The organism is Streptomyces liangshanensis (assembly GCF_011694815.1).
Lineage (GTDB): Bacteria > Actinomycetota > Actinomycetes > Streptomycetales > Streptomycetaceae > Streptomyces > Streptomyces liangshanensis.
Window position 1 is genome coordinate 4,593,345 of sequence record NZ_CP050177.1, and the last position, 113,411, is coordinate 4,706,755.

The following is a 113,411-nucleotide window of genomic DNA, read 5'->3' on the forward strand; positions in this document are numbered from 1 at the left end:
AGCTGTTCCGGGTCCGCTTCACGCGTGAGGTGGAGGCCGCCCGCGCGGTCAGCGGGTTCTACACCGCCGCGGTCGTGGACGCCGACCCCCGCGCCGCCGTGCCCTGGCTGGCCACCGCCTACGTACCGGCGCCGTCGCTGGAAGAAATAGTAAATGAGTGCGGTCCCATGCCGGCCCAGGCCGTGCGCTGGCTGGCCGCGGGCATCGCCGAGGCCCTCCAGTCCATCCACGGCGCCAATCTGGTGCACCGTGACATGAAGCCCTCGAACGTCCTGGTGGTCGAGGACGGCCCGCGCGTCATCGACTTCGGCATCGCCTCCGGCGTCTCCAACACCCGCCTGACGATGACCAACGTGGCCGTCGGCACCCCCGCGTACATGTCGCCCGAGCAGGCCAGGGACTCCCGCAGCGTCACCGGCGCCAGCGACATCTTCTCCCTCGGCTCGACGCTCGTCTTCGCCGCGACCGGGCACGCGCCCTACCACGGCGGCAATCCGGTCGAGACGGTCTTCATGCTGCTGCGCGAGGGCCCGGACCTGGAAGGCCTGCCGGACGAGCTGAGACCCCTCATCGACTCCTGCATGCAGATGGACGCCACCCGCCGCCCCACGCCCGCCGACCTCCAGGCGCAGCTGGCCCCGCACCTCTTCGCCTCGGGCAGCGACGACAGCGGTACGGCGTCGGCCTGGCTGCCGGATCTGGCGACGGCCATGATCGAGCGCCGCAGGGCCGGGGGGCGCGGCCCCGCGCCCGTACCGGTACGGCCGCCGGCCCCCGTACCGCCGCCCCCGCCGTCCCGGCCCCCGCACAACCCCGAGTGGGAGTCCGCCTGGCGTCCGGGCAACGACCCGCGCGGAGGCGGCCCCCGCCCCGCCGCGCCGGGGCCCTTCCCGCCGCCGCACGGCGCGCAGTCCCCCCTGCCCCCGCAGGCCCCGCTGTCCGCCCCGGCCGGCAGCCCCGTCCGGCTCGCGGGTTCGCCCGTGCCGATCGGGCCGGGCCCCCGGGTCGCGGACGCGCGCGGCGCGGTGGCCGCCGAGGCGGGCCCCGCCACCGGCTGGATCCGCCCGCCCGCCGGGCTGACCGGCGGGGAACTGCCCACCAGCCCGGTCGTCCCGCCCGTCCCGGCCCCCGCGCAGGCGCCCGACGGCGCGCCGGGGCGCTGGCGGCCGTGGCGGTTCCGGATGTCGAACGACGTCTGGGGCACGCCGGTCGTCGACGGCGATCTGCTGTACGTGACGTCCTTCGAGGTCCACGCGCTGGACGTGGCCAGCGGGCGGCGCCAGTTCAAGACGCGCGACGTGGCCTGGGCGATGGCGGTGGCGGAGGGCCGTATCCACGCCTCGGACGGGCCGACGCTGTACGCCCTCGACGGCCAGGACGGCAGCGAGCGCTGGCGCCTCCAGACCGACGCCTGGGTGTACTCCCTCAAGGTCGACCGCGGCACGGTCGTCACCGGTACGCGCGGCGGCGGGGTCCAGGCCTGGGACGCGGCCGGCGGGCGGAAGCTGTGGGAGACGACCGGGGCGCAGACGGACTTCGAGACCCCGGAGGCCGGTCCGGCGATCTTCGACGACACGGTGTATGTGTGGCAGGACGCCCGGCTGCGCGCGCTCGACGCGCGCTCCGGCGCGGAGCGCTGGTCGTACCCCGTCGGGGACGCCGCGTCGTGCGGCGGGGTGCCGGTCCGGGTCAGGCCCGCGCCCGACGGGCGGTTGTACGTCTCCGCCGGGACGCGGGTGCTGGCGATCGACGTCGTGAGCGGCCGGGTGTACTGGCACTTCGAGGCCCCCGCCGTCTTCCTTTCCCCGCCGGCCTTCGCGCCGGGGCCCGCGGTGACGGGCGGCGGGGTGTACCTCGCGGACTATCTCGGCACGGTGTACGCGCTCGACGCCGCCAACGGCAAGGACCGCTGGCGGATCGCCACCGAGTCCCGGCAGTCCATCGAACCGGTGCTGGTGGCGGACGGCAACGTCCACGTCGGCAGCGGCAGCGCGCTCTACACGCTGGACGCGGTGACGGGCACGCCGAAGTGGCGGTTCGCGGCGGGTGGCGAGGTGATCGGCGCGCCGGTCGTGGCGGACGGCAGGCTCCACTTCGGCTCGGCCGACCACGTGCTGTACACGCTGGACGCGAGCGGCGGCCAACTGCGCTGGAAGCTGGCGACGGGCGGGGAGATCACGGGGTCGCCGGTGGCGCGGCGGGGCGTGGTGTACGCGTGCAGCAAGGACCGCTGCGTGTACGCGCTGGACGCGGTGAAGGGGACGGCGACGGGGCGCGGGGGGCGCTAGAGGGTACGGATTGGGCCCCGCTGCGCGTGGGGCGCTAGACGGTACGCACCGGGCCCTGCTGCGCGTGGGGCGCGCCGGACCGTACCGAGCGTCCGGGCGCTCTGGCGGTGGTCGCGGAGTGCCCGCGTCGACCGCGGGCGGCCGGGACCGCCGACGGGCGGTGCCCGGTACGGGATCCGGCAGCGGCCACGCACGGCGAGGCGCCCGAGGCCCTGGCCGGCCACCGGCCCACCGGGCCCGGGCGCACCGGTCCCGGGCGCACCGGTCCGGGCGCACCGCTTCCCGGCCCAGGTCCCCGCCCCGCCGCACCCCGCTTCCGGCCCGTGCGCGGGCCCGGGCCCGTGCCCGAGCGGGCAGTGTCTCGTGGTCTTGTGCGGTACGGCGTCCGCGGCCGCGTCGTGCACCTCGTCCGCCGGCGCCACCCGCGGGCGCCCGGGTCGGGCACGCCTGAGCACCGACCCGGTTCGCGCTCATTCCGCGGGTCTGCGTGACTCCCTCAGCTCGCGGGAGATGCCCCAGGCGTCCGCGACGGGACCGACGTGACCCAGCTTGTCGGGGTTCAGCACCAGGCGGATCGTCTGGATCCGCCCGTCGAGCACATCGAGCCCCAGCGTGTGCAGGACCTTCCCGTCCCGGTCGCGGAAGATCGCGCCGGGCCGACCGTTGATCACGTGGGGCTCGGAGGTGACGTCGATGCGGGCCATCGCAGGGAAGACAGCGGCCAGCAGCCGGGCCACCTTCTCCGCGCCGATGATCGACCTGGCCAGCTGCGGGGCCTTGCCACCGGCGTCGCCTGCCAGGGAGACATCGGCGGCGAGCAGTTGCTGCAGGCCGTCGACCTCGCCCTCGCGCAGCGCCTCGAAGAACCGGTCGGCGAGCTCCTCGCGCTCCTTGCGGTCGGCTTCGAAGCGTGGCCGGCCCGCCTTCATGTGCCGGCGGGCCCGTACCGCGAGCTGGCGGCACGCGTCCTCCGACCGCCCGACCGCCGAGGCGACCTCGGGGAAGCCGAAGTCGAACACCTCGCGCAGCACGAAGACCGCGCGTTCCAGCGGACTGAGCCGCTCCAGCAGCAACAGGGCCGCCGTCGACACCGAGTCGGCCAGCTCGGCCGAGCGCGCCGGGTCCTCGTAGGGATCGGCGAGCAGCGGCTCCGGGAACCACGGCCCGACGTACTCCTCCCGCCGGACGCGCGCCGAGCGCAGCACGTCGATCGAGATCCGGGTGACCACGGCCGACAGGAAGGACTTGGCCGACCTGGGCCGCGTCGGGGCGGCCTCGAAGCGCAGCCAGGTCTCCTGAACCGCGTCCTCGGCCTCGGTGACGCTGCCCAGGATCCGGTAGGCGATCGAGAACAACAGCGGTCGCAGTTCGGCGAACTCCTCGACCCTGCCCACAACCTGACCCCTCTCCGTCCGTCCCTCTCCGTCCCTCCGTACCTCCATGTTTCAGTGCCACCCCCCGGGCTGGTAGTCGCCTCCGGGCTGCCGGGTGATGATGTTCATCCGGTTCGCCAGGTTCATGAAGCTGACCAGCAACACCAGCGCGGCGAGCTGCTGTTGGTCGTAGTGCTTGGCGGCTTTCGCCCATACCTCGTCGCTGACGCCCGGGGCCGCGTCCGCGAGCCGGGTTCCCGCCTCGGCCAGCTCCAGCGCGGCCCGCTCGGCGTCGGTGAAGACCGTGGCCTCCGGCCACGCCGCCACCAGACCCAGCCGTACCGGGTCCTCGCCGGCGCCGAGGGCCTCCTTGATGTGCATGTCGAGGCAGGCGGCGCAGCCGTTGATCTGGCTCACCCGCACCGACACGAGTTCCTGCGTGGTGATCGGCAGCGCCGTGTCCCTGAGCGCCTTGCCCGCCGACATCAGGTACTTGAGGGCCTTGCCGGTGGTCGGCTCGGCCATGAAGTCCAGTCGTGCGTCCATGGTGTGTGTTCCTCCGTGGTTGTGAGTGGTTACACACCCGAGACGAGGAAGCCCGCCGCCCAGTGACATGGCAGAATCGTGACCTGCGTCACTAGGTGACGGGCAAGGATTACGGGGGAGTTGAGAAAGAACGTGATACGCCGACGTCTGAAGTTCGCGGCCGTACTGGTCGCGGTGGTCCTGGCCCTGACGGGCTTCTCGTCGGGCCACGGCAAGAGCAGGGGATCGAGCGGGTCGAGCGGGTCGGGCGGGTCGAGTGGTGACAGCGGGGGAGGCTGCTCCAACTCGAAGAAGAGCAACGGTTCGTACGGCGGCACCCACTCCGATTCGGATACGGACTACTCGTACGACAACACCCCCACCGCCAAGGCGACTTCGGGGAACGACGTCGTGGCCGAGGTCATCACGTGCGTCCGCAGGGCGGCGGGCAAGCGGAAGGCCGTCACGTACGCGACGGTACGGGTCCAGGCCCCGACCGGCACCACGGCGACCTACGAGGTCGACGTGGACTTCCGCGGCGCGTCGGGCGCGGTGCTCGACAACGCGGACACCGAAGTGACCCTGGACAGCGGGGAGTCCACGACGGTACGAATCCCGATGGAGACCCCGAGCACCCTCAGGAACGTCACCGGTTGCAAGGCGACAGCCCGCGTCGCGAGCTGAGCGCGCACGGGCGCACGGACGAACGGCTGAGGGGCCGGGCTCACCGCCCGGCCCCTCAGCCGTCCCCCTACCTCGTACGCCACGCACAGAACGGCCGCGACGGCCCCCCCTCCGCGCCGCCGCGGCCGTTCCTCCCCCGTCGGAGTTGTCAGCCCTTGGGCGGAACGGGCGCGTGATTGTCGCCCTGCGTCGTCGCCGTACCGGTCCCCTTCGTGGGTGCCACCGGTGCGTGGTTGTCCAAGGGCTTCGGACCGTCGCCCACCGGCGGTGCGGGCGCGTGGTTGTCCATCGTGACGATCTCTTCGTTGTTCTCGGCAGTCATCGAAGTCTCCCCTTGTTTCGGTGGCGCTGTTGGGGGGACCCCTGACCGGCAACTCCCCCGGGTGTCGCCGGTCAAGGATCCAGGAGGCTCACTCGAACCGAGCGGTCCCCAGGCGACTCGTCTGCCCCCCGACGCGACGAATCGACACACTGAGCATGTCGGGTGAGCATAAACATTCGATGAATGCCCAGGTCAAGGCTCTCATGCGGCGGACAGCGGGCTGAGAAGCCTGCTCACTTCGACGGCCTCGGGAGCGGTGTTGTCGGCGAACAGCGCGAGAGCCTCGCGCCAGCAGACGCGGGCACGGTCGTTCTCGCCGATGCTCTTCAGCGCCCTGCCCAGGACGGTCAGGACCCGGGCGCGCGTGTGGTCGCCGCCGATGCATCCGAACGCCAGCGCCTGTTCCGCGTTGCGCGCCGCCTGGGCCTGCCGCCCGGCGGCGAGCTGGGCTTCGGCCATACGGAAGTAGGTCGTCCCCTCCCAGAGCCGTTGCCGGTTCTTCCGGAAGGTGGTCAGTGCCTCGTCGAGCTGTTCGAGGGCCTCCGCGTGCCGCCCGGCCTGGGTGAGAGCCGCGCCCAGCGCGTAACGGGCGTTCGCGAGGCGCAGGGTGAGCCCCATCTGGTCGTAGATGTCGATGCCCTGCTGCGCGAGGGTGATCGCCCGGTCCGCGTGGCCCTGCGAGATCTGGAGACGGGAGAGGTTGCAGAGAGCGCTGGCCTCGCCCGGGCGGTTACGGTCCGCGCGAGAGCTCTCGATGGCGCGGAGCAGGTGACTCTCCGCCTCCGCGTACCGCCCCTGCATCAGGGCGATGATGCCGCGGTCGTTGTCGGCCCAGAAGATGGGCACGGAGTCCTCGGCCGCTTGCGCCAGAGGCACGATGTGCCGCGCTTCCTCGTCGGCCTCGACGTACCGGCCCGCGACGAGGTGGACGTTGGTGAGCGTCGTCCTCGCCCGCCCCTCCGCCCGCCTGTCCCCGATCGCGTGCGCCGCCTCCCGCGCCGACAGGGCCGCCGACTCGTACTGCTTCGAGTTGGCCCCCGACTCCGCCAGATCCTTCGCCGCCCACAACAGATCGACGGACTTGCGCAGCTGGGCCCCGCGCGAGGCCTGTTGGGCGCAGGCGAGAAGACAGTTGGCCTCCGTGTACAACCAGTCCAGCGCGTCGTGCCGGTCGTCGAAGGACAGGCCCTCGTACGCGGTCGGCTCCAGGTGGTCCACCAACCGGTCCCCGGGGCGCTCGATCGCGTACACCTTTGCCGCCGTCGCCAGATAGAAGTCCAGCAGCCGCGACAACGCGGCCTCCCGCCCCGCCGGCGGGTGCTCGTCGCGTTCGGCGCACGAACGCGCGTAGAGCCGCACGAGGTCGTGATACCGGTACCGCCCCGGCGCCGCCGACTCCACCAGCGACGTGTCGACCAGCGACTCCAGCACGTCCTCCGCCTCGTGCGGCGGCAGGTCCAGTACGGCGGCGGCCGCGGCCAGCGAGATGTCCGGGCCGTCCACCAGCCCCAGCAGCCGGAACGCCCGCGCCTGGGCCGGCTCCAACTGCCCGTACCCCAGCTCGAACGTCGCCTTCACCGCCAGGTCCCCCGCCTGGAGTTCGTCCAGCCGCCGCCGCTCGTCCGCGAGCTTCGCGGCCAGCACGGACACCGTCCACGTCCGCCGCGCCGCCAGCCGCGACGCCGCGATCCGTATCGCCAGCGGCAGGAACCCGCACGCCCCGACCACGTCCAGCGCCGCCTTGCGCTCCGATGTCACCCGCTCCACGCCCACGATCCGGGTGAAGAGCTGGAGCGCCTCCTCGGGCGACATCACGTCCAGGTCCACCAGGTGCGCGCCCGCCAGGTCGACCATCCGGACCCGGCTGGTGACCAGCGCCGCGCACCCCGTCGTCCCCGGCAGCAGGGGCCGGATCTGCGCGGCGTCCCGCGCGTTGTCCAGCAGGACGAGGATGCGGCGCCCGTCCAGCGTCGAGCGGTAGAGCGCGGACCGCTCCTCCAGCGTGTCCGGGATGGCCGTGTCGGGCGTCCCCAACGCCCGCAGGAACGCGCCGAGCACCGTCTCCGGCTCCGCCGCCCGCGCCCCGGCGCCCATGAGGTCCACGTACAACTGCCCGTCGGGGAAGTGCGGTCGGGCCGCGTGCGCCAGGTGCACGGCCAGCGTCGTCTTGCCGACCCCGCCGATCCCGGCCAGCGCGGACACCGCCATCACGGACCCCTCGGCAGCGGCGAGCCGGTCGCCCAACTCCCGTACGAACGAGGCGCGACCGGTGAAGTCCGGCACGGTCGCGGGCAGTTGGGCGGGCCGCAGGACGGTCGGGGCGGCGGCCGGCTCCTCCACGGGGCGGGCCAGCTCCTCGTCCGCCTGGAGGATCCGGGCCTGGAGCCTGGCCAGTTCGGGCCGGGGGTCGACGCCCAGTTCGTCGGCGAGCAGCCGCCGGGTGTCGGCGTACACGGCGAGCGCCTCGGCCTGCCGCCCGCTGCGGTACAGCGCCAGCATCAGCAGCTCGCGCAACCGCTCCCGCAGGGGATGCGCCGCGGTCAGGGCCGTCAGCTCGGACACCGCCTCGGCGTGCGCCCCCAGTTCCAGGTCCAGGTCGAGCCGGGTCTCGGTGAGCTGGAGCCGCCACTCCTCCAGCCGGGCGCGCTGCGTCTCCGCGTACGGCCCGGGTACGGAGGCGAGGGCCTCGCCGTCCCACAGCCCGAGCGACTTGTTGATGAGCGCCCGCGCCTGCGAACGGTCCCCGGCGGCCCGCGACTTCTCCGCGTCGACCGCCAACTCCTGCGCCACTCCGAGGTCGAGCGCGTCGGGCCTGGCCCGCAGGGCGTACCCGCCCGACTCGCTGACCAGGACACCGGGCGGGAGCACCTTGCGGAGGCGCGAGGCGTACGTCCGTACGGCGGCCAGCGCGCGCGACGGAGGGTCGTCGCCCCACAGGGCGTCGATCAGCTCACCGGCGGTGGCGGTGCGCCCCTCGCGGAGCAGGAGGGCGGCGAGCAGGGCGCGTTGCTGCGGCGACCCGGAGGACAGGGCGTCCGCGCCGAGCCAGGCCCGCACGGGCCCGAGCACGCTGAACCGAAGGGCCCCGCCGCCACCCGGCCCGCCGGCACCGCCGACCCCGTGGGTCCCGTCCGTCTCGTGCGTCCCGTCGGGCGTCACCGGGGCCTGCCGATCCGCTCCACGCGGCCCGCCGTCACGGTCCATGGCTCCCTGCCCCCGCTCGCTCCTGCCGCTGCCGTATCACCGCCGCCGGTGAGGCTTTCGCGGTATCGCCCCACCGGTATCGCTACTTCCGATATCGCCCTCGACAGTCTGCCTTGTCGGAGGCGGGCGCGTCAGCAGGGAGTGGCGGTCTGCACAAGGCTTCAACAGGATCGTGTCCGCCCCGGGACGATACCGATGCGCACGGGACGGATGGTTCGACAACTCCTCGTCGCAGTCCCGGGCCGTCGCCGCGTCACCCGCGGCCCACGCGGCGCCGCGCTGCTCGATCAGCGCGGCGCACACGCCACAGGAGGCGGGGTTCACTGCGGCCGGTACGGGGCGGCCGTACCGCCCGAACTGCCCGAACCGTCCGGATCCGGCCGGTAGTCGGGGCACACCGGCTGCCCGCACCGGCACGCGGGCCAGCGCAGTCCGGAACCGGGGACGAGGTCCGCGCCGTCCCCGGCGCCCGGCTCGGACTTCCGGACGACCAGCATGCGTCCGTCCCGAACGCCTCGGTCAGCTGCGACAGCAGCCGTCGCGCGTCACTGCTGCTCATGGGCCTGCCGCCTCAGTCCGTGCGCCACGCGCAGCGTCAGTTCCCGGGTGGGCGGGGCGAACTCCCTTGGCACCCAGGCGGGTACGAGCCGATGGAAGCCACCGGCCTCCACGAGCGCCACCAGCGCGTCGAGTTCATCGCCCGGCCCGGGCGGGGGGTCCTGCTCGTACATACGGGTCGTGCCCTTCCGTCATCGAATGCTCACCGTCTGTGCCTCAAGCGTGGTCATTCGCGCGTACGCTCAACAGGGGGGTGGCATTGACAAGGGGTGTTTTCACAGGGAGGTCGCCCACGTGTCGTACGCGGAAGAGCTGAACCCGACGGAATCCGTCCTGGCGTTCTACGCCACCGAGTTACGCCGCAGGCGCGAGGCGGCCGGGATGTCGCAACGCGCCTTGGCGAAGGAGGCGCTGATGGCGCCTTCGTTGCTGAACAAGGTGGAGGCCGCGAGAAGGCTCCCGACAAAGCCGCTGTCGGAAGTCGCGGACAGGTTGCTCGCGGCGGACGAATTCTTCACGAGGCTCTGGCCGGTTGTGATCAAGCACGCGTATCCGGCCTGGTTCCGGCCGTTCGTGGAGCTTGAAGAGGCGGCGACGGAGATCCGGTCCTTTCAGGCGCAGTTGGTTCCTGGCCTGTTGCAGACAAGCGGCTACGCCCGCGCGGTACTTGCCGGAGGCCGCCCCAACCGGGAGCGCGTCGACGAACTCGTCACGGCCCGGCTTGCGCGACAGCACGTTCTAGAACGGCCGGAGCCACCGGAGCTCTGGTTGGTGCTGGACCAGAACGTGCTTTGCCGTCGCATGGGCGGCGTTGACACGATGCGTGGTCAACTTGAGCGTCTTCTTGAAGCGGCGGAAACGCCACACATCGTCCTTCAGATCGTGCCGTTCGATGCGGGGGGGCCATGCGGGGATGGACGGTTCATTCTCCGCCCTGACGCTGGACGAAGGTCCGGATGTCGTCTATGTCGACGGCTTTCTACAGGGGCAGATCTTCGCCGAGCCTGAGAAAATCAAGACGGCTGCGCGCACCTATGATCTGCTCACGGCCGTTGCCCTCTCTCCCGACCGATCAATGGACTTGATCGCCGACGCCTTGAAGGATCTGAGATCATGATCAGCTCAAGCTGCCTGCCGGGCCTGGTGTGGCGCAAGTCCAGCTACAGCGGAAACAACGCAGGCGATTGCCTGGAGGTCGCGTCCGGTCTTCCCGGCGTCGTGCCCGTCCGCGACTCGAAGTCCCCGGAGGGCCCGGTGCTGATGCTGAGCCCCCGCGCGTGGACGGGTTTCGTCGCGTTCGCCGCAGGCGCGCAGCGATGACACCCCTGCTGTGGCGCAAGTCCAGTTACAGCAGCGACAACGGCGGCAACTGCCTGGAGATCGCCACCAACCTCCCCGGCGTCGTCCCCGTCCGGGACTCCAAGGTCCCCGAGGGTCCCGCCCTCATGCTTGCGCCCGCCGCCTGGACAGCCTTCGTCGTGTTCGCGAGCAGCACGGCGGCCTGATCGACGCCCCACTCCCCGCCGTCGTACCAGCGGGGAGGAGGGCCTCTGTGAGCCAGGGGTCAGGGCGTGTTGGAGATGTCGAGCGGCTTCGCCTTGATGCGGGTGGTGTCGAACTCCCAGACGACCCAGAACTTGCCCGGGGCGTACTCGTCGGCCATGGGGTAGTTGTCCCAGCCCTTGCCGTCGGGCTGATCCGTGTTGTCGCTCACGGGGCCGTCGGCGAAGGGTTTGGCGGCGCTCCAGGCCGCACCGGGGCGTTTGGTCTTGTAGTCGAGGACGTCACGGTTGCTCGAGTCGGAACCGGCGTTGTAGATGTAGAGGTACTGGCCTCCGCTGTCGTTGGCGAAGTAGCTCCTGGCGATGTTGTAGCTCGGCAGGGCGGTGTCCGTGGTGAAGGGGGTCCAGGAGGCGCCACCGTCGGTGCTCGTGGACGTCGCGGCGCCCGCCGACTTCGCGCGGGCCACCATGACCAGCGAGTTCTTGGGGTGAGCGGCGTCCTGCGGTGTCTGCGAGAAGCCGATCTGGTTCTCTCCCGCCGTGAGTTCGTTGCCGCTGATATGTCCGCCGGTCCGCCAGGTCTGGAGGTCCGAGGAGATCAGCACCCCGTTCTCCCGCCCCGACGACCAGTAGGGCATGACGTACTCCCCGTTGTCCCGCTGGAGCGGGCGCCCCGAGAGGATGAGGTTGTCCTTGGCCGGCACGGTGAGGGGGGCGTCCTGCCAGGTGTGGCCCTGGTCGGTGCTGCGCTTGAGGAAGGTGCCGTTGATCGGGATGCCGTTGTTGTTGATCCCGTCCGGCTCGGTCGCGTCCGCGATCGGGGTGCGCCCGAGGTAGGCGTACAGCGTGCTGCCGGCCTGGTAGAGGATGACGTAGTGCCAGGCGTACTGGTCGGTCTCCTGGGCCAGCGTCCTCGGGCGGCTCCAGGTGTCTCCACCGTCGGTCGTGTACGAGTACCGCATGTAGCCCATGTCCACGCTGCCCGGCCTGAGACCCTCCCGCCAGACCACGACCGCGTTGTCCGCGCTGGTGCTGATGATGTCGGGGGTACGGGTGCCGTCACCCTTGCTCACACGGTTCGTGTAGACGAGCGACTCGCCCGGGACGACCTCGGCGGAGGCGGCGGCGGGGCGTGGCTGGAGCAGGCCGGACAGTACGGCCAGCACCACCACGCTCAGCAGAACGGGCCAAGCCCGTCGGAACGTCACCACAACCACTGCTCGTTGGGATTGTCCGTGCAGGTCCATTGAACGGCCTCCGTACCGGCGGTCGGGCTGCTGCTGGGAATGGCGAGGCAGTAGTCGCTCCGTACGTTCCGTAGTCGGTCCCAGCTGTCGTGGATCCAGACCTGGTCGTCGCCGGAACCGCACGACGCCTGCGCGGCCTTGGCGCCCAGGGCCGTACTGCTGTTCAGGGGCGTGAGGCACTTGCCGCTCGCTTTGTTGATCACCTGGTACCCGCCACTCACCGCCTGGAGCGTCCAGTAGTTGCTGGCGCTGTTGCTGCACGCCCACTGGATCATCACGGCGCCGTCGGCCGTGTCGGAGTTCGGGTCGGCCAGGCACAGGCCGGTGGCCATGTTGTAGAGGCGGGCGGAGACGGCCTCGTGGTCGTACCAGGTCCAGCGCTGGTCGAAGGTGTCCGAGCAGGTCCACTGGACGACCTCGGTGCCGTTGGCGGTACTGGAGTTGGGGACAGCCAGGCATCTGTCACTGTGCAGGTTCCGCAGCCGGTTCCAGCTGTCGTGGATCCAGATCTGTTCGTCTCCGGTGCCGCACGGCCACTGAACGGCCTGCGTGCCGTTCGCCACGCTTGCGTTGGGCATGGCGAGGCACATCAGGCTGAAGCGGTTGCGTACCTGGTACCGGTCCCCGTTGCCTCCTGCAACCTTGACGAGCGTCCAGTCCTGATCCGCGTTGTCGTTGCAGGTCCACTGGACCAGGCCGGCGCCGCCCGTCGTGCTGGAGTTGGGCACGGCGAGGCACCGGCCCGAGTTGACGTTGCTGAGGTTTCTCCAGTCGTCCTCCGCGCTCGCCGGTGCCGAGGACACCAGCGTCCAGGCGAGCACGCACACCGTCATGGCGGCGGCCGCGAGGACGCGTTTCAGTCTTTTCATGGGCATGACATACGGCATCGAGTGCCCTTTCTCCTTGCGCCGTTGGACCGCCCGCAGGTTTCGCGCGCAGGGTCGAGTGCCAGGCAGCCAAACACGTTCGAGGGAACAGGCCGTCACGCAGGGACGACGCGGTGGTGAATCTCTCCGGGGCCCGGGAAGATCCACCGGACAGGTCTGGGCCGCCTGGTGACCGGTCGGCGTCCCCGCATCGGCCCCCGGACGACGTTGCCTCTACCGCCCCAGGAACACCGGGTTCGTGAAGGCCGCCATCGGGCCCGGGAGGCCTGGGGTCGTGGAGGGGTGGCGGACCTCCGCGCGGACGTACGTCGCGTACGAGGGGGTCGTGCGCCACTCCACCGTGCCGTCCCCCGAGGCCGGGAGTGGCGCGGTGTGGAGCGTGCCGCCGTCGGTGACGAAGTGGGCCGTGCAGCCCGGGGCGCCGGTGACCTCCAGCCGTACCGTCACCGGCACGTCCTCCGCCACCCGCAGCCGCTCGCCGATCCCCGCGTGCGCGCCCCGGCCGCCCGAGACGCCGAACGTCAGCGAGACGCGGGCGGATTCGGCGACGTAGCTGTGGCCCGCGCGCAGGCCCGCCAGGATCGCGTCGCGGGTGAGGTCCTCGGCGAGGACCACCGTCTGCGGGGTGCCGATGGGGTCGGGGTCGCGGTGGGAGTCGCTGTCGCCCATCGCCGGCGTCCACGACGTACCCGAACGGGCCGACGCCACGAGGGAGTTGTCCCAGTCCGCGAGGGAGATCTCGTCGTCCGGGGTCCACGCGCCGTTCCACACCTCGACCGCGTCCGCGTCGCCGAGGCCGAACTTCCAGTGGCAGCCGATGCACGTGGCGTGCGGGTGGGCGGGGACGACCAGGCCGTTCGCGCGGCGGATCTCGCGGGCGTAGTGGCCGAAGCGGTTGTCGCGGGCCCGGTAGCGCCAGTCGACGAACGTACCGGCGTCCATGCCGATCGCCAGGACGTGTCCGTTACGGGTGGTGACCTCCTCGCCCGTCAGGATCAGCAGGTCGTCGCCCCACAGACCGTCCCAAGCGCGGTGGCCGGCAGGGGTGTTGTGCTCGCTGGTGTTGATGAAGTCCAGGCCGGCGGCACGGGCGAGGGCGGCGATCTCGGCGGGGGTGCGGCGCCCGTCGGAGTGCACCGAGTGGAGGTGGCAGTCGCCCCGGTACCAGGCCCGGCCGCGCCCCTTCGCCCGGAGCGGCGGGTAGACGGGGGCGGGGGTGGTGCCGGGCGCGCCGAAGCGGAGGGTGACGGTCACCTCGTACGCCAGGCCCTGGGGCGAGACGGTGTACGGGGCCAGCGCGACGTGCCAGGTGCCGGCCCGTACCGGCCCGGGGAGGTAACCGGGGGTGGCCGCGTCGGCGCGCACGAAGAACTCGGTGCGGGCGCCGCCCGACCAGCCGCGGAAGCCCCGGCCGCCGAGTTCCGTACCGCGCTCGTCGAAGACGCCGATGTCGAGGGCGTTGCCCTGGGTGCCGGCGGGGACGGAGGGGCGGTCGTACGTGTACGAGACGTGGAGCTCGCGGACGCCGCGCGGGACCTCGACGGGCAGGTAGACGAAGTCGGGGGAGCCGGGCGGGAGGGTGCCGCGGACGGTTCTGCTCGACTCCGTGCCGTCGGTCTCGGACTGCGGGCGGGGGTCGTCGGCGGAGGCTGGGCTCGCGAAACTCACGGTACCCAACGTAAGCGCGGCCGCCGCGCCCGTCATCAGGAGGGTCCGCCGGTCGGGCGTGCGGGCGGTGGTGTTCCTGTCGTGCGGTCGCATGGCGGCGATTCCCCCGGGTGGTCGCGGCGGACACGAGCGGTCGCGGATCGTGTACGTGGAGTATCGGCCCCGGTCGTGAACCGGGATGCACGGGAGGGGGGTTGGTGGATGACGGGGAGGCGGCGGAGGGGCGGGGAGGTCGTTCGTGCCGATGTGCAGGAGGACGGTACGGGGATTCGCCCGCCTCGCCCGGTCGGCGACCCCGGCGTCGATCTGGTCGATGCGGTGACCGGAACGGCCCCGGTTGTCGCGGTCGGGGAGGGTGGCGGGTCCGCCGTACCACCCCCTCCGGATACGCCTCCGGATCCCCCCTCCGGATCCCCCCTCCGGATCCCCCCTCCGGATCCCGACCAGGTGGTACGGACGGCGGCCCCAGGCCTTTCACGAGCGCGAACGTATCCTCGAAGGATGACGACGCACGTGCCTGATCAGCCCAGGGCCGGACGACCCAGCTCACCGCAGGCCGACACCTCCGCCCGCGCCGAGGCCGACGCACCGACCGCGCCCGCACCCCTCTCCGCCGCCCCCACCGCCAACTCCATGCGGCGGGCGCTGAAACGGGCCCGGGACGGCGTCGCGCTCGACGTCGGCGAGGCGGCCGTCCTCCTCCAGGCGCGCGGCGACGACCTCACCGACCTCTGCGCGTCGGCCGCGCGCGTCCGGGACGCGGGGCTGGAAGCGGTCGGGCGGCCCGGGATCATCACGTACTCCCGCAAGGTCTTCATCCCCCTGACCCGCCTGTGCCGCGACAAGTGCCACTACTGCACGTTCGTGACCGTGCCCGGCAAGCTCCGCCGCGCCGGGCACGGCATGTTCCTCTCGCCCGACGAGGTCCTGGCCATCGCCCGGCGCGGCGCCGAGATGGGCTGCAAGGAAGCGCTGTTCACGCTCGGTGACCGGCCCGAGGACCGGTGGCCCGAGGCGCGGGAGTGGCTGGAGGCCGAGGGGTACGACGACACCCTCGCCTACGTACGGGCCATGGCCATCCGCGTCCTGGAGGAGACCGGCCTGCTGCCGCACCTCAACCCCGGGGTCATGACGTGGACGGACCTCCAGCGGCTCAAGCCGGTCGCCCCCTCGATGGGCATGATGCTGGAGACGACCGCGACCCGCCTGTGGAGCGAGCCCGGCGGCCCGCACCACGGCTCGCCCGACAAGGAGCCGGCCGTCCGGCTGCGGGTGCTGGAGGACGCGGGGCGCTCGAACGTCCCGTTCACCAGCGGCATCCTGATCGGCATCGGCGAGACGTACGAGGAGCGCGCCGAGGCGCTGTTCGCGCTGCGCAAGACGGCCCGCGCCTATCACGGGCTCCAGGAGTTCATCATCCAGAACTTCCGCGCCAAGCCGGACACGGCCATGCGCGGGATGCCGGACGCCGACCTGTACGAGCTGGCCGCGGCGATCGCCGTGACCCGGCACATCATGGGCCCGTCGGCGCGCGTGCAGGCGCCGCCGAACCTGGTCGACCGCGAGTACGCGCTCATGATCGGCGCGGGCATCGACGACTGGGGCGGCGTCTCGCCGCTGACCCCCGACCACGTCAACCCCGAGCGGCCGTGGCCGATGGTGGACGAGTTGGCCGAGCGGACCGCCGCCGCCGGATTCGCGCTGCGGGAACGGCTCACCATCTACCCGGAGTTCCTCCAGCGCGGCGAACCATGGCTGGACCCCCGCCTGATGCCGCACGTCCGGGCGCTGTCCGACCCGGAGACGGGCCTCGCGCGCGAGGACGTCACGCCGGCCGGGATCCCCTGGCAGGAACCGGACGAGGGCTTCACCTCCTCCGGCCGCACCGACCTGCACCACACGATCGACACGGAGGGCCGTACGTCCGACCGCCGTGACGACTTCGACCACGTGTACGGCGACTGGGACGAGCTGCGCGAGGCCGCCGCGCCCGGCATGGTGCCCTCCCGCATCGACGCGGACGTCAAGCAGGCGCTCTCGCAGGCCGCCGCCGACCCGACGAAGCTCACCGACGACGAGGCCCTGGCGCTGCTGCACGCGGACGGTCCCGCGCTGGACGCGCTGACCCGGATCGCCGACACGCTGCGCCGCGACGTGGTCGGCGACGACGTCACGTACATCGTCACGCGGAACATCAACTTCACCAACGTCTGCTACACCGGCTGCCGTTTCTGCGCCTTCGCCCAGCGCCGTACGGACGCCGACGCGTACACCCTCTCCCTCGACCAGGTCGCCGACCGCGCCGAACAGGCCTGGGAGGTGGGCGCGGTGGAGGTCTGCATGCAGGGCGGCATCCACCCGGACCTGCCGGGCACCGCGTACTTCGACATCGCCCGCGCGGTGAAGAAGCGCGTCCCGGGCATGCACGTCCACGCCTTCTCGCCGATGGAGGTCGTCAACGGCGCCTCGCGCACGGGCCTTTCGATCCGCGAGTGGCTGACGGCCGCCAAGGAAGCCGGACTCGACTCGATCCCGGGCACGGCGGCGGAGATCCTGGACGACGAGGTGCGCTGGATCCTCACCAAGGGCAAGCTGCCGACGGCCACGTGGATCGAGGTCGTGAAGACGGCGCACGAGCTGGGCATCCGCTCCAGCTCCACGATGATGTACGGCCATGTCGACCAGCCGCGCCACTGGCTGGGCCACTTCCGCACGCTGTCGCGGATCCAGCAGGAGACGGGCGGCTTCACGGAGTTCGTGACGCTGCCCTTCATCCACACCAACGCCCCCGTCTACCTGGCCGGCATCGCCCGCCCCGGCCCGACGGACCGCGACAACCGCGCGGTGATGGCGATGGCCCGCCTCCTCCTGCACCCCCACATCACCAACATCCAGACCAGCTGGGTGAAGCTGGGCACGGAGGGCGCGGCGGAGATGCTCCGCTCGGGCGCGAACGACCTGGGCGGCACGCTGATGGAGGAGACCATCTCCCGTATGGCGGGCTCCAGTTACGGTTCGTACCGCTCGGTCAAGGACCTGACCGCCATCGCCGAGGCGGCGGGCCGCCCGTCCCGCCCGAGGACCACCCTGTACGGCGAGGTCCCCGCGGAACGCGTGGCCACGGCCAAGGCCTCGGACGGCCACCTCCCGCAGCTTCTGCCCCTGCTGTCCAACGAGGTGGCGGCCGGCGGACTGGTGCCCAACGAGGCGTGAAATCACGTGGGTTGTGTCAGTGATCGTTGTTAACGTCCCCTTCGGCCCGTCGAAACCCGGCGGCCGAAGGGGAGGAACAGCACGTGACCAGGCATGCGGCACGAAGACGCTTCGCGACGGTGGCACTCGCCGTCGCGGCGGTGGTGGCGGGGCAGAACGGGGCGGTGGCGGCGGCGCCTCCGGAGAACCTGCCGCCGCGGCAGCCGGTGGTGGCCGATCTCCAGACCGACACCAAGCCCTGCGCGGCGGGGGAGACCCGGACGTACGTGGGCGAGGCGCCGGTTCTGCGCGCGGTCCTGTACGACCCGGAGGAGGACAATCGGCCGGGTGAATTCTCCGGTGTCAAAGGCGAGTTCGAGGCATGGTGGCAGAACGCCGACGGCGTCGAACAGCGCCTGACCCACCTCACCACCCAGCTCGGGTCGGGCCAGACCGCCCAGTGGCGCCTGCCCTCCGACATCGCGGCGAACACCGTCGTCTCCTGGCGGGTCAGGGCCGACGACGGCAAGGCCGTGTCGCCCTGGAGTTCCGACGGGACAGGCGCCGTCTGCGAGTTCATCCGTGACGACGTGAGCCCGGACCGCCCCGTCGTCTCCTCGCCCGAGTACCCGGAGAACGTCTTCTGGTCGGACGGGGTCGGGAACTACGGCTCGTTCACGTTCGACTCGCCGTCCGACGACGTCGTGGCCTACCAGTACCGCTTCCTCGGAGGTCCCGGGCGCACCGTCGAGGCGGCCACGCCCGGCGGCCCGGCCACCATTCGGTTCGTCCCGCTGAGGCAGGCGCCCGAGTCGCTCGAAGTCCGCGCGATCGACCGCGCGGGACGCAGCAGTCCGACCGTGTACTACCGGTTCTACGTCCAGGCCGGCCGTGTCCCGACCGGGCAGTGGAAGCTGGCCGACGCCCCGGGCGCGCGAACCGCCGCCGCCGAGACGGGCCCGGCGGCCCGGGCCGGCAGCGGCGTCACCTTCGGGGCGGCGGCCCCACCCGGCACCGGCCTCACCTCCACCGCCCGGCTGGACGGCACCGGCCACGGCTTCCTGACCCCCGGCGCCTCCGTCGTCGACACGGCGAAGACCTTCGCGGTCGGCGCCTGGGTACGCCCCGGCCGGACGGACCGGGACATGACCGTCGTCAGCCAGGACGCCGACGCCGACACCGCGCGTACCCCGGCGTTCAGCCTCGCCTCGCGCACCGGCGACGCGGGTCCCGAGTGGACGTTCGCCTTCGGCGGCGCCCGCGTGTCCGGCGGCTCGCCCGAGGCGGGCGAATGGGCCTACGTGCTGGGCCAGTTCAACACCGAGACCGGCACGGCGCGGCTGTACGTCAACGGTGAGGAGGCCGGTACGGAGCAGGCGGCCACCGCCGCGCCGAGCACCGGCGCCCTCCAGATCGGACGGGCGCGCGGGACGGACGGGTACCGGGACCGCTGGCAGGGCGAGGTCGCGGATGTGCGGACGTACGACCGGCTCGTCGTACCCGATGAGGTGACCGAACTGGCCAGGCGCGTACCCGAACGGCGCGGCCACTGGTCGCTGGAGAGCGAGCGGGACGGTGCCAGCCCCGAGCTGTACGACGGCGCGCCGCTGCGCCTCGCGTCCGGCGCGACCCTCCACCGGGGACCCGACCCGGCCTGCATCCCGGACATCGATCCGGACTGCCCGGTGGTGCGTTACGCGCTCGTCGGTGACGGCGACCTGGAGCTGGACGGGACCGGCGGCCACGCCTCCACGGACGGGCCGGTGGTCGACACCGGCGACAGCTTCTCCATCGGTGTGGTGGTCCGACTCCCCGAGGACGAAGGGGAACACCCCATGACCGTCCTGTCCCAGGGCGGACAGTACGGCGACGCGTTCAAGCTGCGCTACGTGCCCTCCTCCTACCAGTGGCAGTTGGTGGTGTCCGCGTCCGACGAACCGGGCGCCGAGGAGACGATCGTGAGCGAGACCCGGTCGGCGGAGGACGTGCAGCGCCTCGCGGTGGTCTACGACGACGCGACCGACCGGATCACCCTCTACGTGGACGGCTTCGCCGGCCCGGACGCCACGGCCACCGTCCGGAGCCTGTGGACCAGCGGCGGCGGGCTCCAGGTCGGGCGGGCCAGAACGGCCGACGGCTGGGGTGAGTACCTGCACGGCGTCGTGGACGAGGTGCACGCCTACGCCGGGGCCCTCCGGTCCTCCGACATCAGCGCCCTCGGCCACGGCACGGAACCCTGCCTCTGCTGATCCCTTTCACCCCTCGGCCCCTCCCCGCCCGGCTGCCACACTGGCGTGAGCCGGACGACGAGGAGGGGCCGAGGCGTATGGCGGGGCGGGAGCAGGGGGGTGGGCGGGGCGGGCCCGTGTCCATGGCCGAGTTGATCCGGCGGCGGCAGCGGTTCGTCGGGCGGCGGGCCGAACTGGGCGCCTTCCGGGACAACTTGGGCCTCGCCCCCGACGACGAGGCCCATCGCTTCCTCTTCCACGTCCACGGCATCGCGGGCGTCGGCAAGACCTCGCTCGTCCGCGAGTGGGAGAAGACCGCGCGCGAGTGCGGGGCGCTCACCGCGTACGTGGACGACACCGTGAACAGCGTGCCCGAGGCGCTTGCCGCCATCAGCGCCGAATGCGCGCGCCAGGGGTTCCCGTTGAAGCGGCTGGACCGGCTCCTGGAGACGTACCGGCAGCGCCGCCACGAGGCAGAGTCTGCGTCGGCGGCCGTCACGCTCGGCCCGGCCGAGACGGGAGAGGCGGGGGAGGCCGCCGGGGCCGGGCAGCAGGGCGGCGGGCCTTCCGCCGGCAGTACCGCCCTCGCCGCCGCCGGGGCGATCGGGCTCGGCATGATCCCGGTCGTCGGGGCCTTCGCCGGCGCCGTCGACACCACCCGTCTTGCCGAGGGCACCGACCGCCTGCGGGCCGCGCTCAGCGCGCGCTTCCGCAACCCGGACGACCTGCGGCTGGTCCTGGCCCCCGACGTCGTCCTGACCCCCGTCCTCGTCGACGAGTTGACGGATGCCCTGCGCCAAGTCCCCTGGGTGACCCTCTTCTTCGACACGTACGAACGCACCTCCCCGTTCCTTGGTGGCTGGTTGCACGACCTGATGACCACCGAGCGGTACGGGCGGCTCCCCCTCCAGGTCGTCGTGACGCTCGCCGGGCGGGAGCCGTTCGACACCGCACTGTGGGAGGGCTTCGCGGACTTCATGACCGACGTACGCCTCGATCCGTTCACCGAGGACGAGAGCCGGCGGCTCCTCGCGGCGCGGTCCGTCACGGAGGAGACGGTCGTCGCGGAGGTGCTGCGGCTCTCCGGCGGCCTGCCCGTCCTCGTCTCGACCCTCGCCCAGAACCGGCCCGCCGACCCGGACGACGTCGGCGACCCCAGCGCGACCGCCGTCGAACGCTTCCTCAAGTGGGAGCGGGACCCCCTGCGACGGCGTGTCGCCCTGGACTGCGCCCTGCCGCGCGCCCTCGACGAGGACGTGTTCCTGGCGGTGGTCGAGGGGGAGGAGGACGCCGGGATCGCGGGCGCGGCGGGACTGTACGACTGGCTGCGCGCCCTGCCCTTCGTCACCGGGACGCCCGCGGCGCGGGACGCCGGGCTCCGCTACCACGACGTCGTCCGCGCCCCCATGCTCCGCCTGCGCAGGACCCGTTCGCCGCGCGGCTGGACCGCCCGGCACACCGCGCTCGCCCGCCACTTCACCGCCTGGCGGGAGGAGGCGGAGGCGGAGACGGGCACGGCCGAGGCGGAGATGGGCACGGCCGTGGCGGCGACCGGCGCGGAGGCGGGGGCGCGGGACGGGACGGGCGCGCGGGAGCGGACCGGTCCCCGCGCCGACGAGCCCTGGGAGAGCGCCCGTTGGCGCGCGCTGCGCCTGGAGGAGACGTACCACTCCCTCTGCGCGACCCCGGCGACCGCCCTCCCCACCGCCCTGCGCGACGTGGCCGAGGCCTGCCGCGAGGGCGTGGGCGCCGCCCGGCGCTGCGCGCTGGCCCTGGCGGAGGCGGGGGAGGACACGGACGACGCGGCGGTACGGGAGTGGGGGCGGCGGCTCGGCGCGGCGCTGGGCGACGACGGGACGGGCGTACGGAACGCCCTCGGCCTCCTCCTCGACGCAACCGCCCTGGACCCGGCGGGGCGCGCGGTCGCGCACCGGGTACGCGGCCGCGTGCTCAGCGCCGACGGCCGGTACGAGCAGGCGCTCGCCGACTTCGACCGGTCCGTCGCCCTCGTCCCCGACCGGTACGAGGCGTACCTCGACCGGGGCATCACCCACCGCAGGCGCGGAGACACCGGGGCGGCCCTCGCCGACTTCCACCGCGCCGACGAACTGGCCCCGGACACCGCGTGGGTCCTCCGGGCCTGGGGGGAGGCGCTGCGCGGGGCAGGCCGGTACGAGGAGGCGGTGGCCCTGCTGGACCGGGCCATCGCGGCCGCGCCGGGGAACGCGTACGCGATCGCCAGCCGCGGCGGCGCCCTGCACCGGCTGGGCCGGACGGCCGAGGCCCTCGCCGACCTCGACCGCGCGGTGGCGCTGGACGGCGGCTACCTGTGGGCCCTGGTGCGCAGAGGGCGGCTGCATGTCGCGACGGGGGCGCCGGACCTGGCCCTCGCCGACCTGGACCGGGCGGCGGAGATCGCGCCGGACAGCGACTGGATCGCGTCGGAGCGGGGCGAGATCCACCGCCTCTCGGGCCGCTACGAGGACGCGGACCGCGAACTGACCCGCTGCCTGGCCCTCAACCCCGACCACCTCTCGGCCCTCGCGAGCCGCGGAGCCGTACGCCACCACCTGAACCGCCCCACCGAGGCCCTCGCGGACCTGGACCGCGCGATCGCCCTGGGACCCGACTACACATGGGCCCTCGCGTACCGGGAACAGGTACGGATCGAGTACGGCGAACAGGTACGAGCGGAATCGGCCGGTCAGCGGCGAGACCCGGAAGGGCCGCGGAACCCGGCATGACGGACAAGACACGACCTGGGTCCCGCGCGCGATCGCGCCGCGTCCGCCCGCGCCGCCACCCCCCGTCCCCGTTCGATTACAGTGCTGCGCACCGAGTCGCCGAGAGGCGCGGCGAAGGGAGAGGGGCGCGTGACCACACCGTCCGGTGCCGCCGTGTGGGGGCGCGCTGAGCAGCAGGACTTCCGCAGCCGGGTACGGGGCTGTCTGCTCGGCGGCGCCGTCGGGGACGCGCTCGGGGCGGGCGTCGCCGGCCTCACGCTCGACGAGATCCGGGGCGTGCACGGCTCCGACGCGGTCGTCGACTACGTCCCCGCGTACGGGCGCAGGGGCGCCGTCACCGCCGCCACCCAGCTGACCCTCTTCACCGTCGACGGCCTGATCCGCGCCCAGGTCCGCAGGGACACCGGCGCCTGGCACCCGCCGACCGACGTGCACCGCGCGCACCTGCGCTGGGCGGCCACGCAGCGCGACTGGGGGCCCGACCTCCGCCGCAAGGACAACGGCTGGCTCGCGCAGGAGGAGTGGCTGTACGTACGCCGCGACCCGACCATCTCGTGCCTGACCGGCTTCGGCGACACGATCATGGGCACGCTCGACCGGCCCAAGAACCCCACCGCGAGGGACGCGGGCGCGCTCGTACGGTCCGCGCCGTTCGGCCTGCTCGTCGGGTGGGAGCCGCAGTTGGTGTGCCAGCTCGCCGTGGAGTGCGCCGCGCAGACGCACGGCCACCCCACCGCGTACCTCTCCGCCGGTGCCTTCGCGGTGATCGTGCACGGCCTGGCCCGGGGCGAGGCGCTGGAGGCGTCGGTCGCGCGGGCCCTGCTCCTGCTCGGCCCCCGCCCGGGGCACGAACCGGTGTCCCAGGCCCTCCAGGCGGCGCTGGGTGCCGTACGACAGGGCGTCCCCGGGCCGGAACGGATCGCCGCGCTCGGCGAAGGGCGCGCCGCCGAGGACGCGTTGGCCGTCGCCGTGTACTGCGCCCTCGTGGGGGAGGACATCCGCCACGGGCTGCGCCTCGCCGTCAACCACGACGGCCCCTCCGGCGCGACCGGCACGCTGTGCGGGGCGCTGCTCGGGACGCTGCACGGGGAGACGGCGCTGCCGCCGGCCTGGCTGGCGGAGCTGGAGGGCCGGCCGACCCTCCTCGAACTCGCCGACGACTTCGCGATGGAGATGACCCAGGGCCCCGCCCTGCACAGCCCGACGGCCGCGGTGTCCGGCTGGCTGGCGCGCTACCCGCGGGGCTGAGCGTCACGTAGCGGGCACAACGGAGCGCCGGGCGGCCTCGGACCGAACCGCGCCCGCCCGGCGCTCCCGTACACGGAAACCCTCAGCCGTCCGAGGACGACTTCCCGCCCGCCACCTTCGCGTCCCGCGGCCCCGCCTGCCCCGGCAGGTTCAGCGACGCCGCCGTCAGGCCCGAACCGTCGCCGTCGCCCTGCCCGTTGATCCGCGCCAGCAGCACGTCGCGCTCCGGGGTGTCCTCGGGCTTGAGGAAGCCGATCACGATGTACAGCACCAGCGAGACGGCCAGCGGGACCGATACCTGGTACTGGAGCGGCACCCCGCCGTCGACGTTCCAGTTGATCGGGTAGTTGACCAGCCAGAAGGCCAGCAGGCCGCACGCCCAGCTGACGAGCGCCGCCGTCGGACCCGACCGGCGGAACGTCTTGAGCATGCCCAGCATGAACGGGATCGCGATCGGACCCATCAGACCGGCCACCCACTTGATGACCACGGTGATGATGTCCTTGAACGTCGGCGAGTTGACCTGCGTCGCGATCGCCATGGACAGCGCCAGGAACGAGATCGTCGACAGCCGGGCCGCCGCCAGTCCGGCCCGCTCCGACCAACTGCGCGCGGCCTTCGACAGGACGGGCGCGATGTCGCGGGTGAAGACGGCCGAGATGGCGTTCGCGTCGGAGGAGCACATCGCCATGGTGTGCGAGAAGAACCCGACGATGACCAGGCCCAGCAGCCCGTGCGGCAGCAACTGCTCGACCATCAGGGCGTACGAGTCCGAGGCGTCCGGCTTCTGCGCCTTGACGAGCAGCGGGGCGCACCACATCGGGAAGAACAGGACCAGCGGCCAGACCAGCCACAGGATCGCCGACAGCCGCGCCGAGCGGGTGGCCTCACGGGCGTTGGCGGTCGCCATGTAGCGCTGCGCCTGGTTCCACATGCCGCCGTTGTACTCGAAGGTCTTGATGAAGAGGAACGCCATCAGGAACGTCACGGTGTACGGCCCGGCCACCGGGTCCGCGTGTCCCTCGGGGAGCTTGTCCCACACGGTCCACAGCGCGCTGAAGCCGCCCAGCTTGCCCATGACGGCGATGAGCATCGCGATCCCGGCGAAGAACTGGATGATGAACTGGCCCAGTTCGGTGAGCGCGTCGGCCCACAGTCCGCCGACCGTGCAGTAAATGCCCGTGATGACACCGGTGATGAGGATGCCCTGGTTCAGGGAGAGCCCGGTGAAGACGGAGAGCAGGGTGGCGATGGCGGCCCACTTGGCGCCCACGTCCACGATCTTCAGCAGCAGACCCGACCAGGCGAGTGCCTGCTGTGTCCGTATGTCGTAGCGGTTCTTGAGGTATTCGAGCGGCGACGCGACGTGCAGCCGTGAGCGCAGCCGGTTGAGGCGCGGCGCGAAGAGCTTCGAGCCGATCCCGATGCCGATCGCGATGGGCAGCGACCAGGTCACGAAGGACGTGACGCCGTAGACGTACGCGATGCCCGCGTAGCCGGTGAACATCACCGCGCTGTAGCCGGACATGTGGTGCGAGATGCCGGACAGCCACCACGGCATCTTGCCGCCGGCGGTGAAGAAGTCGCTGACGTTGTCCACGCGCTTGTGCGACCAGATGCCGATCGCGACCATCACACCGAAGTATGCGATGAGCACGATCCAGTCGAGGCTGTTCATGTGCCCCCTCCAGGGGTCCGCCTTGTGAACGTCGATGCTCTTCGTCAGTACGTCCGGATCAGCGGTGGCCCCGTGCGGGAGCGGGGACTTCGGGGATTGAACCGCTTGGCGCGGCGGCGGGTCAAGGCCTCCCGGGGTCATAAATGTGAACGGGGATCAGAAAGCCGAACGATTTTACTCGTTCTTGACCCTACAGGCCGTTGTCGTGAACGTGACGACGACCACACGATGAGCGAGCACTTCGTCAGAGTCGGAGCTCGGAGCGTCCGACCGTTCACAGGCAAAAAAGACGACCGCCGGGATGCGGGTCCCGTGCGGTCGAGTGAGGGAGTGGGGAACTGGGAGTCGTGGAGGTGGGGAGTGGGGCCATGGCTGAGCCCCCTCGGCCAGGACGGCGGACCGGTCGAGAGGGCTCTCTCCTTGGGGTGTCAACCCTTGGGGTGTCAACGCGGCTGTTGTCAGCCGATGTTGAACGCGCCCCTGCTCATTTCCTGGACGAAGGCATTCCACGATGCGGGGACGAAGGAGATCGAGGGCCCCTCGGGCGCCTTCGAGTCCCGTACGGCGATGGACTGGACCTCGGGTGATTTGACCTCGACGCAAGCGCCGTTACCGCCGGAATACGAGGACTTCGTCCACGTGTCCGTAGCGCCCTGAAGAATTGCCATGTTCGCTCCGGTTCAGCAAGTGGTGGAACATCTCGCCAACTTCCTGCTGGCATGATCGACGCTACTCGTCCGCCTCCCTGGGCGGGACGGGCGTTCACTCGTCCGGATGGCATATCGGAGGGAAGGCTTCCGCGCTGGGGCGGTTGAGGTGTAACGTGCCCTCACCCTCGCGGGAATGTGTATCTAACCGACATTCAGGATGCGTTGAGGGGTACCGGGGAGTGCCCGGGGAAGCGGCGTCAGGGGCTGCGCCAAGGGCTGCGTCAGGGGGCGGCCGGCGTACGGTCGGCGCCCCCCAACTGCCTCAGCGGGCGTATTCCTTGGCGATCTCCGCGATGAACTGCCGTGTCTGGTCGACGTTCAGGGCCTGCGCCCGCAAATGCTCGTACATCACGCTGTACCGCTGTACGTCATTGGCCTTCTCCAGGTAAAGGTCGCTCGTCACGCCCTCGATGTAGACCACGCTGGAGTCGGACGCGTCCGGGAATTCGAGAATGGCGTAATGCCCCGAGATCCCGGGGTGCGCGCCCATGTCGAACGGCAGCACCTGCACCGTCACATGCGGGAGTTGGGACTGCTCGACGAGGTACTCCAGCTGCTCGCGCATCAGTTGGCGGTCGCCGACGACCCGGCGCAGCGCGGCCTCGTCCACGACGGCCCACAGGCGCAACGGTTCCTCAGTGGTGGTGACGCGGTCCTGGCGCCGGATCCGTACCCCGACCCGCTTCTCCACGTCACTGACGGCGGACTCGGGCAGCGCGCCGTTGATGAGCGCCTCGGCGTACCTGCGGGTCTGGAGCAGCCCGGGGACCACCTGGGGCTCGTACACGCGCAGCGAGGCCGCGTCGGTCTCCAGGCCGATGTAGACGCTGTACGGGATGTCGCCGAAGGCGTGCCACCAGCCCTGCTGGCGGGAGTCCTTGGCCATCTGCATCAGCGAGTCGACGATGCGGCTGTCCTCGACCTCGTACACCCCGCACAGGTCGCGCACGTCGCGCTGGCTGATGGAGCGGCGGCCGTTCTCCAGGCGGCTGATCTTCGACTGGGAGACCAACAGGCGTTCCGCCACCTCCTCGGCCGTCATGCCCTTGAGCTCACGGAGCCTGCGGAGCTCCTGACCCAATCGGCGTCGCCTGACGGTGGGGTTGACGTTGGGCGCCACGGGAAACTGCACCTCCGGCTGCGTAGCTGTACGTATCTACTGCTCAGCAGACTGCCACCAATGGTCCCAACTGCGCTGGAAAACGGCCACAGAGACGAATGCGCCGGTTTTCGCGCGGGGGCGCCGCCGGGCCGCGGGCGCCTCGCCGGGGGCCGGCGGGGCCGCGGCGCGGGGGCGGAACAGGGCCCGGAACGCAACACGCGGGGCAGTCCTGGAGTCAGGTCTGCCCCGCGTGTCCTGTGCGGCTCCCGAACCGGGTCTGGGGACGTCGGTGCGGCGGATTGCGTGGTGGTGCGGTGGAGCTGCGGTGCGGTCAAGACGTATCGCTGCGTGTCGCCGCCTCACGGACCCGCGCGGCGCGGCGCGGGCGTACGACGGTCAGTGCGCCGCGACACGAGCCATGCCACTCGCGTGGTTCGGCTGCATCGGCACGCCCCCCGGCCGTCCGCTCGGAGCCGCCTGCGCGCTCCGCTCCGGTTGGCCGCGGTGCGATTGAGCGCCCGCACCGTTCTGGACGTCCATGACGGCGTGCGCCACGAGACCGCCCATGGGGTCGTGTCTGATCAGGTCCCGGAGGCGGGAGCGCGACGAGCGCCCCTCGTTCCCGGGGTACAGGTGCTTGCCGAGTCCGACCGCGTGGGCCAGTGCGGCGAGCGCCGCGGTCCGCGGGTCCGGCGGTACGCCGGTACGGATCGCACTGTCCAGCCGGGCCCTGATCTCCCGGCTGATCGCCGTCTCTGTCGCCTGGTAGCGAGTCGTCGGCAGCACTCCGCACATCTGGGTCGAAACGGCATGCACCATGCCGCACCGCTCCAGGTGCGAGAGGTAAGTCTGGCGCAGCCCCAGGCGGGGCCCGCCAATCCAATGGACAGCCCGAACCGGGCTGCCGCGTCTGCGCAGCAGTTCCAGTGCGGAGTCCAGAGTCGGATCTCCGGTCGGCCGTGGCATCACCACGGCGATACGATCCCCATCGGGGGCTATCCGTCCTGCCAGAGCCAGCTCTACTAGCTGTGCCCCGGCCAGGCCGAGGTCGAGCGACTGCGGCTGCGCTGTGGTACCCGTGGCCGGGTCCAGAGCGAGAAGCAGAAGCTCCTCCGGAATTGTTCTGCGGCTCTTGCCCATCCATGCCTCCCCGCGTGGATGAATGACAGGGTGACCCCTCTCACAATGGTCTGTCGAGAGTGCCTGGGTGCTTTGTGCGGGAACCGTTATGTATGTCGTTCTCGTCTAGCACCGGAACGCGGGTTCCTGACAGGAAACTCGGAGATGGTTCGGACACGACGGCGCGTCGCGCGAGGTGCCGTACGAGACATGAAGGAGACGCGGTGGCGGGCGAGTCCCCCGGCAAGTCGGAGCAGCAGAGGTCGTCGGGGGAGACGACTCCGGGTGAGCGGGACCCGCGCCTAGCGGTCTTCCGCGACGCCGCGGCCGAGACCCCCGAGGACGGCGCGACCAAGGTACTGGGCACGCTGCCCAGCCCCCTGCCCCCCGAGCCCCACGAGGCCGACGCAGCCGACGCCGACGGAGCCCCCGCCGGCCCGCCCGGCGAGGACGCGGCGGCGGGGGAGCCCGAGGGCGGGGCTTCGCGGGCTGGTGCTTCGGGCGCCGGGGCAACCGGCGACCGGGCTTCGCTGGACAGTGCTTCGCGAGGCGGGGCGCCCGGCGACCGGGCTTCGCTGGACGGTGCTTCGGAGGAGAGTGCTCCGGGCGGCGGGACGTCCGGGGGCCAGGCTTCGCGGGCTGGTGCTTCGGAGGACAGCGCTTTGCGCGGCGGCCAGGCTCCGCAGGACGGGGCTTCGGACGACAGCGCTTCGGGGGAGGCCGCTTCGGGTGGTGGGGCGCCCGAGGCGCCGGCTGCCGGAGGGGCGCAGGACGAGGCTCCGCTGTCTGAGGGCGCGGCTGCGGAGGGCCGGGAGGCCCCCTCGGCGGTACGGGGAGCCCGGGGCGCGGCTTCCGACGGCGACGCTCCTCGGAGCGAGGCCCCGCAGAGTGACGAGGCTCTTCGGGGTGAGGCTCCGCAGGGCGAGGGCTCCGAGAACGACGCTCCCCAGGGCGGGGGCTCCGACGGTGACGTTCCGCAGGGCGGGGCGTCCCGGGGTGAGGCTCCGCGAGAGTCGGCTTCCGGCAAGGACGCGGCTGAGGCGCGGGTTTCCAAGTCGTCGGCGGCCGCCGCGTCTTCCGGAAGCCCCGCGGTCGCGGAGACCGTTGCCCGTTCGGGGGACCCGGCGCGTACGGAGGCCGTCGCGGCGTCCGGCGAGACGGGTGACGCTTCCAAGATCCCGGCACCCTCCGGGACTCCTCGGGCTTCCGAGGCCCCGGCGTCCGAGCCCGAGGGGGCGTCGGCTGCCGCTGACGCTTCCGAGAGCCCGGCCTCCTCGGGCGCCCCGAGCGCCCCCGCGGCCACACCGGACCCGAGCGCCTCGGCGGCCGCATCCGCCTCCAGCACCCCAACCACCCCCACCCCGGCGGACGATCGCTCGTTCGAGCCCGGGGTCGCTCCTGCGGCCGCCTCCGGCCTTCAGGGGCGCGGCGCGGGCGATTCCACCGAGCCGGACGCTCCGGAGGCCGACAAGGGCCGCCAGGAGGCTTCCGGGGCCACGTCCGGCCGGGACGAGAAGTCCGCCCGCGAGGATTCCGATTCCGCGCCCGACACCGAGGCGTCGGCACCGACGGACCCCACCGCGCCCGGGATCCAGGACGATTCGGGCTCTTCGGACGCCGAGTCGCGGGATTCCGCTTCGGGGGATCCCGAGGCACCGGGCGACGGCGACCGCGACGACCTCCCGGACGCTCCCGCGAAGTCCGAGACCTCGGCGAGCACGTCGTGGGGCCGCTCCCGTACCGCCGCCGAGGACGCCCCGGCGGCCGACGTACCCGACTCCGATCCGCCCGTCGACCGTGAGACCGCCGTCTTCAAGGCCTTCGAGCGGACGCGGCCGGAGCCCGTCGACCAGCCCACCACCACCCTCAAGGTGCCCACGCCGCCGCCCGCCAGGAGCAACCCCGGCACCAGCGCCAGCACCTTCGTACCGCTGCGCAGGGACGAGAAGTCCGAGGTCCGGGCCACACCCCCGCCCTCCAAGCCGACCCCGTTCCCCGGCTCCACCGGAACCGGCACCGGCACCGGAAACAGCACCTCAACCGGCACCAAGACCGGCACCGGCACCGGCACCAACACCCCCCTCCCCACCCCCACCCCCGCCCTCTCCAACGCGGAACGCACGCGGCAGCAACCCATGCCGCCCATGCCCCCGCTCGACCTGCTCGCCGAGCTCACCAACACCCCGCCCCCACCCCAGACCCCGGTCCGTACCGCGGTCCGGCGGGTCAAGATCTGGACGCCGCTGGTCCTCCTCGTACTGATCATCTTTGCGATCGTGCAGGCCCTGCGACCGCTCCCCGACCCCAAGCTCGCCCTCACCGCCCCCGCCACCTTCACCTTCGACGGCGGCAAGCTCGAACTGCCCTGGCCGTCCGAGGGCCAGGGAGCCGTCGAGGTCGAGGGCGTCGGCAGCCTCGGGAAGTACGGCGCCGGCAAACCCGCGCCCATCGCGAGCGTCGCGAAGACCATGACGGCCTACGTGATACTCAAGGACCACCCCATCACCGGCAAGCAGGTCGGCCCCAAGATCGAGGTCGACAAGCAGGCGGGCGAGGAGTCGAACCGTCCCGACGAGTCGACCGCGCCTCTTCAGGAGGGCCAGGAGTACACGCAGAAGGAGATGCTCCAGCTCCTGATGATCCCGTCGGGCAACAACGCGGCCCGGCTGCTGGCCCGCTGGGACGCCGGCTCCGAGAAGGCCTTCGTCGCCAAGATGAACGCGGCCGCCAAGGACCTCGGCATGACGAACTCCACGTACACGGACCCGAGCGGCCTCATGAAGACCACCGTGTCCACCCCGGCCGACCAGCTCAAGCTGGCCGAGGCGGTCGTCCAGAACGACGTGTTCCGCGAGATCGTGAACACCCCGGACATCGAGATCCCCGGCATCGGCAAGCGGATCTTCAACAACAACAAGATCCTCGCCGAGCCGGGCGTCAGCGGGATCAAGACCGGCTCCTCCACCCCCGCCGGCGGCAACCTGCTCTGGACCGCGCAGACGATCATCGACGGCCAGAACCGCCGGATCATCGGCATAGTGATGGGCGCCCAGCAAGCCACCACCCTGGACGACAAGCTCAACCTCGCCATCCAGAACAGCCTCAAGCTGATCCAGGCCGCCCAGGACGGCGTCACGTCCGCCGCGGTCGTCAAGAAGGGCGAGGTCGTGGGGCACGTGGACGACGGGCTGGGCGGTACGACGGCGGTCGTCGCGACCAAGGACCTCAAGCCGGTCGGCTGGGGCGGCCTGAAGGTCACGCTCAAGCTCGGTGACAAGGGCACGAAGGTCCCGCACACCGCGAAGGCGGGCACGGTGGTCGGCGAGCTGACGATCGGCAGCGGCGACGGCAAGGTCTCCACCCCGGTCGCCCTCCGGAAGGACCTGGCGGAGCCCGGCTTCGGCGCCAAGCTGACCCGTATCGGCTGATCCACGGCCGCACCCGGTCCCCACCCCGGGGAGAGGGGTCTCACAAGCCCCTCTCCCCGGCGAGCGTGCCGTGCTAGCGTCCGAAACGGACATCTGCTGAACGGGGCAGGGCAACTGTGGGACGCGGGGACGGCGTCCTTAGGACATGGGCCCCCGGCGCACGCGGCAAGGCGGCGCGCGGAGGGGTATGTCGGGGAGACGTGGAGAGCCGCAGTGACCACCACCGAGCCGCCCCGTACGGACGGCAGCACGGACGGCAGGACCATCTACGAGAGGGCGCTCGGAAGGCTGCCCGCGCCCCCGGACACCGACCACGACGAGCGGCGCGATCACGCCGACCGGGACCGGCCGGGCGACCACGGCGAGCACCCCGAGCACGACGCCCCCAGCACTCCCAGCGCCCCAGCCACCTTCGCCGCCGGCCTCCGCGACCGCGTCCGGAGGCACCCCGTCCTCTTCACCGGCGCCCTCGCCGGCGTGGTCCATCTCCTCTGGTTCTTCTTCTTCGCAAACAGTGGCGGGGACATCGCGGCCCAGGACGCGTGGGCCGAGTTCGTCGGCCGCCACCCCGACTCCGCGTACAACCTCGCCTGGTACGGCGGGATGCACCCGGTCTCGTACAGCGTCGTCTCCCCGTACCTGATGTCGGTCCTCGGCGTCCGTACGACGATGATGATCGCCGGGACCGTCTCCGCCGCCCTGCTCGCCCTGATCCTGGTCCGCGTCCGCGCGGTCCGTAACCCCGTCGCGTGCTCGCTCGCCGGGGTCTTCGCCTTCCTCTGCAACGCCCTGTCGGGGCGCGTGACGTTCGGGCTCGGCGTGATGTTCGCGCTCGGCGCCGTCGCCGCGGTGTTCTGCTGGCCGCACCGCTGGCGCAGGAAGCGCTGGCTCAAGGCGGTGGCCGCCGCCCCGCTCGCCGGGCTCGCGACCGCGGCGAGTCCCGTCGCCGGACTGTTCCTCGGGGTCGTCGCGGCCGCGCTGTTCGTGAACAAGCGCCGCCCCGGGGCGTACGCGCTCGGCCTCGCGCCGGCCCTCGTGGTGGCCGTGTCCGCCTGGCTGTTCCCCTTCTCCGGGACGCAGCCGATGTCGATCGGGACGGCCTCGCTGCCGTTCCTCTTCGCGGTGTTCATCGTGGTGCTGGTGCCGCGGGACTGGCGTACGGTACGGGCCGCCGCGGCCGTCTACGGCGTCGGCGTGCTGCTGACCTGGGTGGTCGACTCCCAGATCGGCTCCAACGTGTCCCGCTTCGCGATGATCGTCGCGGGCGTGGTGCTGCTGGCCGCGCTCCCGTACACCCACCCCGGCTCGCGCCGCTGGATCGCGCTGCTGGTGGCGTTCGCCGGCCTGAACTTCTGGATCGGCTTCAAGGGCGTGGACGACATCGTCCGTACCGCCCCCACCGCCTCCTGGACCCGCGAACTGGCGCCCCTGGTGAACCAGTTGCAGCGGGCGGGCGCCGAGCGCGGCCGGGTCGAGGTGGTCCCGGCCAGGAGCCACCGCGAGGCGTCGGCGCTCGCCCCGTACGTCAACCTCGCCCGGGGCTGGAACCGGCAGGCGGACATGGAGCGCAACCCGATCTTCTACGACGACACCCTGTCCGCGGACAACTACCGCGGCTGGCTGGACCGCTGGGCCGTGCACTTCGTGGTGCTGCCCAAGGGCAAGCCCGACACGGGCGCGAAGGTGGAGGCGGAACTGGTCCAGAAGGGCCAGCCGTACCTCAAGCACGTGTGGGGCGACGCCAACTGGCAGCTCTTCGCCGTCGAGGACCCCATGCCGCTGGCCGACCCGCCGGCGACGGTGGACCGCGCGGGCGCGGGCGAGCTGACGATCCACGTGAAGACGGCGGGCCGGGTGCTGATCCGTATCCCGTACTCGCCCTGGCTGGGCCTGGTCGACGCGGACGGCAAGAGCGTGCTGCCGCCGCAGGAGACGGAGGCGTCCAAGGCGGACGACGACGGCCCGAAGGTCTACACGAACCCCAACGGCTGCCTGATGAAGACCGAGGAGGACGCGGAGGGCGACGAGTGGACCGAACTCCTCGCCCCCCGGCCCGGCGTGTACCGCCTGGCGGCGCCGTACCAACTGCCGCGCGGGACGGGCTGCCCGGAGGAACTGCGCTGAGGGAGGCGGAGCCACCTCACGGCCCGGAAGGGACTACCTCACCGGGAACGCGACGTCACACACCTCGTCCGACGGTCCGGCCCCGTCCCAGTCCGCCTCGAAGTAGATCTCCCGGCAGGGCCCGGCGATCGTCAGCCCGCGCTCGGCGATCCACTCCTCCACGGCCTCGAAGGCGGACAGGATCTGCGGGTGCGCGACCTGGGCCTTGGTGATCCGTACGTACGCGAGCCGCTGCGCGGGCTCGATGCGCAGTCCGGTCGTACGGTGGTTCTCCGCCGCGTACGCCTCCGCCGCCCGGACATCCCCCACCGGCACACACGTCTCGGCGGGCCCGTCGCTGTCGAGGCTCACCTCGGCGTGGTAGGCGACGAACGGGACGCCGGCCACACCACCGCACTGTTCCGCCGCGCCCACGAGCCGGTCGAGGGCGGCGGGGATCCAGCGGGGCAGCTCGGCGGCCAACAGGTGCCTGCGCTCGGTGAGTACGGCCTGCTCGGCCACGTCCACGGTCCTGATCTCGTACATCGGGCTTCTCCTCCTACCGGACAATCGGTCACGGAGATAGGTGGCCACCGCGCCCTGCGTGGCATGACGTTCCTCGCGCTCGGCCCAGTACTCGGCGACCACGTCCGCCGCCCGCGGCCCGGTCAGCGCCACCACCTCGGCGATCCGGGCGAGCGGCATGTCGAGCTGCCGCAGCAGGGCCACCAGCCGGGCCCGCTCGACCTGGCCGGGGCGGTACCAGCGGTAGCCGGTGACCGCGTCGACCTGGGCGGGAGCGAGCAGACCGAGGTGGTCGTACAGGCGCAGCGCCTTGGGCGAGAGCCGCGACCTGGCGGCGAACTCGCCGATGGTGAGGAGTTCCGCGCGGTCGTCCGCGTGGTCTTCCGCCGGGTCGTTCGTGAGGTCTTCCATGGCCCCAATCTTCCGTCGCCGGGCCGCTGTCGGCCCGGTGACGGGAGGGTGAACCCTCCCGTCGGGGCAAGGTCAATCCCCGGCTTCCGGTTTCCGGCGGGGGCGTGATCGCGCATAGTGGGGCGGCATGAGGCCCGAGCACCCCGAGCACCCGTCACGCGTACCACTGCGCGCGGCGTTGGCCGTCCTGGTGCTGGGAGCCGTGGCCGCGGTGGTCTTCGCGGTCACCGGACGTGACACGGCGAACACAACGACCGACGAGGGCGCCCCCTCCACGGCACCGACGGACGTACAGCGGCCCCAACTCCCCGCCCTGAGGGGGGCCGTGGCGCCGACCCCGCCCCCGAACACGGGCTACTCGGTGTGGGCGGGCCCGGGTTGCGGGACGGGCAGGTACGAGGAGGCGGGCCGCTTCGAGAACGGCGACGCGGCCTGGTACACGGTGAAGTCCGGCGGCCACCAGGACGACGCGTGCGACGGCAGCTTCTCGGCGATGCCCATGTCGGGCAGCGCGAACGACGACCGCGGCTCGACGGCGACCTGGTCGTGGGAACTGGGCAGGGGTTACGAGACGTGCGCCCTGGCCGTCTACGTACCGGACAGCGGCAACGACCTCGACGCGGCGGGCGACCCCTCGGTCTACGAGGTCCTGTCCGACGCCTCCGACCCCCACTCCGGCTACGCGGCCTTCGGCGTCCGCCAGCCGGCCCACCGGGGGACGCTGGTGAAGGTGGGCAACTACCGCGTGAAGGGAACCGACTTCACGGTCCGCCTGAGGGACAGAGGCCAGGACTGGGGCACCCCCACCCGCATAGGCGCCCACCACGCAGCCGCCCAAATGCACCTCACCTGCACCTGACCGACCCACCTGACCTACCGACCTGACCTAATCACCTAACCCACCTTCGACCGGCCGGCGGCCGCCTTCAGCGCCGAGCCGACCAGGCACGCCGCAGCCACCGAGATGCCGAGAAGCTCCTTGTCGGGCGCACCGCGCTTGGCGAGCCCCGTCCGTATCTCGTCCACCAGCGTGTGGAAGAGAAGTGCCCGGCGGGGATCGGCGAGTACGGTCGCGGTCTCCTCGTCGACACCCCAACTCACCAGAGCGGCAGCGCAGTTGCCCGCGACGGCGAGCCGTGCGCCCTCCGCCACCCAGCCGCCGACATCCTCGGCCATCCGCTCCATCATCTCGACGAGCGAGTGAGGCGGCCGGCTCTGCAACCGGTCGAGCAAGGTGATGGTCCGCAGATACTCCTGGGGTTGCGTCGACAGCAGATCGGGCGACCGGACGACCCACTCCCAGTCGAAGACCGGCGCCGACCCGTCGAAGACAGCCGAGCGTTCCGTCGCGGTGAGCAGGGTGCCGAGGAAGAGCGTGGCGACGTTCCGTTCCCCTTCGTCGATCCGGTCGAGGAGCAGCTTGGCGCGGGTTCGCGCCGGCGGGTGGGTGGTGCCGCTGCGGACGAACAGGGCCTCCTCGGTCACGTGGACCGCGAGCATCGCGACGAGCGGGCCCAGCAGCGACGAGAACTGTATGGCCGGTTCCGCCGCGGTGCCCGCGAACTCGCGTTCCGACGCCCGTTCGGTGGCCCGGTGGGCCAGCAGGTCCGCGTCCAGTTCCAGACGCTGGTCGCCGGTGCACGCCGGGACGTGCTCGCCCGGCGAGAAGGCGCTCAGCGGGGTGCGGTGCTCCAGCACATGGTGTGCGAGCTCATGACCGATGACGAAGCGCGCGGCCTGGAGCGTGACCAGGCTGCCGATCTCCATGACCTGGGGGCTCGCCCGGTGCCCCAGCTTCGCGGACTTCCCGAACACCCGCTGGTTCACGTTGTAGTAGCGCAACAGCGCGGTGAGAACCGCTGGATCGCCACCCATCGCTCCCTCGCGGGCCGCGCGGAAGGCCTCGATCATTCCCCTGAGGGCGCCGCGCGCGCCGATCCGGGCCAGTCCGATCCCGGAGAACTGCCCGTACAGACCGGCCAGCGTGATGATCGAGTCGGAGACCTCCACCAGCCCCGAGCCGTCGTCGAACGGTGTCATCTGGGCCGACACGTCGTTCTGCGGGAACGAGCAGACGACCACGGTGTCCAGCCGTTCCTGGGCGAAGCCCAGGTCCCTCAGCGCCGTCTTCATCTCCTCGGTCACCTGCCGCATCAGGGTGGTCACCGGATCGTACGGCGCCGTCCCTTCGCTCTTGCGCCACTCCGCCACGCTCGCGTCGAGCTGACGGAGCGATTCGTGGTCGCCGAGCCTGACCAGTTCCGCACGGATGTGGGCCAGTTGGTCGGTGCGGTTCACCTGCAACCGGCGAAGCTTGCGTTCCGCCATCGACTCGCCACGGGTCATGACAGCGCCGGCGCGTTCGTACAGAAGGCTCCGAGGCCGATGCGCGCCACGAGCACCGCGAGCACACCGGCGGTGGCGGGCTCCTCACCGAGCTGCTGGAGCACCTCGTACACCGCGGCCGCGTCGAGCACCCGGTCCGAAGCGGTGGTGCCCAGCAGGCCCTGGACCTGCTTCTGGTGGCAGATCTTGCGTTGCAGCTCGCGGTGCTTGTGCTCGAACCACTGCTTGCCGAACCGGCGGTTGGCGCCCCGGTCCGACGGGGACATGCCGAGTCCGTCGTCGAGGAGGCCGGCACCGAGCAGCTCGAACAGCTCGTCGTCGGTCTTGTCCAGGTAGAGATCGAGGGTCATGGAAGTGCGTCCCCTGTGGTCCGGGCGGAGGGTCCGCCGCGCGGCGCGGCGGCCTGCCACCACCGTGCCACCGCCGCCGGCGCGGGCCCATCCCTCGCCGGATGAGTGGTACGCGCGGCCCCCTCACCCACCGGGTGACGCCTGTAGTCGTGCCCTCAGCGGCTTCAGCGGGAGAGGTGCTTACGAACATCCTCGGCGACCTGCTCCCGGGTGGTCATCCCGTACTTCCGGTAGATGTTCTTCAGATGCACCTTCACGGTGTTCGGGCTACGGCCGGTCTCGTCGGCCAACTCCCGGTTCCCCAGCCCGTCCACGAGCAGCACCGCCACCCGCTGCTCCACCTCGGTGAGCGAGAGGAAGCGCTGCTCGGGTCCCTCGTCGGCCCACAGCGCCATCTCCATCAGCTCGGTCTGGGTCTGCTCGCAGAGCCGTACGATCCCCGCGGCGGCGCCCCGCTCCTCGCCCTCACCCTCGTCCTCCACCATGCGCCGGGCGAGGCCGTGGATCTCGGACAGCCGGGCGGCCATGTGCTCCATGACGTGGTCCGAGGTGAGGGTCCGCGGGACCCCGCCACCGGGCAGGAGCATCAGGAAGGCCTCGGTGTCCTCCTTCTCGCGGGTCAGTACCCGCGCCAGTAACCCGGTGAGCCACTCGAAGGACCGGACGGCGTTGTCGTCGAAGGCGCCCGGCGTGTAACTGTGCATGGACACCATGCCGAACAGCACGTCGCGGGAGCCCTGTTGAGTCCGGAACATCGGCACCGTGACCGCGTCGGCGGACCGTCTGCGGGTGTCCCCGAACGAGATCCCCGCGTTCAGCACCGCGCCGTTGTCGTACGCGAAGCGGTAGGTCTGCCGGTTCTTGACCAGCCAGGCCGTCTGCCCGCTCGGCCCGTAGGTGTGGGAGGTGGGGTCGTCGAACACGCCCCCCTCGTAGCCGTACGGAAAGCGCACCCGGTCGGCGCCGTGCAGCAACCCCACGTAGAACGAGTCGAACACCGCCAGCTTCGCCGCCGTAGCCCGGACGTAGTCGTACAGGTCGTACCGATCGCGAGCGAGCCCGCCCCGCATCTTGTGATACGCCTCATGCAGGATCCCCACGCTCCTGGCATCAACCCGCACCAACCCACCCCTCCCAAACCCCGCCCCCACCCCACACCCCCTCATCGTGCCCCCAGACGACAATCACCAAAGCCCCCTAGCCGCCCCACTCATCCGCCCGGCGTCAGACCTCATCCCCCGAGGCCGCCGCCACCGTGTTGCGGCGCATCGGCCGTTCCCCCGTCTCCTCCGTACAGATCCCCCCGGAGACGCTCCTTGGCCGCTTCGAGGCGCGGGCCGTAGTCAGCCACGAAGATCTCACCCAGCGTCGTCTCCAGCGTTCCCGAGATCGCGTAGATCGGCGACCACACGGCCCGGTCGTGCACGATCCCGTCCAGATCATGGGACTGGAACATGACTCGATACAGCCAGTCCGACAACACAACCGCCTGATCGCGCGTAAGCCTGATGCTGATCCCGTCATCGTCCACCCCAGAGCAATGCTCAAGACCTGTGGATCGGTTCCGGGAGGGACGCGAAGGGCGTACCTTCCCGAATGATCCTTTGATGGTCACCCGCGTTCGCAGCGCGGGTCGGGAAGGCACGCCCATGTTCAGCGTAGTGAATGTCGACGGTTCCACCGAGTCCGGCTCCCTGATCGACGAGATCGTCCGCGAGGGTGCCCGCCGGATGCTGGCCGCGGCGCTGGAAGCCGAAGTCAACCATTACGTAGCCGAGTTGGCTGGCGAGACCGACGAGACGGGCCGTCGCCTGGTCGTCCGCAACGGCCACCACCGGCCCCGCACCCCCGACGGGATCCACCCGGAGGTCAGGCTCGGCCAGGCGCACTCGTGCGTGCTGGTCCTTCTCGGCGTCCGCCTGGACGCCACCAAAGAGGTGATCGCTCTGGCCGAGGGGCTGCGGGAGTCCGCTGACGCACGGCACCAGCGCTGCTGGGTCCACGAAGCCTGGAACGTCATAAACTGTCTTCCGAAGTCCGCCCAGCCGGGGGCGACGAAGGCGATGCAGGAGATCTACAACGCGGAGGACAGGGCCCACGCCGAGAAGGCGATCGAGGCGTTCGCCCGCACCTACGGCACGAAGTCGCCCAAGGCCGTCGCGAAGATCGCCGACGACCGGGACGAACTGCTGGCTTTCTACGACTTCCCCGCAGAGCATTGGGTCCACCTGCGGACCACGAACCCGATCGAGTCCACGTTCTCCACGGTCAAGTTGCGGACCAAGGTCACCCCCGGGGCCGGCAGCCTCGCCGCAGCCCTCGCGATGGTGTTCAAGCTGGTCGAGTCCGCCGGGACCCGCTGGCGCGCGATCACCGGGGCCCACCTCGTCGCCTTTGTCCGTTCCGGCGCACGCTTCGAGAACGGCGTCCTGGTCGAGCGCGCCGAGGCGGCGGCATGACCGCGCACGCCAACCCGGACAAGCACGCGGTCAAGGTCGAACTGCAAATCGACCAGGTCGCCGTCGTGACCGCGACCGAGGCCACCGCCACCGTGCGCTGCACACTTGGGCCCGTTCGTCGCGGAGCCCGCTTCGACCACATCCGCGACGCCGTGGAAGCCATCGACCTGGAACTGACGCAGATCCTCGCCTACCACCGCTCCGTCGAGGAGCTCGACCCCGTCCACACCGCGCTCGTGACCCTCCAAGGCCGAGGCGTCCGACACCTCACGTCAGCCACCCCGGGCTCCCGCTGGCAGGCGATCCAGGGAACCAACCCTCCAACACCATGAGCGACTTATCTACAGGTCTTGACTATTGCTCCGCGAAGCTGCGTCGTGAGGATAGATACCTAATCTGGCACCGGCACGAGCCGCTGGCAGCCAGAGAAATGATCTGCACATCTACGTGCGGCCAGCATCCGAGAGGTGCCACAGTACGGAGATGCTTGTAAGCCCGCTGCCCGGCGTTGACCGGAAGCACCTGCACAAGACGCTTAGCGCGGTGTGTCAGAGGGTCTCGAACCTCCACGCCGGCGGCCCGCATGAGTACTACGAACGACTGTTGGCCTACCTCGACTGGGCAGCATATGCCGTGGACCAGCTAGACACGCTGATCAGCAGTGCTGACCTCGATCGACTCGTTCTCACTAAGCGGCATGACCAACTGCTGGCCGGGCTGGACAGTTTCACGATCGGAACGACTCAGCGCCTCGTGAGCCAGCTAGTGGGTGCCGAGCTTCGTCAGCGGGCTGCGGCTCTCCAGGCCGCTACTGATGCGCTAGGACGGGAGATGCGGCAATGGCAGCTTCGCGGGCTCCCTGTGGTGGCTGACAGTAGTTTCTACGTCCATCATCCGGACAAACTGGAAGAAGCTGACTTTCCTGGGCTAATAGGATCAAAAGGTGCCTTCGTGCACCTCATGGTGCCGATGGTTGTAGTGGATGAACTCGATCAGCTCAAGGAGAGCAAGGCTCCGCAGGCGAGATGGCGGGCACGGTACACGCTGGCGGTTTTGGATCGCCTCTTCCAGAAGACCGCGGACCAGGCTGTGCTTCGTGAGGCCGACGCCGAAGAACTGCGAACTACCGGCCTTCGACGTGGCGAGGTGAGAGTGCAGCTCTTGTTTGATCCGCCAGGCCATGTGCGGCTGCCGATCAACGATGACGAGATCGTGGATAGGGCGCTGGCCATCAAGCCGCTGTCCGGGCGGGAAGTGACAGTGCTTACCTATGACACTGGGCAGGCAACCCGCGCACGCATTGCGGGCCTGCGTGACCTCAAGCTGAGTATGCCGGTTGGTGACGAGCTTGAGCCGCGCCAGGGCAGCACTAAGAATCCCCCATCCAAGGGAATGATGGGTTGAGGTGTCGGCCATTGGTTCGGATGGATTGGACATAAGCGGCTGCCTAAAGCCGCGGAGCCGACCGCCCAGCCACAGAGGTGTCTCCCACTTCTTGCCCGTAGCTCGCCAGCGCGCCGCCGGGCGCGGCCAGACGGGGCGCAGACAGGAGGCAGGCCCTGCCGCAGAGGCGGGCGCGGGCCCGCGCCCGTGCGCGGGCCTTGAACCAGTAGAGAAGGTGTAACTCAGTACGTGGCGTGGGGCTTGAAGTCGTACGCGCAGGATGGAAGTTCAAGGCTTCGCCGGTGTGCCAGGGGTAGGAAGAACGCTGGGGCTGTCCAAGTGATGCGTGTGCGGCCCTGGTTGATGGTGACCGTGCAGGGTTCCGAGCACAGGAGAGCTCTTCTCGTCCCGATGCGGCCCTCGTACAGCCATTCCCAGGCTTCGTCGGAGGCTCTGGGGTCCAGTGCTGGTGTGATGGTGCGCAGTGCACGGCACCGCCACCCTGCTCACGGCGGCCGGAGTCGTGCCCCGCGTCGTGATGGAGATCCCCGGGCACTCGCAGATCAGCATCACCATGGACGTCTGCACGCACGTTGTGCAGGACACGCAGCGCGAGGCCATGAGTCACATGGATCGGCTGCTCAGGAGGCGTCCGGGTCGTCAGTGACCGTGCTCGTGGATGTCAGAGGGGCCTCACCTCCCAAACTTGGGAGGTGAGGCCCCTCCGAACTGGTGCCCCCGGCAGGATTCGAACCTGCGACACCCGCTTTAGGAGAGCGGTGCTCTATCCCCTGAGCTACGAAGGCGGGGGTCTGTCTGGGGACGTTTCCGGGGTGGGGGCTGTGGGCCGCCGCCCTTGTGTGTCCTGGACAGACTGACGATCAGCTGGTGGGAGCCTGCGCGTCGCAGCCAGTGTAGCGGTAGGTGTCCGTGGCCGGGTGTGTGGTTGTGAGGGGGGCCGGGATAATCTGCCTCGCTCTGAATCGGCCACGGAGGGGTTTGCCATGACTCGTGTCTCGTCGTCCTTGCCCGAGCGGATCGAGCTTGTGGGTGAGGGGCTGGTGCTGCGGGACTGGACGGAGGCGGACCTCGGTGCGATGCCGGGGTTGTTCGATCATCCCGACATCGCCTACTGGACGCCGATCGTGTCGCCGTTCGACGAGGGGGCGGCTCGTGCCCGGTTGGAGCGGGACCGGCGGATGCGGGCGGAGGGGACGACCATTCTGCTGGCCATCACTCTGGACGGTGGTGTGCCGCTCGGCGAGGTCATGTTGCGGCGGGCCCCGGAAGGGATGGAGATCGGCTACGCGGTCGGGCCGGCGCATCGGGGGCAGGGGCTCGCGGTGCGGGCGGTGCGGGTGGTGGCCGGGTACGCGTTCGAGCAACTGGGCGCGGAGCGCGTCGTGTTGGAGGTCGAGGCCGAGAACGGCGCCAGCGTCGCCGTGGCCGTGAAGGCCGGCTTCGGACTGCTCGACGTGCCGCTGATCAGGGGGGAGGAGAAGGGGCGGGCGTATGCCTTGCAGACGTGGGGGTTGGACCGACCCTGAGGGTGTGGCGGTCCGCGGTCGGTCTGTGGTTGACCCGGGGGAGCGGGGCGCATAGCGTCCGGCGGTGTGGGCGATCTTGGGCGGGTTGTGGGGGCGTTGACCGGGCCCGGGGCGCCGTTCGCGGTGGTGCGCGGGGAGAGCGGGGGGCTCGTCTACGCGAGTGGGCCCCGGACCCTGCGGGAGTTCGTCGAGACCACCTGGGCCTACGGCGACCGGCCGTTTCTTGTGTGCGGGGAGCGGACCTGGGCGTACGGGGAGTTCTTCGCCTCCTCTGCCGCGTTGGCCGGGCGGCTCGTCGGGGAGTACGGGCTGCGGGGCGGCGATCGAGTCTGCATCGCCATGAACGATCGGCCCGAGTGGCAAGTCGCCTTCTGGGCCGTTCAGTTGGCGGGGCTGGTGGCGGTTCCGGTCGATCCCTCCTGGGGGGAGGAGCCGTTCTCGTACGTGGTGGGGGATTGCGCACCCCGCCTGGTGTTCGCCGAGCGCGATCGGTTGCTGCCCTCCGTTGCCGGTTGGGCGTCCCGTGCCGGGGCGCGGGTCGTTTCCTTGGAGGAGGAGAGGGAGGGTGGGAGCGGGGGATTTGATCCTGGCGTCGCGCCTCCTGACCTGGATGTGCGGGCCGAGGATCCGTCCACCATCTTCTATACGGGTACGGGTACGGAGAGGGCCGCCCGTCCCGGTCCCGGCGCCGTGGCCACGCAGCTTGCCCAGGCCGGTGCCGTTATGAACGCGCGCTTCCACGCCGCCGTCGCCGATCTCGGGCGGGGGCGCGTCCCCGGGTTCGGGCCCGTGGCCGCCATCCCCCTCACGTACCCCTTCTTCCACCCGGCCTCCTTCGCCGACGTCTATCGCGCCATGGCCGTCGGCGGCAGTCTGGTGATGAAGGAGAAGGAGAGGGAGAGGGACAACCCCGAGAAGAGTCTCCCCGTGGGGCTGGACCTGCGGCTCGCCGAGACCTCCGGGCCCGTCCTCCTCGACGGGCGGCCCACCCCCGTCACCGAGGTTCGCGTCGCCGGGCCCCGCGGCGCGTCCCTCCCCGACGGGGAGGTGGGGGAGCTGTGGGTGCGCGGGCAGTCGCTCGCCATCGGCTACTGGGGCGACCCGCAGGTCGGCCCAGGCCCAGCCTCAGGCCCAACCCCAACCCCAGGCCCAACCCCAGCCCCCGGCGCCTTCCCGGACGCCGGCGGCGGGTGGTTCATGACCGGCCTGCGGGCCGCGCTCGGCGAGGGACGTGTGGTGCGGTGGGACGGCGACGCGCGGTAGGCCGGCGGCGCGTGCCCTACGACCGCGTCACCCGCACCCTGAAGTCCCCGCCCCGCTCCTCCCCCACCACCGCGATCCGGATCCCGTTCGCCCGGTCCACGAAGGACTCGCCCGGGCGGTACGGCGCGTCCGACAGCTCCGCGTGCACGTTCGGCCGCCGCGTACAGCCCCCGCTCGTCTTCGCGCTGTCCGCCACCGTCACCGGCCCGCGTCCCGTGTCCACGCCCGAGTCCACCCGGTAGATCAGCACCCCCGGCCGGCACACCGCGTCGTCGTTGCCCGCCCGGGTCCGTACCTCGATCGCGTACCCCGCGTCCTCGGATATCGGCACGAACGTCATCTTCGGCCCGCCGGCCGTCGCCAGCGGCCCCAGCACGTGCTCACTGCTCCCGTTCGCCGCGGCGCAGCTGATCTGCGAGTCGTCGAGCCAGCCGAGCTTCCACTTGTGCCAGCCCAGCAGGTCGTTGTTGGCCCCCCAGTCCTCCGACATGATGTCCCAGTGCCCGACCGTGCCCCCGCCCTGCGGCGTGTAGAGGTCGGGCAGGCCGAAGACGTGGCCGTTCTCGTGGGGCAGCACCCGGTAGCCGGTTTCCGCGTACGACCCCGAGCCGTCGTCCTGGCGGCTGTAGACGAACGACGTGTTGGCGAGCGGCACGCCGTCCGCGTGGGGCGCGTCGCCGTTCCCCGAGAAGGTCACCGACAGGACCGTGTCCAGCGCCGAGGGGCCCGCGTTGGGCGTGACCAGGATGTTGACGAGGTCGTACGCGCTGAAGTCGACCTTCGGGTCCGCCGCCCGCACGATGTCCTCGACGAGCTTCCGGTAGCCGGGCTCGTACGGTGACCCGCGCACTATCCCGTACGCCGTGAAGTCCCGCGGCATCCGCAGCCAGCTCGTCACCGGGGCCTCGGGACGGTAGTCGAGCCGCCCGTACGAGCTGGTCCTGAACCACTCCGACGTCTGCGGGAAGAACTCCGCCATCCGCCCGAGCGCGGCCCCCGGGCCCGGCGCGTCGGGGAAGTCGATCATCAGGTTGAGGGCCCGGACCTTGCCGGTGGAGGGGGAGTAGCCGGGCGGTGTGGGCACGCCCTCGGACATCTGTACGTGGGAGGCGGACGCGATACGGCACGGGCCGAGGGCCGAGTCCTGGCCGGTGGCCACCGGACCCGCGCTGGCCCGGGACGGGGCCTGGAGTGTCGTGCTCGCCGTGGTGAGCGCGGCGAGGGTGAGGGCGGCGAGACCCGCGAGGGCGCCGATCCGGCCGGGTCTGCGGTGCCGGCCGCGGCGCGGACCCGAACGGCCGCGGTACGGGCCCGGCCGGCCGTCGTCCCCGCCCCTGCGTATCCGACGCGTCTGCTGCATGCGGTCGCCTCCGGGTCCGCGGCGGCGGGCCGGTCCTGACCGCTGCCTGTTCGATCACCCTCCGTCGGTCGGCGTGTCGGCGCTCGCTGGGTGCGCCGATCGTGCGTTTTTCGCGGATTTGTGCGTGTTTCGCGCATGATCCTTTTGGGTGTGACCCAGGTCACGCGAGGGAGGTGAAATAAGCGGGGACCCTCTCCCCGTTTGCACGTGTGTCGCAGGGAAACGGGGACGCGATCCCCGCTTACCGGGACCGGCTGAACGGTCGGACCGACATGTATCAGCCACATGCACGACACATGGGACACGTACGAGCCGTACAAGATGGTTGTACGACACGGACGAGGACGAGCAGGACCGACAGGACGAGACGAGCCGAGGGAGGGCTGGACGTGAGCACCACCGCCGCGGAACCACGTGTGCGCCGCATTCCCCGGCCGCGCGCCGACGCGCTGCGCAACCGGGAGCGGATCGTGCACGCGGCCCGCGAGATGTTCGTGGAGTTCGGCCCCGAGGCCGCGCTCGACGAGATCGCCCGCCGCGCCGGCATCGGGAACGCCACGCTGTACCGGCACTTCCCCGACCGGCGCTCCCTCGTCCACGACGTCGTGCTCTCCGTCATGGCCCGTACCGCCGAACAGGCGGAACGGGCCGCGATCGAGGAGGACGACCCGTTCGCCGCGCTGCGCCGCTTCGTGCACGCGGCCGCCGACGAACGGATCGGGGCCCTGTGCCCCATGCTCTCCGGTACGTTCGACCGGGACCGACCCGATCTGGACGCCCAGCGCGAGCGCCTCGAAGGCGCCGTGGAAGGGCTGATGGAGAGGGCGAGAAGGACCGGACAGCTGCGCACCGACGTCGCCGTGGGCGATCTGATGGTCGCGCTGTCCCAGCTCACCCGCCCGTTGCCCGGTACCGGCTGCGTGGACATGGACCGGTTCACCCACCGGCACCTGCAGCTGTTCCTGGACGGACTGGCCGCCCCGGCCCGCTCCGTACTGCCGGGCAAGGCCGCCACTCTGGAGGATCTGCGCCGCGCCGCTCCGTGACGCGCCCTGAACCAAGACCACGGAACAAGACCCACGGAACAAGACCCACGCAACAAACCCTCACCACAAGACGCAAGCAAGACCACGGACCGTACGTGAGGACCGCGCGCCGCGGATCTTCCAGACGAGACTTCACCAGGCTCACCAGACCCACCAGACCCACCAGGGCGGACGCACCGGACACGGTGCCGGAATCCGTCCGTCCATCACTCCGTCACCCTGTGACCCCAGTGACTCCATGACCTCGTAAGGCATGCACCGTCGCATGTACTTACGTACGTTTTCGCCTTTCTGCACCCTTAGGTGGATCCCTCCATGTCAAAAACAGCCGAAACCCGGCTCCCCGCCCAGGACGCCTCGGCTCCTGACCCGACCCGCTGGAAAGCGTTGGCGTTCATCGCGCTCGCCCAGCTGATGGTCGTCCTCGACGCGACGATCGTGAACATCGCCCTGCCCTCCGCCCAGAAGGACCTCGGGATATCGGACGGCAACCGGCAGTGGGTCATCACGGCCTACGCGCTCGCCTTCGGCGGTCTCCTCCTCTTCGGCGGCCGCATCGCCGACCTGTGGGGACGCAAGCGCAGCTTCGTCGTCGGCCTGTCCGGCTTCGCCCTGGCGTCCGCGCTCGGCGGCGCGGCCACCAGCGAGTACATGCTGCTCGGCGCCCGTGCCCTCCAGGGTGCCTTCGGCGCCCTGCTCGCCCCCGCGGCCCTGTCGCTCCTCGCGGTGACCTTCACCGATCCCAAGGAGCGCGCCAAGGCCTTCGGTATCTACGGGGCGATCGCCGGTGGCGGTGGCGCCGTGGGTCTGATCCTCGGCGGCTTCCTCACCGAGTACCTTGACTGGCGCTGGACCTTCTTCGTCAACGTCCCGTTCGCGGTGGTCGCCGCCCTCGGCGCCTACTTCGTGATCCGCGAGCCCGCGGGCGGCCGTAACCGCTCCGCCCTCGACATCCCGGGCGTGGTCCTGTCCACGCTGGGCCTGGTCTCGCTCGTGTACGGCTTCACCCGCGCCGAGTCCAAGGGCTGGTCCGACCCGACGACCATCGGTCTCTTCGTCGCCACCGTCGTGCTCCTCACGGCGTTCGCGGTGGTCGAGTCCAAGGTCAAGAACCCGCTGCTGCCGCTGCGCGTGGTGACCAACCGCAACCGCGGTGGTGTCTACCTCTCGCTGGGCCTCGCGATCATCGCGATGTTCGGGCTCTTCCTCTTCCTCACGTTCTACCTCCAGATCGTGAAGGGCTACTCGCCGGTCGAGACCGGCTTCGCCTTCCTCCCGATGATCGCGGGCATGATCATCGGCTCGACCCAGATCGGCGCCCGCCTGATGACCCGGGTGCCCGCCCGGCTGCTGATGGGCCCGGGCTTCCTGCTCGCCGCCGTCGGCATGCTGCTGCTGACGCAGCTGTCGATCGGCTCCTCGTACGCCGGTCTGATCCTCCCCGCGGAGGTCATGCTCGGCCTCGGCATGGGTACGGCGTTCATGCCCGCCATGTCCCTCGCCACGTTCGGCGTCGAGCCGCGTGACTCGGGCGTCGCCTCCGCGATGGTGAACACCTCGCAGCAGGTCGGCGGCGCGGTCGGTACGGCCCTGCTGAACACGATCGCGGCCTCCGCGACCACCTCGTACCTCGCCTCGCACGTCGCCGGTTCCGGCGGTCCGAAGCTGCTCCAGGCCGAGGCGCTGGTGCACGGTTACGCGAGCGCCATCTGGTGGGCGGTCGGGATCCTGGTCGTCGCCTCGGCGATCGCGGTCTCGTTCATCACCGCCGGGCGTCCGAACATGGACCCGACGAAGATCGCCGGCGGCGAAGGGGCCGAGGGCGAGGTCCAGGTCCCGGTCGCGATGCACTGAGGTTCGCTCGCGACGCACTGAGGGTGCCCGAGGAGAAAGCGGCGGGAGGAAGCGGCAGTAGAACGCCGTAGGAGATCGCCGCAGAAGAACGAAGCGCGGTCGGCGACCGCGTCGCACGGTAACGACGGATCTGCCCTGGTGTCGCGGTGGTTCAGCGGCGCCAGGGCAGATCCGCGCCCGTACCCTCCGGCTGCAACCCCTTCGCGATCACCCACATGATCTCCCCGAACTGCTTCACCTGCTCGGGAGTCAGCCGGTCGAAGATCGCCTGCCGTACGGCGGTGACGTGCCCCGGCGCGGACCGCGCGAGGACCGCGTTGCCCTCCTCCGTCAGGTACGCGTTCTGGCCGCGCTTGTCCGAGGCGCACTCCTCGCGCTGGACCCAGCCGTACTTCTCCAGCCGGGCGACCGCGTGCGAGAGCCGGGACCGGGTGATCTTGGCGGCCCTGGCCAGCTCGGTCATCCGCATGCGGCGGCGGGGCGCGCGGGCGAGGTAGACCATCAGCGCGTAGTAGATGTGCGGCATGCCGGCGTCGCCCTGGAGCTGGCGGTCGAGGTGGTCCTCCAGGAGGGTGCTGCCCTGGACGTAGGCCTGCCAGGTGTCCTGCTCGGCGGGGGTGAGCCAGCGCGGTTCGGCGTCGTCGGCTATACGGCTCCGGCTCGTACCGCTCGCGTCACCTGTGCCGTCCGCACCGCCTGTACCACCCGTATCGCCTCTGCCGCCTGTATCGCCTGCACTGCCTGAACCGCCCGTACCGGCCGCGCTGCCGGAGGATGCCGTGGTCATGAGGCCACTCTACCTATTCTTGAAAGTTAAACTAGATACGGATAGGCTGCACGCGGCAAGTGCTTGAAGTCTCAAGTCTTTGGAGTCGCCATGAACGCCGTCGCGGAGCGCATGCCTGCCCTCTACCTCTCCCACGGCGCGCCGCCTCTCGCGGACGACATGAACTGGACCCGGGAGCTGGCCGCGTGGTCCGCGGCCCTGCCCCGCCCCAAGGCGATCCTGATGGTCTCCGCCCACTGGGAGGAGGCCCCCCTCGCGCTTAGTGCGACCGAGACCGTACCCCTCGTCTACGACTTCTGGGGATTCCCCGAACGCTATTACACCGTGGAGTACGCGGCGCCGGGCGCGCCGGAACTGGCCGATTCCGTAAGGAAGTTGCTGCGCGGAGCCGGTACGCCCGTGCAGGACGTGCCGGACCGGGGCCTCGACCACGGCGCGTACGTGCCGCTGGTGGAGATGTTCCCCGAGGCCGACATCCCCGTGCTCCAGGTCTCCATGCCCACGCTCGATCCCCGGAAGCTGCTGGAGATCGGGCGCAAGCTGGCGCCGCTGCGCGACGAGGGTGTGCTGATCGTCGGCAGCGGGTTCTTCACCCACAACCTGGCGGCCCTGCGACACGCGGGCGGCGGGGTGCCCGGATGGTCGGCGGAGTTCGACGACTGGGGTACGCGGGCGCTCCTCGCGCAGGACATCGACGCCCTGCTCGACTTCGAGAACAAGGCGCCGGCCGGGCGGCTGGCCCATCCCCGTACGGGACACTTCGCGCCGCTCTTCGTCACGCTCGGCGCGTCGGAGGGGGAGCTGGACAGAGGGCGGAGTGTGATCGACGGCTTCTGGATGGGGCTGGCGAAGAGGTCGTTGCAGTTCGGCTGAGGTGTGGGCGGGGTGTTGGCCGGGGCCGGTCCGGTTCTCAGAACGCCGGCGGGTTGAGTTCGATGGCCCGTACGGCGGCGGCGAGCGCGACGCTGTCGGTACGGTCGCCGGACCCGGGAGCGCCGGACCTGGGGGCGCCGAACCCCGCCGCGTCCAAGGCCGTGTCCGTGAACTTGATCGTGTGGTCGTCGCCGTGCGCCGCCGCCCGCGCGAAGACCTCCTCCGGCGCGAGCGAGGTCGGCGCGTACGGCGCGGGGTCGTCCGGCGCGTACGCGGCGGTCACGGCCGCGCTCGCCGCCCAGGCGGCCTCCAGGCTCGGCGCCCACAGCTCGGGCGGGAGGGCGGGGAGGGTGCGGAGCACGGCGTTCGGCGCGGTCGCGGCGTGCACGAGCATGATCGGCTCGCCGTGCCCGTGGGTCGCGTAACGGTGCACCGCCGCGCTCACCAGCTCCCCCAGCAGCTCCCGCGCGGCCTCGGGGCCGGCAGGGCCGGCACCGGCCCGCGGCCAGTCGGGGAACGCCGTGAGCAGCCTGAGCCGCTGCTCGATACCCCCGGTCCGTTCGGCCACGGGCGGTACGGCGGCCAGCGCGGCCGCGGCGCCCGTCGCGCCGGGGAGCCGTACCAGGGGGAGCCGTACCAGCGGCGGGAGCGGGCGGTACCGCGCGGCCCAGTACCCGAGACCGTGCGCCAGCTCCGCTAGGCGCGGGGCGGTCTCCTCGGTCGTCAGCAGCGTCCGTACGGCATGCCCCACGCGGATCACCGGATGCGTCGCGCCCCCCGCGATGCCGGGCAGCAGCCGGGGCCACCACGTGGCGAGCACGTCGCGCCAGGGGTGTTCCGCCGTCTCGCGCCCGAAGTATCCGGTCCAGTCGGCGACGCGCCCGATGTCGCCGAGCGCCTCCCGCCAGGTGTCCGCCGTGACCGGGGCGCCGGTCGGGGGCATGTCCTCCAGGCGGTCGCGGTAGTGGTCGAGCCAGCGGTGGACGGTGGGCGCCTGGCCGTGCCGTACCAACGCCTCCACGGCCATCGGGCCGTGGTTGCTCAGGTACCCCTGGCGCTCGGGCCCGGAGGCGTGCAACCGCTCCAGCGCCTCGTCGAGCGTGCCGGTGGTGTCGGGCGCGAGGGGGGCGAAGGGGGACATGGGGGAGAAAGCGGGCGCGTGGGCGGAATCGCCCGGGCCGTCGCTGTTGTTCTCACTGATGCCGGTGATGTCCATATCCGCACGCTAGGCGGGGGACCGTCGGCGGCGTAACGGCCTGCGGACCTACGGTGACGGCGGGCGGGCCTAGGTCTCGGGCCCGAGTCCTCAGCAACCAAAAGGGCGTGCGGGCGGTCTTTACAGGGCGGGGGCGCGGCAACGGTGACCGCTCCTCCGAAGTGAGAACCGAAGTGAGAACGACCGCGCCGAATGTGACGGCCGTCTCAGGGGTGAAGTGGTGGTAAATGTCCGTGAGTGTGCCGAGATCGGCCTCCGCCCCGGCCTGACCTGCACGTCCGCCGGCCGCTGAGGCGTGCGCCCTCGCTCGTGAGCCGGACAGGGTACTGCATGATCACAAAAATCCAGGCACGCAGGGGAATTCTGTCCTGATTCCAGTCGTTGTTTCCAACGGATGCAGGGCACCCGAATGGGTGTCGCGACCTACTCAGTCCAGTAAGGGAGCTCGCATGGCAACCCGTGCCGTCGCCCGTCGTTCCACCACTGGTGGTTCGAAAGCGGCAAGCAGTGTTCGCGCCGTGGGCGGGGAGATCGCCGACCGCGACCTGGTCGGCATGTACCTCGACGAGATAGCGCGCACACCCCTGCTCGACGCCGCCAAGGAAGTCGAGCTGTCCCAGACCATCGAGGCAGGTGTGTTCGCCCGGCAGATCCTCGACGGAGAGGTGAGGAGCGAGGCGGGCGGAGCTTCGCACGAAGAGCTCGAGGCGCTGGTCGTCGCGGGCGAGCGCGCGAAGGACGTCTTCATCCGCTCGAACCTCCGTCTGGTGGTGGCGGTCGCGCGCAGGTATCCGCGCAGCGGCCTGCCCCTGCTCGACCTGATCCAGGAGGGCAACGCCGGCCTGGTGCGTGCCGTGGAGAAGTTCGACTACGCCAAGGGCTTCAAGTTCTCGACGTACGCGACGTGGTGGATACGTCAGGCCATCACCCGGTCCATAGCGGACCAGTCCCGTACGATCCGGCTGCCCGTCCACCTGGTGGAGGAGCTGGGCAGGATCCGCCGCGTGCAGCGCGAGTTCAACCGCGAGCACGGCCGCGATCCCGAGCCCGCCGAGGTCGCCAAGGAGCTGGACTCGACGCCGGAGCGGGTGAACGACGTGCTGGACTGGGCCCGTGACCCGGTCAGCCTGAACATGTCGGTGGACGACGACGGGGACACCCAGTTCGGCGACCTGCTGGAGGACACCTCCGCCGTCTCGCCCGAGCAGTCCGTCATGACGCTCCTGCGCAGTGAGGAGCTCGACGACCTGATCGGCAAGCTCGACGAGCGCACGGCGTCGATCATCAAGATGCGTTACGGCATCGTGGACGGCCGGGAGCGCACGCTGACCGAGGTCGGCAAGGAGCACGGCCTCACCCGTGAGCGGATCCGGCAGATCGAAAAGCACGCGCTCATGGAGCTGAAGAAAATGGCTCGTGACACCGGCTTCGACGCGGCGGCGTGACGTCGCCGCCCATCGGCCGTAGTGTCAGCCTTACGCACATCGCTTCCGGGCGTCGCGTACGGGCCGACATGTCGGCCCCCACAGACGAGCCCCGGCACCAACCCCCCCCAGGTGCCGGGGCTCACCTCTGCCCGGGTGCCGGGACTTACCTCGGCCCGGAGGTCGGGTCCGCCTACGCTCCGGGGGCTTTCGGGCCCGTCGGAGCCGCCGCCGCCCGGGTGAGCCGCGCGCCCAGGTCGCTCAGGTAGTCGGTCAGTTCCGGCGGGCCGTGGGCCGTGAACTCGCAGTCCACCAGAGAGAAGCGCAGCGCCAGCCACTCCAGCGAGTCGCGCGACGTGGTGCGCAGCCGGCAGGAGTCCGGCCCGGTCGGCTCGGGTGCGCCGAGGTACGCGGGCAGGCGCGCCGCCACGAACTCCGCGGGCGCGGCGAAGCTCACATCCACCTCCACCCGCGGCTGCATCCGTGCCATGGACCGCTCCATGAACTTCGCCGCGTCCCCCGTGGGCAGTTCGCGTGGCGTGAAGCGCGCGCCGGTGGCCACGGGATCGCTGACCCGGTCGACGCGGAACGTACGCCAGTCCTCCCGCCCCAGGTCGTACGCCACCAGGTACCACCGCCGCCCCGTCGACACCAGGCGGTACGGCTCGACCTGACGGTTCGTCTCCGTACCGTCGCCCGACCGGTAGCCGAAGCGCAGCCGCTCCTTACCCGTGACGGCCGACGCGATCACCGTCAGCGTCCGCGCGTCAATGGTCGCGCCGTCGCCCCGCGTCAGCGGCATCGTCGCGGCCTGGAGCGTGGAGACGCGGTGCCGCAACCGCGACGGCAGCACCTGCTCCAGCTTCGCGAGCGCGCGTACGGACGCCTCCTCGACGCCCTCGATGGCATGCCCCGCACCGGCGCGCAGTCCCACCGCGATGGCGACGGCCTCCTCGTCGTCGAGGAGCAGCGGCGGCATCGCGGTGCCGGCCACCAGGCGGTAGCCGCCGACCGCGCCCTTGGACGCCTCGACCGGATAGCCCAGGTCACGCAGCCGGTCGATGTCGCGCCGGATGGTGCGCGGGCTGACGTCGAGCCGCTGGGCCAGCTCGCTGCCCGGCCACTCGCGCGGCGTCTGGAGGAGGGAGAGGAGACTGAGGAGCCGTGCCGGAGTGTCGGTCATGGCTCCATGATGGCGGCCATCTAGGACACAACCTGGCCTATATGGCCTCTAGCTTCTCCGCATGACCACTTCGGCCGCCGTACCGGATACGGCTTCTCTTCCTGCCACCGAACCCGGGGACCACGACCTCACCGGCGACCGGCGCCGCTGGCTGGCGCTCGCGGTCGTCATGACCGCGGCCTTCATGGACCTGGTCGACGTCACCATCGTCAACATCGCCGTCCCGAGCATCGAGCGGGACCTGTCGACCTCCTTCGGGGCGATCCAGTGGATCACCGCCGGATACGCGCTGGCCTTCGCGGCCGGGCTGATCACCGGCGGCCGGCTCGGTGACATCTACGGCCGCAAGCGGCTCTTCCTCGTGGGCATCACCGGCTTCACCGTCGCCTCGGCGCTCTGCGGGTTCGCGGTGAACCCGGACATGCTCGTCGCCTCCCGCCTCCTCCAAGGCGCGATGGCCGCGCTGATGGTGCCTCAGGTGCTGGCGATCATCCACGCCACCTTCCCGGCCCACGAACGCGGCAAGGTCTTCGGGATGTTCGGCGCGGTCATCGGGCTGGGCGCCGTCTCGGGACCGCTGCTCGGGGCGCTGCTCACCCAGTGGAACCTGTTCGGCCTCGAATGGCGCCCGATCTTCCTCATCAACCTGCCCGTGGGGATCGCCGGTGTGCTGCTGGGCCGGAAGTTCATCACCGAGTCCAAGGCGCCCAAGGCGCTGCGCCTCGACCTCGTCGGCGTCGTGCTGGTGACCGCCGGCCTGCTGATGCTGATCTACCCCCTCACCCGGGGGCGCGAGTTGGGCTGGCCGCTCTGGGGCCACCTGTGCATGGCGGGCAGCCTGGTCGTCTTCGGCGCGTTCGTGGCGTACGAGAAGTACAAGACGCGCAAGGACGGGTCGCCGCTCGTCGAACTCTCCCTCTTCAAGGTCAAGAGCTTCGTCGCGGGCATCGCCGTCCAGCTCACGTTCGGTGTCGCCCTGGGCATCTTCTTCCTGGTCTGGACGCTGTACATGCAGATCGGCCTCGGCTGGACCCCGCTGCGCGCCGGCCTGACCGGTCTGCCGTTCTCCGTCGCGGTGTCCGTCGCCGCCGGGCTCTCCGTGCAGATCCTCGTTCCGCGCTTCGGCCGCAAGGTGCTCCAGGCCGGTGCGCTGACGATGATCGTGGGCCTGCTCCTCTACATCGGTGAGGCCGCGCGCTACGGCACGCACATCCACTCGTGGCAGATGATCCTGCCGCTCACGGTCATGGGGGTCGGGATGGGCCTGATCGTGGCGCCGCTGACGGACGCGGTGCTGTCGGAGGTGCCCCGCGAACACGCCGGCTCGGCGTCCGGCCTCATCAACACGACCCAGCAGATGGGCAACGCGCTGGGCCTCGGCCTGGTGTCGGTGGTCTTCTTCGGTGTCGTCGACGACCGCCTGGGCGGGGCGCCGGACCCGGCGGCGACGGCCGCGGCGTTCACGGACGGCTTCCAGAACGCCCTGTGGTGGGTCGTGGGCGTCCTGACGCTGATCTTCACGGTGATGTTCGCGCTGCCGTCGAAGGCGCGGAGCGCTGAACGCGCGGCGGGCTGAGCGGCTTCGTCACCTCACCCAGGAGGTGCCCGTCGTAACCCGCGTCCACGAGGGACGCGAACGCGGCGAGCACCTCCTCCGGCACGTCCTGCTCGACGGCGTACCCGCGCTTCGGGTACTCGATGACCCGCTGGAGATCGCCGACCATCATGTCGACGACCAGCTTCTCGTCCCCCATCGTCTTGACGTACGCGTCGAACCCCAGCGGCACCGAGGCACAGGTCACCTCGACCTCGGGCCACAGCTTCCGGGCCGTGGCGTAGGCCCGGCGCTCCATGTACGGCTTGGAGACGAGCAGCACGCTTCGCGGCACGACCCCGGCCGCGGCGAGCAGGTCGCGCGAGAACGCGATGTTCTCCCCGGTGTTGGCCGCGTCCGGCTCCACCACGATCGCCTCGTCGGGGACGCCGAGGGCGAGCGCGTGCTCGCGGAAGTGCGTCGCCTCCCCGCGGGGGAACCAGTCGAGCGTGCCCGGGCTGTTGCCACCGGTGAACAGCAGGGTCTTGAACAGCCCCGCGTGATACAACGCGGCGCAGTGCGCCGCGACCCCGAGATCATGACTCCCGAGCCCGACCGCGACATCGACGACGCGGGGGGTATGCCGCATGAGGTGGTAGCCCCACACGGTCTCGATGTCCCGAGAGCGATCCACGCCCCATACCTCCCACACCTCAGCCCGAAGACCGACCTAGACCCAGCCCGACCAGCGCTCTCCCCAGCCTGTCCGGCGTTTGAGGACATCGGTAAGCCGCACCCAAGCACGGACAGAGGCACCCCCAAGCCCGTCCGGCGCTTGAGGACAACAGGTCGGCCACGAGGCCGATGCGCCGCCCGCCGCACGGGCAACGCGGCGCCCGCCCAAGTCCACGCGTCCTAACGAACCCGCGCCCTGGCCTCCATCACGTCGCGCGCAACCCGCTCCGCCCCGTACACCTCGCACATGTGACGCCCGTCCGGCGTCGCCGTGTGCTCGACCTCCCACAGGCTCATCTCACTGCCGTCAACGAGTAAAAACGCGTGCTCGTAGAGCATGAAGCCCGCATCCTTGCCCTCCACCTGGCACTGTCGCCCGAATACCTGCGTGATGTGGTGGGCGAAGGCGGTCCGCAGCAACCGCGCCGTCTCCTCGCCCGGCCGGTCGGCGTTCTCCGCGCGGCGCAGGACCCTGCGGGCGTGGTCCGGGGAGTTGTCCGGCACATACATACGGGGCTGTGGCGTCGGTGGCGCCGCCAACAGGCGGTCCAAGAGGTCGAAGTCGAGCTCGTCGAAGGCCGGCGGCCCGGCGGAGAGCAAGGGCTCCGGCGTCCCGAGCCGCGGCGCCTCGGGGCTGCCCGGGCGGCACAGCCGCGACGCCGCCAACTGCGCCTCGGCCTCGTCGGCGTACAGCTCGTGCAGCTGCGCACCGCCCCGCCCGGTGTTGTGCACCAGCTCCCAGAGCGTCAGGGTGCTGCCGTCGGTGAGGAGGTAGGAGTGTCGGTATGTTTCGCGGTGCAGTCCGGCACTGTGGTGGGCGGAACACAGCGAACTGGCGTGGGCCAACGCCGAATCGAGCCGCTCGACCAGTGCGTCGGGAAGGTCGAAGGAGTTGAGTGCCCGACCCAGGAGTCGCTCGAGGTGCGTCTCGGTTGTCTCATGCGGATCGTTCAAGTTGGGTCTCCAGGCCGTCGCCACATGTCACTTGGTGATTGCATAACGTAGCCCCTGGGGGTGACATTGCGTCCCAAGTTTATGAAAACTATGGGCGCGTTCGCGTGGTTCATTCGCGCCCCCTCAACTCCGTTGACCCGTAGGCCGGTCGAGCCCGTACAACTCCCGGTAGGAGGGAAACATTCCGCCCGCCCCCTCGACGCTCTCCGCGGCGAGCACGGCCCGCACGATCGCCCTGGTCACGACGTCGGCCCCGGCAGCGAGGATCTCGTTGAGGGCGAGCGGCCCGTCGTCGGCGAGCGGGCGGTCGCCCGTCGCGAGGGCGAACACGGTGTCGCCGTCGTGGAGCAGGTGTACGGGACGGACGGCGCGCGCGATGCCGTCGTGCGCCGTCCCCGCGAGCTTCTGCGCCTGCGGGCGGTCCAGCCCGGCGTCGGTGGCGACGACGGCGAGCGTGGTGTTCAGGGGCGGCGGCCCGGCCTGTTCGCGGAGTGCGGCCAGGCGTCGCTGGGCCGCCTCGTGGACCTCGGCCCGCGGATACGTCACCGGCCCGTCGAAGTACCGCCCGTACAGCACCCCGGTCAGCGGATCGACCGCCGAGCCCGCCGCGTTCGCCACGACCAGCGCGGCGACGGTGATCCCGGAGGCCAGGACCGTGCTCGCCGTGCCGACCCCGCCCTTGAGGGGGCCGACGAGGGCGCCCGTGCCCGCGCCCACCCCGCCCTCGGCGACCGGCGCCCCGCTCCCGGTGGCGTCCGCCGCCTCCACCGCGGCCCGCCCCGTCGCCGCGTCCGGGCGGATCAGCCAATCGCCCCCGCGGCCCAGGTCGAAGATGCCGGCGGCCGGGACGACCGGCACCACCTGGGCGGGATCCGGCCCGACCCGCACCCCGCGCCCCCGCTCCTCCAGCCAGGCCATCACGCCCGCCGCGGATTCGAGCCCGAACGCGCTGCCGCCCGACAGCACGACGGCGTCGATGCGCCGGACGATGTTGCGCGGATCCAGGGCGTCGGTCTCCCGGGTGGCCGGCCCGCCGCCCCGTACGTCCACCGCGGCCACCACCCCGCCCTCCGGCGCCAGGACCACGGTCGTCCCGGTGAGAGCCGCCGCCCCCGCCACCCGCGCGTGGCCGACCCTCAGCCCGGCCACATCGGTCAGCGCGTCGTTGGCTGCCATCAACATCGTTCCCTTCCGCGGATCCGCGCCGGAACGCGGTGACCGTACTCTGGAGGTATGAGCATCGCCCCCACCCCCGACCCGGCCGCGGAGCCTCTCCGGCCGAAGCCGCCCCGCCCGAGCCAGGGGCTTGTCTTCGACGACCCGCTGGACCAGCAGTCCTCGGACGACACGGACGGCGGCTGGGGAGAGCGACCCGCCGGCGGTGGCGACAGCGCCTCCGACCTGGCCCGTTTCCTGGACGAGAAGCCGCCCCACCACATCTGATCCGGACCGCCGGGTCTCCGGCGGCGGACGGCCAGGGCGTGCCCTAGGGGGTGCGGGTGGTGGGTACGCCGTTGCCCGGCCCACGCTGGGCCACGAGCGTGTCCCTGATCTCCTTCAGGACCTCCAGCTCGCTCACCTCCATGACCTCCTTCACCTCTTCCTTGGCGGCCTGGTTCTTGGCCCGCCGGGCGAGGAACTTCGACATGGGCAGCACCATCAGGAAGTAGACGACGCCTGCCGTGATCAGGAAGGTCAGGATCGAGCTGAGGACCAGTCCCCACATGATCGGGATGCCCGTGACGTTGCCCGCCGCGTCCGTCGTGCACGGCGACTTGAGGCACGACTGGTACCCGTTCAGGTCCTTCGTGCCGAACGCGCCGACCAGTGGGTTGATGATGCCCTTCACGACCGAGTTCACCACGTTCGTGAACGCCGCGCCGATGACCACCGCGACCGCGAGGTCGATCACGTTCCCGCGCATCAGGAAGGCCTTGAAGCCCGCCAGCACGCTTTCCTTGTCCTTGCTCACGAGTGAGCCCTTCTTCGTATCTGCGGTACGGATGACCAACTGCCCCGCAACCTACGACAGCGTGTGCCCGCGCTGTCCAATCCGCATACGCGATCAGGCGACCCGCCAGCTCGTCAGTACGACTCAACACAGCGTCACCGCCAAGGGCGACACCGCGCTCGCCCCGGCCAGATCGGCGGCGGTGGCGCGGGGCACGGACAGAACGACCAGCGCCCCGGTCTCCGTCGGCGTCCCCAGCTCCGCTTCCCCCTCCCCTTCACCGGGCTCGGGGATCTCCGCCACCCGGGCACCCGCCGCCACCACGCGTGGCCCGGCCCCCTTCTCCCCGCCGTCGAGCTCGGCGGTGGGCGTGGCGATCACGTCGACCCGGTCGCCGCGCCGCAGGAGCCGTACCGTCGCCGCGTCGGCGATCCGCACGGGCGCGGAGGCCATTTCGACAGGTGGCGGACCGGCGGCCGTCGCGTGACGCGGTGAGGTGCCGGGCGGCGGGGCTGCGTCGGGAGCGCCGGACGCGTTGTCGCTCCGGGACCCGGTGTCGCCCGGCGCCCCCACCGATCCGCCCGCCCCGCCGGCGGCCAGGGCGGCCGCCGTCATGGCCAGGCCCGCCGCCATCACGCGCCGCCGCCTGCGCAGCGCCCGGTTCAGCCGGTGGCGGGGGCCGCTCACCCGCAGGGGCTCGAAGGCCGGGACGCCACGGAGATCCGGCGCGGACGAGCCGGTGGGCCCGGGCAGCGGGACCGGGGCCTTCGGGGCCGGGGACGGGGAGAGCGGGGGTGTCGAGATCGGGTGGGGCAGGGGCCCGCGGGGGTGAGGGTGAGAAGAGTGATCGTGCGCGGGAGAACGGGACATGGCAACCACCGCCGGTCGTGAGGAGTTTCTGCGGTCGCTCCTCACGATCCACGCTTCGCGGCGATCCCGCCGAGGCCTGTGGACAGCCCGCCGATTGTGGATAACTCGGCCACTCGCTCGGGTGGTTCGGCCGTCCGGCCGCTTGGCGCGGTTTCGGTCAGGGCAGTTTCAGACCGGTGTCGATTCCGTCGAGCGCATGCGCACACAGACAGTTCCGGGTCTCGCTCGCCTGCAGTCCGCCCACTGCGTCGAACAGGACGGTGCGCAGCCGGTCCACGTTGGAAGCGAACACCCTCAGCACCTCCTCGTGCGAGACGCCCTCACCCGTCTCCGCTCCCGCGTCGAGGTCCGTCACGAGCGTCATGGAGGTGTAGCAGAGGCCGAGTTCACGAGCCAGGATCGCCTCGGGGTGTCCGGTCATCCCGACCACCGACCAGCCCATCGCCGCATGCCACCGGGATTCCGCCCGGGTCGAGAAACGAGGTCCTTCGATGACTACCAGCGTTCCGCCGTCGACCGGCTCCCACGCGTGCCGCCGCGCCGCCGCCAGCGCGGACTTACGGCCCTCCGGGCAGTAGGGGTCGGCGAGCGAGATGTGGACGACCTTGGACGCGCTTCCGTCGGGCAGCGGCACCCCGTCGTAGTACGTCTGTGTCCGCGCCTTCGTCCGGTCCACCAGCTGATCGGGTACGAGGAGCGTGCCCGGTCCGTACTCGGGCACCAGGCCGCCCACGGCGCACGGGCCGAGGACCTGCTTCACACCGACGGACCGCAGCGCCCAGAGATTGGCGCGGTAGTTGATGCGGTGGGGGGCCAGGTCGTGGGCACGTCCGTGCCGGGGGAGGAAGGCGACCCGCCGGCCCGCGATCTCGCCGAGGAAGAGGGAGTCGCTGGGCGCTCCGTAGGGAGTGTCCACCTCGACCTCGGTGACGTCCTCCAGGAAGGAGTAGAAACCTGACCCACCGATCACGCCGATCTCCGCGTTCGCCATGGGGGTCACATTAGCCGCACAGGCATACGCCAAGGACCCCGGCCGTTGGTGACGGCGGGGTCCCGGAGAGGAGGGATCAGGCGGCCGAGGAGCCGCTGGAGCTGCTCGACGAGCCGGAGCTCGATCCGCTCGACGAGCTGCCGGCGCCCGACGAGGAGCCGGAGGAGGACGACGAGGCCGCTGTCGCGGACTTGGAGTCCGACGACGACTTCGTGGCGGCGGAGCCCGAGGTGGAGGAGCTCGCCGAGGCCGGTGCGCTGCTGGACGACGAGCCGCGGCTGTCGTTCCGGTAGAACCCGGACCCCTTGAAGACGATGCCTACCGCGGAGAACACCTTCTTCAGGCGTCCCTCGCAGGCGGGGCACACGGTGAGGGCGTCATCGGTGAACTTCTGCACCGCTTCGAGGCCCTCGCCACACTGGGTGCACTGGTACTGGTAGGTCGGCACTTGTTCCTCCTGGCACTCTCACTCAATGAGTGCTAACGACGCTCCATAGTGACGTATTCCGAGAGTTCAGTCCACTGTCACCGGCACGCGGTGACTCATCCCACGCGCCGCGACGTGTCCAGGACCCTTCGGCGAGAGCCGTGAGCGCAGCGCCACCAGCGTCGCCAGAGCCAGGGCGGTACCGGCGAGCGGCACCAGGAATCCGGCGCTCGCGCCGTGCGCGTCGGCGAGCTGCCCGGCGACGGTGACCGCCGCCGCCTGGCCGAGCGCCACGGCCCCGGTGAGCCAGGTGAAGGCCTCGGTGCGCGCTTCGGGCGGCACCAGCGATTCGACCAGCGTGTAGCCCGTGATCAGTGCGGGCGCGATGCACAGACCCACGAGCAGACCCAGTCCGGCGAGAAGAGGAGCGGAATGCACGGTCCACAGGACGGAGGCGGCCAGCGTCAGCGCCGCGTACGCCAGCAGCAGCCTGCGGCGCGGGCCCACCTTCCAGGCCACGGCGCCGCACACGATGCCGGCCAGCATGTTGCCCGCCGCGAAGATGCCGTACAGCACCCCGTTGCTCCCGGGCTTCCCGATCTCCTCGGCGAACGCCGTCAGGGAGACCTGCATCCCGCCGAAGACCGACCCGATGCCGAGGAAGGCCACGGCGAGGACCGGGATGCCCGGCACCGAGAGGGCCGAGGCGCGCGGCCGGGCAGGGGTGCCCGCACCGCCCGGGCGGCGCTGTTCCGCGGTCCGCGGCTGGGTGCCCCGCTGGGCCGCGAAGAGCAGGCCGCCGACGAGGGTGAGGGCCCCTTCGGCGATCAGCCCGGCCGCCGGGTGGACACCGGTGGCCAGCGCGGTCGCGAGCACCGGGCCGATGACGAAGGTGAACTCGTCGGTCACGGATTCGAAGGCGGCCGCTGTCGGCAGCAGCGAGGAGCGGTTCCCCTTCCCGAGGACGGCCGCCCAGCGGGACCGCACCATGGGGCCGATCTGCGGGACGGAGGCGCCCGTGGGGACGGCTGCCGCGAACAGGGCCCACAGCGGGGCCCCGGCCAGCGCCAGGGCGATCAGCGCCGTGACGGACACGGCGTGGACGAGCACGCCCGGTACGAGGACCGCGCGTTGGCCGAACCGGTCGGCGAGCTTGCCGCCCTGCGGGGCGAAGAGCGCCATCGAGACGCCGGTCACAGCGGCGACGGCGCCGGCCGTCCCGTACGAACCGGAGGTGTGCTCGACGAGCAGCACGATGCCGATCGTCAGCATCGCGAAGGGCTGCCGGGCGGCGAAGCCGGGCAGCAGGAAGGTCCAGGCGCCGGGGGTGCGCAGCAGCCGCCCGTAGCCCGGGCGGGGTGCCGCGGTGGTGTCGGTGTCCGAGGACCGCCCGGCGGTGTCGACCGTGTGGGACACGGTCCGTGCCTTTCTGCCGCCTGGTAGCGGGCCCCCGCGTGTGCGGGGGCGGCCGAGAGCTGTCCTCTTGCGCGGATCTGCGGTAGATACCGGGGCCCACCGTGGGGGCGCCGCGGCCGCCGTGCGGTCGCGCCAGCTCTGCGTCAGGCAGAGGTGGTTGATCAAGTGCGCCTTCATCGTACAGGTAGGAGTTTCCCGGGGCTGGGAAACTCCTGGTGACCCCGGGGGGTGCCGGAGATTGCCCAGGGCCGTCCCGCCCTCCCCGGCGGGCCGGCGGGACAGCCCTCAGACGCGCGCGTTCGTCCCCAGCCATCCGGCGAGCTTTCCGCCCTGCCCGACCGCCCGCAGCCGCCGTTCCGCCGCGTCCCGCACCGGGTCCGTCGCGACGACCAGCAGCTCGTCGCCCCGGCGCAGCACGGTCGACGGCAGGGGGACGAAGCTCGTCCCGTCCCGTACGACCAGGGTCACCGCCGACCCGGCGGGCAGCCGCAGCTCCGCGACCTCCACGCCGTGCATCTTCGACCGCGTCGGGATCGCCACGGACAGCAGATGCCCCCGCAGCCGCTCCAGCGGCGCCGATTCGATCCCCAGGTCGGCGGCGTCCGAGGAGCCGCCCAGCCGCAGCGCCTTGGCCAGCCACGGCAGGGTCGGCCCCTGTACCAGCGTGTACACGACGACAAGGACGAAAACGATGTTGAAGATCCGCTTGCTGCCCTCGATCTCGGACACCATCGGGATGGTCGCCAGGATGATGGGCACGGCGCCGCGCAGCCCGGCCCAGGACATGAGGGCCCCCTCCTGCCAGGGGACCCGGAAGGGCGCGAGGCTCACCAGGACCGACAGCGGCCGCGCCACGGCGGTCAGCACCAGGCCGACGATCACGGCGGACCAGAAGTCGTGGCCCAGTTCGTGCGGCGTCACCAGGAGTCCCAGCAGGACGAACATGCCGATCTGGGCGATCCAGCCGAGCCCTTCGGCGAAACCGCGATTGGCGGGCGCGTGGGGCAGCCGGGAGTTCCCGAGGACGACGGAGGCGAGATAGACGGCGAGGAAGCCACTGCCGTGGGCCGTGGCACCGATCGCGTACGCGGAGACGGCGATCGCCATCACGGCGATCGGGTAGAGACCGGAGGCGGGAAGCGCCACATGCCGCAGACAGAACGCGCCGATCCACCCGACCGCGATCCCGATGAAGGCGCCGATGGCCAACTCCATCGCGATCTCGCCGACCAGGATGTACCAGTGCTCCACCGGACCGGACGCGGAGAGCGCCACGACGATGATCACCACGGGGGCGTCGTTGAAACCGGACTCGGCCTCCAGCGCCCCGGTCACCCGGGTCGGCAGGGGCACCTTGCGCAGGACGGAGAAGACGGCGGCCGCGTCCGTGGAGGACACGACGGCGGCGATGATCAGCGCCGCCCGCCACTCCAGGCCGACCAGATAGTGGGCGGCCGTGGCGGTCACCGCGATGCTCACGGCGACGCCGACCGTGGACAGGACGACCGCCATGGGCAACGCGGGCGCGACTTCCTTCCACTTCGTGCCCAGACCGCCCTCGGCCAGGATCACGACGAGGGCGGCATAGCCGATGACCTGCGTCAGTTCGGCGTTGTCGAACTTGACGTTGAAGATCCCGTCCTGGCCTATGGCGATCCCGATGCCCAGGTACAGCAGCAGGCTGGGAAGGCCGCTGCGGGACGAGATCCGTACGGCGGCGACCGCGATCAGCAGCACGAGGGAGCAGATGAGCAGGAGTTCATTGAGCTGGTGGACAGTCAGCGGCCGATCCTTCCCCTCGTGCTCGCCGGATCGTTCCTCCGGCAGCGGGTACTTCGTTACCTTACCTAATCTTTAACGTTTTCTTGACGCGCTCGATCGCCAGTACGAGTACCGCTGCCCACGCCGCCTCATCGACCCCTCATCCTTGTGTGATCGTCTGATCAGTCGCACTACATGACACCGAGTCCTGATCGTTGAAGCGCTGCGCCTATGGTTGCTCCAGCATTCCCAGGACCACCCTGCCCCTCGAAGGACAGCGATGCCCGCCAACACAGCCCCCCCTTCCGCCAAAAAGAAGGGGCGACGCGTCCGTCTGATCCTGATCGTGCTGGTGCTGGCGCTCGTTGCGGGTGTCGGCTTCGGCGCGTACTGGGGTGTGAGCACGGTCCGCGCCTCCTTCCCCCAGACCACGGGATCCCTCCAGCTCAAGGGCCTGTCCGGCCCCGTGGAAGTGAGAAGGGACAGTTACGGCGTTCCGCAGATCTACGCGGACACCGACGCCGACCTGTTCCGCGCCCAGGGCTACGTCCAGGCGCAGGACCGCTTCTGGGAGATGGACGTCCGGCGTCACCTGACGTCCGGCCGCCTCTCCGAGATGTTCGGCAAGAGCGAGGTGAAGACCGACGCCTTCCTCCGCACGCTCGGCTGGCGCCGGGTGGCGCAGAAGGAGTACGACACCAAGCTGTCGGCGGAGACGAAGAAGAACCTCCAGGCGTACACGGCGGGCGTCAACGCCTATCTCAAGGGCCGTGACGGCAAGGACATCTCCGTCGAGTACGCGGCGCTGAACCTCAAGAACGACTACAAGCCCCAGAAGTGGTCGCCGGTCGACTCGGTGGCGTGGCTCAAGGCGATGTCCTGGGACCTGCGCGGCAACATGCAGGACGAGATCGACCGTTCACTCATGACGAGCCGGCTGAGCGCGAAGCAGATCGCCGAGCTGTACCCGACGTACCCGTACGACCGGAACGCCCCGATCGTGGACGAGGGCGGGATCGACCCCGTCACCGGGAAGTACGACCCCAAGGCCGAGCCGACGGACAAGCTTCCCGGCGACGGTGACGGCACGGGCGACGGCACAGGTACGGGAACAGGCCTCGGCGACGGGACAGGGACCGGCACAGGCCTCGGGGACGGCACCGGCACCGGGGACGGCACAGGTACAGGCACCGGCACCGGCGTCGGTACCGGAACCGGCATCAGCACCAACAGTGCCGACAACACCGCTTCCGGCAGCCCCGCCGACGCCACCCAGGCCCTGGCCTCCCAGCTCGGCTCCCTCTCCACCACCCTCGACGACATCCCGGCCCTGCTCGGCCCCAGCGGCAGCGGCATCGGCTCCAACTCCTGGGTCGTCTCGGGCTCCCTCACGACGACGGGCAAGCCGCTCCTCGCCAACGACCCGCACCTCGCGCCCCAGATGCCCTCGCTCTGGTACCAGATGGGCCTGCACTGCCGCAGCGTCTCGCCGAAGTGCCAGTACGACGTCGCCGGCTACACGTTCTCCGGCCTGCCCGGTGTCGTGATCGGCCACAACCAGAACATCGCCTGGGGCTTCACCAACCTCGGCGCCGACGTGACCGACCTCTACCTGGAGAAGGTCAACGGCGACTCGTACCTCTACGGCAACAGCGAGAAGCGCTTCGTCACCCGCGAGGAGACCATCAAGGTCGCCGGCGGCCCCAGCAAGAAGATCACCATCCGCGAGACCAACAACGGCCCCGTGGTCTCGGACCGCAACTCCGAGCTGGAGAAGGTCGGCGACAAGGCGCCCGTGGGCAATCTCGCCCCCGACAGAGGCACCGGTTACGCGGTGGCCCTCAAATGGACCGCGTTGCAGCCGGGCAGGACCATGGACGCGGTCTTCGACCTGGACAAGGCGGCGGACTGGACCCAGTTCCGCAAGGCGGCCTCGAACTTCGACGTCCCCTCGCAGAACCTGATCTACGCCGACACCAAGGGCAACATCGGCTACCAGGCGCCGGGCACGATCCCGATCCGCGCCAAGGGCTTCGACGGCAGGACACCGGCCCCCGGCTGGGACCCGAAGGCGAACTGGGAGAAGGACCCGATCCCGTTCGACCAGCTGCCGTACGAGTTCAACCCCAAGCGCGGGTACATCGTCACCGCCAACCAGGCCGTCATCGACGCGAAGAAGTACCCGTACACGCTGACCGAGGACTGGGGCTACGGCGCCCGCAGCCAGCGGATCAACGACCTCATCGAGTCGAAGACCAAGGACGGCGGCAAGGTCTCGACCGATGACATGCAGACGATGCAGATGGACAACAGCAGCCCGGCCTGGACGCTGCTGAAGAGCTACCTGCTCAAGATCGACATCTCGGACCCCGCCGTCCGCGAGGCGCAGAAGCTCCTCGAAGGCTGGGACGGCACCCAGGAACCGGACTCCGCGGCGGCCGCCTACTTCAACGCGGTCTGGCGCAACGTCCTCAAGCTCGCCTTCGGCAACAAGCTGCCCAAGGAGCTGCGCGCCAAGGGCGACTGCCTCACCGTCCCGCCCGCCGACAACACGGGCCCGGTGGACGACCTCGACACGCGCGCGGTACGGGAGTGCGGCCAGCGTGCCCCGGACGCGGCGCAGCCGGACGGCGGCGACCGCTGGCTGGAGGTCGTGCGCAACATCATCAAGGACGACAACAACGCGTGGTGGACGGCCGCCCCCACCCGCAGGGACGACGCCACCAAGACCCGCGACCAGCTGCTCGCCCGGGCCATGACGGACGCCCGCTGGGAGCTGACCGCCGCCCTCGGCAAGGACGTCTCCTCCTGGAACTGGGGCCGGCTGCACCAGTTGACCCTCAAGAACCAGACCCTCGGTACGGCGGGACCCGGCGTCCTGAAGTTCATACTGAACCGCGGTCCGTGGAACCTGGGCGGCGGCGAGGCGTCGGTGGACGCGACGGGATGGAACGCGGCGGGCGGGTACGACGTCATCTGGGTCCCGTCGATGCGGATGGTCGTCAACGTCGGGGACTGGGACAAGTCCCGCTGGATCAACCTGACGGGCGCCTCGGGACACGCGTACAACGCCCACTACACCGACCAGACGGACAAGTGGGCCAAGGGCGAGCTGCTCGACTGGTCGTTCACGCCCAACGCCGTCGAACGCAGCACGACCGACACGCTGAGGCTGACGCCATAACCCCGCCGAATCCGTCACGCAGTCGTCAGTGATGCCCGGCCCGGCGGCCGCCCTCCTCCTGAGGAGGCGGCCGCCTCCGGCCCCCCATCGTCAAGGACGGACATCGGTGAAGCGCCTGACACCCCCGGGCGTCACCACGGCGTGCACGGGGCGGTCGTGCGGCTCCTCCGGGACCCGCGCGAGCACCTCGTCGTCGTACAGCAGCACCGCCAGCGTGGGGGTGGCGCCGGCCTCCTCCAGCCGGGCGAGGACCCGGTCGTACGAGCCGCCGCCCCGCCCCAGTCGCATCCCGCGTGCGTCGACGGCCAGCCCGGGCAGCAGCACGACCTCCGCCGCCAGCACGGCGTCCAGGCCGAGCCGGGCCCCGTCCGGCTCCCACAGGCCCCGCCCCGCCCGTACGAGCCGCTCCGCCCCCTCGTACCGCGCCCAGTCGAGGTCGTTGTCCGCGCGCAGCACCGGGAGCAGCACCGCGACACCCCGCGCGCGCAGCGTGTCGAGCAGCACGCGTGTGCCGGGTTCGCGTCCGACGGAGACATACGCGGCGACCGTACGGGCCCCGGCCAGCTCGGCCAGATCCCCGGCCCGCCGCGCGAGAACCGACGCGGCCTTCCGCGCGTCTTCACTGGACAGCAGGGCCCTCGCGGCGAGCAGTTCACTCCGTACGGCGGCCTTTCCGGACATCTCATGCACCACCGGACATCACAAACCTCTCGATAGCGGATGTACACCCATAGGTGCGGCGAAAGTTAACCGGAGCATCATCTTCCGCGCATAGCCCACCGGATAGGGTCGTCCGCATGACTCAGTCGCCCTCCCGGATCACCAAGGCTGTCATCCCCGCCGCAGGCCTCGGCACCCGGTTCCTCCCCGCCACCAAGGCCACTCCCAAGGAGATGCTGCCGGTGGTCGACAAGCCCGCGATCCAGTACGTGGTCGAGGAGGCGGCCGCCGCCGGCCTGTCCGACGTGCTCATGATCACCGGCCGCAACAAGCGCGCCCTCGAGGACCACTTCGACCGCAACTACGAGCTGGAGGGGGCGCTCGCCCGCAAGGGTGACGCCGAACGGCTCGCGAAGGTTCAGGAGTCCAGCGAGCTGGCCACCATGCACTACGTGCGCCAGGGCGACCCCAGGGGCCTCGGCCACGCCATCCTGTGCGCCGCGCCGCACGTCGGCGACCAGCCCTTCGCGGTCCTGCTGGGCGACGACCTGATCGACCCGCGCGATCCGCTGCTCTCGCGCATGATGGAGGTTCAGGAGCGCGAGGGCGGCAGCGTCATCGCGCTCATGGCGGTCGACCCCGAGCAGATCCACCTCTACGGATGCGCCGCGGTGGAGCCGACGGGCGAGAGTGACGTGGTCAAGGTCCACGACCTGGTCGAGAAGCCCGACGCCGCCGACGCGCCGAGCAACTACGCGATCATCGGGCGCTACGTGCTCGACCCCGCGATCTTCGAGATACTGCGCAAGACCGAGCCGGGCCGCGGTGGCGAGATCCAGATCACCGACGCCCTCCAGCAGCTCTCGGTGGACGAGAAGGTCGGCGGACCGGTCCACGGTGTGATTTTCACCGGCCGCAGGTATGACACAGGGGACCGCGGCGACTTTCTCCGTGCCATTGTCAGACTCGCATGCGAACGTGAAGACCTGGGCCCGGACTTCCGCGCCTGGCTCCGCAGTTACGTCAGCGAGGAGATGTAGCACCTTGAGCAGCACGGCAGAATCGGCTCCCGCGGCCCGCCACGAGCAGCTGTGGTCGGTGGACGAGCACCTCGCGGACATCCTCGCCGCGATCCACCCGCTCGAACCCATCGAGTTGCAACTGCCCGACGCCCAGGGCTGCGTTCTGGTCGAGGACGTCACGGTGCCGGTGGCCCTGCCGCCGTTCGACAACAGTTCCATGGACGGGTACGCGGTCCGTACGGCCGATGTCGCGGGCGCCACGGACGAGTTCCCCGCCGTGCTCACCGTCATCGGCGACGTCGCGGCGGGCAGCGGCGACCTGCCCGTGGTCGGCCCCGGCGAGACGGCCCGGATCATGACCGGCGCCCCGCTCCCGCCGGGCGCCGAGGCCGTCGTCCCGGTCGAGTGGACCGACGGGGGTACGGGCGAGGGCCCGGCGACCTCCATGCGCCCCGCGGGCGACGCGCCGGGCGGCGCGAGCGGCGAGGTGCGGGTCTACCGCCCGATCGAGGCCCGCGGGCACGTCCGCGCCCAGGGCAGCGACGTACAGGCGGGTGACCTGGCCCTCAAGGCGGGGACGGTGCTGGGCCCGTCGCAGATCGGGCTGCTGGCGGCCATCGGCCGGGGTTCCGTGCGGGTACGGCCGCGCCCGCGCGTCGTCGTCCTGTCCACCGGCAGCGAGCTGGTCCAGCCCGGCGAGCCGTTGGGTACGGGGCAGATCTACGACTCGAACAGCTTCGCGCTCACCGCCGCGGCCCGGGACGCGGGCGCCATCGCGTACCGCGTCGGGGCCGTCACGGACGACGCGGAGACCCTCCGCGCCACCATCGAGGACCAGCTGATCCGCGCCGACCTGCTCGTCACCACGGGCGGCGTCAGCGTCGGGGCGTACGACGTCGTCAAGGAAGCGCTGTCCTCCGTAGGAGACGAGGACGAGCCGGGCAGCGGCATCGACTTCCGCAAGCTCGCGATGCAGCCGGGCAAGCCGCAGGGCTTCGGCTCGATCGGCGCGGAGCACGTCCCGCTGCTCGCGCTGCCCGGGAACCCGGTCTCGTGCTACGTCTCCTTCGAGTTGTTCGTACGGCCCGCGATCCGCGCCCTGATGGGCCTGGAGGACGTCCACCGGCCGACGGTCCGCGCGACGCTGGTCAGCGACAAGCCGCTGTCCTCGCCGAGCGGCAGGCGGCAGTTCCTGCGGGCCAAGTACGACCCGGAGGCGGGCACGATCGCGCCGGTCGGCGGCGCCGGGTCCCACCTGGTGGCGGCCCTCGCCCATGCCGACGCGCTGGCCGTCGTCCCCGAGGAGGCCGTCTCGGTCGAACCCGGTACGGAACTCGACGTGGTGCTGATCGGTTGACGGCCTCATGGTGGCGGTAGCGTGTCAGCCCACACAGGCCCTCTCGGGCCCGGACCGGGAGCGCTCACAGCAATGACCGCGTTTAACCGGGGGGAGACCTCCGGACCCTCTCAGCAAGACTCTCAGCAAGACCCTCCGTCAGTCCCGTCGGCCGCCCCGCCGACAGCCCCTCCGTCGGGCTCGTTGCCGGAGGGACCGGCGGAGAGCCTGACCCACATCGACGCGTCCGGCGCGGCCCGCATGGTCGACGTCTCGGCGAAGGACGTCACCGCGCGCACCGCCCGCGCCAGCGGACGCGTCCTGGTCTCGCCGCGTGTCGTCGAGCTGCTCAGGGGCGGGGGAGTGCCCAAGGGGGACGCCCTCGCCACGGCCCGTATCGCCGGCATCATGGGCGCCAAGCGGACCCCGGACCTGATCCCGCTCTGCCACCCGCTCGCCCTCTCGGGCGTCACGCTGGACCTGGTGGTGGCGGACGACGCCGTGGAGATCCTGGCGACGGTCAGGACGACGGACCGCACCGGCGTGGAGATGGAGGCCCTCACGGCCGTCTCCGTGGCCGCGCTCACGGTGGTCGACATGGTCAAGGCGGTCGACAAGGGCGCCGTGATCACGGACGTACGGGTCGAGGAGAAGACCGGCGGCAAGTCGGGGACCTGGACGCGCGCGGCGCGTGACGGTGACGGGGGTACGGCATGACGGACGATTCCGCACCCCGGACCGCCCCCTACCGCGCGCTGGTCGTCACGGCCTCCAACCGCGCCGCCGCCGGGGTCTACGCCGACACGGGCGGCCCGATCCTGGTCGAAGGCCTCACCGCGCTCGGCTTCGCGGTCGACGGCCCCCGGGTCGTCCCCGACGGCGACCCGGTCGAGCGGGCGCTGCGCGACGGCGTGGCCGCCGCGTACGACGTCATCCTGACCACCGGCGGTACGGGCATCTCGCCCACGGACCGCACCCCGGACGTCACCCGGCGTGTCCTGGACCACGAGGTCCCCGGCATCCCGGAGGCCATCCGCGCCCAGGGCGCCGCCAAGGTCCCCACCGCCGCACTCTCGCGCGGGCTGGCGGGCGTGGCCGGCCGGACGCTGATCGTCAACCTGCCGGGCTCGTCCGGCGGCGTGCGCGACGGCCTCGCGGTCCTCGGGAAGCTCCTCACCCATGCCGTGGACCAGCTCCGCGGCGGCGATCACCCCCGTACCTCCGGATGAACCCCTCCTGGCCCGCGCTGCTGGTGGACGGAGACGTGACGCTCCGTCCGATAAGGATGCGCGACCAGCGCGCCTGGCGAGAGGTCAACCGGCGCAACCGCGACTGGCTCCGTCCTTGGGAGGCGACGATCCCGCCGCCCGCCCCGGGTGCGCCGCTCGCCCAGCGCCCCACGTACCGCCAGATGGTCCGTCACCTGCGTGCCGAGGCGAACGCGGGCCGGATGCTGCCGTTCGTCATCGAGTACCAGGGGCGGCTGGTCGGGCAGTTGACCGTCGCCGGGATCACCTGGGGGTCCATGTGCTCGGGGCACGTCGGCTACTGGGTGGACCGTGAGGTCGCCGGCCGCGGCGTCATGCCGACGGCGGTGGCCATGGCGGTCGACCACTGCTTCCGTTCGGTCGGGCTGCACCGCGTCGAGATCTGCATCCGCCCCGAGAACGGGCCGAGCCGCCGCGTCGTCGAAAAACTGGGATTCCGCGAGGAGGGGCTGCGCCCGCGCTATCTCCACATCGACGGAGCGTGGCGGGATCATCTCATTTACGTACTCACGGCGGAGGAGGCCCCGGAGGGGCTGGTGCACCGCTGGCACCAGGCGCGGAGGCCGGGAACGTCAAGGAAATGACATAAGTGTTCGAATCCGGTCCGATGTGACCATCAAGCGATCCGAACAATCACAAAAAAAGTCCGTGATATCAGCCAGATCGTGCGACACACCGGCCCAATTGGCGGATGCCCTCGCGCGAACCCCTCTACGGTGTGAACCGTGAGCAGCAGCGGCCTCATCTACGCAGTCATCGTCGGGGCCTGGGCCGCCTACTTGGTGCCGATGTGGCTCCGCAGGCAGGACGAGCTCAACGAGGCACGCCCGACGGAACGGTTCAGCACCGCGATCCGGTTGCTGTCCGGCCGGGGCGCCATGGAGCGTCGTTACGCCAGGGAGCTACAGGAACGTGCCGCCGAGGAGGCGGGTTCCGACGTCGAACCGGACGCTCGGACGGAGTCGATGAGCTCCGTCGACGTCCGGGCCTTCTCCGCGCCCCCGGACCGGACCGAGGCGCGCCTGGAGATCCCCACCGAGCTTCGCGGCAACCTCCAGGCACCGCCCGCCCGGCCCCCGGCGCAGCGCCCCGCGCCGCCCCGGCAGGCGGCGGCCCAGGCGGCACCGGCACAGGTCCACGCCCCCGTCCCGGACCCCGATCCCGACCCCGCGCCCGCGCGTCGGGAGCGCAGGTCCCGTACGGCCCGTCCGGTACGGGTCCCGCGCGCGGGACGCCAGTCGGGCGCCGCGGCGGAACGCGCCCGGCGCTCGCAGGTCCTCGCGCGCCGGCGCCGTACCACCGTCCTCCTCTTCCTGGCCTTCACCCTCGGCGCGATCGTGGCCGCCGTGGGAGGCCTGGGACTGCTCTGGGCACCGGCCGTCCCGGCGGTCCTGCTCAGCGTCTACATCGTGCATCTGCGCGGCCAGGAGCGACGGCGCTTCGCCTTCACCATGGACCGGCGCAGGGCCGAGGCGGCGGCGCAGCGCCTGCGGGAGAACCGGCCGCGCCGCCACCAGCCGTCGCCCGCCGGCGGCGCCGGCACCGGAGCGGGGGAGCCGGACGAGGAGGAGCCGGAATCCTCGCCCGACACGGCGCCCCCGGTGACGGTCTCGCCGCAGGAGGCGGGCCGCCGCGCCCTGGTCGAGCAGACGGACCACGCGGAGTGGGTGGACCAGCAGCGCGAACGCGGCCCGGCGCGCGGCGACAGCTGGGAGCCCGTCCCGGTCCCGCTCCCGACGTACGTGACGGCCCCCGTCGCGCCCCGCGCGAACGGCGGAGTCGAGGTCGGCGACCCCGAGACCTGGAGCGCGGCCCGCTCCTCCACGGCGGAACCCACCCCGGAGGCCGCCCCGCAGCCCCCGGCCTCCCGCACCCCACCACCCCGCCGCAACCGCGACCGGGGCAGGACCCCCCTCTTCGACCAGTACGAGGAGGGCGACCGCCCCCGAGCGGCCAACGAGTGACGACCACCCCGTGACCAGCCGCCGACCGCCACCAACGGATTTCCGGGCACGGCGACGGGGGTGCTAAGGTTTCACTCGTTGCAAGGGCCTGTAGCGCAGTCTGGTAGCGCACCTCGTTCGCATCGAGGGGGTCAGGGGTTCGAATCCCCTCAGGTCCACCGCAGCTCAAAGCCCCTACCGGGGAGACCCGGTAGGGGCTTTTCTGTGCCGTACAGCAGCTACTTCGGATCTTGATTGCCGAGATGACTCCCGAGCTTGCGCAGGGCCTTGCGCGTGGCCTCCGAGGAGATGTGGGTGTAGACCTCCGTCGTCACCGCGGGATGGCAGCTGGGGCGAGTGGTGGCTACTGTGGCGCTTTCGCGCGCGAGACCAGGTGGGCGAGAGATGAGGAGACCCGTGCGGGATCGCCTATACGTACGCTTTCAGGGAGTGGTCCGGAGTCGGCGCGGCCATTTTCCCGGCGTGTTCGCTCTGGCCAACGGCCTTGCTCGTGACGGGAAGCTCAGCGAGGACGAGTACCGGTTCTGGCGAGCCAACAACGACTGGTACGACGCGGCCTATCCCGACCCATCGACTACCGACCCCAGGGTGTACGACCACGAACTGCACCCCGGTGCGGTGGCTTGGTTCAAGAGCACCGCTACCCACCTGATCGACCGGGTGTCTGGCTACCTGGAGATTCTGGACGTCCACGGAGTGCGGTGCGAGCGCATCGAGTCGCCATCGCCCGGTCGGATCATCTACGAAGACGATGTTCAGGTTGTTGTGGTGCCGTTCGAGGGACCGCCTGTAGCAGCAGTACAGCAGCGAAGTACAGCAACCACCGCGCCCGGACCACCTCGCCGGTAGTTCGCATTGAGGGCTCGGGAGTGGTTAGCGAGATCCCGTCCGGTCTGATCGACCGGACGGGATTTCGGCGTTTCCGGACCGTTTTCGTTCGAGCCGGCGGACCTGGCCGGCGGCGCGGGAGCCGGGCCTTCAGGGCGCTTCGCCGTGCGGCGGGCGCAGGTCCTGCGTGGGTTCGCTTTGGGGGGTGGCGGGGTTAGGGGGTTGGGGTGGGGAGGGGGATGGGGGTGTATGGGGGCTCTGTGTGTTTCAGGGTGGCTGATTTCGCTGCTTGGTGGTGGTGCAGGAGTTGGGAGATCAGTTGTACGCCGGCTGGTAGGTCGTCTCTGATCAGTACGTCCAGGCGGTCGGAATGGTGGACGTAGCTGCCGTGCTCGTTCTTTACGGAGGTGCTGCCGCCGGTCTCCGCTCGGCCCAGGTCGGCTGTCTGGAGCGCGGTGGAGAGTTCCGCGGCGAAGTCCTGTGCGAAGCGCCAGGGGTGTCCGGCGGCGGGCAGGGTGAGGGTCAGCCGCCAGGAGCTACTGCCGGCCAAGGGGCTGGGGCCGTGCCAGGTGGCTATCAGCTCGCCCTGTTCCAGGCCCGCAAGCGTTTCCACGGCCCAGGCCGCCTCCGCCGACGCGATCGGCTGGGACAGCGCGCGGAGCAGCGTCGGGTGGTCGAAGCCCGCGCGGGACAGCGCGGAGGCGAGAGGGGCCAGGTGGTGGTGGCCGTTCGGTTGTGTGCAGAGGTTGAGGGAGGACTGTACGTCGGGGGTATGGAGTGCGGGATTCGTTCGTATGGAGGTGAGTCGGTCCGTCGCGCGGGCTAGGAGGGCGGACCAGGCGGCGAACGGGAACTCCTTCGACTCGGGCTCCCTCAGGGAGTACAGCGGCAGTCCGTCGCGATCGTGCTGGGTCACCGCTCGGTGGCCGTCGGGTCGGGTCCGCCACTCGATTCCGGTGCTGCGGAGGTCGCGTAGGTCGAACCAGTCGCGGGTCTCCGACCGGATGGCCGCCAGCGCTCCGGGGGCTGCTGGCTTGTCCGTTGCCGCGGGCCGGACCGCGGCGAAGGCCGCGTTCGCGAGTGGGGTGACCGCGTCCAGGTTCTCGTTCTCGGTGAGGAACGCGAAACGCAGCAGCAGCGCCAGCATCGGGCCCGGATGCCGCAGGGCCGGGTTGTGCAGGGCTGCCGCGCGGCACAGCAGGTCCAGTTCGGACCAGGGCATGACGTGGGGGTGGAAGTGGGCCAGGTCGTCCCAGCCCACGGTCTCGGCCTCGGCGGTCCGGGGCGAGCGGACGGCGAGGTTGACGTAGGCGACGCCGGGCTCGAACTCCAGCTCCAGCCCCAGGTCGTGATCCAACCAGAAGGCCGCCCGGAGGACCTCGTCCTCCGCCTCCTCGCCCTCCTCTTCCTCGTTCTCCCTGGCCTCCTCGTAGGCCTCCATCGCGTGGTCGTCGAAGAGGTACAAGGGCCAGAAGTCCGGCTCCGCGGCGCGGGCGGTCAGATCGTCGTCACGAGACATGCGAACACGCTAGCGACCCGGTCCGACATCGCTCGCAGGGCGGCTCCGAAGTCGCCGGGCGAGTGGCCGCGTTGCTTGCTCGGCGCTCACCCCAGGAGATCGTCGCGACGCAGCAGGTCCTGTGGGATCTGATGGCCGACTCCTACCGGAATCCGCTGTGGGCCGCCGCGTACGTGCTCAACGGCGGGTGCTCGGACGACGGGTTCGACTACTTCCGCGGGTGGTTGATAGCCCAGGGGCGTACGACGTTCGAGCGCGTCCTTGATGCCCCCGACTCGCTCGCCGAACTCCCGGACGTCCGCGCCGCCGCGGGGGAGGGGGCTGACTTCGACTGCGAGGAGATGCTGAGCGTCGCCTGGAACGCGCATTTGGCGGTGACCGGTCAGGAGCTTCCCGCCGACGCCTTCACCATCCGGTACCCGGACTTGTACCGAGACCCCGCCTGGAACTTCGATTTCGACGACGAGGACGAGATGTCGCGCAGGCTCGCTGCCCTGACCGCGCTGACCGCGTCGGGTGGGAAGTAGACCTCCACGACTCCACGACGGCGTTTCTGACCTCGTACGTCTGCTTGGGGAGTGGTACGGAACCGGGCCGCGTTCCGGTGGGGGGTCGGGGCAGCATGGTGGGGTGCCTGGGCTGCTGTGGGATGACGTGAAGTGCTTCTTCGACCCGGAGTTGATGGGGGCGCTGCCCGATGTGGTGGTGGCCGGGGCCTCGGTGGGCGGGTGGCAGATGGTGCTCGACCTCGTTGGTGAGCGTGGTTGGGCGTGTCGGTACTCCGAGGGTGGGGTGGTGTTGCCGCTGCCCCGGGCGGAGGTGGTTCTGTCCCGCCCGGCTGGCGCCGAATGCCCGGAGCTCAGGGTCTGGCCCGTTGCCGGCATGCTGGCGATCTTCCGGTTCTCGGCGGCGGACGAGATCGACGTCGACCTGCGGGAGATCCAGGGCCAGGAACGACTGGACGCGTTCTGCGGCTTCCTGCGGGTGCTCGGTCTGCGGCTGGGGAAGTCCGTGCTGGTGCATTCCGAGGGCGGTGAGTGCGGCCCCCCGGCGCTCGGGTTCGATGTGGAGGTCGGTCGCGTGGTGGTGTAGGCGGCGCGCTGAGGCCGCCCCCGGTTCGGGCGGGCGAACCGGGGGCGGGTGCGGTGGGTCAGAACTGGGTCACGTAGTACGGGGACACCGTCAGGGTGCCGTTGGCGCGGGCGCCGGTGAGGGGGCCCGAGGAGGTCTGGGACAGGGTGTACCAGGAGTCCACGTAGTCGGGGTCGTTGGTGTACCAGGAGGCGGGGATCGCGTCGAGGATCGCGTTCACCAGGGGGATGTAGGCGCCCAGGTCGGTGATGGTGAGCAGGGCGTCCGCCAGGGCCTTGGCCAGAGCCTGGTAGTTGGTGTCGCCGTCGTCCTCCATCATCACGACGTCGGCGAGGTTGTACTTGTAGGAGGACCAGTTCACGAGGATCTGGTTCGGGTTGTACGTCGTGCCGTCGTTGTCCAGGTACGGCATGTCGACCGTGTCGACGCGCACCTTGCCGTCGAAACCGAAGCCGCTGACGATCGAGAAGACCTCCGCGTCGCCCGAGACCCAGGGCTCCTCGTCGTTCGACAGCCGGACCGAGTCGATCTTTGTGGTCCAGAAGCCCGCGGAGAGGGAGGAGGTGGGGGACTTCTCGCTGGTGCGTGTGGGGGTGCGTGTGGCGGAGGGCGCGGGGGCCGGTATGCCCCTGGCCGTCAGCTCCTTGTTCAGCGTCCTCAGGCCCGCCTCCGTCGCCCGCGCCCCGTCGATGTCCACCACGTACACCGGGCGGTCCGGGACACGGTCGGCGTCCAGCGTGTGGGCGCGGCCCCGGCTGTCGTACGCGGTGATCGTCTCCGCGCCGTCCTCCGTGGCGGCCGCCGCCACCAACGGGGCCGTACCCGAGGCCAGTTCGGCGCGCATGGACGGGGACGCCAGGCGCAGGCGCAGCAGCGAGCCCGTGTCGGACGCGAGGCCCTTGGCCTCGGCGATGCGGCGGTCGGCGGTCGCGACGGCCGGTTCGAGGGCGCTTCCCGCGCCGGTGCGGGTACGGCTCGTCAGCGCGCGCAGGTCGACCTCGTCCGAGGCGAGCGCGGCGGTACGCACCTGGGTCCGCCAACTCCCCTCACTGAGCGAGGCGGCGAACGCGCGCGCCGTGCTGTCCTCGATGACCCCGACCGTGGACGGTGCGGAGATCGGTGCCGCGCCCGCCGTCGGCGACGCCACGCCTTGCAGCGTGGCGACAGCGGCGGCGCAGAGTGCGAGAGCGAGGGCACGGCGGCGTGCGCGGGGTGTGCGCGACATGCGGAACGGGCTCAAGCGATCCTCCTGGAGGCCGGCCGCCCGTGCCTCTCGGCGCGGCGGCGGTGTGGGGGCCGTACGGGGCGGTACGGGAGCGTTCAGGATTGCGCCGGATCGATCTATGCGGGTAGACAGCGCCGTGAAAAGCATGTCCGTGGCATGTCAAATGCACAAGGGCGCCCAGGTGAACAAACGCGGGCGCGCTCAGAGCACCAGATGCATCACGTGCAGCCCCACGTACCCCTTGGCCGGATGCCGGAACGCCCCGGGCACCGTGCCCACCACCTCGAAGCCCAGCGAGCGGTACAGCCTCACCGCGTGCTCGTTCGTCTCCACCACCGCGTTGAACTGCATCCCCCTGAACCCCGCCGCCCGCGCCCACTCCACCGAGTGCTCGCACAGCGCGCGGCCCACGCCCTGCCCGGAGCGCGCCGGGTCCACCATGTAGCTCGCGCTCGCGACGTGCGCGCCGTTGCCCATCTGGTTCGCGTTCATCTTCGCCGTACCGAGGACCGTCCCGTCGTCGTCGACGGCGACGACCGTACGGTTCGGGGCCGACAGGAGCCACATGTCCCGCCCGCCCTCCTCGGTCAGGTCGACCGGGTAGGTGAAGGTGTCGCCCGCGGCGACGATGTCCCGGAAGAAGGGCCAGATGGCGGGCCAGTCCGCGGCCGTGGTGTCTCGGATCAACATCCGGACACCATGGCATGCGGGCCGCATCAGCGCCGAACGGTTTACGGCGAGCGGGGTCAGCCGTTCCCTCCCTGCCCGTTCCCTCCCTCCCCGAGCGCGTACGGCATCGACCGCACCCGGTTGTCGAAGTTCGACGGCACCAGCACCGGCGCGCCCGTCGCGCGCAGGTCCGGCGCCCGCGTCAGCAGCTCGCGGAACAGCGCCTTCATCTCCTGCTTGGCGAGGTACGTGCCCAGGCAGTAGTGCGGCCCCCCGCCCCCGTACCCGACATGCGGGTTCGGGCTGCGCGTGATGTCGAAGGCGTCCGGGTCGGTGAAGACGGCCTCGTCGCGGTTGGCCGACGCGTAGAAGAGCACCACCTTGTCGCCCTTGCGGAAGGCGTGGCCGTTCATCCGGTGGTCGCGGGTGAGCGTGCGCCGGAACTGGATGATCGGCGTCGAGTGCCGCACGATCTCCTCCGTCGCGCCGTCCGCGTACCGGTCGAAGTCCTCCACCAGCAGGGCCCGTTGCGCCGGATGGCGGGTGAGCAGGTCCAGGCCGTGCGCGATGGCGTTACGGGTCGTCTCGACGCCCGCGACCATCAGGAGCGAGAAGAAGGCGCCCAGTTGACGGCCCGTCAGCGACTGCCCGTCGATGTCGGCGCTGACCAGCATCGAGACCAGGTCGTCCGTGGGGTTCTTGCGCCGCTCCCGCCCCAGGTCCGCCACCATGCCCTGCATCGAGGCCAGCGCCCGCAGCCCCTTGCCCGGCATCCGGAACCGGTCGCGGGCCGCGCGCGCCACCCCCGTGTCGCCCGAGGCGCGGTTCACCTGGCCGAGGATCGCGGGCCGTTCCGCCTCCGGGATGCCCATCAGGTTGCAGATGACCTCGAACGGCATCCGGGACGCGACGGCCGTGACGAAGTCCCCCGCCCGGTCACCGAGAGCCCCGCCCCCGGCCCCCGTACCCCCGGCCCCCGCACCCCCCTCCGCCAGCACGTCGTCGACGATCCGGGCCGCCACCGCCCGGATGTCCTCCTCCGTACGCCCGAGGATGCGCGGGGTGAAGGACCGGGAGACGATACGGCGCAGCTGCGCGTGCCGGGGCCCGTCCAGATTGACCAGGGAGTCGCCGAACAGGGCGCGCACCCAGCGGGCCGGCTCGGGCGTCGTGGCGCCCGGCGCGCTGGCGAACACCTCGGGGTTACGGCTCGCCTCGACCACGTCCGCGTGCCGGACCAGCGCGTGGAATCCCCGCTCCCGCCGCCCCCGGCCCCTTTCCCGCTCCACGAAGTACTGAGGCGCCTCCCATTGGCGCAGCAGCGCGAATGCGCGCAGCCTTTCGGCGTGCGGGAGTTGCCAGAACGACGGATCTCCGAGATCCGGTCGCGGTCTTCCCGGCTCTTCTCCCTCTACCGCGGCCTGTTCCGCCAGCGTGGTCATGGGAATTCCCTTCCGATCGGTGTGACCGTGGTCGCGCGTGGTCAAGGAGCTTGCCACGAAAAGGAGGTCCGGGCGGGGGACCAACTCTCGTACAGGAGAACGAGAAAGGAGTGCGCTCGCCCACTCGGGTGAAGCGGGCTCACGGACATTCCCCGCGGGCCGCTACTGTGCGGGAGCATGACCACTCCCCACACCGCCGCGAACACCCTCAAGTACACCCCTCTCCTGGGTACCCTTTCGGTGATTCCGTGGACCAGCGACCCGACCGACGAAGAACGCAACGCGCCCTATCTGCTCGCCTATTCACTGGGTGACGGCCGCGAGGGGCCGGAGGTCGGCGAGGAGACGATGCGGACCGTCCTCGGCGAGGTCGGGCTGAAGCCCGGCGGCGACCTGGTGGACGTCGGCCGCAACCCCGGCCTCGGGATCAAGCTGCTGGTGGAGGCCGGACGGGCCGTCCTGACCATGCCGTACCTCAACGCGCAGTGCCCCGTCCCGCCGGAGTGGGAGGAGGACGCCCGGGGGATCGGGCAGGTCTACTTCATGGTCGCCACCCGCCCGTGGACGTCGGGAACGCCGGGAAAGCCCGTCACCGAGGAGCAGTTGCGGGCCTTCGTCGGCGACGACGAGGTCCTTTCCAGCGCCGCGCACTGCCTGCTGCCGGTACGGAGCCTGCGCGGCTGAATCCGTACCGCCCGGCGAACGCGTAAAGGGAGCGTGGAAAGCATGGCGTCAGCACTGGTCGGCAAGGCGACAGCAGGCGAAGGACACAGGAAACCCGGCGGCGACGGAACGGCGAGGGAACCGGCGACGGCCGACGGAACCGGCCTTTCCCCGGCCGGAGTTCGGGCATTCGCGCTGATGCTGGTGATCACCGGTGCGATGGGAACGCTGGCGGCGTGGGTGATCACCCTCGACAAGTTCAAGCTGCTGGAGGACCCGAATTTCACCCCGGGGTGCAGCCTGAACCCGGTGGTGTCCTGCGGGAACATCATGAAGAGCGAGCAGGCCTCGGTCTTCGGATTCCCGAATCCGATGCTGGGGCTCGCGACCTATCCCGTGGTGATCGGGATCGGTGTCGCGCTGCTCGCCGGGGCGCGCTACCACCGCTGGTTCTGGCTCGGGTTGAACGCGGGCGCGCTGTTCGGCGTCGCGTTCTGCACCTGGCTCCAGTTCGAGTCGCTCTACCGGATCAACTCGCTGTGCCTGTGGTGCTGCCTGGCCTGGGTCGGCACGATCGTCATGTTCTGGTACGTGACCTCGCACAACCTCCGCCACGGGATCATCCCCGCGCCGGCCGGGCTGCGGGATGCGCTGGGCGAGTTCACCTGGGTCCTGCCCGTGCTGCACCTCGGGATCATCGGCATGCTGATCCTCACCCGCTGGTGGGACTTCTGGATCAGTTGACGGTCCCGGCCGGGCCGACGGTACGAGAAGCCGGGGCGGTCCGGGCAGCCGGAGCGGTGCGGCCCCCGGCCCCGGCGACGGGGCGGGGGGCCGGCACGGCGAACGAAGCTCCGCCGCTACTTGCCCAGCGGGAGTCCGCCGAGGAGCTTGTTGCCCTTCGACTTGCTCAGGCCGGCCGCGGTGTCCTTGACCGCGTTGACGAGCGAGCCCTTGTTCTTCGGGTCGAGCGCGTTGGTGTTGACGGGCGAACCGCTGCGCAGCCCGTCACTCGCCAGGGTGTCGACAGCGCCGTTCAGGCTCATCGAGGACGGGCCTTCGGCGGCGAAGGCGGGGCTGGCGGCACCCAGCGCCATCATGGAACCGGCGACGACCGCGGCGACCTTCATGGGCTTCATTCTTGAATCCTTCTTTCAGCGATGTCCGTTGCGAGGCGGCGAAACAAAGGGCGAGACAACTCGCCTGTCGCACAGGCCTCTTGGAGGTCTCCCTTGCGTGGCCTCGTCATGGGTAACGATTCCTGGGCGCGCCGGAAACTCCGTGGGGAAGGAATTCTGGGCAGGCCACCCGAATGAAGCGGACTCGGCCTATCCTCCTATGAAATCCCCCGCGCCCGGACCCCTGGGTGCGGGGTCCGGGCGCGGGAGGGTACGACAGCCCGTTCTCACGGGCGTCGTGCGTTCAGGAGGACAGCTCGGGGGCCGCCGGGAGCTTCGGTGTCGTGGGGAGCGTGGGGAGTGTCGGCAGCGTGGGCGCGCCCGGGGTGGCGGGGAGCGTCGGCAGGCCGGGCAGGACACCGCTCAGCAGGTTCGTGAGCAGGCCGACGAGCGACGCCAGGAGGGACTGGATCTGGCTGACCACGTCGGCCGGGGCCGCCGCGGCGGTGGCCTTGACCAGGCCGTCCGTCGACTTCCGTACCGCGGCGAGCGCGTCGCTCCGCACGTCGGCCGGGAGCGTCTTGAAGCCCTCGTCCGCCTGCTCGGGGCCGGGCACGGCCGGCTGGGGGGCGACCGGGGCGGCCTTGCCCACGGCGGCCAGCGCGTCCTTGATCGCCGCCGCGTGCTTGTCCGCGTCGGCGGCCGGCAGCCGGCCGTTGTCGGCCTTCAGCACGTCGTTGAGCAGCGCGGTGACGGGCGTGAGGACACCGGCCACCTCGGTCAGCGGCTCGACCTTCTTGCCGAGGGCGTCGGCGGTGGGGAGCGGCGCGCGAGAGGTGTCGACACCGGCCTCGCGGAGGGCGGAGAGGGCGACGCCGGCGGAGGCGGCCTCGTCGGCGGCGTGGGTGGCGGCGACGGCCGGGCCGGCGGTGCCGAGGAGCAGGGCGACGCAGACGGCGGTGGTGGCGGCGCGGCGTGACAGCAGGGGACGCATGCAGGGGTGTCCTTTCGGGGGTGCGTCGGCAACGTTGATCTCACCGTGGGTTCCGCGACCGCGGCCCGCAACCGATCAGGCATCTGATGCCCTGTCGCCCAACTGGTGGTCGTACCTCCCCTGACCTGGTACGACCCGTCGGCGCCCGGCACCCCGGCGGCCGGCCCCGCGCCGCCGAAAGGGTGGTGGCGCCGCACCCGTACAGCGGAAGAGCCGCCCTGCCCCCGAAGGGTGGGCGGCTCTTCCTGGTGTCGACGACAACAGCGACCGAGGTCAGTTGTTGACGCAGGTGTTGCCGAAGGTCGGGTTGAGCAGGCCGATGACGTCGACCGTGTTGCCGCAGAGGTTCACGGGGATGTGGACCGGGACCTGGACCAGGTTGCCCGAGAGCACGCCGGGGGAACCGACGGCCGCGCCCTGCGCGCCGGCGTCGGCAAAGGCAACGCCGGACGCACCGGCGACGGCGGCGGCAGCCGCGGTGGACAGAACAACAGCCTTGGCGATACGCGACATGGGGGAGGGCTCCTCGGTGATAAAGGGAACGGCATGGCGGGCGCAGTTGCCCGACTCATCCATCAACGCCGCAGCAGGCCATCGGTTGCGCGCCCGAATGAGTGAAGCTCGCCCGCCGGCCGGGCGCGCGGACGTCGGCCGGGCACGCGCGGGCGCCGGACGTGAGCGGGGCGACGACGGCGTACGCGGCTTCCGCGCGTTTCGAACAGCGGACGAAGAGGTACGCGCGCCCTCGCGGTGCCTTTCGAACGACCGTTCCGGACCGGTGCTTCGAACGGGCCCCTCGAACGACACCCGCCGGGAGGAGTGGTGCGCGGCCCCGGCCGGCGCCACCCCGGACGGACGGCACGCCGGTCGCGCGTCGTACGGAGATCCCCGGGGATTCGCTTTCCCCGCCGGATCCGGGGCGCCTTCCGCATCACTTCCCCGTCCCTTCTTCCGCCGTACGCCAATAGCGCGGGGTGCTCGACTCCCGAGCACCTCAGGCGGATGACAGAGACGTTTTCCCTAAGCGCGGGTGCGGTTGTACGTTCAGCATTTTTCCCGGAGTTCCAGCGCGTCTGGCGTGATTTTCAGTCCGGTCTCTGTAAAGGTTCCCGGGTGTTTGTGTATGGAATTCAGCGACACGCCCGGACCGTATCGGCATTGCGTTCGATTCGTTGTCGGGCGTGACTCCGCTCCTCCCGGTGCGTTTCTCGTAGAGGCAGCAGCACGGGGCTGAGCTCCGTGGGTCCACGAGTGGAAAGAGTTGCGCGTGCAGCCACAGCGGCACCGGCCGGGGACCGGCTTCACGGCACTCCATCTTGTCCAGCCGGTCGACGGCGGGGTCGCGACGGTGGTCCTGGACCTGGCCGAGGCTCAGGTCGCGGACGGGATGCGGGTTGTTGTCGCGTGTCCCGGCGAGGGGCCGCTCGCCGCCGAGGCGGCGCGCAGGGGCGCGGAGGTACGGGAGTGGCGGGCCACCCGCGACCCCGGACCCGGCCTGTACGAGGAGACACGGCAGGCGGCCCGGCTCGTCGAGGACCTACGCCCCGACCTCGTCCACGCCCACAGCGCCAAGGCCGGCCTCGCCGGCCGCCTCGCCGTCCGGGGGCGCGTCCCGACCGTCTTCCAGCCGCACGCCTGGTCGTTCGAGGCGGTCGGCGGGGTGACGGGCCGCCTGGCCCGGCGCTGGGAACGGTGGGCCACCCGCTGGACCGACCGGGTCGTCTGCGTCAGTGACGCGGAACGGCTCACGGGCGAGCGCGCCGGGGTACGGGCCTCCTGGTCCGTCGTCCGCAACGGCGTCGACCTCGACCGCTTCCGGCCCGCCGAGGAACCGGCCGCCGACCCGGCCGCCCTCCGCGCGGCGCTGCCGCTCCTCGCCCCGCTGCCCGCCACCGCCCCGCTGGTCGTGTGCGTCGGGCGGCTGTGCCGGCAGAAGGGGCAGGACATCCTGCTGCGCGCCTGGCCGCTGATCGTCCGCCAGGTCCCCGGGGCCCGGCTCGTGCTCGTCGGCGACGGCCCCGAGTCCGCGGCGCTGCGGGACGCGGCCCCGGCCTCGGTGCTGTTCGCCGGAGCCGTACCGGACACCACGCCCTGGTACCGGGCGGCCGACCTGGTCGTCCTCCCCTCCCGTTGGGAAGGCATGGCCGTCGCCCCCCTGGAGGCGATGGCCTGCGGCCGCCCCGTCGTGCTCAGCGACGTGGACGGCGCGCGCGAGAGCCTGCCGCCGGGACGGGAATCCCTCTGCCTCGTACCACCCGAGGACCCGCCCGCGCTGGCGGAGGCCGTGAGCGCGCTGCTCCGGGACAGGCCGCTGCGCGAAGCCGTCGGCAGTCAGGGCCGGCGGCACGTACTCAGCAGTTACGACGTGCGGCAGACCGCGCGGGCCATCGCGGATGTCTACCGCGACGTGGCCGCCGTGCCGCGCCCCGAACGCAGGGAGCCGATCGCCCAGTGACTACCGAAAGCGCCAGCGTTCCCCCGCCGTCGGGGCGCGCGCGCCCGGCCGGCCCGTCCTCAGGACGCCCGTCCACGGTGCGTCAGCCGTCCGGCCCGCAGACACCCGGCCCGCAGGCGTCGTCCGGCCTCCAGGCGTCCGGTCACCAGACGTCCAAGCAGGCGTCCGGTCACCAGGCGTCCGGCGTCCAGGCGTCCAAGCAGGCGTCCGGCGTCCAGGCGCCGGGCGGGCAGACGGCCGGGATCCAGGCCGCCGGCGTGCAGGCCACCGGCTTGCAGGCGGCCGGTCCGCACCCCACCGCCCTGCACCCCACAACCCTGCAACCGGCCGCCCCCGGCCCCCACCCCCCGGGCCGCCGGCTCCCCGGCCGGGTCTCCGTCGCCTCCCCGCCCCGCGACACCCCCGACCGCGTGGCGGTGCCGCCCCGGCGTTCGGGGCGCGCGCCCCTGCGCTTCGGGCTGCCGCTCCTCGCGGGCGACTCGCTCGCCGCCCTGCTCTCCACCGCCTTCCTCAGCGAGGAGCAGCGCGACGCCGTCCTCCTCCCGCTGGTCCTCGCCGTGACGATGCTGAACGCGCTCGCCGGCCTCTACCGCCCCGGCCTCGTCCTGTCCGGCCTCGACCAACTGCCCACGCTCGCCGCCCGGATCGCGGTGTCGTGGTGCGCGGTCGCCGCCGTCCTCGCCGCGTTCCTCCCCGGCCACGCGCTCGGCCTGGCGGCCCTCCTCACGGCGGCCGCCCTCCAGCTCGCCGTCGGGTGCGCCTGCCGCTCCCTGGTCCACGGCCGCCGCCGCGCCACCGCCCGCAAGCGCCCCCGCTCCACCCTCGTCGTCGGCACGGCCCCGGCGGCGCGCCGCGTGGCCGCGCTCCTCGCCCAGCACCCCGAGTACGGCCTGCGGCCCGTCGGCATCGCCGCGCCCGCGCACGAGGAGGGCGGCGACACGGGCGCCCTGCCCGTCCTCACCTCCACCGAGGAGATCCACCGCGCCGTCATCCAGAACGGCGTGTGCGAGGCGGTGTTCGTCGACCCGGGCCCGGGCCCGGAGCTCACCATCGGCTCCGCCTCGGGCATCGTCCCCACCGACGGTACGGGTACGGACCGGCCCGGGCGCTGGGACCGCCCCGCGCTCGTCGGCCTCTTCCACGAGTACGGCTGCGCCACCTGGTTCGTCGGCGCCGGCCCCTGGGACCAGGCCCTCGCGCACGGCGGCGCCCCGCTCGACGGCGCCACCGGCCCCGACCACATGGCCCGCCACGTCTGGGGCCACGCGGGCCGCCGCCTGGAGCCGCCCGCCGCCCGCCGCCGCGGGGCGTTCGCCAAACGCCTGCTGGACGTCGTCATGACGGCCCCCGTCCTGCTCGCCGTCTCCCCGGTCCTGCTGGTCTGCGCCCTCGCCGTCCGGTTCTGCGACGGCCCCGGCGTGCTGTTCCGCCAGGAGCGCGTCGGCCAGGACGGCCGCCCCTTCACCCTCCTCAAGTTCCGCACCCTGCGCGCCGATCCGCACGAGGCCGCCACCCGCTGGAGCGTCGCGGGCGACCACCGGATGAGCGCGGTGGGCAACTTCCTGCGCCGTACGTCGATGGACGAGCTGCCGCAGCTGTGGAACGTCCTGCGCGGCGACATGAGCCTCGTCGGCCCGCGCCCCGAACGCCCCTACTTCGTCGCCAACTTCAGCAAGACCCACCCCGGCTACGCGGCCCGCCACCGGATGCCCGTCGGCATCACCGGCCTCGCGCAGGTGCACGGGCTGCGCGGCGACACCTCGATCGAGGACCGGTCGCGCTTCGACAACCACTACATCGACCACTGGTCGTTGTGGCAGGACGTGTGCATCCTCCTGCGGACCGCCGCGTCCCTCGTCCGCCCGGCCGGCAGCTGATGACGGCCACCGCCGCGTACCTCCCGGCCGCCGACCCCCCGTCCCCCGGGCACCCGCGGGCCGCCGCCCCCGGCGACGGCCGGACGGCCTTCGCCGAGCGGTGGCCCGGCCTGCCGGGCCGGTACGCCCCGCTGCTCCCCGCCGTCGCCGTCGTCGCGCTGCTCGCCGTACCGGCCGCCCCCGCCGGGGACGGATCCGCCGGTTCCGGCACCGTGGCCGACGCCGCGTCCGGGCTGCTCGTCCTCTTCTGCCTCGTACGGGTCCTGCGCGACCGGGCCCGCCCCCTGACCCGTACCGCAGCGCTCGTCCTCGGACTCCCCGTCCTCGGGGTGTCCGTCGCGGCGATCACCTCCCACGACCCCGCCGCCAGCCTGCCCGGGGTGGCCCGCTACCTCCAGATCTTCGTCCTCGTGCCCGCCGCGCTGCTGCTCCTCCTGCGCGACCGCCGCGACTTCCGCGTCGTCGCCGGGGCCGTCGTGGTCCTCGGCCTCGGGCAGGGCGCCCTCGGGGTCGTCCAGTACCTGACCGGCACCGGCGCCTCGTACATGGGCGAGGACATCCGCGCGGTCGGCACGTTCGGCGCGACGGACGTGATGGGCATGGCGACCGTCGTCGCGTACGCCCTGGTCATCTGCGTCGGGTACGCGCTCGGCGAGGACCGGGACGTGACGGGGCGCCGGCGCGCGGTGGCCCTGGTCTGCGCCGGACTGCTCTTCGTCCCCCTCCTGCTGTCGTTCAGCCGGGGCGCGTGGATCGCGACCGCCGTCGCCCTCCTCCTCCAACTGGCGCTCTCCGGGGTACGCCGCGCCACCCGCGTCGTCCTCGCCGCCGCCGCGCTCGGCGTGGTGCTCGTCGGCGGCCTCGGCATCGGCTCGCAGATGATCACCGAGCGGCTGAGCAGCATCACCCAGGTCGCCGACGCGCCCGACCAGTCGGTCACCGACCGGTACACGATGTGGGCCGCCGCCACCGACATGTGGCGCGAGCGCCCCGTCACCGGGGTCGGGCTCAAGGGCTTCCCCGCGTACCGCGACAGCCACTCCTCGCTCGCCCTCTCCGCCGCCAGCGACACCGCCGGCGCCGGGGCGGGCTTCCAGCGGCAGCCGCTGCTCTCCCCGCACAACATGTACCTGCTCGTCCTCAGCGAACAGGGCCTGGTCGGCGTGCTCGCGCTGGCCGGGAGCTGGGCCGCGCTGCTGGTGTGCGTGCTGCGCCGGGTGCCCGGGGCCCGCCGCTCCCGGGCCGGCGCCGGCCCGGGCCTGGTGGTCGGCGGGCTGCTGGTCTGGCAGTTGGTGGACTTCGGGTACGCGGACATCGGCGGCCCCTCGACCGTCCTGACCGCGATGATGCTGGGCCTCGCCGCCTGGTGGGGCCTGCACCGGGCCGCCGTACCGACGGACCACCGGGAACGGCCCCACGGCCACCGGCCGCCGGAGCACCACCGAGCGAACAGCGGGGCTGCCCAGGCGTGAGCGAGACCAGGCAGTCCCTTCCCGAGGTCCCCCCGCAGCCCGGCCCGCCCCGCCCGGCCGCCGGGGAGGCCGGGCCGACCGCGCAGACCGGCACGAGCGGCCTCTTCACCGGGAAGTTCCTGGCCCGCGCCGCGTTCCTCACCGCTCTGCTCACCGCCGCCGGCGCGCTCCTCGGCCTCCTGCGCGACCAGACCATCGCGCACCTGTACGGCGCCGGCCCCGACACCGACGCCTTCCTCGTCGCCTGGACCGTGCCCGAGGTCGCCTCCACGCTCCTCATCGAGGACGCCATGGCGCTCATCCTCGTCCCCGCGTTCAGCCTCGCGCTCGCCCGCCGCGCCTCCCACCAGGCCCCCGAACCCGATCCCGTGCGGGTCCTGATGCGCACGACCCTGCCCCGCCTCTTCCTCGCCCTCAGCGCGGGCGCCGCGCTGCTGGTGGCCGCCGCCCCCTGGGTCGTCGCCGCCCTCGCCCCGGGCCTGCCCGAGCCGCAGGTCGCCGTCGACTGCACCCGGCTCACCGCCACCTGCGCCTTCTCCATGGGCCTCGCCGGATACATGAGCGCCGCGCTGCGGGCGCACGGCAGCTTCGTCGCGCCCGCCATGATCTACGCCTCGTACAACGTCGGCATCATCACCACGATGCTGCTCCTCAGCGACCGGCTCGGAGTACGGGCCGCCGCCGCCGGAGTCGCCGCCGGGGGCGTCCTGATGGTCCTCGTCCAGGGCCCGGCCCTGTGGCGCAGGCTCAAGGAACGCCGGCCCGTCACCGGCCGGGAGCCCAAGGACGCGCCCCGGGTGCCGCCCGTCGCGCTGGGACTCCTCGCCCCCGTCATCGTGTTCGCGCTCAGCCGCCAGTCACAGGTCCTCATCGAGCGGTTCCTCGCCGCGCCGCTGCCCGCCGGGGCCATCTCGCACCTCAACTACGCGCAGAAGGTCGCGCAGATGCCGATGGTGCTCTCCCTGATGCTCTGCACCGTAACCTTCCCGGTGGTCGCCCGCGCCATGGCCGCCGGCGAGACCGACCGGGCGCGCCGCCGGGTCGAGCGGGACCTCGCGATGGCCGGGATCATCGTCCTGATCGGCGCCGCGACCGTCATCGCCTGCGCGCCGCAGATCATCGAGGTCCTCTTCCAGCGCGGCGCGTTCGACCACGCCGACACCGCCGCCACCGCCGCCGTGATGCGGGTGTACGCGCTCGGCCTGCTCGGCCACACCCTCGTCGGCGCCCTCGTGCGCTGCTACTTCTCCGCCGCCCGCCCCCTCTGGTTCCCCGCCCTGGCCATGCTGGTCGGCCTCGCCCTCACCACCGTGGCGGGCGCCCTCCTCGTCGAGGTCTGGGGCGTCCTCGGCATCGCCGCCGCCAACGCGCTCGGCATCACCGTCACCGCGGCCCTGCTCCTGCACGGCCTCGCCCGCCACAGCGTGCCCCTCAGGACCCGGTACATGACCGGCGCCCTGGTCAAACTCATCGCCGCCGCCGCCGCGTCGACCGGCTCGGGCTGGCTGTGCGGCGCCCTCGTCCCGTCACCCGTACTCGGCGCCACCGCCGCGTTCGTGGTGATCGCCGTCGTGTTCCTCGGGATCGCCCGCGCCCTGCGGGCCCCCGAGATCGACACCGTCCTCCGTCCCGTCACACGAAAGCTCGCTCATGCCCGCTGACACAGCGTCCGCAGGCCCCTTGTGGGCAGTCATGTACCACTCGGTCGCCGACCGCACGGACGACCCCTACCAGGTGACGGTCTCGCCCGGACGCCTCGAACGCCAGCTCGGGTGGCTGCGCCGCCGGGGACTGGCCGGCGTCAGCATGGCGCAACTGCTCCGCGCCCGCGCGGAGGGCCGGGGCGCCCGGCTCGTCGGGCTGACCTTCGACGACGGGTACGCCGACTTCAACGAGGCGGCCGTGCCACTGCTCCACCGTTACGGCTTCACCGCCACCGTCTACGTCCTGCCGGGACGCCTCGGCGGCGAGAACGAGTGGGACAGCCCCGGCCCCCGCAAGTCCCTCCTCACCGAGGACGGCATCCGGCTGGCCGCCGAGGCCGGCATGGAGGTCGGCTCGCACGGGCTGCGCCACATCGACCTCACCGCGGCCGACGACGAGACGCTCGCCGCCGAGACCGCGCGCAGCCGCGCCCTCCTCCAGGACATCACCGGCACCGAGGTGACCGGCTTCTGCTATCCGTACGGGACGGTCGACGAGCGCGTCATCGGGGCCGTACGGGACGCCGGGTACACGTACGCCGTCGGCATCGACCCCGGCCCGCTCACCGGCCTGTTCGCCCTCCCGCGCATCCACGTCGGCGAGAACGACACCGACCTGCGCCTGCACCTCAAGTGGCGGCTGCACCGGTGGCGCCGCCAACCCGTGCCGTACGCCGCCCCCTACGAGCCCGAGCGGGCGCGCCCATGAGAGTCCTGCACGTCATCACCGGTCTCGGCATCGGCGGGGCCGAGCAGCAACTGCGCCTCATGCTGCGGAAACTGCCGACGGACAGCGACGTCGTCACCCTCACCAACCCCGGCGCGGTCGCGCGCGGCATCGTCGCCGACGGGGTCCGCGTCCGGGACCTCGCGATGACCGGCAACCGTGACCTCGGCGCGCTGCCCCGGCTCACCGGGCTGGTCAGGCGAGGGCAGTACGACCTTGTGCACACCCACCTCTACCGCGCCTGCCTGTACGGGCGGTTCGCGGCGCGGCTCGCGGGGGTGCGGGCCGTCGTCGCCACCGAGCACTCCCTCGGCGACGCCCAGATCGAGGGCCGCCCGCTGTCCTCCGGAGCCCGCGCCCTCTACCTCGCCGGGGAACGCCTCGGCACCGCCACCGTCGCCGTCTCCGCGACCGTGGCCCGGCGCCTGGAGCGCTGGGGGGTACGGCGCGACCGCATCCACGTCGTGCCCAACGGCATCGAGGTCGACCGCTTCGCCTACGACGACGCCGCCCGCCGCGACGCCCGCAAGCGCCTCGGACTGCCGCAGGACGCGTTCGTGGTCGGCGGGGTCGGCCGGCTCACCGGCGGCAAGCGCTTCGACACCCTCGTACGGGCCGTCTCCGACCTGCCCGACGCGCGCCTGCTGCTCGTCGGCGAGGGCGCCGAGCACGTCAGGCTCCAACGGCTGGCGTACGTACGGGGGGCGGCGGACCGGATCCTGCTGCACGGCGCGTGCCAGGACCCGCCGCCCGACGCCTACACCGGCTCGGGCACCGGCACCGGCTCCCCGGCCGCGGACCCGGCGGACGGGCCCGACCTGCCCGCGCTGCTCGCCGCCATGGACGTCTTCGTCTCCACCTCCCACGACGAGGCCTTCGGGCTCGCGATCGTCGAGGCGCTGGCCGCCGGACTGCCCGTCCTGCACGTCACCTGCCCCGCGCTGGCGGACCTCCCCGCCGAAGCGGCTCCCGGCGCGCGGCAGATCACCGGCAACGTACCCGAACTGATCGCGGAGCTGAGGCGGTTCCAGGAGGCGGCCCGGGGACCGGGTGTCCACCGCCTGCCCGTCCCGGACGCCGCACGCCACTACGACATCTCCCACAGTGCCGAACAGCTGATGGCCGTCTACGAGAACGCGCTGCGCGGCCCGGCCCCCACCCGAGAAGTGAGTTGCCCATGACCAAGGAATCGAGTTCTCCGCGTCGCGAGGGCGTCAGGACCTCGCCGGTGCCGTCGAAGCCCTCGGCGTTCAGGAAGCCGCCGCTGTGGACGGTCGTGCCGGTCGCGGCCCTGATCGGCGCCCTGGCCGGCGGGGTGTACGGGACGGTCCGTACCCCGCAGTACAACGCCACCAGTTACGTCCTCGTCGTCCCCACCGAGAAGTCCGACCCGGCGGCGGCCCTCGGCTTCGCCACCGCCTACGGGCGGGTCGCCTCGCAGGTCGCGATCCTCGGCGACGCCCAGGTCTGGGCCGGCGTCCCGGCGGCCACCCTCAGGGCCAACGTGCGCACGGAGACCTCCCCGGACGCGCCGATGATCTCCGTCACCGCGACCTCGTCGAGCGCCTCGGTCGCGGTCAGCATGGCCGACGGGGTGGCCCGCTCCCTGGTCGTCAACGGCTCGCACCTCCAGACCAGCACCAACGTCAAGGTGCTCCAGTTCTCCCGCGCCGTGAAGCCGACCGCCCCGGTCTCGCCCTCCGCCCCCCTCGCGGCCCTCGTCGGGGCCAGCGCGGGCGGCCTCCTCGGCGGCCTCGGCCTGCTCGTACGGCCCAAGCGGCGCCGGACGGCCCCGGCCTACGGGACCGTACCGAACCCGTCGGCGTCGGAATCCCCGGCGCAGTCCCCGCAGTCCCAGCCCCAGCCCCAACCGGAAACGGTGTGATGGCCACCCAACCGCAGACACGTACGACGCCCGCGTCCCCCACGACGACGACCACGGTCAACGGTGCGCGCAGGACCGTGACCCCCTCCCGGTTCACGCCCTCCCGGTTCACCCGCTCCACCGCCGTCCCCGCACCCCTCACCGGGCCCGCCCCCGGCCCGGTCCTCACCACCGAACTCGTCCGGGACATCGACGGCTTCGCCGCCCTCGCCCCCGCCTGGAACGACCTGTACCGCCGCTCCCGCACGGCCACCCCCTTCCAGAGCCACGCCTGGCTCCACTCCTGGTGGCTCTCCTACGGCACCCCCGGCCGCCTGCGCGTCGTCCTGGTCCACCGGGGAGGGGACCTGGTCGCCGCGGCGCCGCTGATGCTGATCCACCGCCCGTTCCCCGTGCTGATCCCGCTCGGGGGCCCCATCTCCGACTTCTCCGACGTCCTGCTGGACGACACCTGCGCCGACGCGGCCGCCGCCCTCGCGAAGGCCCTCGCCCGCGCGGCCCGTACCGCCGTCATCGACCTGCGCGAGGTACGGCCGGGAGCCGCGGCGGAACGCGTCCACGCCTGCTGGCCCGGCCCCCGCCGGCGGCTCGCCGACTCGCCCTGCCTGGAGCTGCCCGCCGTCCCCATGGACGAGCTGCTCGGCCGCCTCGCCTCCGCCCGCGCCCAGCGCGCCCGCGCCAAGCTCCGCAAGCTCGACGCGCTCGGCATCGAGGAGCGGATCGTGCCCGGGGACGAGATCCCCGGCGCGGTCGGCCGGCTCCTGGAACTGCACCGGCTCCAGTGGCAGGGCCGCGGCGTCACCCCCGAACACCTCAGCACCCGCTTCTCCGAGCACCTGACCCGCTCGGTCCGGTCCATGGCCGAGCAGGGCGACGCCATGATCACCGAGTTCCGGCTGGCCGGGGAACTGGTCGCCTCCGACCTGACCCTGATGTCGCCCCAGCTGGCGGGCGGCTACCTCTACGGGGCCGACCCGGTGCTCCGCGCCAAGAAGGTCGACGTGGCCACGATGCTGCTGCGCACCTGCGCGCGGCAGATCGGCGCCGACGGGCGCACCACGCTGAGCATGCTGCGCGGCAACGAGCCGTACAAGCACCACTGGCGCCCGGACACCGTGTGCAACCAGCGCTTCCTTCTCGCCAGGACGTACCTGACGCCGTGGCTGCACCTGCTGGCCGCCCGCGCGGCGGGCCGCGGCCGGGCGGCCGCCCTGGTCAAACGGCTGCGGCGGGGCGGCGACAAGGCGTGACCCGGATACGGGCCGCCGTGCCACCGCCCCGCCGCGCGGGGGTGAGGGGCGTCAGGACCTCTTGCGCTCCCACCAGTCGACACGGAGGCAGAGCTTGCCGCCGAGCCAGGTCTCGACCCAGCTGCCGAGGTTCATCGGCGTGCACCCGTCCGGTGTGGGCGGGACCGGCGGCACCGGCGGCACCGGGGGCGGGGTCGGCGTCGTGGGCGTCGGCACGGGCGGGGTGGGCACGGTCGGCGTGGGGACCGGGGGCGTCGGGACCGTCGGCGTGGGGACGGGCGGCGTCGGCACGGTCGGGGTCGGTACGGGCGGCGTCGGCACGGGCTCCGGCAGCCGTCCGTACAGCTTGGAACGGAACACCTTCGACGACTGCGGATTCTTGTCGCACTGCCACACGCCGTGCGGGCAGTAGTCGGTGACGGTGTTGTAGATCGGTTTGTGGGTGTCGATCCATTCGAGCATGCGGCGCATGTACGTCGGGTTGTCGCCGTTGCGGTAGAGACCCCATTCGGGATAGGAGACGACCTTTTTGTGTGCGGCGGCGAAGTCCACGTGCTGTTTCAGGCCGTAGGGCTCATTGACCTGTTCGTCGAAGGTCCGGCCGGGGGGCTGGTCGTACGAATCCATTCCGATGATGTCCACGACGTCGTCGCCGGGGTAGCACCGGGTCCACGGCACGGCGTCCTCGCCGCGGTTCGGCGCCCAGTCGAACCGGAACTTCTGGCCGGGCACCGCGCGCATCGTCGTGACGATGCTCCTCCAGTACTTCTTCCACGACTCCGGGTCGGGGCCGCAGCGGTGCGTGTACGTGGTGCCGTTCATCTCCCAGCCGAGCACGATCACCGTGTCCGGGACACCCAGCCCGACGAGCCGTTCCGCCAGCGCCCTGAAGTGGCCGTCGTAACTGCCCGAGGCGCCTCTCTGCAGCTCACGCCGTACGACGTAGTCGGGGACCCGGCCCTCGTTGCGCTCCAGCATCGGGACGTTGAGGACGAACATCCGGTCGGCCTTGGCCTTGCGCCACTCCGCCCAGTCCGCGACGAAGCTGGGGCTGCCCTCGATGTTGGACCAGACGTCGCCGGGCAGGTAGGTGTGGCCGACACGCAGTTCCGTACCGCCGAGCCACTTCTGCATCTCGGCGATGCGCCGCACCCCCCTCGGCCCGTAGTCGAGGTAGGCGCCGAACGCCGGCGCCGGGGCCTGGGGCGGTTTCGGGTCCGGCGGGTCCACCGGACCCGTCGTGGCGGCCGGCGACGGAAGTCCCGCGCCGGTGGCAAGAAGGCCTGCCGTGACCGCACCCAGACAGGTGCTCGCCAGTCGTCGACGTCGGGACATGTGCGCTCCTCGTGATCGAGCCTCAGCTTCCGATTGCTCAGCTTCTGGTCCAAAAGTATTTCTAATAAGCCAATGGGGAACCCGGGTTGGCTTCCCAGTAGTCCGTTCGTGCATTTGATCCCCCGCATGGGTTACCGAAATGAAGGGCACACCGTGCCGAGCTTTGACACCCGCGTTCCCGCCGTGCTGCTGCGGCTGGACCGGAATCCGTTCCATCACGGCACACTCGGCGCCGTCAGATCGCTCGGCAGGGCGGGCATCGAGGTGCACGCCGTCGTCGAGGCGGCCGACAGCCCCGTCACCCGCTCCCGCTACCTCCGCGAGGCGCATCCACGGCCGGGCGACACCACGGATCTGGCGGGCATTCAGCGACTGCTGACCGGCATCGCCGACCGGCTCGCGATCCCCGCCGTCCTCCTCGCGATGGACGACCTGAGCGCCATCGCCGTGGGGCGGCTCCGGCCGGCGCTGCGCACCCGGTACCTGCTGCCTGAACAGCCGTCAGGACTGCCCGAGCGGGTCGCGGACAAGGCCGAGCTGGTCGGGATCTGCGCGGAGCTGGGCGTACCGCACCCGGAGACGGTCGTCCCCGGGAGCGCGGCGGAGGCCGCGGCGGCTGCCTGGGCGCTCGGGCTGCCGGTGGTGGCGAAGTGGAGCCGGCCGTGGCTGCTCCCGGAGGGCGCGGGGCTGCGCAGCACGCAGGTGCTGCGCTCGTCGCGGGAGGCGCGGGAGCTGTACGGGCGGAGCGCCGAGGCGGGCAGCGGGCTGCTGCTCCAGCGGTTCCTGCCGCCGGGCCGGGACCTGGACTGGTTCTTCCACGGCTACAGCGGCCGGGACGGGACGTGCCTGGTGGGGGCGGCCGGGCGCAAGGAGCGCTCCTGGCCGGTGGGGGCGGGGCTGACCGCGGTGGGGCGGTGGCTGTCCCACCCGGAGGTGGAGCGGACGGCGCGTCAGCTGGTCGCCGCGCTCGGCTACCGGGGGATCCTCGACCTGGACTTCCGGCAGGACGCCGCTACCGGCGCGTACCACCTGCTCGACTTCAATCCCCGGCCCGGCGCACAGTTCCGGCTCTTCACGGACGGCGCGGGCACCGATGTCGTACGGGCGCAGCACCTCGACCTGACGGGGCGGGCGGTCCCGGCGCCGGTGGCGGCGTACGGGCGGACGTTCGTGGTGGAGAACTACGCGCTGCTGTCGGCGCTGGCGTCGCGGGGCGCCTCGGCGGGGGACTTCCCGGGCGCCGGGTCCTTCCCGGGGGCGTGCGCGGGGCGGGAGGCCGCGTGGTGGGCGCGGGACGACTGGCGGCCGGCGGCGGCGATGGCGGGGGCCTGGGTACGGCACGGGGCGCGGCGCGGTGGCCGGCGGCTGCTGCGGGGCCGGGCGGCGGGGGCCGGCGCGGCGGCCGGGGAGGTGGTTCTCGTACGGCAGCGGCGGGGCGGTTCCGGTGCGCCGGCGCGGCCGCCGGTTCCGCTGGGGGGCCGGTCGCCGGACGGGTTCGAGGAGGGACCGTCCGGCGACCGGTGACGCGCCGTCGCGGATACGGGCAGAGCCTGTCGCGGGCAGGCACGGTCACGATCCGGAGGGGACGGCCGGGGCGCGTGGCTTGAGGCGTCCCGGGACTCGTGTCCAGGCGCGTGCCTGGACGCCTGCCTAGACGCCTGCCTAGACGCCTGCCTAGACGCGTGCCTTGGCGGTGCTGCGGCGGTAGAGGATCCCGCCGCCGAGCAGCAGGCCGGCGCTCATCGCGGCGGCGGCGAGGAGGTGGTCGCCGCCGGTCTCCGCGAGCTGCGGGGCCTCGGCGCGGGCCGGGGCGTGCGGCCGGTGCTGGGCGGGGACGACCGGCGGGGCGGTGTGGTGCGGGACGGGCGTGTTCGGGTGCGTGACGGGGGTGTTCGGGACCACGGACCGGTCGTCGACCGGGGGCTGGACCGGGGGCACCTGGCGGACGGGGGCCGGGGGCGTGACCTGGCGGGTGCCGCAGTTGTTGCCGAAGGCCGGGTTGAGGAGGCCGACGACGTCCGCGGTGTTGCCGCAGGCGTTCAGGGCGAGGTCGACGGGGGCTTCGAGGAGGTTGCCCGCGAGCACGCCCGGGGAGCCGGCGGCGGTGCCGGAGGCGTGCGTGGAACCGGCCCCCTCGACGTGGGGGCGCGGGGAGACCGGGGCCTCGTGCACGGCGGGGCCGGGCTGGGGGCGCGGGTCGGGGGCGGGGGCGGGCTTGTGCTCGCGTACGGGCGCGGGGGCCGGGGCGTGCGCGGGGGCGGGCGCCGACGTGTGGGGGGCGGGGCGGGCGTGGGCCGGCTTCGGCGCGGCGTGGGCGGGCTTCGGCGCCGCGTGGGCCGGGGCCGGGGCGGGGGCGGCCTGGGCGGGCTTCGGTGCGGCGTGGGCCGGGGCCGGGGCCGCGTGGGAAGGCGCCGGGGCGGCGTGAGCCGGGGCGGGGGCGGCCGGGGGGTGGTTCTCGTGTGCCTGCGGGCGGGGCGCGGGCGCCGTGTGCGCGGGCGCGGGGGCCGGGGCGGGGGCCTGCCGGTACGCCGCCGGGGCCTGCGGGGCGTACCGGCCGTACGTCTCGTGCGCGGAGGAGTGGGCGGAACCGGACGTGGACCCGCAGTTGTTGCCGAACGACGGGTTGAGGGCGCCCACCGGGTCCACGGTGTTGCCGCAGACGTTGACCGGGACCTCCAGCGGCGCCTGGATGGTGTTGCCCGAGAGCACGCCGGGCGATCCGACGGCCGCCCCGTCGGCCTCGGCCGCCATGGCGTAGCCGCCCGTCATGGACAGCACACTCGACGCCGCGGCGGCGGTGAGCAGTCCCTTGCTGATGAGGTCTCGCATCTGGTTCTCCTCCTGCTGGCGGATTCGGCAAGCAGTTGTCGCGGGTGGATCAGGTCCCAACTGAGGCCGGTCCCCGAGCGCGTGTCGCACGCGCTCGGGGACCGGCCGAAGAAGCAGCCCCGAGGGGGCGTTCGCGTAACGTCAGTCGTTGACGCAGGCGTTGCCGAAGGCCGGGTTCAGCAGACCGATGATGTTGATGCTGTTGCCGCACACGTTCACGGGGATGTGCACGGGCACCTGGACGACGTTGCCGGACAGGACGCCGGGGGAGCCGATGGCGGCGCCCGTCGCGTCGGAGTCGGCCATGGCCGGGGCAGCGGCGCCGACGGCGAGGAGCAGCCCCGCGACGACGGATGCGGCCTTCTTGTACTTCATCTTTGAGCCCTTTCCGCAGCGGAGGAAACGTCCGCACGACTGTCGTGGTACGCGAGCCTCGTAGGACCGGCTCACACGTCCGCTGCTGGAACTCCAACGAGTCGGCGGATTCAAGGAAACTGGCCGGTTTGTGCCTTTTCCCGGTTTCACCCGACTGCCGCGCGGAGAGGTTTCGTTTCTGCGGCGAGATCGCGTATGCGGAGGCGAAGAACCCGTACCGGATTCCCCGGATTTCCCTTTTTCCGTACCGGCGACGTCATAGCGGCACAGTCGTATCGGCACAGTCATGGCGGCACAGCGAAACGGGCCGGCCGGGGCGTCGGTGCCCCGGCCGGCCCGTCGGCCGGGACCAGGGCCCCGGCGATGGCGCGTACGACGGATCAGCTGTTGCCGACGCCGTTGCCCGAGAGGACCGGGATGTCGTCCAGGATGTGCGACAGCGGCTCGTCGCCCTTCGCCTGGGTGGAGTTCTCGGTGCACTGCTGGTTCTGCGGCGAGGCCAGGACGTTGATGTCCTGGACGGCGACCGGCACGAGAACGCCGACGACCGAACCGACGTTGGCCTTGACCGGCAGGCCGACACAGAGGTCGTTCAGCGAGCTCTGGACCAGCTCACCCTGCGGGCTCATGGCGCCGTGGGTCGAGTTGTTGCCGTACGACGAGCCGGCACCGTTGCCGCTCGCGGAGGTCGTGCCGTGGTCGTTGCCGACCGCGAGCGCGGTGGGCGCCGCCGCGGCGGATACGCCGACTACGGAGGCGGCGACGGCGGCGCCGGCCATAATCTTCTTGATCACGAGAGTGTCCTTTTCTCAAAGAAATCCAGGTGGAGCGACCTGCACAACCGCGTCCCGGGTGTTTGGTTGCGGTGCTTCACTCGATCGGCTTGTTGAACGCGGGTAATAGGCCATTGGAGTGAAGTGAAAGAACTAAACCGACGATGCGAAGTTGCTCAGTGCGCCCCGGGGACTTTGGGGCATCCTTCAGAAGGGGACTTATCGTGATCAAGAAGGTTCTGGCCGGCGCCGCTGTCGCCGCTTCCGTCGTGGGCATCTCCGCCACGGCCGCCCCGCAGGCCCTGGCCGTCGGCAACGACCACGGCACCACCTCCGCCAGCGGCAACTTCGCCAGCCAGCAGTACGGCAACTCCGCGACGTACGGGAACATGAGCCCGCAGATGGCGCTCATCCAGGGTTCGCTCAACAAGCCCTGCATCGGGCTGCCCGCGAAGCTGAACCTCGGCTCCCTCGTGGGCGCCGTCCCGATCGCGGTCCAGGACGTCAACATCCTGTCCTCGCCGCAGAACCAGCAGTGTGTCGAGAACTCGACGCAGGCCAAGGGCGACGAGCCGCTGTCGCACATCCTCAACGACATCCCGATCCTGTCCGGGAACGGCGCGAACAACAGCTGACACGTCGACCGAGCGATCGGCCGAGGGCCGGACCACCGCTGAACCCCGCGGCGGTCCGGCCCTTTCGCGTCCCCTGTTCCCCCTCCCCCTGTTCCCCCTCCCCCTGCTCCCCCTCCCCCTGTTCCTGCTCACATCGGTGGTGCCGCGCTCGTGTCCAGACGATCCTGCGTCCGCTTCACCCTCCGGGCCGTCGCCCTGACCGTGCTCATCGGTACGGGGCTGGGCTGCGCCTCGACCGCCGTACCGCGCGTCGAGCGGACGGATGTCTTCGGCGGTCTCGACAACCGCCCCGAGGCCGGTCCCGGGATGAACATCCTGTTGGTCGGTACGGACGGGAGGGAGACCGTCACGCCGTACGAGAAGCGCGTGTACCGGATGGGCGGGATCGCCTGCGACTGCACCGACACGATGATGCTCGTCCACGTCTCCGGCAACCGTGACCGCGTCAGCGTCATCAGCCTGCCCAGGGACTCGTACGCGCGGATCCCCGCCCACCGCGACCGCCGCGACGGCCGGGCGCGCCCGGAGCGCGCCGGCAAGCTGAACGCGGCGTACCAGCGGGGCGGTCCGGCGCTCGCCGTACGGACGGTGGAACGGATGACGGGCGTCCACATCGACCGGTACCTGCAACTCGGCTTCCGTAGTTTCATCAACACCATCGACGCGCTCGGCGGCGTCGGGATCTGCACGACACGCCACCTCAAGGATCCGTCGACCGCGCTGGACCTGGCGCCGGGCACGTCGGAGGCGAAGGGGAGCCGGGCCCTTCAGTACGTACGGTCGAGGAAGGTCGACGGGACCGCCGACTTCGGCCGGATCCAGCGCCAGCAGCGGTTCCTGGTCGGGGTGTTGCGGCGGATGGCCCGCGACGACACGGCGCGCGACCCGTCCCGGATGAAGGCGCTGGTGTCGGCGCTGCTGGGCGGGGCCGGGCAGGTGCGGGTGGACCGCGGCTTCACGACGGCGGAGCTGCTGACGCTGGCGCTCCAGCTGCGCGACCTGCCGCCGGCGGCGACGGAGTTCGCGACCGTGCCGGTCAGCGGGTTCCGGAAGCGCGTGCCCGGCGTCGGCGAGACGCTCCAGTGGGACACGCGCAAGTCCCGCTCGATCTTCGCCGCGCTGCGCGCCGACGAACCGCTCGCGGCGGTGAGCCTGGACGCCCCGCCGCCCAGCGCCTGGCACGAGAGCGAGTACGCCCCGGTGTCCGGGGCGGCGCTGGACTGCGGCTGATCACGGGGCGGCGCATGACAGGGCCTTTCGGGCTCTAAACAGAAAAGCGTTGGGCCGTTCGGGGGAATGCCCGAAACCATCGGCGCTGTGGCGAGTTGAGCAAATCGGATTCCACCGGTGGAGTCCGACTTTCCGGAAAGGCATTTAAATGAACAAGCTGTGGGCAACCGCTGCTGTAGCGGCATCGCTCGTCGGGGCCTCGGCCGCCGTCGCGTCGCCGGCCCTGGCCGTCGGGAACGACACGGGCACGACGTCGTTCAGTGGTAACGGTGCCGAGCAGTCCTTCGGCAACTCGTCGACCCACGGGGACATGAGCCCGCAGCTCAGCCTCGTCCAGGGTTCGCTGAACAAGCCCTGCATCGGCCTGCCCGCCAAGGTCAACGCCGGTTCGCTCGTGGGCCTCGTCCCGATCGCGGTCCAGGACATCAACGTCCTGTCCTCCCCGCAGAACCAGCAGTGCACCGAGAACTCCACCCAGGCGAAGGGCGACGAGCCGCTGTCGCACATCCTGGACGACATCCCGGTCCTGTCCGGCAACGGCGTCGGCAACAACTAGTTGCCTCGAAGGCCCGGCCCGGCGTGCAGACGCCGGTCCGGGCCTTCGCGCTGTCCGGGGTCCCGTTCCGTCAGGTCCCATTCCGTCAGGTCCGGTCCTGTCCGGTTCCGTTCGGTTCCGTTCGGGCTGTTCAGTAGCCGCGGCCGAGGTCGGCGCGCAGGAGGTTCGGGTCCGGGTTCGCCGGGGTCGAGTAGGCGGCGCTGGTCACGTACAGCGTGCCGTCGGCGATGCCGATCGAGGTGGGGTCGTCCAGACCGTCCGCGGCGCCGAGCACCACGGAACGGGTGCCGTCCGGCTTGATGAACAGGACGCGGTCGGAGCCGAAGTCCGCCGCGAACACACTGTCGCCGCGGCCGGGGAAGGCGAAGTCGTCGATGCCGGGCGTGCCGGTGTACCTGGTCTGCGCCGTGCCCGCCCGGCCGTGCGGCCCGATCGGGATGCGCAGCAGGGTGCCCGCGTCCAGATTGGACACCCAGACCGCGTCGTTGTGCAGTTTCAGCCCGTTGGCGCCGAACGACGCCGTCCTGGCGAGCGCAGCCCCCGTCGCCCAGGCCGTGGGCCTGCCACCGGCGGCCGGGGCCCGCCAGACGGTGCCCAGCGAGGAATCCGCGATGTAGAGCTGACCGGTCGCGCGGTCGAGGGCGATCCCGTTGGGGAAACTGTCCGCGGGGAGGGCGACGACGCGCTGCGGGGTGCCGCCGGGACGGATGCGCCACACCCCGGTCCGGCTGTCGTTCCCGGCCGCGTAACCGACGTAGAAGGTGCCGTCCTGGTCCTTCGCCAGGCCGGTCGCGATCGCCACACCGATCGTCGGGGTGCGGATCCCGCCGTCCGCCGGCGCGGGCAGGGTGGCGAGCACCTTGGTGCTCCCGTCGGCCGTCACCCTCGCGATCTGGTGGCTGCCGGCGAAGACCAGGGTGACCGAGTGGTCGGCGTCGACCACCTGGTTCTCCGGCAACTGCCCGGCGGCGGCGTCGAAGTGCTTCACGACCCGCGGGTGGGACACCGGCCAGTTCGACGCCGGTGAGCCGGTCGCCGACGCCGAGGCCACCCCGACGGGGGCGGCCAGCGCGGCGGCGGAGAGGACGAAGGCGACGGCTGCCCGTAGGGCGGTTCGGTACGACATGGTGACTCCTGCTCGGAGGTGAAGGAGCATGGCCCGACAGCCATGCCGATCTGGCGGTGAGTCCGGAGCGGCTACCGCTCACACCATGTATACGAGCCGCGTTCCGCCCCTGGCCGGGGCGAAGGTGGCCCCGTGAGGGCCAGCTTTCCCGGCGAGGCGCGCCTGGTCAGACCAGGCAGAACTCGTTCCCCTCCGGGTCTGCCATCACGAAATGATCGGGCCTGCCCTGGAGTTCGTCCTCGCGGATCACCATCGCGCCCGCGGCCGTCAGCCGGTCCCTCGCCGCCGTCACCCGGGGCCACCGGATCTCCCACGGGGTCTCCCGGCCGCCGCCGATCTGGAGGTCCAGGTGGAGCCGGTTCTTGGCGACCTTCGCCTCCGGCACCCGCAGGAACGAGATGCTGGGTCCCACGCCGTCCGGGTCGGACAGGTAGGCCCCGTCGTCCCACTCCTCCTCCGGTACGTCGTGCTGGGCGAACCACTCCTCCCAGCTCGCGAACCCGGCCGGTGCCGGACGCTCCACGTACCCGAGCGCCAACGCCCAGAACCGCGCCAGCTCGCCGGGCTGCGCGCAGTCGACGGTCACGGTCCACTTGGTCGACATGAGGGTTCCTGTCAGCTCGGATCCGGGGGGTGGCGCGGCCTTCCGCGTCAGCAGGATAGTCCTCGCCTTTCGGGCGGCGGGCCCGCGCTCCGGGGAGGTCGTTACGACGCGGCGGGCCTCGCGAGAGTCAGTTCGGTCCACCGCCGCAGTTCCTCCGCGTGGCTCCCGACCGCCGTCGCCCGGGCGACCGCTGGGGCCTCTTCGGGCGAGGGCTCGCCCTTGCGGGAGAGCAGGGTGAGGGGCCAGGCCGGGACGCCGGACCGCACTCCGTCGAAGGGATGCCAGTCCCAGGCCGCGTCGAACCGCCAGGCGCGCCCGTCCTGGTCGGCGACCTCGTCGCCCGGTTCGAGGAAGGCGTAGGGGCGGAGGAGCAGTCGGGCGCGGATCGGTTCGTCGCCCGCCGGGTCGATGGTGTAACCCTGGTCCTCGAACTCGGGGTTGTGGGTCTCGCCCCGCAGCAGGACTTCTACGTACGACGCGGGCCGCGGCAGCATTCCGGTCACCAGGGGCGGATCGAAATGGTGGATCGCGTGGACGTGCACGACAGTTGGGGGGATGCCCACCCGGCAGGTGTCGCCGGGTTTCAGCGCGGTCTCCGCCGGCTCGGTTCGGAAGATCTCCTGGTCGTATTCGTAGGACTCAGGGGTGGGAAGCCCCCTGTCGCCGTTCCACCTGAAGTTTGCGGCCTGCGGGTCCACTTCCGACCACGGCCACCGTACGGAGACGTGGAAGGGGGTGGTCCCGGTGACCGTGGTCTCGGTGAACGCACACTCCAACTCCAGTACGTCACCGGCCCGGAACCGGTCCCCACCGCTGTCCGCACTCTGCCCGTCCACCGCGTCCTCCTCGAAGTTCAGGGCGATCCTGGTACTACTTGATTCATGCAGGAAGAGACGGCGCGGTCCGCGATCGATACGTTCATCTCCGCCTTCAACGCCTCGGACGACACGTATGTGACGGCGTTGCTCTCGCAGGCGCTCACCTCGGACGTCGTCTTCTGGGGGCCGTTGGGCCGCAGCGAGGGGATCGAGGCGGTCGAGCGGTTCGTGCTGGACCTCCGGAAGCACCCGGCCGGGCCCGGTTCGATGGTCCGGTGCTCGGCGGTGGACATGCCGGACGAGTGGGCCCGTTACCAGTGGGTCTTCGCCACCCCGGACGGAGGCCCCCGCCTGGCGGGAACGGATGTCGTCCACCTGCGCAGGAGCCTCATCGACCAGATCATCGTCTTCGCGGGGGAGATCGATCCGTCCCCGTGAGGGTTCCGGTCAGTTCGGGTCGCCGACGAGGGTGAGCAGGGCTGTCCAGGCGGTGGGGGAGAAGGTGAGGACGGGGCCGGTCGGGTTCTTGCTGTCGCGGACCGGGATGAGGTTGTGGGTTGCCGCGTAGGTGGGGGACCACTCGATGCAGTTGCCGCCGTCGCCGCCGCTGTATGTGCTCTTGACCCACTCGCGGATGTTGGTCATGTCGCGTGATCCTCCGTGATCTTGCGGATGAAGGCCGCTGAGTCGTCGGGCGACAGTGCCGCGGCGCGCAGCCTGTCGTACGTGGACTGCGCGTTCGCGACGGCTGTCGCCGAGTCGGTTACGTGTCCTCGACCCGTCGTCTCCGAGTACATGACGGGTGCCCCGTCCTCCTGCGTTAGCAGGATAAACGGAACGTGTGAAGCGGGCGCACCCGCTCTGAAGGGGAGCACCTGGATCATGATGTGGGGTGATTCAGCCACGCTGACCAAGTGGTTGCGCTGTTCGGCCATGACCTCGTTGCCGCCCACCGCCGTGCGCAGAACACCCTCGTGGAAGATCACCCATAGAAGTGGTGGAGCCTCACGGTTCATGACATCGCGACGTTGGAGACGTGCCTCGACCCATCCGTTGATCGTTGCATCGGCGGCACGTGGGTGCATGGCACGGAACACCGCCTTGGCGTAGGCGGGTGTTTGCAACATGCCCATGATGAACGCGTTCGAGTAGTCCGAGATCGTCGTCGCCGTCTGTTCCAGCTTCACGTACGGGATGAACCAGCCCGGGTGGCCGCGTTCGCTCACGCGGCGGCGGAGGCGGCCGAAGCTGCCTGGGGTGCCGAAGACGCGGTCGCATGCGTCGGCGAACTGTTGGGATGCCAGTAACGCGCCGCTCTCCACCTTGCTCACGTACGGGCGCTTGTAGTGCGTCGCCTCGGCCAGTTGTTCCTGGGTCATTCCCGCGAACTCTCTCGCGTGCCTGACCTCGTTCCCGAAGTAGGCGGCCCCGTCCTGCGGTTCGGCGGATTCCTCTACGGCTGTTTCGCTCATTTGTTCAACTCCTTTGCGTTCCACGTGGTTTGGAACGCGGTTTTTGCTGTTCAGCGTAGAGGCTCGTGGTCATGCTGGGAGGCGAAATCATTCGATCGCGGGTGGAGAGGAATCCGGAATGGCGGAGGTTCGCGCCGACGAGGACGAGTTGGCGGCGTTAATCGAGCAGGGGGGCTTCTGGCGCCTCGTACCCGAGTGGGTTCCCAGGGAATTCGCCGTACCGACAAGGGAGTTGGCGGAGCGGGTGGCGCTCGGGCTCAGGCGGTCGCTCGATGACCGGCAGTGAGGCGCGGCGGTTGCTGTCCCGGCTGGTGGACGCGTTCGGGGTGGACGGGGCGTTGGTGGTGTGGAAGGCGGGTCCGGGGGGAGAACCGGGCGGCGGTGCCGACGGGGCGGATCTCGCGCCCGGGTCGGGGCTTCGGTGGCCGGACTGTGAATGCGGGCATTCTTTGTGCCCCGATTACAAGCCGCCCGTTTCCCCTGCGGAGGAACTCAGCGCGCGGGTTGCCGAACGGAACAAGTGGAGTCGGCGGGGGCGGCTGTGAAGGAAAGGGGAAAGGGGCACGGCGTCGGCCGTGCCCCCGGTGGTGCGGCTCAGACGCGGGTGATCTTGGGGAAGGCCTTCGTGGTGTCGACGTAGTACTTGCGGACCAGCGGGCCGAAGCCGCTCTCCGCGCCGCCCAGGATCATCGCCTTGACGGCGTCCAGGCTCCCGGCGGCGGTGAAGTCCTGCGGCTTGGTCTCGGTCTCGCCGGTGACCACCTTCTTCCACGCCGCCTGGGACTCCGTCGTGGCGCTGACGTCCGGGTCGAAGCCCAGGTAGTAGCCGCGTCCGTCGCTCTCCTGCCCGACGGCGAGGAAGACGATCACGTGGAATCCGACGTTGCGTTCGTTGTTGAACTTGCTCTTGGCCCCGCCCACGTGTCCGGTCGAGCCGTTGACGTACACGGCGCGCTCGGCCTTCACGGCCTTGTCGATGGCGGCCCACTTGGCCGCGACGCCGCCGATCGCGACCGCGAGGTCGCTGGGCTCGTACAGCCCGCCCTCCCCGGGGCTCAGTAGAGCGCCGACCCGCCGGGCGCGTACCTGGCAGTCGCTGTCCAGCATCTTCGCGAACGTGGAATCGGCCGGCATCTGGAGCCAGCACTTGAGGCGGTCGAGCGCGGTGCCCGTCGTCGCGTCCACCGCCTTCGCGATCCGCTCCCTGATGTCCTTGATCGTCGGTGTGGTCGTGTCGCCGGCTTGGACGTAGGCCTGCTCGATCATGAAATATCCCCCCATATTGGGTTCCCCTTCGCTTCACTATGACGCACGGGGGGTGCCCGCGGTAGAGCGGAGCGTGAAGCTCGGGGGGAGGGGTGGCGTGCCGCCGTGTCGGGGACGGCCGTGTGGAACGCTCGGCTGGGGGAGCCCAGCCGAGCGTTTGAAGGCGTTGCTTGCCGCGTGACGGCGGTGGGTCAGGAGAGGGCGCCGTCGTAGTCGGGGAGCTTGAAGGTCTTCTCCGCGTGGCCGCCCACGAAGTCGGACGTGTTGTTGCCTATGTTGGCGATGATCGTGTAGCCGCGGCGCTCGATGTCGGCTCTCTTGGACGCCTTGTACGTGCCCGCGTCGCCGAACAGGTCGCCGATGCTCCGCTCGTACAGGCCGGTGACCGGGTAGCCGACGGACGTCAGGTTCGGCTTGGTCACCCAGCCGATGAAGTCGGGGCGGGCGGTGATGAAGAAGACCGCCACGCCGTGGGCGTCCGCGTAGCGGGCGAGGTCGAGGGTGGGGGCGACGGCGGGGGAGGGCGGGAAGGGGGAGAAGTAGGTCTCCAGCGAGGTGTTGTCGATGTCGAGGACGATCGCCTTCTTCTGGCCCGAGCCGTCGGCGATGCGCTGTTCGAGGTACGGGCGGGCCTCGTCCGTCACCTTGCGTACGTCGGCCTGCCAGGTGGCGTAGTCGACGGCTGCGGCGGCGGAGGTGGCCGCGGACGCGGACGCGGTGGTGGGGGCCGGGGGCGGGGTCGACGGGGCTGCCTGGGCGGTGGTCGTGCCCGCCAGGGCCACGAGTGCCGCTGTGGCGACGGCGGCGCCAAGTCGATTGATCCGCAGGGGGGTTGCCATGGTTCCTCCTCGGTGTCCGGGCCCGGGGTGCGGGTGCCGGGTTTGCTGTTGATCCAGACCTAAGCCGAGAAGAGTGGTGCGCGGGGTGTGGGTGGCGAAGTCGGGCGGTGAATGTTTGGTGACATGGACACGTCTGGATGGTGGGGGGTGCGGCTCGGCCGCGGCTCGGCTGTGGCTCCGGGTGGTTCGCGCTGGTTCGGTACTGTGCCGGGGTGCTGACCGTGACAAGCGTGAACGTGAATGGCCTCCGCGCCGCCGCCAAGAAGGGCTTCGTGGAGTGGCTCGCCGGCACCTCCGCCGACGTGGTCTGCCTCCAGGAGGTGCGGGCCGAGCCCGATCAGCTGCCGGCCGGCGTGCGGGAGCCGGCGGGCTGGCACACCGTGCACGCGCCGGCCCTCGCGAAGGGGCGGGCGGGGGTGTCGCTGTACACGCGCCGGGAGCCGGACGGGACGCGGATCGGCTTCGGCAGCGAGGAGTTCGACGCGAGCGGGCGGTACGTGGAGGTCGATCTGCCCGGCGTGACGGTGGCCAGCCTCTACCTGCCCTCGGGCGAGGTGGGCACCGTACGGCAGGAGGAGAAGTACCGCTTCATGGACGAGTTCCTCGTGTACCTGGAGGGGCTGCGGAAGCGGGCGGAGGCGGCGGGGCGCGAGGTGGTGGTCTGCGGGGACTGGAACATCGCGCACACCCCGGCCGACCTCAAGAACTGGAAGGCCAACGCCAAGTCGTCCGGCTTCCTGCCCGAGGAGCGCGCCTGGCTGACGCGGGTCTTCGACGAGGTCGGTTACGTGGACGTCGTACGGGCGCAGCACCCGGACCAGGAGGGGCCGTACTCCTGGTGGTCGTACCGGGGGCGCGCCTTCGACAACGATTCGGGCTGGCGCATCGACCTCCAGGTGGCGACGCCGGGGCTGGCGGAGCGCGTGGTGAAGGCGTATGTGGAGCGGGCGGCGACGCACGGGGAGCGGTGGAGCGACCACGCGCCGGTGACGGTGGTCTTCGACCGGGGTTAGTTCGACCGGGGTGAGGGGGCGCGTTCGCGTCCGGTCTCAGGGGCTGGAGGGTGGCGGGCGTAGTTTGCGGTCCAGGGCCATGGAGAGTTCCGCTGCCACCACGGTCTGGGCCAGGGGGCGGAGGGTGGTGGGGTCCGGGTCCGGGTTGGCGGTGTGGGTGCGGAGGGTGGTCACGAACAGGTCGGCCAGGGCGTCCGCGTGGGCGCGGACCTCGATCGCCGCCGCCAGGACCGCGGCGAGGGGGACGCCCTCGCGGACCAGGGCCGAGGAGGCGTCCAGGAGGCGGCGGCTGATGTGGACGATGTCGTTGCCGTCGACGGCCAGGTAGCCGAGGTCCAGGGCGGCGGCGAGGTTCTCGGGGGTGACCTCGCCCTCGAAGTGGTCGGCCAGCTCCTCGGGGGAGAGGCGGACGGGGGTTTCCTCGGTCGGTTCGTCCAGGCCGAGCGCCGAGGCGAAGCCGTCGGGGGTCCGCGCCGCCTCGAAGGCGGCGGCCAGGTCGGCGATGCCGTTGAGGGTGTGGCCGCGTTCCAACAGGGCCGCGATCGTGCGGAGTCGGGCCAGGTGGCCGTCGTCGTACCAGGCGATCCTGCCGTCGCGGCGCGGTGGCGCGATGAGGCCGCGCTCGCGGTAGAAGCGCACGGTGCGGACCGTGATGCCCGCCGCGCGGGCCAGGTCGGCCATGCGGTACTCCATGGCCGTCACTTTATGGGGTGCGGGGGAGGCGGGCCGGTCCACGTGCTTCGGGCGGTAACCCGTTGCTGTCGCTTTCGTGGGTACGGCAGGGTGGGCGGCATGCTCGAACTGCGCGCTGTGGACTCGGACGACTGGGCGGTCTGGCGGGAACTGCGCCTGGCGGCGCTGGCGGAGGCGCCGTACGCGTTCGGGTCGACGCTTGCCCAGTGGCAGGGGGACGGCGACCGCGAGGAGCGCTGGCGTGCGCGGCTGGGGATTCCGGGCGCGCATGACGTGATCGCGGTGGTGGACGGCCGGCCCGCGGGGATGGCGAGCGGGGTGCCGGTGACGGGCGCGGAGGGCGCGGAGGACTGCGTCGAGCTGATCTCGATGTGGGTGAGTCCGGCGGCCCGGGGGAGGGGCGTCGGCGATTCCCTGATCGGGGAGGTCGTGCGGTGGGCGGTGGCGCGGGGGGCCAGGTCCCTGCGCCTGTCGGTGATGCCGGACAACGGGAGGGCTGTGGCCCTTTACGAGCGCAACGGGTTCACGGACGCTGGTGCGCCAGTTGCTGCTCAGCGGGACGGTGCGGGCGCGAGTGCGAGTGCGGGCACTGGTGCGGAGCGGGCCATGGTTATGGATCTGCGGTGAGCACCCTTGTCGCGCGCGTAGGTCTCGTAGGAGCGAGATGATAGAACCGATGGGTGGTCCGGTCGGTGGAGTGGTCTGCCTGGACGGAATGGGGGGGAATTCGTGACGTTCGAGCAGGAATGGGCCCAACTGCGCGCGGAGGCGGTCGCGCGGACCGGTATGCGGATCAACAGCATTCCGGCCGAAGGCGGCGGAGGTGGTGGGGGCGATCTGGTGGTCGATCGGGACGACCTCGGCGCCATCGGGCATGACGCGTATGGGTTGTTGGGGCGGTTGGGGAAGGACGGCGACATCGCCCGTACCTCGACGTTCGACGCGGCGACGGCGCTGACCAGCGGGAACTTCGCGAGCGGTTCGGCCGTGATGAAAGTGCACGATTTCTGGCAGACCCACCTGAAGACGCTGCTGGACGCCTGCGCGCAGATTTCGAATCATCTCGATTACAGCAAGGCCCAGCACGCCAAGGACGATGTGAAGATCGAGGGTGATCTGACGCGGATATCCGTGCTCAGTGAATACCTGAAATAGGGCTCGGGGGAGCACGCGACATGCTGACGTACGAGGACATCATCGACGCCCCGGTGGCGAAGCTGAAGGCCGCCGCCGACGACTGGTCGGAGATGGCGGGGAAGCTGGACAAGCTCGCCGCCGACGCCACCGACGGGATGAAGGCGAAGGCGGACAGCGCGGCCTGGGAAGGCGTCAACGCGGGGGTCACCAAGGCGTTCATCGGGAAGACGGCCAAGGAGTTCGCGGACGCCGCGGCCGAGGCCCGGGGCGTCAAGTCGATCCTGGAGGACGGTCACCTGGCCATCAAGAAGGCCAAGGACGACCTGATCGCCATCCGGGACCACGAGGGCCCCGCGGCCGGCATCCGCGTGGACGGCAAGGGCAAGGTCACGGCGCGGAACCCGTTGTCCGGGATCCCCGCGGCGCGGCACGACCCCGACTACAGCCTGGGTCTGCAACAGGAGCGGCGGAACATCGAGTCGTGGCAGAAGAGGATCGACCTCATCGTCGACAACTGCAACGACACCGACCTCGCCCTCAAGAACACCCTTGAGGCCAACGTCACCGACCGCAAGGACTTCGGCGCTCCCACGTACACGAAGCTGGACCAGGAGGAGGCCGCCCGCGCCGCCGCGCTGGCGGCCAAGGGCCGGGACCTCACCCACGCCGAACTTCAGCAGCTCAACGAGCTGCTGAAGGACAACAGTTCGTCCGTGGAGTTCTCCAAGAACTTCTACGAGAAGCTCGGCCCCGAGAAGTCGCTCGCGTTCTTCGGCCAGCTTTCGACGGACACGTACGAGTACGGCAAGGTCGACGCGGAGCGCCTCAAGGACGTCCAGGAGCTCCAGAAGAACCTGGGCCTCAATCTCGCCACCGCCTCCCACGACAAGGAGTTCACCGACAAGTGGGGTCCGGAGCTGCGGAAGTTGGGCACGGAGCGCGTTCCGCTGGCCAAGCACGACTTCGGCGGGCCGTTCGGGTACCAGTTGCTCGGCGGGATCATGCGGTACGGGAACTACGACGCGAAGTTCCTCAACCCGATCGCCGAGCATGTGGCGCAGCTGCACCAGAAGGACCCGTACCTGTTCGCCGAGAACAAGATGGTGAACAGTCCGTTCAAGAACCCGTTCAACCCCTCCGGCGTGAACGGGGCCGGCTACGACCCGGCGACCGCCATGCTGGAGGCGCTCGGCAACAGCCCGGAAGCGGCCAAGAGGTTCTTCGCCGACCCGCCGACGGCGTACAACGAGGACGGCACGGTCAACCACGGCGGCACGGTCGACCTCGGCAAGAACAAGGACGGCGACCGGATCGACAACTACCTCGACTTCTTCGGCAACGAGAAGTGGGAGTCCTTCCCCGACGTCAACTCGCTGGACCAGAAGGAACTGGAGGCGTCGCTCGGCCAGATGCCCGACGCCCTCGGCCACGCCCTGGAGGCGGCGACACTCGGCTACCCGGCGGGACAGTCGGACGCCGGCGTGGTGCGGGACGCGGACAACGCCGCCGTGATGCAGCAGGTCATGGAGAAGTACGGCGCGGACCCCGGGCTGCTCAAGAAGCACGAGGTGATGGCCGACAGCCTGGGCGTCATGGGCGCCGGCTACATCGACGACATCAACTGGGCGTTGGACAAGAACGCTTCGGGCAGCGTGTTCGCCCCGGGCAGGAACCTGGACGGGCACCTCGACTTCGCGGACACGGCGGACGGGAACGGGCGGAGCGTCGCCCGGAGCTTCCTCAGCACCATCGGTCAGCACCCGGACGCCTATGCGACGGTCTCCACCGCGGAGCAGGTCTACACCCGCAGTGTGCTGGAGGGGACGGTGGGTCCGGACGGGAAGATCGAGGAGGGCGCGGCCAGGGCGACCGTCCGCGTGG

104 protein-coding genes, 2 tRNA genes and 3 pseudogenes (2 of these 109 cut by a window edge) are annotated in these 113,411 nt (G+C 71.4%); 56 read left to right on the top strand and 53 right to left on the bottom strand.

Annotated features, from left to right (window positions below; genetic code table 11):
- Positions 1–2,288: the 3' portion of a protein serine/threonine kinase AfsK gene (gene afsK, locus HA039_RS19940; protein ID WP_167031784.1), read on the top strand. Its footprint begins 157 nt before the window's first position; only the last 2,288 of its 2,445 coding nucleotides appear in the window; its start codon lies off the left edge, out of view; its stop codon occupies positions 2,286–2,288.
- A gap of 470 nt (positions 2,289–2,758) precedes the next feature.
- Here the strand turns inward: afsK and HA039_RS19945 are convergent, their stop codons facing one another.
- Both HA039_RS19945 and HA039_RS19950 read right to left on the bottom strand, forming a co-directional pair.
- Positions 2,759–3,682 carry an RNA polymerase sigma-70 factor gene (locus tag HA039_RS19945; protein WP_167031787.1) on the bottom strand — a complete coding sequence of 308 codons (924 nt, stop codon included), beginning with the start codon at positions 3,680–3,682 and terminating at the stop codon, positions 2,759–2,761.
- A gap of 51 nt (positions 3,683–3,733) precedes the next feature.
- Entirely contained in the window at positions 3,734–4,207 is a 474-nt protein-coding gene (locus tag HA039_RS19950; RefSeq protein ID WP_167031790.1) for a carboxymuconolactone decarboxylase family protein, read from the bottom strand.
- Between the two features lie 132 nt (positions 4,208–4,339).
- Here HA039_RS19950 and HA039_RS19955 point away from each other — a divergent pair, with 132 nt between their 5' ends.
- Positions 4,340–4,870 (top strand): hypothetical protein, encoded by a 531-nt coding sequence (locus tag HA039_RS19955; protein WP_167031793.1) that lies wholly within the window; start codon positions 4,340–4,342, stop codon positions 4,868–4,870.
- Positions 4,871–5,018: 148 nt separating this feature from the next.
- Here HA039_RS19955 and HA039_RS19960 read toward each other — a convergent pair whose 3' ends face one another.
- The 4 genes from HA039_RS19960 to HA039_RS19975 all read right to left on the bottom strand — a co-directional run bounded on the left by HA039_RS19960 (position 5,019) and on the right by HA039_RS19975 (position 9,127).
- Positions 5,019–5,192 (bottom strand): hypothetical protein, encoded by a 174-nt coding sequence (locus HA039_RS19960; RefSeq protein ID WP_167031796.1) that lies wholly within the window; start codon positions 5,190–5,192, stop codon positions 5,019–5,021.
- Between the two features lie 201 nt (positions 5,193–5,393).
- Positions 5,394–8,396, bottom strand: a complete 3,003-nt coding sequence (afsR, locus tag HA039_RS19965; RefSeq protein ID WP_167031799.1) for an SARP-family global regulator AfsR — start codon at positions 8,394–8,396, stop codon at positions 5,394–5,396.
- Between the two features lie 320 nt (positions 8,397–8,716).
- Complete coding sequence (locus tag HA039_RS19970; RefSeq protein ID WP_167031802.1) at positions 8,717–8,893, bottom strand: hypothetical protein; 177 nt, start codon at positions 8,891–8,893, stop codon at positions 8,717–8,719.
- Between the two features lie 48 nt (positions 8,894–8,941).
- Positions 8,942–9,127 carry a hypothetical protein gene (locus HA039_RS19975; RefSeq protein WP_167031805.1) on the bottom strand — a complete coding sequence of 62 codons (186 nt, stop codon included), beginning with the start codon at positions 9,125–9,127 and terminating at the stop codon, positions 8,942–8,944.
- A 121-nt stretch (positions 9,128–9,248) separates the two neighbouring features.
- Between HA039_RS19975 and HA039_RS19980 the strand changes: the two genes are divergently transcribed.
- The 4 genes from HA039_RS19980 to HA039_RS19990 are packed head-to-tail and all read left to right on the top strand — an operon-like array spanning position 9,249 to position 10,459.
- Positions 9,249–9,962, top strand: coding sequence for a helix-turn-helix domain-containing protein (locus tag HA039_RS19980; RefSeq protein WP_279592854.1), 714 nt, complete (start codon positions 9,249–9,251; stop codon positions 9,960–9,962).
- Positions 9,868–10,071: a Scr1 family TA system antitoxin-like transcriptional regulator gene (locus HA039_RS34425; protein WP_279592855.1), complete on the top strand. Its 204-nt coding sequence runs from the start codon at positions 9,868–9,870 to the stop codon at positions 10,069–10,071. The genes HA039_RS19980 and HA039_RS34425 overlap by 95 nt, the downstream gene beginning before the upstream one ends.
- Positions 10,068–10,274 carry a DUF397 domain-containing protein gene (locus HA039_RS19985; protein WP_167031808.1) on the top strand — a complete coding sequence of 69 codons (207 nt, stop codon included), beginning with the start codon at positions 10,068–10,070 and terminating at the stop codon, positions 10,272–10,274. Before HA039_RS34425 ends, HA039_RS19985 begins: the two co-directional genes overlap by 4 nt.
- Positions 10,271–10,459, top strand: coding sequence for a DUF397 domain-containing protein (locus tag HA039_RS19990; protein WP_167031811.1), 189 nt, complete (start codon positions 10,271–10,273; stop codon positions 10,457–10,459). Before HA039_RS19985 ends, HA039_RS19990 begins: the two co-directional genes overlap by 4 nt.
- A 59-nt stretch (positions 10,460–10,518) precedes the next feature.
- Here HA039_RS19990 and HA039_RS19995 read toward each other — a convergent pair whose 3' ends face one another.
- The 3 genes from HA039_RS19995 to HA039_RS20005 form a co-directional block, all read right to left on the bottom strand.
- Positions 10,519–11,664 (bottom strand): sialidase family protein, encoded by a 1,146-nt coding sequence (locus HA039_RS19995; RefSeq protein ID WP_167031814.1) that lies wholly within the window; start codon positions 11,662–11,664, stop codon positions 10,519–10,521.
- A complete protein-coding gene (locus tag HA039_RS20000; RefSeq protein WP_167031817.1) occupies positions 11,661–12,572 on the bottom strand; it encodes an RICIN domain-containing protein in 912 nt (303 codons plus the stop codon). The genes HA039_RS19995 and HA039_RS20000 overlap by 4 nt, the downstream gene beginning before the upstream one ends.
- A 231-nt stretch (positions 12,573–12,803) precedes the next feature.
- A complete protein-coding gene (locus HA039_RS20005) occupies positions 12,804–14,351 on the bottom strand; it encodes a CehA/McbA family metallohydrolase (RefSeq protein ID WP_167031820.1) in 1,548 nt (515 codons plus the stop codon).
- Between the two features lie 408 nt (positions 14,352–14,759).
- Between HA039_RS20005 and HA039_RS20010 the strand changes: the two genes are divergently transcribed.
- From HA039_RS20010 to HA039_RS20025, 4 genes are all read left to right on the top strand, one after another.
- On the top strand, positions 14,760–17,471 hold the full coding sequence (locus tag HA039_RS20010) for a bifunctional FO biosynthesis protein CofGH (RefSeq protein WP_279592856.1): 2,712 nt from the start codon (positions 14,760–14,762) through the stop codon (positions 17,469–17,471).
- 83 nt (positions 17,472–17,554) lie between these two features.
- A complete protein-coding gene (locus HA039_RS20015) occupies positions 17,555–19,699 on the top strand; it encodes a LamG domain-containing protein (protein ID WP_243869599.1) in 2,145 nt (714 codons plus the stop codon).
- A gap of 122 nt (positions 19,700–19,821) precedes the next feature.
- Entirely contained in the window at positions 19,822–22,422 is a 2,601-nt protein-coding gene (locus HA039_RS20020; RefSeq protein ID WP_167031823.1) for a tetratricopeptide repeat protein, read from the top strand.
- A 129-nt stretch (positions 22,423–22,551) separates the two neighbouring features.
- The gene (locus tag HA039_RS20025; protein ID WP_167031826.1) at positions 22,552–23,670 is read left to right on the top strand and encodes an ADP-ribosylglycohydrolase family protein; all 1,119 of its coding nucleotides are present in this window, start codon (positions 22,552–22,554) and stop codon (positions 23,668–23,670) included.
- Between the two features lie 82 nt (positions 23,671–23,752).
- On the opposite strand, the gene HA039_RS20030 is transcribed toward HA039_RS20025, so the two are convergent.
- The 4 genes from HA039_RS20030 to HA039_RS20045 all read right to left on the bottom strand — a co-directional run bounded on the left by HA039_RS20030 (position 23,753) and on the right by HA039_RS20045 (position 28,300).
- On the bottom strand, positions 23,753–25,348 hold the full coding sequence (locus HA039_RS20030; RefSeq protein ID WP_167031829.1) for a sodium:solute symporter family protein: 1,596 nt from the start codon (positions 25,346–25,348) through the stop codon (positions 23,753–23,755).
- Positions 25,349–25,806: 458 nt separating this feature from the next.
- Positions 25,807–26,016, bottom strand: a complete 210-nt coding sequence (locus HA039_RS20035) for a DUF397 domain-containing protein (RefSeq protein ID WP_167031832.1) — start codon at positions 26,014–26,016, stop codon at positions 25,807–25,809.
- Between the two features lie 304 nt (positions 26,017–26,320).
- Positions 26,321–27,178: a helix-turn-helix domain-containing protein gene (locus HA039_RS20040; protein WP_167037184.1), complete on the bottom strand. Its 858-nt coding sequence runs from the start codon at positions 27,176–27,178 to the stop codon at positions 26,321–26,323.
- 378 nt (positions 27,179–27,556) lie between these two features.
- Positions 27,557–28,300, bottom strand: a complete 744-nt coding sequence (locus HA039_RS20045) for a GOLPH3/VPS74 family protein (RefSeq protein ID WP_167031834.1) — start codon at positions 28,298–28,300, stop codon at positions 27,557–27,559.
- Positions 28,301–28,503: 203 nt separating this feature from the next.
- Here HA039_RS20045 and HA039_RS20050 point away from each other — a divergent pair, with 203 nt between their 5' ends.
- Both HA039_RS20050 and HA039_RS20055 read left to right on the top strand, forming a co-directional pair.
- A complete protein-coding gene (locus HA039_RS20050; RefSeq protein ID WP_243869601.1) occupies positions 28,504–31,707 on the top strand; it encodes a serine hydrolase in 3,204 nt (1,067 codons plus the stop codon).
- 213 nt (positions 31,708–31,920) lie between these two features.
- Entirely contained in the window at positions 31,921–33,831 is a 1,911-nt protein-coding gene (locus tag HA039_RS20055) for an MFS transporter (RefSeq protein WP_167031837.1), read from the top strand.
- Positions 33,832–33,864: 33 nt separating this feature from the next.
- Here the strand turns inward: HA039_RS20055 and HA039_RS20060 are convergent, their stop codons facing one another.
- Positions 33,865–34,746, bottom strand: a complete 882-nt coding sequence (locus tag HA039_RS20060; protein ID WP_167031840.1) for a MerR family transcriptional regulator — start codon at positions 34,744–34,746, stop codon at positions 33,865–33,867.
- A 127-nt stretch (positions 34,747–34,873) separates the two neighbouring features.
- Between HA039_RS20060 and HA039_RS20065 the strand changes: the two genes are divergently transcribed.
- Complete coding sequence (locus HA039_RS20065; protein WP_167031843.1) at positions 34,874–35,605, top strand: adhesin; 732 nt, start codon at positions 34,874–34,876, stop codon at positions 35,603–35,605.
- Between the two features lie 35 nt (positions 35,606–35,640).
- Here the strand turns inward: HA039_RS20065 and HA039_RS20070 are convergent, their stop codons facing one another.
- From HA039_RS20070 to HA039_RS20085, 4 genes are all read right to left on the bottom strand, one after another.
- The gene (locus HA039_RS20070) at positions 35,641–37,092 is read right to left on the bottom strand and encodes a hypothetical protein (protein ID WP_167031846.1); all 1,452 of its coding nucleotides are present in this window, start codon (positions 37,090–37,092) and stop codon (positions 35,641–35,643) included.
- Positions 37,089–37,442, bottom strand: coding sequence for a hypothetical protein (locus HA039_RS20075; RefSeq protein WP_167031849.1), 354 nt, complete (start codon positions 37,440–37,442; stop codon positions 37,089–37,091). Before HA039_RS20075 ends, HA039_RS20070 begins: the two co-directional genes overlap by 4 nt.
- 164 nt (positions 37,443–37,606) lie before the next feature.
- The gene (locus HA039_RS20080; RefSeq protein WP_208298662.1) at positions 37,607–38,542 is read right to left on the bottom strand and encodes a LuxR C-terminal-related transcriptional regulator; all 936 of its coding nucleotides are present in this window, start codon (positions 38,540–38,542) and stop codon (positions 37,607–37,609) included.
- Positions 38,543–38,673: 131 nt separating this feature from the next.
- Complete coding sequence (locus HA039_RS20085; RefSeq protein WP_167031855.1) at positions 38,674–38,973, bottom strand: hypothetical protein; 300 nt, start codon at positions 38,971–38,973, stop codon at positions 38,674–38,676.
- Positions 38,974–39,091: 118 nt separating this feature from the next.
- On the opposite strand from HA039_RS20085, the gene HA039_RS20090 reads away from it, so the two are divergent.
- From HA039_RS20090 to HA039_RS20100, 3 genes are all read left to right on the top strand, one after another.
- Complete coding sequence (locus tag HA039_RS20090; RefSeq protein WP_167031858.1) at positions 39,092–39,901, top strand: transposase; 810 nt, start codon at positions 39,092–39,094, stop codon at positions 39,899–39,901.
- Positions 39,898–40,233 carry a hypothetical protein gene (locus tag HA039_RS20095; protein WP_167031861.1) on the top strand — a complete coding sequence of 112 codons (336 nt, stop codon included), beginning with the start codon at positions 39,898–39,900 and terminating at the stop codon, positions 40,231–40,233. Before HA039_RS20090 ends, HA039_RS20095 begins: the two co-directional genes overlap by 4 nt.
- A 271-nt stretch (positions 40,234–40,504) precedes the next feature.
- Positions 40,505–41,305: a PIN domain-containing protein gene (locus tag HA039_RS20100; protein ID WP_167031863.1), complete on the top strand. Its 801-nt coding sequence runs from the start codon at positions 40,505–40,507 to the stop codon at positions 41,303–41,305.
- Positions 41,306–41,526: 221 nt separating this feature from the next.
- Here the strand turns inward: HA039_RS20100 and HA039_RS34085 are convergent.
- Positions 41,527–41,784, bottom strand: a pseudogene (locus tag HA039_RS34085) (hypothetical protein); the annotation flags it as partial.
- Here HA039_RS34085 and HA039_RS34090 point away from each other — a divergent pair.
- Positions 41,766–41,951, top strand: a pseudogene (locus tag HA039_RS34090) (site-specific integrase); the annotation flags it as partial. The pseudogenes HA039_RS34085 and HA039_RS34090 overlap by 19 nt on opposite strands.
- A 63-nt stretch (positions 41,952–42,014) precedes the next feature.
- Here the strand turns inward: HA039_RS34090 and HA039_RS20110 are convergent.
- Positions 42,015–42,090 (bottom strand) — tRNA-Arg (locus HA039_RS20110).
- Between the two features lie 198 nt (positions 42,091–42,288).
- On the opposite strand from HA039_RS20110, the gene HA039_RS20115 reads away from it, so the two are divergent.
- Both HA039_RS20115 and HA039_RS34430 read left to right on the top strand, forming a co-directional pair.
- Positions 42,289–42,831 (top strand): GNAT family N-acetyltransferase, encoded by a 543-nt coding sequence (locus HA039_RS20115; protein WP_167031865.1) that lies wholly within the window; start codon positions 42,289–42,291, stop codon positions 42,829–42,831.
- 66 nt (positions 42,832–42,897) lie between these two features.
- Positions 42,898–44,094, top strand: coding sequence for an AMP-binding protein (locus tag HA039_RS34430; RefSeq protein WP_167031867.1), 1,197 nt, complete (start codon positions 42,898–42,900; stop codon positions 44,092–44,094).
- A 16-nt stretch (positions 44,095–44,110) separates the two neighbouring features.
- Here HA039_RS34430 and HA039_RS20125 read toward each other — a convergent pair whose 3' ends face one another.
- Positions 44,111–45,454: a M6 family metalloprotease domain-containing protein gene (locus tag HA039_RS20125; protein WP_167031869.1), complete on the bottom strand. Its 1,344-nt coding sequence runs from the start codon at positions 45,452–45,454 to the stop codon at positions 44,111–44,113.
- Positions 45,455–45,843: 389 nt separating this feature from the next.
- Here HA039_RS20125 and HA039_RS20130 point away from each other — a divergent pair, with 389 nt between their 5' ends.
- Both HA039_RS20130 and HA039_RS20135 read left to right on the top strand, forming a co-directional pair.
- A complete protein-coding gene (locus HA039_RS20130; RefSeq protein WP_243869604.1) occupies positions 45,844–46,500 on the top strand; it encodes a TetR/AcrR family transcriptional regulator in 657 nt (218 codons plus the stop codon).
- 315 nt (positions 46,501–46,815) lie between these two features.
- The gene (locus tag HA039_RS20135) at positions 46,816–48,354 is read left to right on the top strand and encodes an MFS transporter (protein ID WP_167031873.1); all 1,539 of its coding nucleotides are present in this window, start codon (positions 46,816–46,818) and stop codon (positions 48,352–48,354) included.
- Between the two features lie 151 nt (positions 48,355–48,505).
- Here the strand turns inward: HA039_RS20135 and HA039_RS20140 are convergent, their stop codons facing one another.
- Positions 48,506–49,003, bottom strand: coding sequence for a MarR family winged helix-turn-helix transcriptional regulator (locus HA039_RS20140; protein WP_167037190.1), 498 nt, complete (start codon positions 49,001–49,003; stop codon positions 48,506–48,508).
- Between the two features lie 228 nt (positions 49,004–49,231).
- On the opposite strand from HA039_RS20140, the gene HA039_RS20145 reads away from it, so the two are divergent.
- Positions 49,232–50,014 (top strand): dioxygenase family protein, encoded by a 783-nt coding sequence (locus tag HA039_RS20145; protein WP_167031875.1) that lies wholly within the window; start codon positions 49,232–49,234, stop codon positions 50,012–50,014.
- A gap of 37 nt (positions 50,015–50,051) precedes the next feature.
- On the opposite strand, the gene HA039_RS20150 is transcribed toward HA039_RS20145, so the two are convergent.
- Positions 50,052–51,155 (bottom strand): questin oxidase family protein, encoded by a 1,104-nt coding sequence (locus HA039_RS20150; RefSeq protein ID WP_167037193.1) that lies wholly within the window; start codon positions 51,153–51,155, stop codon positions 50,052–50,054.
- A 524-nt stretch (positions 51,156–51,679) separates the two neighbouring features.
- Between HA039_RS20150 and HA039_RS20155 the strand changes: the two genes are divergently transcribed.
- Entirely contained in the window at positions 51,680–52,675 is a 996-nt protein-coding gene (locus tag HA039_RS20155) for a sigma-70 family RNA polymerase sigma factor (RefSeq protein WP_167031879.1), read from the top strand.
- A gap of 172 nt (positions 52,676–52,847) precedes the next feature.
- Here HA039_RS20155 and HA039_RS20160 read toward each other — a convergent pair whose 3' ends face one another.
- Complete coding sequence (locus HA039_RS20160; RefSeq protein ID WP_167031882.1) at positions 52,848–53,837, bottom strand: helix-turn-helix transcriptional regulator; 990 nt, start codon at positions 53,835–53,837, stop codon at positions 52,848–52,850.
- Positions 53,838–53,898: 61 nt separating this feature from the next.
- Here HA039_RS20160 and HA039_RS20165 point away from each other — a divergent pair, with 61 nt between their 5' ends.
- Complete coding sequence (locus tag HA039_RS20165; protein ID WP_167031885.1) at positions 53,899–55,413, top strand: MFS transporter; 1,515 nt, start codon at positions 53,899–53,901, stop codon at positions 55,411–55,413.
- On the opposite strand, the gene HA039_RS20170 is transcribed toward HA039_RS20165, so the two are convergent.
- The 3 genes from HA039_RS20170 to HA039_RS20180 all read right to left on the bottom strand — a co-directional run bounded on the left by HA039_RS20170 (position 55,355) and on the right by HA039_RS20180 (position 58,236).
- Positions 55,355–56,020 carry a YdcF family protein gene (locus HA039_RS20170; protein ID WP_167037196.1) on the bottom strand — a complete coding sequence of 222 codons (666 nt, stop codon included), beginning with the start codon at positions 56,018–56,020 and terminating at the stop codon, positions 55,355–55,357. The two genes, HA039_RS20165 and HA039_RS20170, sit on opposite strands and share 59 nt — an antisense overlap.
- A gap of 266 nt (positions 56,021–56,286) precedes the next feature.
- Complete coding sequence (locus HA039_RS20175) at positions 56,287–57,060, bottom strand: DUF6227 family protein (RefSeq protein ID WP_167031888.1); 774 nt, start codon at positions 57,058–57,060, stop codon at positions 56,287–56,289.
- 123 nt (positions 57,061–57,183) lie between these two features.
- The gene (locus HA039_RS20180; protein WP_167031891.1) at positions 57,184–58,236 is read right to left on the bottom strand and encodes a P1 family peptidase; all 1,053 of its coding nucleotides are present in this window, start codon (positions 58,234–58,236) and stop codon (positions 57,184–57,186) included.
- Positions 58,237–58,293: 57 nt separating this feature from the next.
- Between HA039_RS20180 and HA039_RS20185 the strand changes: the two genes are divergently transcribed.
- Positions 58,294–58,503, top strand: coding sequence for a hypothetical protein (locus HA039_RS20185; protein WP_167031894.1), 210 nt, complete (start codon positions 58,294–58,296; stop codon positions 58,501–58,503).
- A gap of 43 nt (positions 58,504–58,546) precedes the next feature.
- Here HA039_RS20185 and mscL read toward each other — a convergent pair whose 3' ends face one another.
- The 6 genes from mscL to HA039_RS20215 form a co-directional block, all read right to left on the bottom strand.
- Positions 58,547–59,032, bottom strand: a complete 486-nt coding sequence (mscL, locus tag HA039_RS20190) for a large conductance mechanosensitive channel protein MscL (protein ID WP_167031897.1) — start codon at positions 59,030–59,032, stop codon at positions 58,547–58,549.
- 123 nt (positions 59,033–59,155) lie between these two features.
- Positions 59,156–59,698: an RcpC/CpaB family pilus assembly protein gene (locus HA039_RS20195; protein WP_341830026.1), complete on the bottom strand. Its 543-nt coding sequence runs from the start codon at positions 59,696–59,698 to the stop codon at positions 59,156–59,158.
- 340 nt (positions 59,699–60,038) lie between these two features.
- On the bottom strand, positions 60,039–60,872 hold the full coding sequence (locus HA039_RS20200; protein ID WP_167031903.1) for an S-methyl-5'-thioadenosine phosphorylase: 834 nt from the start codon (positions 60,870–60,872) through the stop codon (positions 60,039–60,041).
- Between the two features lie 76 nt (positions 60,873–60,948).
- A complete protein-coding gene (locus HA039_RS20205) occupies positions 60,949–61,320 on the bottom strand; it encodes an FmdB family zinc ribbon protein (protein WP_167031906.1) in 372 nt (123 codons plus the stop codon).
- 66 nt (positions 61,321–61,386) lie between these two features.
- The gene (locus HA039_RS20210) at positions 61,387–62,715 is read right to left on the bottom strand and encodes an MFS transporter (RefSeq protein ID WP_167031909.1); all 1,329 of its coding nucleotides are present in this window, start codon (positions 62,713–62,715) and stop codon (positions 61,387–61,389) included.
- Positions 62,716–63,000: 285 nt separating this feature from the next.
- Positions 63,001–64,542: a potassium/proton antiporter gene (locus HA039_RS20215; protein ID WP_167037199.1), complete on the bottom strand. Its 1,542-nt coding sequence runs from the start codon at positions 64,540–64,542 to the stop codon at positions 63,001–63,003.
- A 214-nt stretch (positions 64,543–64,756) separates the two neighbouring features.
- On the opposite strand from HA039_RS20215, the gene HA039_RS20220 reads away from it, so the two are divergent.
- Positions 64,757–67,660 (top strand): penicillin acylase family protein, encoded by a 2,904-nt coding sequence (locus tag HA039_RS20220; RefSeq protein WP_208298664.1) that lies wholly within the window; start codon positions 64,757–64,759, stop codon positions 67,658–67,660.
- A 90-nt stretch (positions 67,661–67,750) separates the two neighbouring features.
- On the opposite strand, the gene HA039_RS20225 is transcribed toward HA039_RS20220, so the two are convergent.
- Positions 67,751–68,341, bottom strand: coding sequence for a 5-formyltetrahydrofolate cyclo-ligase (locus tag HA039_RS20225; protein ID WP_167031912.1), 591 nt, complete (start codon positions 68,339–68,341; stop codon positions 67,751–67,753).
- Between the two features lie 116 nt (positions 68,342–68,457).
- Here HA039_RS20225 and galU point away from each other — a divergent pair, with 116 nt between their 5' ends.
- The 8 genes from galU (at position 68,458) to HA039_RS20265 (ending at position 74,759) form a co-directional block, all read left to right on the top strand.
- Entirely contained in the window at positions 68,458–69,360 is a 903-nt protein-coding gene (gene galU / locus HA039_RS20230) for a UTP--glucose-1-phosphate uridylyltransferase GalU (RefSeq protein ID WP_167031915.1), read from the top strand.
- A 4-nt stretch (positions 69,361–69,364) separates the two neighbouring features.
- Positions 69,365–70,699 carry a molybdotransferase-like divisome protein Glp gene (glp, locus tag HA039_RS20235; RefSeq protein WP_243869606.1) on the top strand — a complete coding sequence of 445 codons (1,335 nt, stop codon included), beginning with the start codon at positions 69,365–69,367 and terminating at the stop codon, positions 70,697–70,699.
- Between the two features lie 240 nt (positions 70,700–70,939).
- Positions 70,940–71,395, top strand: a complete 456-nt coding sequence (gene moaC, locus HA039_RS20240) for a cyclic pyranopterin monophosphate synthase MoaC (protein ID WP_243870189.1) — start codon at positions 70,940–70,942, stop codon at positions 71,393–71,395.
- Positions 71,392–71,907: a MogA/MoaB family molybdenum cofactor biosynthesis protein gene (locus HA039_RS20245; protein ID WP_167031925.1), complete on the top strand. Its 516-nt coding sequence runs from the start codon at positions 71,392–71,394 to the stop codon at positions 71,905–71,907. Before moaC ends, HA039_RS20245 begins: the two co-directional genes overlap by 4 nt.
- Positions 71,904–72,530 carry a GNAT family N-acetyltransferase gene (locus HA039_RS20250; RefSeq protein WP_167031928.1) on the top strand — a complete coding sequence of 209 codons (627 nt, stop codon included), beginning with the start codon at positions 71,904–71,906 and terminating at the stop codon, positions 72,528–72,530. Before HA039_RS20245 ends, HA039_RS20250 begins: the two co-directional genes overlap by 4 nt.
- Positions 72,531–72,671: 141 nt before the next feature.
- Entirely contained in the window at positions 72,672–73,910 is a 1,239-nt protein-coding gene (gene sepX, locus HA039_RS20255) for a divisome protein SepX/GlpR (RefSeq protein WP_167031931.1), read from the top strand.
- Between the two features lie 84 nt (positions 73,911–73,994).
- A tRNA-Ala gene (locus HA039_RS20260) sits at positions 73,995–74,068 on the top strand.
- Between the two features lie 226 nt (positions 74,069–74,294).
- Positions 74,295–74,759, top strand: coding sequence for a hypothetical protein (locus HA039_RS20265; protein WP_243869608.1), 465 nt, complete (start codon positions 74,295–74,297; stop codon positions 74,757–74,759).
- Between the two features lie 193 nt (positions 74,760–74,952).
- On the opposite strand, the gene HA039_RS20270 is transcribed toward HA039_RS20265, so the two are convergent.
- On the bottom strand, positions 74,953–76,257 hold the full coding sequence (locus tag HA039_RS20270; RefSeq protein WP_167031934.1) for a hypothetical protein: 1,305 nt from the start codon (positions 76,255–76,257) through the stop codon (positions 74,953–74,955).
- A 47-nt stretch (positions 76,258–76,304) separates the two neighbouring features.
- Here HA039_RS20270 and HA039_RS20275 point away from each other — a divergent pair.
- Both HA039_RS20275 and HA039_RS20280 read left to right on the top strand, forming a co-directional pair.
- Positions 76,305–76,784 (top strand): annotated as a pseudogene (locus tag HA039_RS20275) (DUF4240 domain-containing protein); the annotation flags it as partial.
- A gap of 103 nt (positions 76,785–76,887) precedes the next feature.
- Positions 76,888–77,349, top strand: a complete 462-nt coding sequence (locus HA039_RS20280; RefSeq protein WP_167031940.1) for a hypothetical protein — start codon at positions 76,888–76,890, stop codon at positions 77,347–77,349.
- 58 nt (positions 77,350–77,407) lie between these two features.
- On the opposite strand, the gene HA039_RS20285 is transcribed toward HA039_RS20280, so the two are convergent.
- The 3 genes from HA039_RS20285 to HA039_RS20295 form a co-directional block, all read right to left on the bottom strand.
- Positions 77,408–78,496: a DUF3103 family protein gene (locus HA039_RS20285; RefSeq protein WP_243869610.1), complete on the bottom strand. Its 1,089-nt coding sequence runs from the start codon at positions 78,494–78,496 to the stop codon at positions 77,408–77,410.
- A gap of 279 nt (positions 78,497–78,775) precedes the next feature.
- Positions 78,776–79,264 carry a GNAT family N-acetyltransferase gene (locus HA039_RS20290; protein WP_167031943.1) on the bottom strand — a complete coding sequence of 163 codons (489 nt, stop codon included), beginning with the start codon at positions 79,262–79,264 and terminating at the stop codon, positions 78,776–78,778.
- A 56-nt stretch (positions 79,265–79,320) separates the two neighbouring features.
- Positions 79,321–80,685 carry a cytochrome P450 gene (locus HA039_RS20295; protein WP_167031947.1) on the bottom strand — a complete coding sequence of 455 codons (1,365 nt, stop codon included), beginning with the start codon at positions 80,683–80,685 and terminating at the stop codon, positions 79,321–79,323.
- Positions 80,686–80,862: 177 nt separating this feature from the next.
- On the opposite strand from HA039_RS20295, the gene HA039_RS20300 reads away from it, so the two are divergent.
- Positions 80,863–81,369: a DUF5949 family protein gene (locus HA039_RS20300; protein ID WP_167031950.1), complete on the top strand. Its 507-nt coding sequence runs from the start codon at positions 80,863–80,865 to the stop codon at positions 81,367–81,369.
- 42 nt (positions 81,370–81,411) lie between these two features.
- Complete coding sequence (locus tag HA039_RS20305) at positions 81,412–82,092, top strand: vitamin K epoxide reductase family protein (RefSeq protein WP_167031953.1); 681 nt, start codon at positions 81,412–81,414, stop codon at positions 82,090–82,092.
- A gap of 116 nt (positions 82,093–82,208) precedes the next feature.
- Here the strand turns inward: HA039_RS20305 and HA039_RS20310 are convergent, their stop codons facing one another.
- The 3 genes from HA039_RS20310 to HA039_RS20320 form a co-directional block, all read right to left on the bottom strand.
- On the bottom strand, positions 82,209–82,487 hold the full coding sequence (locus HA039_RS20310) for a hypothetical protein (RefSeq protein ID WP_167031957.1): 279 nt from the start codon (positions 82,485–82,487) through the stop codon (positions 82,209–82,211).
- A 283-nt stretch (positions 82,488–82,770) separates the two neighbouring features.
- A complete protein-coding gene (locus HA039_RS20315; protein ID WP_167031960.1) occupies positions 82,771–83,460 on the bottom strand; it encodes a hypothetical protein in 690 nt (229 codons plus the stop codon).
- Between the two features lie 273 nt (positions 83,461–83,733).
- Positions 83,734–83,973 carry a chaplin gene (locus tag HA039_RS20320; RefSeq protein ID WP_167031963.1) on the bottom strand — a complete coding sequence of 80 codons (240 nt, stop codon included), beginning with the start codon at positions 83,971–83,973 and terminating at the stop codon, positions 83,734–83,736.
- 754 nt (positions 83,974–84,727) lie between these two features.
- Here HA039_RS20320 and HA039_RS20325 point away from each other — a divergent pair.
- The 8 genes from HA039_RS20325 (at position 84,728) to HA039_RS20360 (ending at position 94,829) form a co-directional block, all read left to right on the top strand.
- Positions 84,728–85,915 (top strand): glycosyltransferase, encoded by a 1,188-nt coding sequence (locus HA039_RS20325; RefSeq protein WP_167031966.1) that lies wholly within the window; start codon positions 84,728–84,730, stop codon positions 85,913–85,915.
- Positions 85,916–85,992: 77 nt separating this feature from the next.
- On the top strand, positions 85,993–87,792 hold the full coding sequence (locus HA039_RS20330; protein ID WP_243869612.1) for a sugar transferase: 1,800 nt from the start codon (positions 85,993–85,995) through the stop codon (positions 87,790–87,792).
- A complete protein-coding gene (locus tag HA039_RS20335; RefSeq protein ID WP_167031969.1) occupies positions 87,792–89,264 on the top strand; it encodes an O-antigen ligase family protein in 1,473 nt (490 codons plus the stop codon). Before HA039_RS20330 ends, HA039_RS20335 begins: the two co-directional genes overlap by 1 nt.
- Entirely contained in the window at positions 89,261–90,925 is a 1,665-nt protein-coding gene (murJ, locus tag HA039_RS20340) for a murein biosynthesis integral membrane protein MurJ (RefSeq protein ID WP_167031972.1), read from the top strand. Before HA039_RS20335 ends, murJ begins: the two co-directional genes overlap by 4 nt.
- A 31-nt stretch (positions 90,926–90,956) precedes the next feature.
- Entirely contained in the window at positions 90,957–91,676 is a 720-nt protein-coding gene (locus HA039_RS20345; RefSeq protein ID WP_167031975.1) for a polysaccharide deacetylase family protein, read from the top strand.
- Positions 91,673–92,875, top strand: a complete 1,203-nt coding sequence (locus tag HA039_RS20350) for a glycosyltransferase (RefSeq protein ID WP_167031978.1) — start codon at positions 91,673–91,675, stop codon at positions 92,873–92,875. The genes HA039_RS20345 and HA039_RS20350 overlap by 4 nt, the downstream gene beginning before the upstream one ends.
- Positions 92,872–93,579: a YveK family protein gene (locus HA039_RS20355; RefSeq protein WP_243869616.1), complete on the top strand. Its 708-nt coding sequence runs from the start codon at positions 92,872–92,874 to the stop codon at positions 93,577–93,579. The genes HA039_RS20350 and HA039_RS20355 overlap by 4 nt, the downstream gene beginning before the upstream one ends.
- Positions 93,579–94,829: a GNAT family N-acetyltransferase gene (locus HA039_RS20360; RefSeq protein WP_167031981.1), complete on the top strand. Its 1,251-nt coding sequence runs from the start codon at positions 93,579–93,581 to the stop codon at positions 94,827–94,829. Before HA039_RS20355 ends, HA039_RS20360 begins: the two co-directional genes overlap by 1 nt.
- Before the next feature lie 51 nt (positions 94,830–94,880).
- On the opposite strand, the gene HA039_RS20365 is transcribed toward HA039_RS20360, so the two are convergent.
- Entirely contained in the window at positions 94,881–96,164 is a 1,284-nt protein-coding gene (locus HA039_RS20365) for a glycoside hydrolase family 26 protein (RefSeq protein WP_167031984.1), read from the bottom strand.
- 153 nt (positions 96,165–96,317) lie between these two features.
- On the opposite strand from HA039_RS20365, the gene HA039_RS20370 reads away from it, so the two are divergent.
- Positions 96,318–97,688, top strand: a complete 1,371-nt coding sequence (locus tag HA039_RS20370; RefSeq protein ID WP_167031987.1) for a carboxylate--amine ligase — start codon at positions 96,318–96,320, stop codon at positions 97,686–97,688.
- Positions 97,689–97,838: 150 nt separating this feature from the next.
- Here HA039_RS20370 and HA039_RS20375 read toward each other — a convergent pair whose 3' ends face one another.
- The 3 genes from HA039_RS20375 to HA039_RS20385 all read right to left on the bottom strand — a co-directional run bounded on the left by HA039_RS20375 (position 97,839) and on the right by HA039_RS20385 (position 100,159).
- Complete coding sequence (locus HA039_RS20375) at positions 97,839–98,993, bottom strand: chaplin (RefSeq protein ID WP_167031990.1); 1,155 nt, start codon at positions 98,991–98,993, stop codon at positions 97,839–97,841.
- Between the two features lie 141 nt (positions 98,994–99,134).
- Positions 99,135–99,368 (bottom strand): chaplin, encoded by a 234-nt coding sequence (locus HA039_RS20380; RefSeq protein WP_167031993.1) that lies wholly within the window; start codon positions 99,366–99,368, stop codon positions 99,135–99,137.
- Between the two features lie 380 nt (positions 99,369–99,748).
- Positions 99,749–100,159 (bottom strand): rodlin, encoded by a 411-nt coding sequence (locus HA039_RS20385; RefSeq protein ID WP_167037212.1) that lies wholly within the window; start codon positions 100,157–100,159, stop codon positions 99,749–99,751.
- A 206-nt stretch (positions 100,160–100,365) separates the two neighbouring features.
- Between HA039_RS20385 and HA039_RS20390 the strand changes: the two genes are divergently transcribed.
- The 3 genes from HA039_RS20390 (at position 100,366) to HA039_RS20400 (ending at position 102,562) form a co-directional block, all read left to right on the top strand.
- On the top strand, positions 100,366–100,776 hold the full coding sequence (locus HA039_RS20390; RefSeq protein WP_167031996.1) for a rodlin: 411 nt from the start codon (positions 100,366–100,368) through the stop codon (positions 100,774–100,776).
- Between the two features lie 150 nt (positions 100,777–100,926).
- A complete protein-coding gene (locus tag HA039_RS20395; RefSeq protein ID WP_167031999.1) occupies positions 100,927–102,006 on the top strand; it encodes an LCP family protein in 1,080 nt (359 codons plus the stop codon).
- A gap of 148 nt (positions 102,007–102,154) precedes the next feature.
- Complete coding sequence (locus HA039_RS20400) at positions 102,155–102,562, top strand: rodlin (protein ID WP_167032002.1); 408 nt, start codon at positions 102,155–102,157, stop codon at positions 102,560–102,562.
- Between the two features lie 130 nt (positions 102,563–102,692).
- Here the strand turns inward: HA039_RS20400 and HA039_RS20405 are convergent, their stop codons facing one another.
- The 3 genes from HA039_RS20405 to HA039_RS20415 form a co-directional block, all read right to left on the bottom strand.
- Entirely contained in the window at positions 102,693–103,688 is a 996-nt protein-coding gene (locus HA039_RS20405; protein ID WP_167032005.1) for an SMP-30/gluconolactonase/LRE family protein, read from the bottom strand.
- 166 nt (positions 103,689–103,854) lie between these two features.
- Positions 103,855–104,292 (bottom strand): VOC family protein, encoded by a 438-nt coding sequence (locus HA039_RS20410; RefSeq protein WP_167032008.1) that lies wholly within the window; start codon positions 104,290–104,292, stop codon positions 103,855–103,857.
- Between the two features lie 101 nt (positions 104,293–104,393).
- Complete coding sequence (locus HA039_RS20415; protein WP_167032011.1) at positions 104,394–105,128, bottom strand: hypothetical protein; 735 nt, start codon at positions 105,126–105,128, stop codon at positions 104,394–104,396.
- A 45-nt stretch (positions 105,129–105,173) separates the two neighbouring features.
- Here HA039_RS20415 and HA039_RS20420 point away from each other — a divergent pair, with 45 nt between their 5' ends.
- The gene (locus HA039_RS20420) at positions 105,174–105,548 is read left to right on the top strand and encodes a nuclear transport factor 2 family protein (protein ID WP_167032016.1); all 375 of its coding nucleotides are present in this window, start codon (positions 105,174–105,176) and stop codon (positions 105,546–105,548) included.
- 9 nt (positions 105,549–105,557) lie between these two features.
- Here the strand turns inward: HA039_RS20420 and HA039_RS20425 are convergent, their stop codons facing one another.
- Together HA039_RS20425 and HA039_RS20430 are read right to left on the bottom strand one after the other, a co-directional pair.
- Positions 105,558–105,755, bottom strand: coding sequence for a DUF397 domain-containing protein (locus HA039_RS20425; protein ID WP_167032019.1), 198 nt, complete (start codon positions 105,753–105,755; stop codon positions 105,558–105,560).
- Positions 105,752–106,582 carry a helix-turn-helix domain-containing protein gene (locus tag HA039_RS20430; RefSeq protein ID WP_167032022.1) on the bottom strand — a complete coding sequence of 277 codons (831 nt, stop codon included), beginning with the start codon at positions 106,580–106,582 and terminating at the stop codon, positions 105,752–105,754. Before HA039_RS20430 ends, HA039_RS20425 begins: the two co-directional genes overlap by 4 nt.
- A gap of 118 nt (positions 106,583–106,700) precedes the next feature.
- Between HA039_RS20430 and HA039_RS20435 the strand changes: the two genes are divergently transcribed.
- Positions 106,701–106,868: a hypothetical protein gene (locus tag HA039_RS20435; RefSeq protein WP_167032025.1), complete on the top strand. Its 168-nt coding sequence runs from the start codon at positions 106,701–106,703 to the stop codon at positions 106,866–106,868.
- Between the two features lie 308 nt (positions 106,869–107,176).
- Here HA039_RS20435 and HA039_RS20440 read toward each other — a convergent pair whose 3' ends face one another.
- Complete coding sequence (locus HA039_RS20440; RefSeq protein WP_167032027.1) at positions 107,177–107,848, bottom strand: hypothetical protein; 672 nt, start codon at positions 107,846–107,848, stop codon at positions 107,177–107,179.
- Positions 107,849–108,039: 191 nt separating this feature from the next.
- Positions 108,040–108,687 carry an HAD family acid phosphatase gene (locus HA039_RS20445; RefSeq protein ID WP_167032030.1) on the bottom strand — a complete coding sequence of 216 codons (648 nt, stop codon included), beginning with the start codon at positions 108,685–108,687 and terminating at the stop codon, positions 108,040–108,042.
- Positions 108,688–108,878: 191 nt separating this feature from the next.
- Between HA039_RS20445 and HA039_RS20450 the strand changes: the two genes are divergently transcribed.
- Positions 108,879–109,700, top strand: coding sequence for an exodeoxyribonuclease III (locus tag HA039_RS20450; protein WP_167037215.1), 822 nt, complete (start codon positions 108,879–108,881; stop codon positions 109,698–109,700).
- Between the two features lie 36 nt (positions 109,701–109,736).
- Here the strand turns inward: HA039_RS20450 and HA039_RS20455 are convergent, their stop codons facing one another.
- Positions 109,737–110,393, bottom strand: coding sequence for a MerR family transcriptional regulator (locus HA039_RS20455; protein ID WP_243869618.1), 657 nt, complete (start codon positions 110,391–110,393; stop codon positions 109,737–109,739).
- A gap of 99 nt (positions 110,394–110,492) precedes the next feature.
- Between HA039_RS20455 and HA039_RS20460 the strand changes: the two genes are divergently transcribed.
- The 3 genes from HA039_RS20460 to HA039_RS20470 form a co-directional block, all read left to right on the top strand.
- A complete protein-coding gene (locus HA039_RS20460) occupies positions 110,493–111,020 on the top strand; it encodes a GNAT family N-acetyltransferase (protein ID WP_167032034.1) in 528 nt (175 codons plus the stop codon).
- A gap of 102 nt (positions 111,021–111,122) precedes the next feature.
- Positions 111,123–111,548, top strand: a complete 426-nt coding sequence (locus HA039_RS20465; protein ID WP_167032037.1) for a hypothetical protein — start codon at positions 111,123–111,125, stop codon at positions 111,546–111,548.
- A 20-nt stretch (positions 111,549–111,568) separates the two neighbouring features.
- Positions 111,569–113,411, top strand: partial view of a hypothetical protein gene (locus HA039_RS20470; protein ID WP_167032040.1) — the 5' portion only. The gene runs 503 nt beyond the window's last position; 1,843 of the gene's 2,346 nt are visible here — the first part of the coding sequence; the start codon lies at positions 111,569–111,571; the stop codon falls past the right edge of the window.

Bases quoted from the DNA above. Each gene is read 5' to 3' on its own strand.
- HA039_RS19950 (WP_167031790.1), bottom strand. From the start codon at position 4,207: ATGGACGCACGACTGGACTTCATGGCCGAGCCGACCACCGGCAAGGCC.
- HA039_RS19960 (WP_167031796.1), bottom strand. From the start codon at position 5,192: ATGACTGCCGAGAACAACGAAGAGATCGTCACGATGGACAACCACGCG.
- afsR (WP_167031799.1), bottom strand. From the start codon at position 8,396: ATGGACCGTGACGGCGGGCCGCGTGGAGCGGATCGGCAGGCCCCGGTG.
- HA039_RS19970 (WP_167031802.1), bottom strand. From the start codon at position 8,893: ATGCTGGTCGTCCGGAAGTCCGAGCCGGGCGCCGGGGACGGCGCGGAC.
- HA039_RS19975 (WP_167031805.1), bottom strand. From the start codon at position 9,127: ATGTACGAGCAGGACCCCCCGCCCGGGCCGGGCGATGAACTCGACGCG.
- HA039_RS34425 (WP_279592855.1), top strand. From the start codon at position 9,868: ATGGACGGTTCATTCTCCGCCCTGACGCTGGACGAAGGTCCGGATGTC.
- HA039_RS19985 (WP_167031808.1), top strand. From the start codon at position 10,068: ATGATCAGCTCAAGCTGCCTGCCGGGCCTGGTGTGGCGCAAGTCCAGC.
- HA039_RS19990 (WP_167031811.1), top strand. From the start codon at position 10,271: ATGACACCCCTGCTGTGGCGCAAGTCCAGTTACAGCAGCGACAACGGC.
- HA039_RS20000 (WP_167031817.1), bottom strand. From the start codon at position 12,572: ATGAAAAGACTGAAACGCGTCCTCGCGGCCGCCGCCATGACGGTGTGC.
- HA039_RS20005 (WP_167031820.1), bottom strand. From the start codon at position 14,351: ATGCGACCGCACGACAGGAACACCACCGCCCGCACGCCCGACCGGCGG.
- HA039_RS20010 (WP_279592856.1), top strand. From the start codon at position 14,760: ATGACGACGCACGTGCCTGATCAGCCCAGGGCCGGACGACCCAGCTCA.
- HA039_RS20020 (WP_167031823.1), top strand. From the start codon at position 19,822: ATGGCCGAGTTGATCCGGCGGCGGCAGCGGTTCGTCGGGCGGCGGGCC.
- HA039_RS20030 (WP_167031829.1), bottom strand. From the start codon at position 25,348: ATGAACAGCCTCGACTGGATCGTGCTCATCGCATACTTCGGTGTGATG.
- HA039_RS20035 (WP_167031832.1), bottom strand. From the start codon at position 26,016: ATGGCAATTCTTCAGGGCGCTACGGACACGTGGACGAAGTCCTCGTAT.
- HA039_RS20045 (WP_167031834.1), bottom strand. From the start codon at position 28,300: ATGGGCAAGAGCCGCAGAACAATTCCGGAGGAGCTTCTGCTTCTCGCT.
- HA039_RS20060 (WP_167031840.1), bottom strand. From the start codon at position 34,746: ATGGAAGACCTCACGAACGACCCGGCGGAAGACCACGCGGACGACCGC.
- HA039_RS20065 (WP_167031843.1), top strand. From the start codon at position 34,874: ATGAGGCCCGAGCACCCCGAGCACCCGTCACGCGTACCACTGCGCGCG.
- HA039_RS20070 (WP_167031846.1), bottom strand. From the start codon at position 37,092: ATGACCCGTGGCGAGTCGATGGCGGAACGCAAGCTTCGCCGGTTGCAG.
- HA039_RS20075 (WP_167031849.1), bottom strand. From the start codon at position 37,442: ATGACCCTCGATCTCTACCTGGACAAGACCGACGACGAGCTGTTCGAG.
- HA039_RS20090 (WP_167031858.1), top strand. From the start codon at position 39,092: ATGTTCAGCGTAGTGAATGTCGACGGTTCCACCGAGTCCGGCTCCCTG.
- HA039_RS20095 (WP_167031861.1), top strand. From the start codon at position 39,898: ATGACCGCGCACGCCAACCCGGACAAGCACGCGGTCAAGGTCGAACTG.
- HA039_RS20115 (WP_167031865.1), top strand. From the start codon at position 42,289: ATGACTCGTGTCTCGTCGTCCTTGCCCGAGCGGATCGAGCTTGTGGGT.
- HA039_RS20125 (WP_167031869.1), bottom strand. From the start codon at position 45,454: ATGCAGCAGACGCGTCGGATACGCAGGGGCGGGGACGACGGCCGGCCG.
- HA039_RS20135 (WP_167031873.1), top strand. From the start codon at position 46,816: ATGTCAAAAACAGCCGAAACCCGGCTCCCCGCCCAGGACGCCTCGGCT.
- HA039_RS20145 (WP_167031875.1), top strand. From the start codon at position 49,232: ATGAACGCCGTCGCGGAGCGCATGCCTGCCCTCTACCTCTCCCACGGC.
- HA039_RS20150 (WP_167037193.1), bottom strand. From the start codon at position 51,155: ATGTCCCCCTTCGCCCCCCTCGCGCCCGACACCACCGGCACGCTCGAC.
- HA039_RS20155 (WP_167031879.1), top strand. From the start codon at position 51,680: ATGGCAACCCGTGCCGTCGCCCGTCGTTCCACCACTGGTGGTTCGAAA.
- HA039_RS20160 (WP_167031882.1), bottom strand. From the start codon at position 53,837: ATGACCGACACTCCGGCACGGCTCCTCAGTCTCCTCTCCCTCCTCCAG.
- HA039_RS20165 (WP_167031885.1), top strand. From the start codon at position 53,899: ATGACCACTTCGGCCGCCGTACCGGATACGGCTTCTCTTCCTGCCACC.
- HA039_RS20170 (WP_167037196.1), bottom strand. From the start codon at position 56,020: ATGCGGCATACCCCCCGCGTCGTCGATGTCGCGGTCGGGCTCGGGAGT.
- HA039_RS20180 (WP_167031891.1), bottom strand. From the start codon at position 58,236: ATGGCAGCCAACGACGCGCTGACCGATGTGGCCGGGCTGAGGGTCGGC.
- HA039_RS20185 (WP_167031894.1), top strand. From the start codon at position 58,294: ATGAGCATCGCCCCCACCCCCGACCCGGCCGCGGAGCCTCTCCGGCCG.
- HA039_RS20200 (WP_167031903.1), bottom strand. From the start codon at position 60,872: ATGGCGAACGCGGAGATCGGCGTGATCGGTGGGTCAGGTTTCTACTCC.
- HA039_RS20220 (WP_208298664.1), top strand. From the start codon at position 64,757: ATGCCCGCCAACACAGCCCCCCCTTCCGCCAAAAAGAAGGGGCGACGC.
- HA039_RS20225 (WP_167031912.1), bottom strand. From the start codon at position 68,341: ATGTCCGGAAAGGCCGCCGTACGGAGTGAACTGCTCGCCGCGAGGGCC.
- galU (WP_167031915.1), top strand. From the start codon at position 68,458: ATGACTCAGTCGCCCTCCCGGATCACCAAGGCTGTCATCCCCGCCGCA.
- moaC (WP_243870189.1), top strand. From the start codon at position 70,940: ATGGTCGACGTCTCGGCGAAGGACGTCACCGCGCGCACCGCCCGCGCC.
- HA039_RS20245 (WP_167031925.1), top strand. From the start codon at position 71,392: ATGACGGACGATTCCGCACCCCGGACCGCCCCCTACCGCGCGCTGGTC.
- HA039_RS20250 (WP_167031928.1), top strand. From the start codon at position 71,904: ATGAACCCCTCCTGGCCCGCGCTGCTGGTGGACGGAGACGTGACGCTC.
- HA039_RS20265 (WP_243869608.1), top strand. From the start codon at position 74,295: ATGAGGAGACCCGTGCGGGATCGCCTATACGTACGCTTTCAGGGAGTG.
- HA039_RS20270 (WP_167031934.1), bottom strand. From the start codon at position 76,257: ATGTCTCGTGACGACGATCTGACCGCCCGCGCCGCGGAGCCGGACTTC.
- HA039_RS20290 (WP_167031943.1), bottom strand. From the start codon at position 79,264: ATGTTGATCCGAGACACCACGGCCGCGGACTGGCCCGCCATCTGGCCC.
- HA039_RS20295 (WP_167031947.1), bottom strand. From the start codon at position 80,685: ATGACCACGCTGGCGGAACAGGCCGCGGTAGAGGGAGAAGAGCCGGGA.
- HA039_RS20300 (WP_167031950.1), top strand. From the start codon at position 80,863: ATGACCACTCCCCACACCGCCGCGAACACCCTCAAGTACACCCCTCTC.
- HA039_RS20305 (WP_167031953.1), top strand. From the start codon at position 81,412: ATGGCGTCAGCACTGGTCGGCAAGGCGACAGCAGGCGAAGGACACAGG.
- HA039_RS20310 (WP_167031957.1), bottom strand. From the start codon at position 82,487: ATGAAGCCCATGAAGGTCGCCGCGGTCGTCGCCGGTTCCATGATGGCG.
- HA039_RS20315 (WP_167031960.1), bottom strand. From the start codon at position 83,460: ATGCGTCCCCTGCTGTCACGCCGCGCCGCCACCACCGCCGTCTGCGTC.
- HA039_RS20320 (WP_167031963.1), bottom strand. From the start codon at position 83,973: ATGTCGCGTATCGCCAAGGCTGTTGTTCTGTCCACCGCGGCTGCCGCC.
- HA039_RS20335 (WP_167031969.1), top strand. From the start codon at position 87,792: ATGACGGCCACCGCCGCGTACCTCCCGGCCGCCGACCCCCCGTCCCCC.
- HA039_RS20345 (WP_167031975.1), top strand. From the start codon at position 90,957: ATGTACCACTCGGTCGCCGACCGCACGGACGACCCCTACCAGGTGACG.
- HA039_RS20350 (WP_167031978.1), top strand. From the start codon at position 91,673: ATGAGAGTCCTGCACGTCATCACCGGTCTCGGCATCGGCGGGGCCGAG.
- HA039_RS20355 (WP_243869616.1), top strand. From the start codon at position 92,872: ATGACCAAGGAATCGAGTTCTCCGCGTCGCGAGGGCGTCAGGACCTCG.
- HA039_RS20360 (WP_167031981.1), top strand. From the start codon at position 93,579: ATGGCCACCCAACCGCAGACACGTACGACGCCCGCGTCCCCCACGACG.
- HA039_RS20365 (WP_167031984.1), bottom strand. From the start codon at position 96,164: ATGTCCCGACGTCGACGACTGGCGAGCACCTGTCTGGGTGCGGTCACG.
- HA039_RS20375 (WP_167031990.1), bottom strand. From the start codon at position 98,993: ATGCGAGACCTCATCAGCAAGGGACTGCTCACCGCCGCCGCGGCGTCG.
- HA039_RS20380 (WP_167031993.1), bottom strand. From the start codon at position 99,368: ATGAAGTACAAGAAGGCCGCATCCGTCGTCGCGGGGCTGCTCCTCGCC.
- HA039_RS20400 (WP_167032002.1), top strand. From the start codon at position 102,155: ATGAACAAGCTGTGGGCAACCGCTGCTGTAGCGGCATCGCTCGTCGGG.
- HA039_RS20405 (WP_167032005.1), bottom strand. From the start codon at position 103,688: ATGTCGTACCGAACCGCCCTACGGGCAGCCGTCGCCTTCGTCCTCTCC.
- HA039_RS20410 (WP_167032008.1), bottom strand. From the start codon at position 104,292: ATGTCGACCAAGTGGACCGTGACCGTCGACTGCGCGCAGCCCGGCGAG.
- HA039_RS20420 (WP_167032016.1), top strand. From the start codon at position 105,174: ATGCAGGAAGAGACGGCGCGGTCCGCGATCGATACGTTCATCTCCGCC.
- HA039_RS20425 (WP_167032019.1), bottom strand. From the start codon at position 105,755: ATGACCAACATCCGCGAGTGGGTCAAGAGCACATACAGCGGCGGCGAC.
- HA039_RS20430 (WP_167032022.1), bottom strand. From the start codon at position 106,582: ATGAGCGAAACAGCCGTAGAGGAATCCGCCGAACCGCAGGACGGGGCC.
- HA039_RS20435 (WP_167032025.1), top strand. From the start codon at position 106,701: ATGGCGGAGGTTCGCGCCGACGAGGACGAGTTGGCGGCGTTAATCGAG.
- HA039_RS20440 (WP_167032027.1), bottom strand. From the start codon at position 107,848: ATGATCGAGCAGGCCTACGTCCAAGCCGGCGACACGACCACACCGACG.
- HA039_RS20445 (WP_167032030.1), bottom strand. From the start codon at position 108,687: ATGGCAACCCCCCTGCGGATCAATCGACTTGGCGCCGCCGTCGCCACA.
- HA039_RS20455 (WP_243869618.1), bottom strand. From the start codon at position 110,393: ATGGAGTACCGCATGGCCGACCTGGCCCGCGCGGCGGGCATCACGGTC.
- HA039_RS20460 (WP_167032034.1), top strand. From the start codon at position 110,493: ATGCTCGAACTGCGCGCTGTGGACTCGGACGACTGGGCGGTCTGGCGG.